Origin of the sequence: Pseudomonas eucalypticola (assembly GCF_013374995.1) — a bacterium.
Taxonomy (GTDB): domain Bacteria; phylum Pseudomonadota; class Gammaproteobacteria; order Pseudomonadales; family Pseudomonadaceae; genus Aquipseudomonas; species Aquipseudomonas eucalypticola.
Window position 1 is genome coordinate 449,577 of sequence record NZ_CP056030.1, and the last position, 115,343, is coordinate 564,919.

At 63.3% G+C, this 115,343-nt stretch carries 87 protein-coding genes (2 of these 87 cut by a window edge); 47 read left to right on the forward strand and 40 right to left on the reverse strand.

The features are described 5' to 3' along the window. From HWQ56_RS02160 to HWQ56_RS02180, 5 genes are all read left to right on the forward strand, one after another. Positions 1-939, forward strand: the 3' portion of a protein-coding gene (locus HWQ56_RS02160; RefSeq protein ID WP_158156357.1) for a glucan biosynthesis protein G. Its footprint begins 798 nt before the window's first position; 939 of the gene's 1,737 nt are visible here — the last part of the coding sequence; its start codon lies beyond the left edge, outside the window; its stop codon occupies positions 937-939. Continuing rightward, positions 932-3,511: a glucans biosynthesis glucosyltransferase MdoH gene (gene mdoH / locus HWQ56_RS02165; RefSeq protein WP_158156359.1), complete on the forward strand. Its 2,580-nt coding sequence runs from the start codon at positions 932-934 to the stop codon at positions 3,509-3,511. The genes HWQ56_RS02160 and mdoH overlap by 8 nt, the downstream gene beginning before the upstream one ends. Positions 3,512-3,733: 222 nt before the next feature. Continuing rightward, entirely contained in the window at positions 3,734-4,531 is a 798-nt protein-coding gene (locus HWQ56_RS02170) for a transporter substrate-binding domain-containing protein (protein WP_158156361.1), read from the forward strand. 35 nt (positions 4,532-4,566) lie between these two features. Then, a complete protein-coding gene (locus tag HWQ56_RS02175) occupies positions 4,567-5,562 on the forward strand; it encodes an amino acid ABC transporter permease (RefSeq protein WP_425331930.1) in 996 nt (331 codons plus the stop codon). Further along, the gene (locus HWQ56_RS02180) at positions 5,555-6,289 is read left to right on the forward strand and encodes an amino acid ABC transporter ATP-binding protein (RefSeq protein WP_176572325.1); all 735 of its coding nucleotides are present in this window, start codon (positions 5,555-5,557) and stop codon (positions 6,287-6,289) included. Before HWQ56_RS02175 ends, HWQ56_RS02180 begins: the two co-directional genes overlap by 8 nt. Positions 6,290-6,429: 140 nt before the next feature. Here the strand turns inward: HWQ56_RS02180 and HWQ56_RS02185 are convergent, their stop codons facing one another. The 10 genes from HWQ56_RS02185 to ubiE form a co-directional block, all read right to left on the reverse strand. Next, the gene (locus tag HWQ56_RS02185) at positions 6,430-8,004 is read right to left on the reverse strand and encodes a methyl-accepting chemotaxis protein (protein ID WP_176569681.1); all 1,575 of its coding nucleotides are present in this window, start codon (positions 8,002-8,004) and stop codon (positions 6,430-6,432) included. A 113-nt stretch (positions 8,005-8,117) separates the two neighbouring features. Next, on the reverse strand, positions 8,118-8,825 hold the full coding sequence (locus tag HWQ56_RS02190) for a 16S rRNA (uracil(1498)-N(3))-methyltransferase (RefSeq protein WP_158156366.1): 708 nt from the start codon (positions 8,823-8,825) through the stop codon (positions 8,118-8,120). Further along, entirely contained in the window at positions 8,822-9,607 is a 786-nt protein-coding gene (gene tatC / locus HWQ56_RS02195) for a twin-arginine translocase subunit TatC (protein ID WP_158156368.1), read from the reverse strand. Before tatC ends, HWQ56_RS02190 begins: the two co-directional genes overlap by 4 nt. Further along, positions 9,604-10,059 carry a Sec-independent protein translocase protein TatB gene (tatB, locus tag HWQ56_RS02200; RefSeq protein WP_158156370.1) on the reverse strand — a complete coding sequence of 152 codons (456 nt, stop codon included), beginning with the start codon at positions 10,057-10,059 and terminating at the stop codon, positions 9,604-9,606. Before tatB ends, tatC begins: the two co-directional genes overlap by 4 nt. 3 nt (positions 10,060-10,062) lie before the next feature. Next, on the reverse strand, positions 10,063-10,329 hold the full coding sequence (locus tag HWQ56_RS02205; RefSeq protein WP_158156372.1) for a twin-arginine translocase TatA/TatE family subunit: 267 nt from the start codon (positions 10,327-10,329) through the stop codon (positions 10,063-10,065). Between the two features lie 24 nt (positions 10,330-10,353). Continuing rightward, positions 10,354-10,686 (reverse strand): phosphoribosyl-ATP diphosphatase, encoded by a 333-nt coding sequence (locus HWQ56_RS02210; RefSeq protein WP_176569682.1) that lies wholly within the window; start codon positions 10,684-10,686, stop codon positions 10,354-10,356. Further along, complete coding sequence (gene hisI / locus HWQ56_RS02215; RefSeq protein WP_158156376.1) at positions 10,679-11,080, reverse strand: phosphoribosyl-AMP cyclohydrolase; 402 nt, start codon at positions 11,078-11,080, stop codon at positions 10,679-10,681. The genes HWQ56_RS02210 and hisI overlap by 8 nt, the downstream gene beginning before the upstream one ends. A gap of 72 nt (positions 11,081-11,152) precedes the next feature. Then, positions 11,153-12,757 (reverse strand): ubiquinone biosynthesis regulatory protein kinase UbiB, encoded by a 1,605-nt coding sequence (ubiB, locus tag HWQ56_RS02220; RefSeq protein ID WP_158156378.1) that lies wholly within the window; start codon positions 12,755-12,757, stop codon positions 11,153-11,155. Then, a complete protein-coding gene (locus HWQ56_RS02225; protein WP_158156380.1) occupies positions 12,754-13,377 on the reverse strand; it encodes a ubiquinone biosynthesis accessory factor UbiJ in 624 nt (207 codons plus the stop codon). The genes ubiB and HWQ56_RS02225 overlap by 4 nt, the downstream gene beginning before the upstream one ends. Continuing rightward, complete coding sequence (gene ubiE, locus HWQ56_RS02230) at positions 13,377-14,147, reverse strand: bifunctional demethylmenaquinone methyltransferase/2-methoxy-6-polyprenyl-1,4-benzoquinol methylase UbiE (RefSeq protein ID WP_158156382.1); 771 nt, start codon at positions 14,145-14,147, stop codon at positions 13,377-13,379. Before ubiE ends, HWQ56_RS02225 begins: the two co-directional genes overlap by 1 nt. 138 nt (positions 14,148-14,285) lie before the next feature. Between ubiE and HWQ56_RS02235 the strand changes: the two genes are divergently transcribed. Next, positions 14,286-14,564, forward strand: a complete 279-nt coding sequence (locus HWQ56_RS02235) for a polyhydroxyalkanoic acid system family protein (RefSeq protein WP_176569683.1) — start codon at positions 14,286-14,288, stop codon at positions 14,562-14,564. A 40-nt stretch (positions 14,565-14,604) separates the two neighbouring features. Here the strand turns inward: HWQ56_RS02235 and cptA are convergent, their stop codons facing one another. Then, on the reverse strand, positions 14,605-16,341 hold the full coding sequence (cptA, locus tag HWQ56_RS02240) for a phosphoethanolamine transferase CptA (protein WP_176569684.1): 1,737 nt from the start codon (positions 16,339-16,341) through the stop codon (positions 14,605-14,607). A 223-nt stretch (positions 16,342-16,564) separates the two neighbouring features. Here cptA and HWQ56_RS02245 point away from each other — a divergent pair, with 223 nt between their 5' ends. Then, complete coding sequence (locus tag HWQ56_RS02245; RefSeq protein WP_158156388.1) at positions 16,565-17,002, forward strand: phasin family protein; 438 nt, start codon at positions 16,565-16,567, stop codon at positions 17,000-17,002. 10 nt (positions 17,003-17,012) lie between these two features. After that, on the forward strand, positions 17,013-17,840 hold the full coding sequence (locus HWQ56_RS02250) for a phasin family protein (protein WP_158156390.1): 828 nt from the start codon (positions 17,013-17,015) through the stop codon (positions 17,838-17,840). An 82-nt stretch (positions 17,841-17,922) separates the two neighbouring features. Here the strand turns inward: HWQ56_RS02250 and HWQ56_RS02255 are convergent, their stop codons facing one another. The 10 genes from HWQ56_RS02255 to HWQ56_RS02300 all read right to left on the reverse strand — a co-directional run bounded on the left by HWQ56_RS02255 (position 17,923) and on the right by HWQ56_RS02300 (position 30,637). After that, entirely contained in the window at positions 17,923-18,537 is a 615-nt protein-coding gene (locus tag HWQ56_RS02255) for a TetR/AcrR family transcriptional regulator (protein WP_158156392.1), read from the reverse strand. 31 nt (positions 18,538-18,568) lie between these two features. Further along, positions 18,569-20,251: a class II poly(R)-hydroxyalkanoic acid synthase gene (phaC, locus tag HWQ56_RS02260; RefSeq protein WP_176569685.1), complete on the reverse strand. Its 1,683-nt coding sequence runs from the start codon at positions 20,249-20,251 to the stop codon at positions 18,569-18,571. A gap of 116 nt (positions 20,252-20,367) precedes the next feature. After that, on the reverse strand, positions 20,368-21,225 hold the full coding sequence (phaZ, locus tag HWQ56_RS02265; protein ID WP_158156396.1) for a poly(3-hydroxyalkanoate) depolymerase: 858 nt from the start codon (positions 21,223-21,225) through the stop codon (positions 20,368-20,370). Positions 21,226-21,292: 67 nt separating this feature from the next. Next, positions 21,293-22,972, reverse strand: a complete 1,680-nt coding sequence (gene phaC / locus HWQ56_RS02270) for a class II poly(R)-hydroxyalkanoic acid synthase (RefSeq protein ID WP_176569686.1) — start codon at positions 22,970-22,972, stop codon at positions 21,293-21,295. A 246-nt stretch (positions 22,973-23,218) separates the two neighbouring features. Then, the gene (locus HWQ56_RS02275; RefSeq protein WP_158156399.1) at positions 23,219-23,596 is read right to left on the reverse strand and encodes a gamma-butyrobetaine hydroxylase family protein; all 378 of its coding nucleotides are present in this window, start codon (positions 23,594-23,596) and stop codon (positions 23,219-23,221) included. A 107-nt stretch (positions 23,597-23,703) separates the two neighbouring features. Further along, positions 23,704-25,041 (reverse strand): ATP-dependent protease ATPase subunit HslU, encoded by a 1,338-nt coding sequence (gene hslU, locus HWQ56_RS02280; RefSeq protein ID WP_158156401.1) that lies wholly within the window; start codon positions 25,039-25,041, stop codon positions 23,704-23,706. Between the two features lie 75 nt (positions 25,042-25,116). Next, entirely contained in the window at positions 25,117-25,647 is a 531-nt protein-coding gene (gene hslV / locus HWQ56_RS02285; RefSeq protein ID WP_027979824.1) for an ATP-dependent protease subunit HslV, read from the reverse strand. 185 nt (positions 25,648-25,832) lie between these two features. Beyond that, entirely contained in the window at positions 25,833-26,522 is a 690-nt protein-coding gene (locus HWQ56_RS02290; protein WP_158154479.1) for an SPOR domain-containing protein, read from the reverse strand. Between the two features lies 1 nt (position 26,523). Beyond that, a complete protein-coding gene (argS, locus tag HWQ56_RS02295) occupies positions 26,524-28,260 on the reverse strand; it encodes an arginine--tRNA ligase (protein WP_158154478.1) in 1,737 nt (578 codons plus the stop codon). Between the two features lie 157 nt (positions 28,261-28,417). Beyond that, positions 28,418-30,637, reverse strand: a complete 2,220-nt coding sequence (locus HWQ56_RS02300; RefSeq protein WP_158154477.1) for a primosomal protein N' — start codon at positions 30,635-30,637, stop codon at positions 28,418-28,420. Between the two features lie 203 nt (positions 30,638-30,840). Here HWQ56_RS02300 and rpmE point away from each other — a divergent pair, with 203 nt between their 5' ends. Both rpmE and HWQ56_RS02310 read left to right on the forward strand, forming a co-directional pair. Continuing rightward, on the forward strand, positions 30,841-31,059 hold the full coding sequence (gene rpmE / locus HWQ56_RS02305) for a 50S ribosomal protein L31 (protein WP_158154476.1): 219 nt from the start codon (positions 30,841-30,843) through the stop codon (positions 31,057-31,059). 240 nt (positions 31,060-31,299) lie between these two features. Continuing rightward, positions 31,300-32,568, forward strand: a complete 1,269-nt coding sequence (locus tag HWQ56_RS02310; protein WP_158154475.1) for a malic enzyme-like NAD(P)-binding protein — start codon at positions 31,300-31,302, stop codon at positions 32,566-32,568. Between the two features lie 61 nt (positions 32,569-32,629). On the opposite strand, the gene HWQ56_RS02315 is transcribed toward HWQ56_RS02310, so the two are convergent. Further along, positions 32,630-35,050 carry a penicillin-binding protein 1A gene (locus HWQ56_RS02315; protein ID WP_425331949.1) on the reverse strand — a complete coding sequence of 807 codons (2,421 nt, stop codon included), beginning with the start codon at positions 35,048-35,050 and terminating at the stop codon, positions 32,630-32,632. Positions 35,051-35,235: 185 nt separating this feature from the next. On the opposite strand from HWQ56_RS02315, the gene HWQ56_RS02320 reads away from it, so the two are divergent. From HWQ56_RS02320 to HWQ56_RS02375, 12 genes are all read left to right on the forward strand, one after another. Further along, complete coding sequence (locus HWQ56_RS02320; RefSeq protein ID WP_158154473.1) at positions 35,236-36,300, forward strand: pilus assembly protein PilM; 1,065 nt, start codon at positions 35,236-35,238, stop codon at positions 36,298-36,300. Next, positions 36,300-36,872 carry a PilN domain-containing protein gene (locus HWQ56_RS02325; protein WP_158154472.1) on the forward strand — a complete coding sequence of 191 codons (573 nt, stop codon included), beginning with the start codon at positions 36,300-36,302 and terminating at the stop codon, positions 36,870-36,872. Before HWQ56_RS02320 ends, HWQ56_RS02325 begins: the two co-directional genes overlap by 1 nt. Beyond that, the gene (pilO, locus tag HWQ56_RS02330) at positions 36,869-37,528 is read left to right on the forward strand and encodes a type 4a pilus biogenesis protein PilO (protein ID WP_158154471.1); all 660 of its coding nucleotides are present in this window, start codon (positions 36,869-36,871) and stop codon (positions 37,526-37,528) included. The genes HWQ56_RS02325 and pilO overlap by 4 nt, the downstream gene beginning before the upstream one ends. Next, positions 37,525-38,049, forward strand: coding sequence for a pilus assembly protein PilP (locus HWQ56_RS02335; RefSeq protein WP_158154470.1), 525 nt, complete (start codon positions 37,525-37,527; stop codon positions 38,047-38,049). The genes pilO and HWQ56_RS02335 overlap by 4 nt, the downstream gene beginning before the upstream one ends. 35 nt (positions 38,050-38,084) lie before the next feature. Next, complete coding sequence (locus tag HWQ56_RS02340) at positions 38,085-40,157, forward strand: type IV pilus secretin PilQ (RefSeq protein ID WP_158154469.1); 2,073 nt, start codon at positions 38,085-38,087, stop codon at positions 40,155-40,157. A 4-nt stretch (positions 40,158-40,161) separates the two neighbouring features. Further along, positions 40,162-40,680 carry a shikimate kinase AroK gene (gene aroK, locus HWQ56_RS02345; protein ID WP_158154468.1) on the forward strand — a complete coding sequence of 173 codons (519 nt, stop codon included), beginning with the start codon at positions 40,162-40,164 and terminating at the stop codon, positions 40,678-40,680. A 130-nt stretch (positions 40,681-40,810) separates the two neighbouring features. Beyond that, a complete protein-coding gene (aroB, locus tag HWQ56_RS02350) occupies positions 40,811-41,908 on the forward strand; it encodes a 3-dehydroquinate synthase (RefSeq protein WP_158154467.1) in 1,098 nt (365 codons plus the stop codon). A gap of 14 nt (positions 41,909-41,922) precedes the next feature. Beyond that, positions 41,923-43,533, forward strand: coding sequence for an SPOR domain-containing protein (locus tag HWQ56_RS02355; protein WP_176569688.1), 1,611 nt, complete (start codon positions 41,923-41,925; stop codon positions 43,531-43,533). A 397-nt stretch (positions 43,534-43,930) separates the two neighbouring features. After that, complete coding sequence (gltB, locus tag HWQ56_RS02360) at positions 43,931-48,379, forward strand: glutamate synthase large subunit (RefSeq protein ID WP_176569689.1); 4,449 nt, start codon at positions 43,931-43,933, stop codon at positions 48,377-48,379. 32 nt (positions 48,380-48,411) lie between these two features. Continuing rightward, positions 48,412-49,830: an FAD-dependent oxidoreductase gene (locus tag HWQ56_RS02365; protein ID WP_158154464.1), complete on the forward strand. Its 1,419-nt coding sequence runs from the start codon at positions 48,412-48,414 to the stop codon at positions 49,828-49,830. A gap of 187 nt (positions 49,831-50,017) precedes the next feature. Beyond that, positions 50,018-51,082, forward strand: coding sequence for a uroporphyrinogen decarboxylase (hemE, locus tag HWQ56_RS02370; RefSeq protein ID WP_176569690.1), 1,065 nt, complete (start codon positions 50,018-50,020; stop codon positions 51,080-51,082). A gap of 137 nt (positions 51,083-51,219) precedes the next feature. Continuing rightward, positions 51,220-51,729, forward strand: a complete 510-nt coding sequence (locus HWQ56_RS02375; protein ID WP_176569691.1) for a cytochrome b — start codon at positions 51,220-51,222, stop codon at positions 51,727-51,729. A 139-nt stretch (positions 51,730-51,868) separates the two neighbouring features. Here HWQ56_RS02375 and HWQ56_RS02380 read toward each other — a convergent pair whose 3' ends face one another. Further along, complete coding sequence (locus HWQ56_RS02380; protein WP_176569692.1) at positions 51,869-53,143, reverse strand: MFS transporter; 1,275 nt, start codon at positions 53,141-53,143, stop codon at positions 51,869-51,871. 120 nt (positions 53,144-53,263) lie between these two features. On the opposite strand from HWQ56_RS02380, the gene HWQ56_RS02385 reads away from it, so the two are divergent. The 3 genes from HWQ56_RS02385 (at position 53,264) to HWQ56_RS02395 (ending at position 56,747) form a co-directional block, all read left to right on the forward strand. Continuing rightward, a complete protein-coding gene (locus HWQ56_RS02385; RefSeq protein WP_176569693.1) occupies positions 53,264-54,157 on the forward strand; it encodes a LysR family transcriptional regulator in 894 nt (297 codons plus the stop codon). Positions 54,158-54,236: 79 nt separating this feature from the next. Next, positions 54,237-55,859 carry a methyl-accepting chemotaxis protein gene (locus HWQ56_RS02390; protein ID WP_158158391.1) on the forward strand — a complete coding sequence of 541 codons (1,623 nt, stop codon included), beginning with the start codon at positions 54,237-54,239 and terminating at the stop codon, positions 55,857-55,859. A gap of 111 nt (positions 55,860-55,970) precedes the next feature. Further along, positions 55,971-56,747, forward strand: coding sequence for a ParA family protein (locus HWQ56_RS02395; protein ID WP_158158390.1), 777 nt, complete (start codon positions 55,971-55,973; stop codon positions 56,745-56,747). On the opposite strand, the gene trxC is transcribed toward HWQ56_RS02395, so the two are convergent. Next, positions 56,744-57,178: a thioredoxin TrxC gene (gene trxC, locus HWQ56_RS02400; protein WP_176569694.1), complete on the reverse strand. Its 435-nt coding sequence runs from the start codon at positions 57,176-57,178 to the stop codon at positions 56,744-56,746. The two genes, HWQ56_RS02395 and trxC, sit on opposite strands and share 4 nt — an antisense overlap. Before the next feature lie 158 nt (positions 57,179-57,336). Here trxC and HWQ56_RS02405 point away from each other — a divergent pair, with 158 nt between their 5' ends. Together HWQ56_RS02405 and HWQ56_RS02410 are read left to right on the forward strand one after the other, a co-directional pair. Beyond that, the gene (locus HWQ56_RS02405) at positions 57,337-57,633 is read left to right on the forward strand and encodes a type II toxin-antitoxin system HigB family toxin (protein WP_176569695.1); all 297 of its coding nucleotides are present in this window, start codon (positions 57,337-57,339) and stop codon (positions 57,631-57,633) included. Then, the gene (locus HWQ56_RS02410; protein ID WP_176569696.1) at positions 57,630-58,031 is read left to right on the forward strand and encodes a helix-turn-helix domain-containing protein; all 402 of its coding nucleotides are present in this window, start codon (positions 57,630-57,632) and stop codon (positions 58,029-58,031) included. The genes HWQ56_RS02405 and HWQ56_RS02410 overlap by 4 nt, the downstream gene beginning before the upstream one ends. Here HWQ56_RS02410 and selO read toward each other — a convergent pair. From selO to putA, 5 genes are all read right to left on the reverse strand, one after another. Next, entirely contained in the window at positions 58,028-59,485 is a 1,458-nt protein-coding gene (gene selO / locus HWQ56_RS02415) for a protein adenylyltransferase SelO (protein ID WP_176569697.1), read from the reverse strand. The genes HWQ56_RS02410 and selO overlap by 4 nt on opposite strands. Before the next feature lie 57 nt (positions 59,486-59,542). Then, positions 59,543-62,899, reverse strand: coding sequence for a mechanosensitive channel MscK (mscK, locus tag HWQ56_RS02420; protein WP_158158385.1), 3,357 nt, complete (start codon positions 62,897-62,899; stop codon positions 59,543-59,545). A 36-nt stretch (positions 62,900-62,935) separates the two neighbouring features. Beyond that, positions 62,936-64,678 carry a potassium/proton antiporter gene (locus tag HWQ56_RS02425; protein ID WP_158158384.1) on the reverse strand — a complete coding sequence of 581 codons (1,743 nt, stop codon included), beginning with the start codon at positions 64,676-64,678 and terminating at the stop codon, positions 62,936-62,938. Positions 64,679-64,871: 193 nt separating this feature from the next. Continuing rightward, on the reverse strand, positions 64,872-66,674 hold the full coding sequence (locus HWQ56_RS02430) for an acyl-CoA dehydrogenase (RefSeq protein WP_176569698.1): 1,803 nt from the start codon (positions 66,672-66,674) through the stop codon (positions 64,872-64,874). Positions 66,675-67,008: 334 nt separating this feature from the next. Further along, on the reverse strand, positions 67,009-70,962 hold the full coding sequence (gene putA / locus HWQ56_RS02435; RefSeq protein WP_176569699.1) for a trifunctional transcriptional regulator/proline dehydrogenase/L-glutamate gamma-semialdehyde dehydrogenase: 3,954 nt from the start codon (positions 70,960-70,962) through the stop codon (positions 67,009-67,011). Positions 70,963-71,357: 395 nt separating this feature from the next. On the opposite strand from putA, the gene putP reads away from it, so the two are divergent. Then, positions 71,358-72,845 (forward strand): sodium/proline symporter PutP, encoded by a 1,488-nt coding sequence (putP, locus tag HWQ56_RS02440; protein ID WP_158158380.1) that lies wholly within the window; start codon positions 71,358-71,360, stop codon positions 72,843-72,845. Between the two features lie 73 nt (positions 72,846-72,918). Next, positions 72,919-73,755: a 23S rRNA (adenine(2030)-N(6))-methyltransferase RlmJ gene (locus HWQ56_RS02445; RefSeq protein WP_158158379.1), complete on the forward strand. Its 837-nt coding sequence runs from the start codon at positions 72,919-72,921 to the stop codon at positions 73,753-73,755. 82 nt (positions 73,756-73,837) lie between these two features. On the opposite strand, the gene msrA is transcribed toward HWQ56_RS02445, so the two are convergent. The 4 genes from msrA to aceE all read right to left on the reverse strand — a co-directional run bounded on the left by msrA (position 73,838) and on the right by aceE (position 82,715). Beyond that, positions 73,838-74,497: a peptide-methionine (S)-S-oxide reductase MsrA gene (msrA, locus tag HWQ56_RS02450; RefSeq protein WP_158158378.1), complete on the reverse strand. Its 660-nt coding sequence runs from the start codon at positions 74,495-74,497 to the stop codon at positions 73,838-73,840. A gap of 86 nt (positions 74,498-74,583) precedes the next feature. Next, positions 74,584-77,274 carry a putative bifunctional diguanylate cyclase/phosphodiesterase gene (locus HWQ56_RS02455; RefSeq protein WP_176569700.1) on the reverse strand — a complete coding sequence of 897 codons (2,691 nt, stop codon included), beginning with the start codon at positions 77,272-77,274 and terminating at the stop codon, positions 74,584-74,586. An 822-nt stretch (positions 77,275-78,096) separates the two neighbouring features. Beyond that, complete coding sequence (gene aceF, locus HWQ56_RS02460) at positions 78,097-80,058, reverse strand: dihydrolipoyllysine-residue acetyltransferase (RefSeq protein ID WP_176569701.1); 1,962 nt, start codon at positions 80,056-80,058, stop codon at positions 78,097-78,099. Positions 80,059-80,069: 11 nt separating this feature from the next. Then, positions 80,070-82,715 carry a pyruvate dehydrogenase (acetyl-transferring), homodimeric type gene (gene aceE / locus HWQ56_RS02465; protein ID WP_176569702.1) on the reverse strand — a complete coding sequence of 882 codons (2,646 nt, stop codon included), beginning with the start codon at positions 82,713-82,715 and terminating at the stop codon, positions 80,070-80,072. A gap of 381 nt (positions 82,716-83,096) precedes the next feature. Here aceE and glnE point away from each other — a divergent pair, with 381 nt between their 5' ends. From glnE to HWQ56_RS02505, 8 genes are all read left to right on the forward strand, one after another. After that, positions 83,097-86,036 (forward strand): bifunctional [glutamate--ammonia ligase]-adenylyl-L-tyrosine phosphorylase/[glutamate--ammonia-ligase] adenylyltransferase, encoded by a 2,940-nt coding sequence (gene glnE, locus HWQ56_RS02470; protein WP_176569703.1) that lies wholly within the window; start codon positions 83,097-83,099, stop codon positions 86,034-86,036. Between the two features lie 145 nt (positions 86,037-86,181). After that, complete coding sequence (gene waaF / locus HWQ56_RS02475; RefSeq protein WP_176569704.1) at positions 86,182-87,231, forward strand: lipopolysaccharide heptosyltransferase II; 1,050 nt, start codon at positions 86,182-86,184, stop codon at positions 87,229-87,231. Position 87,232: 1 nt separating this feature from the next. Beyond that, positions 87,233-88,294, forward strand: coding sequence for a lipopolysaccharide heptosyltransferase I (gene waaC / locus HWQ56_RS02480; protein ID WP_176569705.1), 1,062 nt, complete (start codon positions 87,233-87,235; stop codon positions 88,292-88,294). Further along, positions 88,294-89,418 (forward strand): glycosyltransferase family 4 protein, encoded by a 1,125-nt coding sequence (locus tag HWQ56_RS02485; RefSeq protein WP_158158562.1) that lies wholly within the window; start codon positions 88,294-88,296, stop codon positions 89,416-89,418. The genes waaC and HWQ56_RS02485 overlap by 1 nt, the downstream gene beginning before the upstream one ends. Further along, positions 89,415-90,221: a lipopolysaccharide core heptose(I) kinase RfaP gene (gene rfaP, locus HWQ56_RS02490; RefSeq protein ID WP_176569706.1), complete on the forward strand. Its 807-nt coding sequence runs from the start codon at positions 89,415-89,417 to the stop codon at positions 90,219-90,221. Before HWQ56_RS02485 ends, rfaP begins: the two co-directional genes overlap by 4 nt. Beyond that, positions 90,221-90,955, forward strand: a complete 735-nt coding sequence (locus HWQ56_RS02495) for a lipopolysaccharide kinase InaA family protein (RefSeq protein ID WP_158158560.1) — start codon at positions 90,221-90,223, stop codon at positions 90,953-90,955. Before rfaP ends, HWQ56_RS02495 begins: the two co-directional genes overlap by 1 nt. After that, positions 90,952-91,704 carry a lipopolysaccharide kinase InaA family protein gene (locus HWQ56_RS02500; protein WP_158158559.1) on the forward strand — a complete coding sequence of 251 codons (753 nt, stop codon included), beginning with the start codon at positions 90,952-90,954 and terminating at the stop codon, positions 91,702-91,704. Before HWQ56_RS02495 ends, HWQ56_RS02500 begins: the two co-directional genes overlap by 4 nt. Beyond that, the gene (locus tag HWQ56_RS02505; RefSeq protein WP_176569707.1) at positions 91,704-93,155 is read left to right on the forward strand and encodes a lipopolysaccharide kinase InaA family protein; all 1,452 of its coding nucleotides are present in this window, start codon (positions 91,704-91,706) and stop codon (positions 93,153-93,155) included. The genes HWQ56_RS02500 and HWQ56_RS02505 overlap by 1 nt, the downstream gene beginning before the upstream one ends. Before the next feature lie 94 nt (positions 93,156-93,249). On the opposite strand, the gene HWQ56_RS02510 is transcribed toward HWQ56_RS02505, so the two are convergent. Further along, positions 93,250-96,300, reverse strand: a complete 3,051-nt coding sequence (locus HWQ56_RS02510) for a dermonecrotic toxin domain-containing protein (RefSeq protein WP_176569708.1) — start codon at positions 96,298-96,300, stop codon at positions 93,250-93,252. 98 nt (positions 96,301-96,398) lie between these two features. Beyond that, entirely contained in the window at positions 96,399-98,510 is a 2,112-nt protein-coding gene (locus tag HWQ56_RS02515; protein ID WP_176569709.1) for a TonB-dependent receptor family protein, read from the reverse strand. Positions 98,511-98,982: 472 nt separating this feature from the next. On the opposite strand from HWQ56_RS02515, the gene HWQ56_RS02520 reads away from it, so the two are divergent. From HWQ56_RS02520 to HWQ56_RS02545, 6 genes are all read left to right on the forward strand, one after another. Continuing rightward, complete coding sequence (locus tag HWQ56_RS02520; protein ID WP_158157168.1) at positions 98,983-100,740, forward strand: carbamoyltransferase family protein; 1,758 nt, start codon at positions 98,983-98,985, stop codon at positions 100,738-100,740. Beyond that, positions 100,724-101,854 (forward strand): glycosyltransferase, encoded by a 1,131-nt coding sequence (locus HWQ56_RS02525; protein ID WP_158157170.1) that lies wholly within the window; start codon positions 100,724-100,726, stop codon positions 101,852-101,854. Before HWQ56_RS02520 ends, HWQ56_RS02525 begins: the two co-directional genes overlap by 17 nt. Further along, positions 101,854-102,750, forward strand: a complete 897-nt coding sequence (locus tag HWQ56_RS02530; protein WP_176569710.1) for an antimicrobial resistance protein Mig-14 — start codon at positions 101,854-101,856, stop codon at positions 102,748-102,750. Before HWQ56_RS02525 ends, HWQ56_RS02530 begins: the two co-directional genes overlap by 1 nt. Continuing rightward, the gene (locus HWQ56_RS02535) at positions 102,747-104,168 is read left to right on the forward strand and encodes a PIG-L deacetylase family protein (protein WP_176569711.1); all 1,422 of its coding nucleotides are present in this window, start codon (positions 102,747-102,749) and stop codon (positions 104,166-104,168) included. The genes HWQ56_RS02530 and HWQ56_RS02535 overlap by 4 nt, the downstream gene beginning before the upstream one ends. Next, the gene (locus tag HWQ56_RS02540) at positions 104,165-105,133 is read left to right on the forward strand and encodes a glycosyltransferase family protein (RefSeq protein ID WP_158157176.1); all 969 of its coding nucleotides are present in this window, start codon (positions 104,165-104,167) and stop codon (positions 105,131-105,133) included. The genes HWQ56_RS02535 and HWQ56_RS02540 overlap by 4 nt, the downstream gene beginning before the upstream one ends. 95 nt (positions 105,134-105,228) lie before the next feature. Further along, the gene (locus HWQ56_RS02545; RefSeq protein ID WP_176569712.1) at positions 105,229-106,434 is read left to right on the forward strand and encodes an O-antigen ligase family protein; all 1,206 of its coding nucleotides are present in this window, start codon (positions 105,229-105,231) and stop codon (positions 106,432-106,434) included. On the opposite strand, the gene HWQ56_RS02550 is transcribed toward HWQ56_RS02545, so the two are convergent. Then, on the reverse strand, positions 106,429-107,331 hold the full coding sequence (locus HWQ56_RS02550) for a glycosyltransferase family 2 protein (protein ID WP_176569713.1): 903 nt from the start codon (positions 107,329-107,331) through the stop codon (positions 106,429-106,431). The genes HWQ56_RS02545 and HWQ56_RS02550 overlap by 6 nt on opposite strands. A gap of 174 nt (positions 107,332-107,505) precedes the next feature. Then, entirely contained in the window at positions 107,506-108,150 is a 645-nt protein-coding gene (locus HWQ56_RS02555) for a phosphotransferase (RefSeq protein WP_158157182.1), read from the reverse strand. A gap of 106 nt (positions 108,151-108,256) precedes the next feature. On the opposite strand from HWQ56_RS02555, the gene msbA reads away from it, so the two are divergent. The 4 genes from msbA (at position 108,257) to hldE (ending at position 113,015) form a co-directional block, all read left to right on the forward strand. After that, entirely contained in the window at positions 108,257-110,059 is a 1,803-nt protein-coding gene (gene msbA, locus HWQ56_RS02560; RefSeq protein WP_176569714.1) for a lipid A export permease/ATP-binding protein MsbA, read from the forward strand. Positions 110,060-110,220: 161 nt separating this feature from the next. Then, the gene (locus HWQ56_RS02565; RefSeq protein ID WP_176569715.1) at positions 110,221-110,925 is read left to right on the forward strand and encodes a sulfotransferase family 2 domain-containing protein; all 705 of its coding nucleotides are present in this window, start codon (positions 110,221-110,223) and stop codon (positions 110,923-110,925) included. Beyond that, on the forward strand, positions 110,918-111,529 hold the full coding sequence (gene cysC / locus HWQ56_RS02570) for an adenylyl-sulfate kinase (protein ID WP_158157188.1): 612 nt from the start codon (positions 110,918-110,920) through the stop codon (positions 111,527-111,529). Before HWQ56_RS02565 ends, cysC begins: the two co-directional genes overlap by 8 nt. A gap of 64 nt (positions 111,530-111,593) precedes the next feature. Further along, on the forward strand, positions 111,594-113,015 hold the full coding sequence (gene hldE / locus HWQ56_RS02575) for a bifunctional D-glycero-beta-D-manno-heptose-7-phosphate kinase/D-glycero-beta-D-manno-heptose 1-phosphate adenylyltransferase HldE (RefSeq protein ID WP_176569716.1): 1,422 nt from the start codon (positions 111,594-111,596) through the stop codon (positions 113,013-113,015). A 171-nt stretch (positions 113,016-113,186) separates the two neighbouring features. On the opposite strand, the gene HWQ56_RS02580 is transcribed toward hldE, so the two are convergent. The 3 genes in view from HWQ56_RS02580 to HWQ56_RS02590 are tightly spaced (at most 50 nt apart) and all read right to left on the reverse strand, a layout consistent with a single transcriptional unit that may run on beyond the window. Continuing rightward, positions 113,187-114,152: a metal ABC transporter ATPase gene (locus HWQ56_RS02580; protein WP_176569717.1), complete on the reverse strand. Its 966-nt coding sequence runs from the start codon at positions 114,150-114,152 to the stop codon at positions 113,187-113,189. A 50-nt stretch (positions 114,153-114,202) separates the two neighbouring features. Then, positions 114,203-115,015 carry an aldo/keto reductase gene (locus HWQ56_RS02585; RefSeq protein ID WP_176569718.1) on the reverse strand — a complete coding sequence of 271 codons (813 nt, stop codon included), beginning with the start codon at positions 115,013-115,015 and terminating at the stop codon, positions 114,203-114,205. Next, positions 115,012-115,343, reverse strand: partial view of an NAD(P)/FAD-dependent oxidoreductase gene (locus HWQ56_RS02590; RefSeq protein ID WP_176569719.1) — the end only. 844 nt of this gene lie beyond the right edge of the window; the window shows 332 of its 1,176 coding nt (coding positions 845-1,176); its start codon lies off the right edge, out of view; its stop codon occupies positions 115,012-115,014. The genes HWQ56_RS02585 and HWQ56_RS02590 overlap by 4 nt, the downstream gene beginning before the upstream one ends.

The window sequence follows — 115,343 nt, forward strand, 5'->3', positions numbered from 1 at the left end:
AGCATGTTCCTGTTCGGCTCCAACCAGCCGTCCAAGGTGCTCAACTACCGTCACGAGCTGCACGACTCCACTGGCTTGTCGATCCATGCCGGCAACGACGAGTGGATCTGGCGCCCGCTGAACAACCCCAAGCACCTGGCCGTGAGCAGCTTCACCGTCGAGAACCCGAAAGGTTTCGGCCTGCTGCAGCGTGGCCGTGAGTTCGGCCGCTACGAAGACCTGGACGACCGCTACGACAAGCGCCCAAGCGCCTGGGTAGAACCCAAGGGCGACTGGGGCAAGGGCACCGTCGACCTGGTCGAGATTCCGACGGCCGACGAAACAAACGACAACATCGTTGCGTTCTGGAACCCGGAAAAACTGCCGGAGCCCGGCCAGGCGCTGGACCACGACTACCGTCTGGTCTGGACCTCCAACGAAGACCAGCTGCACTCGCCCGAAACCGCCTGGGTCAAGCAGACCCTGCGCTCTACCGGCGACGTCAAGCAGTCCAACCTGATTCGCCAGCCTGACGGCAGCGTGGCGTTCCTGATCGACTTCACCGGGCCGGTGCTCGCCGCCCTGCCCGAAGACGCCCAGGTTCGCAGCCAGGTGAGCGTTGGCGACAACGCCGACCTGGTGGAAAACAACCTGCGCTACAACCCCGAGACCAAAGGCTGGCGCCTGACGCTGCGCCTGAAGGTCAAGGACCCGAAACAGTCGGTGGAAATGCGTGCCGCACTGGTCAAGGACGCACCACTGCCGCCAGCCAAGCCGGCTGAGCCTGTGAAGGAAGAAAAGCCTGTCGCCAAGCACGCCAAGGCCAACGCCAAGCATGCCAAGGCAGACAAGGCCGCCGAGCAGCCGGCCACCGCGGCTGCGCCCACCCCCGAGGAGCCGGCCAAGCCCGATCAGGTGCTGACCGAAACCTGGAGCTACCAGTTGCCTTCCGATGAGTAATTCACACACTCGGCCAGAATCGCTCGGCGAATACCTGGCCCACCTGCCCCTGAGCGAGGAGCAGCGCGCGGAACTCGCCCGCTGCAACTCGTTCAGCGAGCTGCATGAATACCTCTCCGCGCAGCCGACGGACGAGTCGCGCGAGGCCGCCCAGGCCTCGGTCGGCCGCCGGCTGACACTCAACAGCGCCGCCGAAATGGAAGAGGCCGAGATGTTGTCGGTCGACCAGGACGGCCGCGTGCGGTTGAAGGCGACCCCGCCCATCAACCGTACGCGGGTGGTGCCGGAACCCTGGCGCACCAACGTACTGGTGCGCATGTGGCGCCGTGTCACCGGGCAGAAGAGAGCGCCGGAGCCGACCAGCGACAAGCGTGAACTGCCGAAGGCGCGCTGGCGCTGGGTTGGCTCTATGCGCCGCTATATCCTGCTGGCGCTCATGCTGGGGCAGACCATCGTTGCCGGTTACTACATGAAAGGCATCCTGCCCTACCAGGGCTGGTCGTTCGTGGACCTGGACGAAGTCATCCACCAGCCGGTGGCCCTGACTGCCCAGCAAGTATTGCCGTACGTGCTGCAGACCAGCATCCTGATTCTGTTCGGTATCCTGTTCTGCTGGGTGTCGGCTGGTTTCTGGACGGCCCTGATGGGCTTCCTGGAACTGCTGACCGGGCGTGACAAGTACCGCATTTCCGGCGCCAGTGCCGGTAACGAGCCGATCGAACCGGGCGCCCGCACCGCGCTGGTGATGCCTATCTGCAACGAAGACGTGCCCCGGGTATTCGCCGGCCTGCGTGCTACCTTCGAGTCGGTGGCCGCCACGGGTGACCTGGACCGCTTCGACTTCTTCGTGCTGTCGGACACCAACGACACCGACATCGCCGTGGCCGAGCAACAAGCCTGGCTGGAGGTGTGCCGCGAGGCCAAGGGCTTCGGCAAGATCTTCTACCGCCGCCGCCGTCGCCGCGTGAAACGCAAGAGCGGCAACCTCGACGACTTCTGCCGTCGCTGGGGCAGTGACTACCGCTACATGGTGGTGCTGGACGCCGACAGCGTCATGAGCGGCGAATGCCTGACCAGCCTGGTGCGCCTGATGGAGGCTACCCCGGATGCCGGCATCATCCAGACTGCGCCGAAAGCCTCGGGCATGGACACCCTGTATGCGCGTATGCAGCAGTTCGCTACCCGCGTGTATGGCCCGCTGTTCACCGCCGGCCTGCACTTCTGGCAGCTGGGTGAGTCCCACTACTGGGGTCACAACGCCATCATCCGCATGAAGCCCTTCATCGAGCACTGCGCCCTGGCGCCGTTGCCGGGCAAAGGGGCGTTCGCCGGTGCCATCCTGTCTCACGACTTCGTCGAAGCCGCGCTGATGCGCCGTGCCGGCTGGGGTGTGTGGATCGCCTATGACCTGCCGGGCAGCTATGAAGAACTGCCGCCCAACCTGCTGGATGAACTCAAGCGCGACCGTCGCTGGTGCCACGGCAACCTGATGAACTTCCGCCTGTTCCTGGTCAAGGGCATGCACCCGGTGCACCGCGCGGTGTTCCTGACGGGGGTCATGTCTTACCTGTCAGCGCCGTTGTGGTTCTTCTTCCTGGTGCTGTCTACCGCGCTGCTGGCGGTCAACACCCTGCTGGAACCGGCCTACTTCCTGGAACCACGGCAGCTGTACCCGCTGTGGCCACAGTGGCATCCGGAAAAAGCCGTGGCGCTGTTCTCCACCACCATCGTGCTGTTGTTCCTGCCCAAGTTGCTGAGCATCATCCTGATCTGGGCCAAGGGCGCGAAAGAGTACGGTGGCCGTATCAAGGTCACCCTCTCGATGCTGCTGGAGATGCTGTTCTCCATGTTGCTGGCGCCGGTGCGCATGCTGTTCCACACCCGTTTCGTGCTGGCCGCGTTCCTGGGCTGGGCCGCGACCTGGAACTCGCCGCAGCGTGACGACGACTCTACCCCGTGGAGCGAAGCGGTGCGCCGCCATGGCCCGCAGACCCTGCTGGGCTTCCTGTGGGCGCTGCTGGTGTGCTGGTTGAACCCCAGCTTCCTGTGGTGGCTGACCCCTATCGTCGGTTCGCTGATGCTGTCGATCCCGGTGTCGGTGATCTCCAGCCGCACCAACCTGGGCCTGAGCGCTCGCGACGAGAAGCTGTTCCTGATTCCCGAGGAGTACGACACGCCTCAGGAGCTGATCTCCACCGATCAGTACACCCATGAGAACCGCTGGCACGCGCTCAAGGACGGTTTCGTCCGCGCCGTGGTAGACCCGCAGCAGAACGCCCTGGCTTGCGCCCTGGCCACTGCACGGCACCATTCGGTACCCGCGGTGGAAGCCATGCGTGAAGAGCGCGTACGCAAGGCACTGACCGTCGGGCCGCAGAAACTGGACGGCAACACCCGTCTGCATCTGCTGAGCGACCCGGTTGCCCTGGCTCGCCTGCATGCACTGGTTTGGGGCGAGAACAACGAAGCGTGGCTGGGCGCCTGGCGCCAGTCGCTGGAAGCGGACCCGCATTCGCCGCTGTTGCCACTGCACCCGCAGTCTTCCACCCCGCCAGCCCTGGCGAACGCCTGATTCCGGGCCCCCGAGCGGTGTGCTCGGGGGCTTTGGAAACCTCCTGAAACATTGCCAACGGTCACTTTCTGTCGATCTTTGCGCATTAAATCCCGCATCAGCACTTGTACTACCGGACGAGTACGTTAGGATCGCACCCCGAAATGGTGCGTCCGCGACGCGTGGCGCCCTGAATTGCCACGCGCGGGCACGTTGTGCGCGTTAGTTAGGGGACTTGGTGTGATGAAGAAGTATCTGTCGATGCTGCTGCTGGGCGTCATGGCGCTGGGCGCAGTCGGTTCCGCCCAGGCGGGTGCCATCGATGAAGCGGTCAAGCGCGGTACCTTGCGGGTGGGCATGGACCCCACCTACATGCCGTTCGAAATGACCGACAAGCGCGGCGAGATCATCGGCTTCGAAGTGGACCTGCTCAAGGCCATGGCCAAGTCCATGGGCGTCAAGCTGGAACTGGTGTCCACCAGCCTGGACGGTATCATTCCGGCCCTGCTGACCGACAAGTTCGACATGATCGGCAGCGGCCTGACCCTGACCCAGGAACGCAACCTGCGCATCAACTTCAGCGACCCCTTCATCGTGGTCGGCCAGACCCTGCTGATCCGCAAGGACCTGCAAGACAAGATCAAGTCCTACAAGGACCTCAACGACCCCCAGTACCGCCTGACCTCCAAGGTGGGTACCACCGGCGAGATGGTCTCGCGCAAGCTGATGGCCAAGGCCCAGTACCACGGCTATGACAACGAACAGGAAGCGGTGATGGACGTGGTCAACGGCAAGGCGGATGCCTTCGTCTACGACTCGCCCTACAACGTCGTGGCCGTGGACAAGGCCGGCAATGGCAAGCTGCTGTTCCTGGACAAGCCGTTCACCTACGAGCCGCTGGCCTTTGGCCTGAAGAAGGGCGACTACGACAGCCTGAACTTCATCAACAACTTCCTGCGCCAGGCCCACGAAGACGGCTCTTACGATCGCATCCACGACAAGTGGTTCAAGAGCACCAAGTGGCTCCAGGACATGGAATAACCCCCTTCGTCCTTGTCTGACACCAACGCGCGGGCATGCCCGCGCGTTCGCATTTACGGAACGCAGTAGTGATCAAACACAAGAAAGCCCAGTGGCCCTGGCATGGGCTGACGGCGCTGGTCCTGGTGGGCCTGGCTGTCGCCCTGTTTTACGCGACGTCGCTGATCTCCTATGAGTGGCGCTGGAACCGCGTGCCCCAGTACTTTGCCTACCAGGCCGAAGACGTGCAGCGCGCCGCTGGCAACGGCACCGTCGAAGCCGTCGATGCCCAAGGCAAGATGGCCCGGGTGACGCTCAAGGATGAGGACGGCGACCAGCAAGTGCTCAGCGTGGCCCAGGACAGTGTGAGAGTGTCCCAGGGCGACGATGTCTCCGAAGGTGACCCGGTAGGCGTTACCCGCCATTGGGCGGCGGGGCCGCTGGCGTGGGGCCTGTGGGCTACGGTGTGGATTTCGGTGGTGTCGGGCGTTATCGGCCTGTTCATCGGGCTGGTGGCCGGCTTGTGCCGGTTGTCCAGCAACCCCACCCTGCGCGACCTGTCCACGGTGTATGTGGAACTGGTGCGCGGCACCCCCTTGCTGGTGCAACTGTTCATTTTCTACTTCTTCATTGGCACTGTGCTCAACCTGTCCCGGGAATTCGCCGGGGTAGCGGCGCTGTCGCTGTTCACCGGTGCCTATGTCGCTGAGATCGTCCGGGCCGGGGTGCAGTCCATCGCCCGTGGCCAGGGCGAGGCGGCACGGTCCCTGGGCCTGAGTGCTGGCCAGTCCATGCGCCATGTGATCCTGCCCCAGGCCTTCAAGCGCGTGCTGCCGCCACTGGCCGGGCAGTTCATCAGCCTGGTCAAGGACACTTCCCTGGTTTCGGTCATTTCCATCACCGAGCTGACCAAGAGCGGCCGCGAAGCCATCACCACCTCGTTTTCCACCTTCGAGATCTGGTTCTGCGTGGCGGCCCTGTATTTGCTGATCAACCTGCCGCTGTCGCACCTTGCCAGCCGGCTTGAGCGGAGGCTTGCACAAAGTGATTGAAGTACGTGATCTGGTGAAAGTCTTCGACACCCGTGGCCACGTGGTAAGGGCCGTGGACCATGTGACCACGCAAGTGGCCAAGGGCGAAGTGCTGGTAGTGGTAGGGCCGTCGGGTTCGGGCAAGTCGACCTTCCTGCGTTGTTTGAACGGCCTGGAGCAGTTCGACGACGGCACGGTGAGCATCGACGGACTGTCGCTGGCCGACCCGAAAACCGACATCAACGCCTACCGGCGTGAAGTGGGCATGGTGTTCCAGCACTTTAACCTGTTTCCGCACATGACGGTGTTGGAGAACCTGTGCCTGGCGCAGAAGATCGTGCGCAAGCGCAGCAAGAAAGAGCGTGAGCAGAAGGCCCTGGCGTTGCTCGATAAAGTGGGTATTGGCCAGAAGGCCAACGAGTACCCATCACGCCTGTCCGGCGGCCAGCAACAGCGCGTGGCCATCGCCCGTGCCCTGGCCATGGACCCCAAGGTCATGCTGTTTGACGAGCCCACCTCGGCGCTGGACCCGGAGATGGTCGGCGAGGTACTGGACGTCATGAAGACCCTGGCCCTGGAAGGCATGACCATGATCTGCGTCACCCACGAAATGGGCTTCGCCCGCGAAGTGGCGCATAGGGTGCTGTTCTTCGACCACGGCAAACTGCTGGAAGACTCGCCGCCCGAGCAGTTCTTCACCGAACCCAAAGACCCCCGCGCCCAGGCCTTCCTGCGCCAAGTGCTCTGACTACGCGCGGCGCCCCCAGGTCCGCTACTACGCAGTCCGTGTAGCAGCGGACCCGGCCGCGTCCTAGCCGCCGCGTAAAGCCAGGCGTACCGAGTCGCCACATTCCCGAGCTTCGCCCTATCCTCCAGGGCGGACGCCTCTCACACCCTGAACCGCCCCACCAGCCCCTGCAAATGAGTACCCAGGCGCGCCAGTTCGATACTGGACGCAGCGGTTTCTTCACTGGCGGCGGAGGTTTGATCCGACACATCGCGCACGGTCATCACGCTGCGATTGATCTCTTCAGCCACGGCGCTCTGCTGCTCGGCCGCCGCAGCGATCTGCTGGTTCATGTTCTGGATGGTCGATACCGTGCGGGTGATGCTTTCCAGTGAGCTGCCCGCGCGGCGGCTCAGTTCCACGCTGCTCTCGGTCAGGGTGCGGCTGTTGTCCATCACCGTGGCCACCTGTTGGGTGCCGCTTTGCAGCCCGGCGATCAACTGCTCGATTTCCTCGGTGGACTTCTGCGTGCGCTGGGCCAGGCTGCGCACTTCGTCGGCGACGACGGCGAAGCCGCGCCCAGCCTCGCCGGCGCGGGCGGCCTCAATGGCGGCGTTGAGGGCCAGCAGGTTGGTCTGCTGGGCGACGGACTTGATCACGTCCAGCACGCCACCGATCTTGTCGCTTTCGCGCTTGAGCTGCCCCATGGCTTCGGTGGAGTGGCCCACTTCGGCCGCCAGGCGCTCGATCTGCTCGATGGCCTCGCTCACTACCCGGTCACCCTCCCGAGCCTGCTGGTCGGCCGCCACGGCGGCTTCGCTGGCGTGTTCGGCGTTGCGGGCCACTTCCTGCACGGTGGCGGCCATCTGGTTCATGGCGGTGGCCACCTGATCGGTTTCCACTTTCTGGCTGGTGACACCGGCGCTGGTCTGCTCCGTCACCGCTGAAAGCTCTTCGGCGGCGCTGGCTAATTGGGTAATGCCGTCGCTGATGCCGCCGATCAGCGTACGCAGGCCCACGGTCATGCGTTGCAGGCTGTTCTGCAGTTGACCCAGCTCGTCACGGCGGTCGACGCTGTGGTCATGGCTGAGATCGCCAGCGGCTACCTCATCCATGATCGTCAGGGTGGCCTGCAACGGGCGAACGATCTGCCGGGTAATGGCAAAACCGGCCAGCAGGCTGAAGACCACCGCCATGATTGCGGCAACGCTTAGCCATAACCGGGCATTGGCCGCATCGGCATCGCGTTTGCTGGTTTGGGATTTGCTCAGCTCGTCGCTCATGTCCAGCAGCACGCTGCCGGCATCGCCCAAGCGTTTGAACAGGGCGGTGTTGTCGCTACTGCCGGTTTTCTGCACCTGCTCCAGTTGGTCCAATGCCTGGCGATACTGGCGGGCGGCTTCAATCTGGCGGTCGACGCGGCTCAAGTCTTCGGGGTCTGTCAGCTGCTGGCGTGCGGTGGCCAGCTGGCGATCCAGGCTATTGAGCACGTCCAGCAGTTTGTCGGTGGTGGCGGCCTGCGTCGCGACCTGAAGGCGGGTGATACGCAGGTCACGGGTCAGGTCACCCACGTGGGCGATGGTATTGAGCTTGTCGCCCCTGCTGATCAAGGCATCGAGGCCGGTCCAGCCGGTGCTGGTGGTCAGCAGGGCCATGAGCAGGACCAGGCCGAAGCCCAGTATCAGTTTGCGCCGAACACTGATATGTCCAAGGTGGTATTGCATCCAACGGTACATGCGCTTGCACTCCTAGCGAGCAGACAGGGCGTAATGCCTTAGCGTGACCTTGTATCGGCTTGGTGCAAAGGTTCTGTAATACCGTGGATCGGACTTTTCCGGGCCCTGGGCGCCTAGAACAAACGGGCGAGCAGGGCGGTGACGGCGGTTTCGACGCGCAGGATGCGCTCGCCCAGTTGTACCGGGCGCAAGCCGGCCTTGGCCAGCAGGTCGACCTCGTAGGGGATCCAGCCACCCTCGGGGCCGATGGCCAGGGTTACCGGTTCCTGCAGGGCGCGCGGGCAGGGTGGGTAGTTGCCGGGGTGGCCGACCAGTCCCAGGGTGCCATCGGTGATAGCGGGCAGGCGGTCTTCGACGAAAGGCTTGAAGCGCTTTTCGATGATGATCTCGGGGAGCACCGTGTCGCGGGCCTGCTCCAGCCCCAGCACCAGGTTTTCGCGGATGGCCTCCGGCTGCAGAAACGGTGTCTGCCAGAAGCTTTTCTCCACGCGGTAGCTGTTGACCAGAATCACCTTGGCAACGCCCATGGTGGCCACGGTCTGAAACACCCGGCGCAGCATTTTCGGGCGCGGCAGGGCCAGTACCAGGGTCAGCGGCAGTTTGGCTGGCGGTGCCTGGTCCAGTACCACCTGCAGTTCCGCTTCGCGGGTCTCCAGGCGCACCACCTCGGCCCGGCCCATCAGCCCGCCGATGCGCCCCACGCGCACACTGTCGCCCACGGCCACGCCATGGACTTCCTGCATGTGGGTCAGGCGGCGATCGCGCAGGATCACCCGGTCGGCCGCGGTGAAGTCGGCCTCCTCAAGCAGTAACAGGTTCACGGCAAGGTTGCTGGCGGCTGGTCGTCTTTGTCGCTGGTTTCTTCAGCGTCGCCACGCTTGCTCACCAGGCCGCCGAACAGCACGCCGATCTCGAACAGCAGCCACATGGGCACTGCCAACAGCGTCTGCGAGAAGATATCGGGCGGGGTAAGAATCATGCCGACCACGAAGCAGCCGATGATCACGTAGGGGCGCATCTTCTTCAGCTGCGCCACGTCGACCACGCCGATCCATACCAGCAACACCACGGCCACCGGGATCTCGAAGGCCACGCCGAAGGCGAAGAACAGGGTCATGACGAAATCGAGGTAGCTGGTGATGTCGGTCATCATCTCCACGCCAGCCGGGGTGGCGGCGGCGAAGAACTTGAAGATCAGCGGGAAGACCAGGAAATACGCAAAGGCCATGCCGCAGTAGAACAGCAGGATGCTGGACACCAGCAACGGTACCGCGACGCGCTTTTCATGCTTGTACAAGCCGGGGGCGATGAAGCCCCAGATCTGGTGCAGGATCACCGGGATGGCCAGGAACAGCGAGACCATCATGGTCAGCTTCAGCGGCGTGAGGAAAGGCGAGGACACGTCGGTGGCGATCATCGTCGCCCCGGCCGGCAGGTACTGGCGCAGCGGAATGGAGACGAAGGTGTAGATCTGCTGGGTAAAGGCGAACAGGCCGGCGAAGATGATGAAAATCGCGGCTACGCAGCGCAGCAGTCGGGTACGCAACTCGGTAAGGTGCGAGACCAGCGGCATGGGCTGGTCGTTTTCGGGAATATTGCTCATGGGGCTCGCGGCGGCTGTGTCGGATCGTGAGGCGGGGTGTGCTCGCCGGGAACTTGCTCGGGTATCGGCTGCCCGGCCGCGGGGGCATGCCCGGGCTGCGCGGTGTGGCTATCGCGGCCCAGGTCGGCGCCCGCGGGGGGCGGGGGCGTTTCGATGGTTGCGGCCGAGGGCTGCGGCTGTGCAGGCGCGGGGTTGATCGCCTGCTGCATCGGGTTCAGGATCTTTCTGGCTTCCTGCTCCAGCGACATGATGTGCTCGTTGTGCAGTTGCCGACGAATCTCGTCGGCGCCGATTTCACGCTCCACTTCCGCCTTGATGGCATTGAAGCTGCGCTTGAGCCGGCCTACCCACAAGCCTGCGGTGCGCGCGGCGCCTGGCAGGCGCTCGGGGCCGAGCACGAGCAGGGCTACCAGGCCTACCAGAAGCAATTCGCTGAAGCTGATCCCGAACATGACTTAGTCTTTCCTGATCGGCTCTTCGACCTTCTGGGCCGTGGCGTCGATGGTGTGTGGCTGGCTCAGGGGCGAAGTGGCCTGGGGGTGAACGGGCTGGGCAGGCGGTACCGGCTGCTCGGCGGGCTTGTCGTCATCGTTCATGGCCTTGCGAAAGCCCTTGATCGACTCACCGACGTCGGTGCCCAGGTTTTTCAGCTTCTTGGTACCGAATACCAGTACCACGACGATCAGGATGACAATCCAGTGTTTCCAGTCAAAGAGACCCATGGGGCAATTCCTCGTTCAAATACGTTATGAAGGCTGGCGCGCGGCTTTTTCGGCGTGGCCAGACAGCCCGAAACGGCGGTCCAGTTCGTCCAGGACGGCCTGCGGGTGTTGGCCCAGCGCAGCCAGCATCACCAGGCTATGGAACCACAGATCGGCGGTTTCATAGATGACATCGCTGTAATCTCCGCTGATGGCGGCGTCCTTGGCGGCGATGATGGTCTCCACGGACTCTTCGCCGACCTTTTCCAGAATCTTGTTCAGGCCCTTGTGGTACAGGCTGGCGACGTAGGAGCTGTCGGGCTCGGCGCCTTTGCGCGACTCCAGCACTTCGGCGAGTCGGGTCAGGGTGTCATTCATGGCTGTGTCCTGCCTGGTAGATGGCCTTCGGGTCCTTGAGCACGGGGTCGACGGTTTTCCATTCGCCGTTTTCGTGGACGCGATAGAAGCAGCTCTGACGACCAGTATGGCAGGCAATGTCGCCTACTTGTTCGACCATCAGGATGATGACGTCGGCGTCGCAGTCCAGGCGCATTTCGTGCAGGTGCTGCACGTGGCCGGAGTCCTCGCCCTTGCGCCACAGCTTGCCGCGCGAGCGCGACCAGTAGATGGCGCGGTTCTCGGCCGCGGTCAGGGCCAGGGCCTCGCGGTTCATCCAGGCCATCATCAGCACGCGCCCGGTCTTGTGATCCTGGGCGATGGCCGGTACAAGGCCATCGCTGTTCCAGTTGATCTCGTCCAGCCAGTCTTTCATTTTTGACTCCGACAACGAGTTCGACTCGCTCGAACTCCTCTCTAGTGTGCCAGCCTCATGGGCGGCTGGCTATCAACGCGCGACCAGGTAAAGGCCTGCGGCCAGCATCACCCAGGCCGGCCAGGCGGCCAGGGTGTCGATGGCACCGCCCGTGGCGGCCAGTGTGGCACCACCGGCCAGCAGCACGCCACCCACCACCCGCACCAGGCGCCGTTCGTTGGGCTGGCGCCACGGCGGCGAGGGGTCGCGGGCATGCGGTTGCGACATGCGTTCGAGCAGGTCGCGGGTCATGTTGGCCAGGTGGGGCAATTGCTCCACTTGCGATTGCACGTTATGGAACAGGTTCTTGGGGCTCATGCGCTCGCGCATCCAGCGTTCCAGGAACGGCTGGGCGGTGGTCCACAAGTCCAGGTCCGGGTAGAGCTGGCGGCCCAGGCCTTCGATGTTCAGCAGGGTTTTCTGCAGAAGAACAAGCTGCGGCTGCACTTCCATGTTGAAGCGCCGGGCGGTCTGGAACAGGCGCATCAGCACCTGGCCGAAGGAAATGTCCTTCAACGGCTTCTCGAAGATCGGCTCGCACACGGTACGGATCGCCGCTTCGAACTCGTTGAGCTTGGTTTCCGCCGGTACCCAGCCTGAGTCGATGTGCAATTGCGCTACACGCCGGTAGTCACGCTTGAAGAACGCAAACAGGTTGCGCGCCAGGTAATCCTGGTCTTCGGGCGTGAGGCTGCCGACGATGCCGCAGTCGATGGCGATGTATTTCGGGCTCCACGGCGCCACGGTGCTGATGAAGATGTTGCCTGGGTGCATGTCGGCGTGGAAGAAGCTGTCGCGGAACACCTGGGTGAAGAAGATCTCCACCCCGCGCTCTGCCAGCAGCTTCATGTCGGTACGCTGGTCGGCCAGGGTGGCCAGGTCAGTGACCTGGATGCCGTAGATGCGCTCCATCACCAGCACCTTTGGCCGGCACCAGTCCCAGTACACCTGGGGCACGTAGAGCATGTCCGAGTCTTCGAAGTTGCGCCGCAGCTGGCTGGAGTTGGCGGCTTCGCGCAGCAGGTCCAGTTCGTCGTAGATGGTCTTCTCGTAGTCGGCCACCACGTCCACCGGGTGCAGCAGGCGGGCGTCGGCGGAAAACTTTTCTGCCCAGCGCGCCAGCAGGAACAGCCACGCCAGGTCCTGGCCGATGATCGGCTTGAGGCCGGGGCGCACTACCTTGACGACGACTTCTTCACCCGTGCGCAGTTGCGCCGAATGCACCTGGGCCACCGAGGCAGACGCCAGCGGCTCGACATCGAAGCGGCTGAACACCTCGCTGATGGTCTTGCCCAGTTGCTCTTCGATCAGTTTCACCGCCTGTTGCGGGTCGAAGGGTGGCACCCGGTCCTGCAGCAGCATCAGTTCATCGGCGATGTCTTCAGGCAGCAGGTCGCGGCGGGTGGACAGCAGTTGGCCGAACTTGATGAAGATCGGCCCCAGGTCCTGCAAGGCCAGGCGCAGGGCAGCGCCACGGCTGAGCTCCAGGCGCTTGCGCGGCAACCAGCGCCAGGGCATGCCAAAGCGCGTGATGCGCAGGAACCACGGCAGGGGGAGGGCAAATAGCAAGTCATCGAGACGGTAGCGGATCACGACGCGCTGGATGCGCAACAAACGGCGGACGGCAAGCAGCTTCATGCGTTATCGCTGGAGTTGAGGGATCGGACGAGGCGCTCTAGGCGCGCTTCGAGGCGTTCGACATCGACTTTGAGTTCGTCGAGTTCGGCGAACCTGGCTTCGGCTTCATGCTTGCCCACCAGGGTTCGTGTTTCTTCGGCCAGGTACTCGGCCATGTTCTGGTTCACGCTGGCCACGCCTTTGCGTACCCAGCCGGCGTCGCGGCGCAGGTGGCTGCTGATCAATTGGCTGGCCACCGGGCCGAGCCAGCGTTGCAGCTCGTATTCCCAGTCCAGCTCCAGGTCCTGGAGCACGCCCACCAGCTCCAGCAGCACGCCGCTGTCGCCGCTCAGGTCGACCTGGGGGCTGTGCAGCACCGCGGGCTTGTCCTGGCTGACCGCCAGCTGTACCAGGCTGCTGGCCGGGGCCTGCAGCACGCAGTCGGCCGGCGCTGCCCATTGGCTGGCCAGCATCAGGCCTTCACCGCTGGGCAGGATGAACAGCTTCATGGCGGGCATCAGGCAATCGACTTCGATGACCTTGCCAGCCAGGCGCGCCAGCCGTGGCAGGGCGGTGCTGTCCAGGCGCAGCACACGGTTCAGGCCGTGTTCCGCGCTGGCGATCAGGCCGCTGTACAGCATCAGGGCTTGATGCCCCGGTGCAGGGCGACGATGCCTGAGGTCATGTTGTGGTAGGTAACGCGGTCGAAACCGGCCTGCACCATCATGGCCTTGAGGGTTTCCTGGTCGGGGTGCATGCGGATCGATTCGGCCAGGTAGCGGTAGCTTTCCGAGTCGTTGGTGATCAGCTTGCCAGCCAATGGCATGAAGGCGAACGAGTAGGCATCGTAGACCTTGGACATCAGCTTGTTGGTGGGCTTGGAGAACTCCAGCACCAGCAGGCGGCCGCCCGGCTTGAGCACCCGCAGCATGGAGGCAATGGCGTCTTCCTTGTGGGTGACGTTGCGCAGGCCGAACGCGATGGTCACGCAGTCGAAATAGTTGTCCGGGAACGGCAGCTTCTCGGCGTCGGCCTGGACGAACTTGACGTTGCCGGCCACGCCCAGGTCCAGCAGGCGGTCGCGGCCGACCTTGAGCATGGACTCGTTGATGTCGGCCAGCACCACTTCACCGGTGCTGCCCACCAGGTTGGAGAACTTGCGGGTCAGGTCGCCCGTGCCGCCGGCGATGTCCAGCACGCGGTTGCCGCTGCGCACGCCCGACAGTTCGATGGCGAAGCGTTTCCACAGCCGGTGCATGCCACCCGAAAGCACGTCGTTCATCAGGTCGTATTTGGCCGCTACCGAGTGGAACACCTCGGCGACCTTCTCGGCCTTCTTGCTTTCGGGCACATTCTTGTAGCCGAAGTGGGTGGTGGGTTCGGCATCGCTGGCTTTGCGCTGATCGGTCATATCGCTGTCACCGGAAAAAATTACTGGCCATTCTAATCCCCATGGCCGGCTTTGTCTTGGCAAGGCTGGGTTGCAGATGGCTTGGCGGGCCAACCGCGATACTATAGGCAGCATTATCACTTATTCGGGAAGGGTCGGATGACGCAAATCAGCGTTGAGCGCAAACACAGCCTGGGGCGCGAAGCGGCCCGGCAGAAAGCCGAGGTGCTGGTGGACGAACTAGCCAGGGAATACGACCTGCAGGCACGCTGGGACGGCGACACCGTGGAAGTGAAGCGCAGTGGTGCCAGTGGCACCATCCGCATCGACGATGACACCATTCGCGTGGACTTGAAGCTGGGCATGATGCTTTCGATCATGGGTTCGTCCATCAAGGGCGAGATCGAGAAGGCGCTGGACAAGGCCCTGGTGGCCTGACCGGCGCTCCCGCTGTTGCCGGAAAGAGGGACGCCGCGGGTTATTTCTGCACCACCGCAGTGCCGGTATCGGCTTTCGGCTCGAGGGTGGCGTAGTCGCGCAGGGCCTTGGGGTTGTACGGGTCGCCGATCAGGCGCGGGCGCACGACGAACTTGTCATTGACCAGGCTCTTGGTCGGGTCGAATTCGTTGAAGCTCAACCCGGCCATGTCCGCGAACGTATGAATCAGGTTCTGGCTGCTGTATGGCCGGTTGACGTCGCCCTGGAAGCCCCAGGCGTGGTCGGCCTTCCATTTCGGCGAGGCCCACGCCATGAACGGGATGGTGTACATCGCTGACGTCGGGTTGCCTTCGTTGCGCCCAAGGTTGGTGTGGTCCCCCGAGTCGTACACATCTTCACCGTGGTCGGACAGGTACAGCAAAAAGCCGTTGGGGTCTGCTGCCTGGAATTTCTTGATCAGGCTCGAAATCACGAAATCGTTGTACAGCACCGCGTTGTCGTAGTCGTTGTAGGTAGCCAGGCGCTCACCTGTGACAGACGGCGGTACGCCGACGTTGTCGGTGAACTTGGCGAACTCGGGCGGAAAGCGGTACTGGTAGCTCACGTGGGTGCCCAGCAAGTGAATGATGATTAACTTGCGTGGAGCACTGTCGCCCAGCACCTTGGCGAAGGGTTCGACCACGTCGCCGTCGTATTGCCGCGCGTTCTGGTTGCGGTTGTTGTTCAGGTACACCTGCTCGTCGGCCTGTTCGGAGAAAGTGGTGAGCATGGTGTTGCGCTTGGTCAGGGTCTGCTGGTTGGTGATCCAGTAGGTTTTGTAGCCTGCCTGTTTCATCATCTTCACGATCGACGGGGTCTTGAGGAACTGGTCCGGGTGTTCCTCGTCGGCGAACGTCAGTACCTGCTGCAGCGCTTCGATGGTGTAGGGGCGCGGGGTTACCACGTCGTTGAACACGCTCAACTGGTCGCGCATCTTCGACAGTTCAGGGTTGGTGTCACGGCCATAGCCATACAGGCTCATGTGCCCGCGGTTGGTGGACTCGCCGATCACCAGCACCAGGGTCGACGGCTGGCCAGCCATGGTGTCCTTGAGGTTGGTGAGGGGCGGGATCTTGGCATCCAGGGCCAGCATGTCCTGCATGCCGTCCAGCTGCTTGAGGTAGTTGCTGTAGCCGATCACCAACTGCCATGGCACGGCGGGTTCCATGCGCCCCTGGAACGACTCCATGCCGCTTTCGTAGCTGCCCTTCTTTTTTACCGCCTTGATCAACGGCCATACCACCAGCCCGAGGACCAGCGCCAGGCTGACCGCGATGGCCTTGGTGGTGTTGATGCGTACCGGCCGCAGGCGGGTCCAGATGAACACCGGCACGGCGGCATACAGCAGGAAGGTCGGCACCATCCACCACTGGAAGTACTGGCCCAGGTATTCGCTGGCTTCGGCGTTGTTGGACTCGAACATGATGAAGATCACGCTCTGGGAGAACTCCTGGTGGTAGACCAGGAAGTAGAACAGGCTCCCCAGCGAGCACAGGAACAGGGCGATACCGAGCACCGCGGCGATCAGTTTCGTGCGGGACGGGAACAGCAGCGCCGGAATCAGCCACAGGGCACTGAGGAAGAAGGCGTCGCGAAAGCCCTGGAAACCCGTGGTGCCGGCGAACTGGATCAGTGCCTGTGTAACGCCTGAGAAATACCAGAAGAATAGAAACAGCCAGCCAAGCCCTGCCCAATCGGTGCGGGTACGGCGTGGAACGGCGGAAGAGGCGGTGGTCATGGGCTTTCAACTCTCGACATCAGGCGCCTGGAGCCAGCACCCAAAAAACAAAGCGAACCGCATCCTACGAGGCAATGTGTGAGATTTATGTCAAAAGCATGTGCAAACAGGGTGAAGTGTCACCGGCACTTAGGGTGAGCATTCTAATTTTTGTCATTAATGTGTGCTCAGGCCCTGCGGTTGGGTGGGCGATCCTCCATTCTTTCCAAGCATGAGGTGCACCATGGCAAAAGCGATCCTGAAGAAAAAGGTCCAGGAACCGGCGGAGCATGCCGCCGGCGAAGTTCGTTCCTATGCGCGCAAGATCTGGCTGGCCGGTATCGGCGCCTACGCCAAGGCGGGCAAGGAAGGCGTCAGCTACATCAAGGAGCTGATCAAGACTGGCGAGGACGTCGAGAAATCCGGCAAGAAAAAGATCGACGCCGAGATCAAGGCCGCCAACACCGAAATCGCCGAAGTGAAGGGCGAGGTCAAAGCTGAGCTCAAGTCGGTGAAGGGCAAGGTGGAGCTGCAGCTCGACCGCATCGAAAGTGCATTCGATTCCCGCGTCGCCAGTGCCTTGAACCGCATCGGCATTCCATCTAAACATGATGTCGAGACACTCTCTGCTAAGCTCGATGAGCTGACGGCATTGCTCGAACGTGTCGCGCGTAAACAATAAGGAGAGCAGGATGGCTGGCAAGAAGAAGGTTGAGAAAGAAGGCAGCTCCTGGGTCGGCGAGGTTGAAAAATACTCCCGTCAGATCTGGCTGGCTGGTTTAGGCGCTTACTCCAAGATCAGCAATGACGGCAGTAAGCTTTTCGAGAACCTGGTCAAGGATGGCGAGAAGGCCGAGGAAGAGGCCAAGGCCGAGGTGGACAAGGGCGTGGACTCGGTCAAGTCAACCGCCAAGACCGCCAAGTCGCGGGTGGGTGAAGTGAAGGATCGCGCGCTGGGCAAGTGGGGCGAACTGGAAGAAGCGTTCGACAAGCGTCTCAACAGTGCCATCTCGCGCCTGGGTGTACCCAGCCGCCTGGAGGTCAAGCAACTGCACAGCAAGGTCGACACGCTGACCAAGCAGATCGAAAAGCTGACGGGGCAGTCGGTGACGCCGATCTCCAGCCGTTCGACCGCCACCAAAGCAGCTGCCAAGCCCGCGGCCAAACCGCTGGCTAAAGCTGCGGCCAAACCGGTAGCCAAGGCAGCCTCGGCAGCCAAGTCGGCCACTAAAACTGCGGCCAAGCCGGTCGCGGAGAAAACCGCCGCAGCCGCCAAGACCGCCACCAAGACAGCCACCAAGGCGGCAGCCAAGCCGGTCGCGGCGGCCAAAGCCGCAGCCAAGCCTGCTCCAAAGCCGGCGGCCAAGAAGCCGGCCGCCAAGAAGCCTGCCGCTGCCAAGCCGGCTACCCCGGCGGCCAGCGCAGCGCCTGCTGCTTCGGCGTCCACCGCCAACAGCGCCTCGCCATCGGCCCCTGCTGCCAGCAGCCCGTCGACCCCGGCCAGCGCACCGCAGTCCTGATTTCAGGTGCTGCCCACACGCCCGGCCCGCAACGGCCGGGCGTTTTTGTTTCTGCCGATGCACAGGCCTGCGGCGGGAGGGCTCAGCCTTCCAGGTAGCGCAGCGCCAGTTGCTCGGCTGCCTGGCGTGGTTCGGGGTGCAGGTGCGGGGCCACCAGCATCATGATCTGGTAAACCACTACGCCGACTTCGCCGTCGCGCCCCAGGATGCGCTGGTAATCCAGGGAAAATACCAGCGTGAGGGTGATCTGCTCCACCAGCTGGCCCAGCGCCTGGGTGTCGCTGGTCACCTGGCCCTGGGCCTTCAGGCTGGCCAGCAGCGAGGCCAGGGTGCGCTTGATGGCGTTGAGCAGGCTGCGCACGCCCCGCGCCAGCTTGGGCAGACGCCCGGCCAGGTTGGACAGGTCCTGGAACAGAAAGCGGTACTGGGCCATGCGCTCCACGATCAGGTGCAGGAAGAGCCAATAGTCTTCAGCCGTCAGTTGCACGTCCTCGGGCGGGTCGAGCAAGGGCGTGAGCTCATCCTCGAAACGCTCGAACAAGCCCAGTATCAGCGGCTCCTTGCCGTGGAAGTGGTAGTACAGGTTGCCAGGGCTGATGCCCATCTCATTGGCGATTTCCATGGTCGAGACATTGGGCTCGCCCTGCTGGTTGAACAACTGCAGGGCACATTCCAGGATACGGTCGCGGGTCTTCATCCGGTTGGTCGTCAGTCCTTGGGCCCTGAGGTCAGCGCACCAGCACGTAAGTGCCGGGCGCCGGGTCCAGGGTGGGGTAGTTGGCGTTGCCAAGGGCTGTCAGGGTTTCGCGCTGGGTGCCCGAGCGGGCCTGTATACAGTCCAGCCATTGCGGCCACCAGCTGCCCTCCACATGCTTGGCATCGTAGTACCAGGCCCGCGGGTCGCTGCTCAGTCGCGAGTTCTCGACGTAGGAGGCCTTCGGATTGCCGGGCGGGTTGAGAATGCTCTGCACGTGGCCTGCGTTGGACAGGATGAAACGCCGCTCCCCGCCCAGCAGCAGGGTGGAACGGTACACCGCGTCCCACGGCGTGATGTGGTCATTGATGCCGGCCACGCTGAAACTGTCCACCGTGACCTTGGACAGGTCGATGGGGGTGCCGCATACCTCCAGGCCTCCCGCGTGGGTCAGCGGGTTGTGCTTGAAGAAATCCAGCAGGTCGCCATGCAGCGCGGCGGGCAGACGAGTGTTGTCGTTGTTCCAGTACAAAACGTCGAACGCCGGCGGCGCCTTGCCGAGCAGGTAGTTGTTGACGAAGTAGTTCCAGATCAGGTCATTGGGGCGCATCCAGGCGAACACCCGCGCCATGTCGCGACCGTCCAGCACGCCATGCTGGTAGGAACGACGCTTGGCGGCCTCCAGCGCTTGTTCATCGGCGAACAGGGTGGCGGGGCTGTCGATTTCGCTGTCGAGCAGGCTCACCAGGTAAGTGGCGCTGGCCACGCGGCGCAACTGCCGTTTGGCTTGCAGCACGCCTTGCAGGGCGGCCATGGTCAACCCCCCGGCGCACGCGCCCATCAGGTTCACTTCCCGTGCGCCGGTGATGGCCCGGCAGACGTTGAGGGCTTCTTCCAGGGCTTGCACGTAGGTGGACAGGCCCCATTCGCGATGGCGCGGGTCCGGGTTGCGCCAACTGATGGTGAACACCTGGAGGCCGTTCTTCAGGGCGTATTGGACAAAGCTGTTGCCCGGGCTCAGATCGAAGATGTAGTACTTGTTGATCTGCGGCGGCACGATCAGCAATGGCTTGGCGTACTGCTTTTCGCTCATGGGCTTGTACTGGATCAGCTCCAGCAGTTCATTGCGAAACACCACGGCGCCTGGCGTGGTGGCAACCGTCTTGCCCACCTCGAAGGCTTCGCGGGTCACCTGGCGCGGCAGGCCATCGTTGTGCCGCAGGTCGTCCAGCAGGTGCCCAAGCCCCTTGAACAGGCTGGTGCCGCCAGAGTTGAACAGTTCCTTGAGCGCCAGGGGGTTGAGCAGCGAGTTGGTGGGCGACAGGGCGTCGTTGAGCAGGGTGAAGACGAAGTGGGCGCGAGCACGGTCATCGTCGGGCAGGCCGCTGTCGTCTATCCATGTCCTGACCTCCTTCTGCCAGCTCAGATAGGCCTGCAGCCCCCGGCGGTAGAAAGGGTTCAGGCTCCAGGTGGGGTCACTGAAACGGCTGTCCCGAGGGTTGGGCTGGTGCAGTGTGTCCCCCATCAGTACGCGGCCCAACTGGCTGCCCAGGGACAGAGCATGCCTGGCGGTGTGCAGCGGGTGCAGCAGACTGTGGCGGCCCAGGCTGCGCAAGGTGGAAACCAGGTCGCGACCCCGCAGGCCGGTGATCGCGCTCTGGGCGTTCATGAAGCTGGCGGCAGTCAGCGCCTGCCCCTTTGCTGGTTTGTCTTTCATGCGGCAACACTCCTTCGTCGAGCCTTCAACCAACACATCGGTACAAGCCCGGCGAACCGAGGCTCACGCACGTCGCGGCAGGCACTCCGGCCCGGCACGCGACAACCGGCGGCCTGTCAGGGGCCGCCAAACGGCGCCGGCTGCGGATGCATCACCGCGCGTTGGCGCTCTTCCTGGAGAAACTTCATGATGATGGGGGCGACGGCCTCGGCACGGGTAATGAGAAACAGGTGGCCGTCGTCGATGATGTGCAACTGTGCATTGGGAATGCGCCAAGCCAGCAGGCGCATGTTGATCAGCGGAATCAGCGGGTCGTCGTCGCCAGCCAGCACCAGGGTCGGCTGGTGGATCTTGTGCAGCCAGTGGATGCTGGTCCAGCCCAGCCCCGCGAACAGCTGCCAGTAGTAACCCAGCTTGCCCGACGAACGCACCTTGCTGGCGTGGTTCATGGCCAGGTCCGGGTCGCGGCGAAAGGCGCCGCCGTAGATCTCCGGGGCGATGCGCACCACGTGGGAGGGCTGGATGTAGCGCCTGGGGCTGGCCATCATCCATAGCACCTTGGGTTTGCCCGGTACCATCACCGCGCCGGCGGCCGTGGCGGCCAGCACCAGTTTCTTGCAGCGTTCCGGATAGTCGTAGGCGAACTGTTGCGCCAGGGCGCCCCCCCAGGACACACCGATGGCATTGACCTGGCCATAGTCGAGGTAGTCGAGCATGCGCGCGGTCAGCCTGGCCAGGCCAGGAAAGCGGTAGGGGTAGCTGGGCGTCGAAGAGCCACCGACGCCGGGCACGTCGAATGCGATCACTTCCAGGTCCGGGTCCAATGCCTCGACGAACGGGAACACCAGTTCCAGGTTGGCCCCGATACCGTTGAAGATCAGCAGTGGCGTCAGGTGCGGCTTGCCGGGCCTGACGGCCGTGCGGATGGCTTGGCCATCCAGGTCGACGGTCCGGAAGATGTACGGTTGCTGCATGCATCAGCCCTATAGGTTGTGCCGCCGCATCGGTTACTGCGGCGGTGCTCGGACGGGCCTTGGCGCCTCAGCGCTCGTGCACGTAAGTCCCGGGTGAAGCCTCTCCGGCTGGGTATGCCTTGTTGCCCAGCTTGAGTGGCGCTTTTTTCAGTTCCCCTGAGCGCTCGGCCAGCCAGGCGGCCCAGTACAACCACCAGGAATCGGTGTGCTTGGTTGAATCTTCCTGCCATTGGGCAGGGGTGGAGGTCAGTTGGCTATTGGTCATGAACCGCGCCTTGGGGTTGCCCGGCGGGTTGAGAATGCTCTGGATATGACCACTGCTGGACAACACGAACTCCACTTTGCCACCGAACAGCTGTGCTGACTTGTAGCACGAAGTCCATGGCGTGATGTGGTCGTTGGTGCCCGCCAGGCAGAAGATATCGCTGTCGACCTGCTTGAGGTCGATGGCAGTACCGCATACTTCGAGGGCGCCGGCCCGGGTCAGTGGGTTGTTCTTGAACATTTCGATCAGGTCGCCGTGGAAGGCGGCCGGCAGGCGCGTGGTGTCGTTGTTCCAGAACAGGATGTCGAACACGGGAGGTTCGTTGCCCATCAGGTAATTGTTGACCCAGTAGTTCCAGATCAGGTCATTGGGGCGCATCCAGGCGAAGATCTTCGCCATGTCCTTGCCCTCCAGCACGCCGGACTGGTAGGAGTGGCGCTTGGCGGCTTCCAGGGTCTGTTCGTCGACGAACAAGGCCACTTGGGTGTCCAGGGTGGTATCCAGCACGCTCACCAGCAGGGTCAGGGCGTTGACCTTGCGCTCCCCCATCGCTGCGTAGTGGCCCAGCAGGGCGGTGCAGGTAATGCCGCCGGAGCAGGCGCCGAGCATGTTCACATCCGGGCTGCCGGTGACAGCGGTGACCACGTCCACGGCTTCCTTCAGGGCATCGATATAGGTCGACAGGCCCCATTCGCGTTGCGCCTTGGTGGGGTTGCGCCAGCTGACGATGAAGGTCTGCACGTTACTGCGCAGGCAGAAGCGCGCCAGGCTCTTCTCGGGGCTGAGGTCGAACACGTAGAACTTGTTGATTTGCGGCGGCACTACCAGCAGCGGCCGTTCGTGGGTCTGTTCGGTGGTGGGGCGGTACTGGATAAGCTCCAGCACGTCGTTGCGGTAGATCACCGAGCCCTCGGTGATGCCCAGGTTCTTGCCCACCTCGAAGGCATCCATGTTGACCTGGCTGGGCATGCCGCCGTTATTGACCAGGTCCTTGGCCAGGTGCGCCAGGCCGTCGAGCAGGCTCTTGCCGCCGGTTTCGAAGAAGCGCTTGACCGCCGCCGGGTTGGCCATGCTGTTGGTAGGGGCCATGGCCTCGGTCATCAGGTTGATGACGAAGTGGGCGCGGGCGATGTCCTGGTCGGACAGGTTGCTGTCGCCCGCCCAGTCGTGCAGCTCCTTGCGCCACGCCAGGTAGGTTTGCAGGTAGCGGCGGTACAGGGGGTTCTGGCTCCAGGCTGGGTCACTGAAGCGGCGGTCATCGCTTTCCGGGGTCAGGCTGGATTTGCCGAACAGCACATTCTTGAGTTCCAGGCCGAAGTGGGCCACGTGCTTGGCACTGTGCAGCGGCTGCCTGAGTGCCTGACGCAGAATCATGCGCGCTGAGCTGAGCAGATCCTTGCCGCGCAAGCCGATGACAGGGTTCAGCCCCAGGGTGTTTTCCGAGGCCTGGTACTTCAGTTCATCGTGGTTCTTGTTACTCATCTACGACGCTCCGTTGTCCTGAGACGAGTACTGGTGGGACTGTGCCGACAGCGCAGCCGCGAGCCAGTACTACTGCCCGGGTGACCAGTGATAGCGAACAGTTGAATCCAAGCGATGCAGGTAGCCTGCCAGTTCCATTGGTTACCCGGTTTTGCATGAAATCGCAAGCGGCCAGAATCCGAACGCTGCCAGGGCATTCAAGCAAATAGAATTAGAAAATGCTCTCTAGAAAATCCGAGCCGCGGGCTAGAGCATCAGTTTCACTACCGACAACGCGGGGTCACGGGTTTTTCCGGCTTTTTGCAGTTCGTCGAGATAATCGGCCCACAGCTGTTCCTGGCGGACTGACAGCTGGTAGAGATAGTCCCAGGTGAACAGGCCGCTGTCGTGGCCGTCATCGAAGGTCAATTTCAGTGCATATTGGCCGGCGGGCTCTATTTTGGACAGGCCCACGCCCAATTTGCCGAATTGCAGTATCGGCTTGCCGTGGCCTTGAACCTCGGCGGAGGGGGAGTGCACGCGCAGGAATTCGGCGGGCAGGTGGTACACCTCGGCCGGCCCGTAGGTGAGCGTCAGGGTTTTCGAGGCTTTGTGCAGGTTGATGGCGGTGGGGAGTCTGGTCATGGGGATAGGCCTGTTGGTTGCCCCCCAATCTTCAAAACGCCACAACCCCCTGTGGTACCGGCGAAGCTCGGTACCACAGGGGGTGGCGCGAAGGCGGGGCTGATGCCTTACAGGATATACCGGGACAGGTCTTCGTTCTGCGCCAATTCACCCAGGTGGCTGTTGACGTAGTCGGCGTCGATCAGGATCGGCGCTTCGCTGTGGGCCGCGGCCAGGTCGCCGGCGCTGAACGACACTTCCTCAAGCAGGCGCTCGAGCAAGGTGTGCAGGCGGCGGGCACCGATGTTCTCGGTTTTCTCGTTGACCTGCCAGGCGATCTCGGCCAGGCGCTTGATGCCTTCGGGCGCGAACTCGATGTTCAGGCCTTCGGTTTTCAGCAGTTCGCGGTACTGCTCGGTCAGCGAAGCGTGCGGCTCCTGCAGGATGCGTTCGAAGTCTTCCGGGCTCAGGGCCTTGAGCTCCACGCGAATCGGCAGGCGGCCTTGCAGCTCAGGCACCAGGTCGCTCGGCTTGCTCAGGTGGAACGCGCCGGAAGCGATGAACAGGATATGGTCGGTCTTGACCATGCCCAGCTTGGTGTTCACCGTGCAGCCTTCGATCAGCGGCAGCAGGTCGCGCTGCACACCTTCACGGGACACATCGGCGCCGCCGACGTTGCCGCGCTTGGCTACTTTGTCGATTTCGTCGATGAACACGATGCCGTGTTGCTCAACGGCTTCCAGGGCCTTGGCCTTGAGTTCTTCCTCGTTGACCAGGCGCCCGGCTTCTTCCTCGCGCACCAGCTTGAGTGCTTCCTTGACCTTGAGCTTGCGGCTTTTCTTCTTGCCTTTGCCCATGTTGGCGAACAGGTTCTGCAACTGGCTGGTCATTTCTTCCATGCCCGGCGGCGCGGAAATGTCGACGCCCACGGCTTCCGCCACTTCGATCTCGATTTCCTTGTCGTCCAGCTGACCTTCGCGCAAGCGCTTGCGGAACAGTTGGCGGGTGTTGGAGTCGGTGCTGTGGCCCTGGTCTTCGTTGAAGCCCGTGCGCGCAGGTGGCAGCAGGGCGTCGAGGATGCGTTCTTCAGCGGCGTCTTCGGCGCGGTGCTGCACGCGGGTGATTTCCTGCTCACGCAGCAGCTTGAGGGCAGCGTCGGCCAGGTCGCGGATGATCGACTCGACGTCACGGCCCACATAGCCCACTTCGGTGAACTTGGTGGCTTCGACCTTGATGAACGGCGCGTTGGCCAGCTTGGCCAGGCGGCGGGCGATTTCGGTCTTGCCGACGCCGGTAGGGCCGATCATCAGGATGTTCTTGGGGGTGACTTCGACACGCAGCTCGGCAGGCAACTGCATGCGGCGCCAGCGGTTGCGCAGGGCAATGGCGACGGCGCGCTTGGCATCGTCCTGGCCGATGATATGGCGGTTGAGTTCGTGGACGATCTCGCGGGGGGTCATGGACATGGTATGTGGCGGTCCTCTAGCGGTGATTCCAAGCGTGGAAAAGCCCGGCGTCGGGCCGGGCGCCAAAACAGCTTGTCACTCCGCGAGGTCCTGCTCCTCGATGGTCAGGTTGTGGTTGGTGAACACGCAGATGTCGCCGGCGATGCCCAGGGCGGTCTCGGCGATTTCGCGGGCAGACAGCTCGGTTTTCATCAGCAGGGCGCGGGCCGCGGCTTGCGCGTACGCGCCGCCGGAACCCATGGCGATCAGGCCGTCCTCGGGTTCGACCACGTCACCGTTGCCGGTGATGATCAAGGAGGCGTCCTTGTTGGCAACGGCCAGCATGGCCTCCAGGCGGCTCAGGGAGCGGTCGGTGCGCCATTCCTTGGCAAGTTCCACGGCGGCACGCACCAGGTGGCCCTGATGTTTCTCCAGTTGGCCTTCAAAGCGCTCGAACAGCGTGAAGGCGTCGGCGGTGGCACCGGCGAAGCCGGCGATGACCTGGCCGTGGTACAGGCGGCGCACTTTCTTGGCGTTGCCTTTCATCACGGTATTACCGAGGGAAACCTGGCCGTCGCCGCCCATGACGACTTTGCCGTGGCGGCGAACTGAAACGATGGTGGTCAAGGGGAGAGTCTCCACGCAGCGGGGCGAAAATGCCCTGATGGAAACTCATATGGGGGTGGGGATAAGTATTTCAACCTTCCCGGATGGGCGGTGTTGGGGCCGGGTGGGTGCTTCCCGAGCTGCGTCCGGTCTTGCAGGAGAGGTCTGCAGGGCCGGGCGCAGCTCGGGAAGGGGGCGGCGCCGTGTTACTGACGGGTCTGGCGTTGTTGTAACAGCAAGTTGCTAAAGCCACTGCCCGACAGTTGCTTCTGGGCCACGGTCAGCTGTTCGCGGTTGCTGAACGGCCCCACCAGCACGCGGTACCAGGTTTCGTCCTTGACGGTGCCGGACTCCACCGCCACGGCCTGCCCGAGCAGGATGATCTGCGCGCGCACACGGTCGGCGTCAGCCTGCTTGCGGAACGAGCCAGCCTGCAGGAAGAACTGCGTGGTCGCCGCGGGCTTGATGACGGCCGGCGCCGGGGGTGGCGTCTGCCCCGACAGGGCGGCCTGGGCCCGGGCGGTATCGATCTTCGCGGCTTCCGCCGGGGTGACCGGTGGTTGCGCAGGCACCGGCGGGGTTTTTTCCGGCACGGCTTCAGGCGGCACGATCACTTCCGACTCGGGCAGCAGGGTGTAGAAGTCGTACTTGGGCTTGACCGGCGCCTGCGGGCTCGGTGGCGTCTTGTTGGCCTCGGCGATCTTGTCGGCCTTGGCCTGCTCGGGCTTGACCCGCTTGACGTCGTCGTGGCCGGGCTCCAGCTTCATCAGAAACACGATGAACGCGCCGACCGTGAGGCCGACTGCCATCCATACCCATCCTGGGATCGGCTGCTTTGCTGGAGCGGAGTTTCGGCTGGCGCCACGCTTGGGAGCAGGTTTTTTCTTGGCAACCAACTTACATGCGCTCCAGGGTTTCCAGGCCCAGCAACTCCAGGCCTTGCTTGAGGGTGCGACCGGTCAGGGCGGCCAGGCGCAAGCGGCTTTGCTGCTGCTCAGGCGTCTCGGCGCTCAGGATCGGGCAGTTTTCGTAGAAGCTGGAGAACAGCCCGGCCACATCGTACAGGTAGGTGCACAGTACGTGGGGGGTACCCTTCTCGGCAACGTTGTTCAGTACTTCGCCGAACTGCGCCAGCTTGGCGGCCAGTTCGTGTTCCTGCGCGGCTTCCAGAACGATCTGGCCGTCGACGTCGGCAAAACCCTTGCCCAGTTTGCGGAACACACCGGCCACGCGGGTGTAGGCGTACAGCAGGTAGGGGGCGGTGTTGCCTTCGAAGTTCAGCATCAGGTCGAAATTGAAGCTGTAGTCGCTGGTGCGGTGCTTGGACAGGTCGGCGTATTTCACCGAGTCGATGCCTACCACCTTGGCGATGTTGCGCAGTTCGTCCTCGGCCAGTTCAGGATTCTTTTCCTTCACCAGCACGTAGGCGCGTTCCTGGGCTTCGGTCAGCAGGTCGATCAGCTTCACGGTGCCGCCGTCGCGGGTCTTGAACGGGCGGCCATCGGCGCCGTTCATGGTGCCGAAGCCCATGTGTTCCATGTCCATCGGGTGGCCCACGAAGCCGGCCTTCCGAGCCACGGCGAACACCTGTTGGAAGTGCAGGGCCTGGCGCTGGTCGACGAAATACAGGGCGCGGTCGGCCTGCAACGTGTTGCTGCGGTAGCGCACGGCGGCAAGGTCGGTGGTGGCGTACAGGTAGCCGCCGTCAGCCTTGACGATGATCACCGGCAGCGGCTCGCCTTCGGCGTTCTTGAACTCGTCGAGGAACACACACTGGGCGCCGTTGCTTTCCACCAGCAGGCCAGCGGCCTTGAGGTCGTTGACCACGTTGATCAGGTCGTCGTTGTAGGCGCTTTCGCCCATCACGTCGGCCATGGTCAGCTTGACGTTCAGCAGCTCGTAGATCTTCTGGCAGTGGGACAGCGAGATGTCCTTGAAGCGCGTCCACAGTGCCAGGCACTCGGCATCGCCGGCCTGCAGCTTGACCACCAGGCCGCGGGCACGGTCGGCGAACTCCGGCGACTCGTCGAAGCGCTGCTTGGCCGCGCGGTAGAAGTTTTCCAGGTCCGACAGCTCGTCGCTGGTAATGGGGTTTTCCTGCAGGTAGGCCATCAGCATGCCGAACTGGGTGCCCCAGTCTCCCACGTGGTTCTGGCGGATCACCTCGTCGCCGAGGAATTCCAGCACCCGCGCCACGCCATCACCGATGATGGTGGAGCGCAGGTGGCCAACGTGCATCTCCTTGGCCAGGTTGGGGGCGGACAGGTCGACCACCACGCGCTGGGCGGCGCCGGCCTTGCGTACGCCAACCTTGGCGTCGGCCAGGGCCGCGTCGAGGCGGCCGGCCAGGGCCTGGGTGTTCTGGAAGAAGTTGAGGAAGCCGGGGCCGGCGATCTCGACCTTGCTGACCTGCGCGTCGGCAGGCAGGGCGGCGATCAGTTTCTCGGCCAGGTCACGCGGCTTCATGCCGGCGGGCTTGGCCAGCATCATGGCGATGTTGCTGGCGAAGTCGCCGTTTTTCTTGTCGCGGGCGTTTTCCACCTGGATCGCTGGCGTCAACCCTTCAGGCAACACACCTTCCGTGACGAGTTGGGTGAGGGCTTGTTGAATCAGCTGGCGAATGGTGTCTTTCATGGTCTTCTCGTTCGTCCGCGGGGGCGGGCGGCGCCTGGAAGCGCGGGTGGAAAAACTGGATATTATCCGGTGCTGGTGGGGCATTGCCAAGGGGCACGCCGCAAGCTGCGTGTTTTCAAGCTGCACGTTAACACCGCTTCGTGCTTTTGCTTCTGGCTCAATAAAGATCCACGGGGTCCACATCCAGTGACCAGCGCACCTGGCGCCCGCTGGGCATCTGCTCCAGGTTAAGCAGCCAGCTGGCGATCAGCTTGTGCAGTGGCGCCCTGGCGCTGGCTTGCAACAGCAACTGTGCGCGGTAGCGGCCGGCACGGCGTTCCATGGGCGCTGGCACCGGCCCGAGCAGTTCGATGCCCGAAAGCTGCAATTGTTCCAGCAGTTGTTCGGCCACGCCGCAGGCTTCGTCGAGGAAGCCTTCGGCCTGGCCTGGCTTGTGGGCTTCGGCGCGCAGCAGGGCCAGGTGGGCGAACGGCGGCAGGCCGGCGGCGCGGCGCTCGCTCAGGGCCTGTTCAGCGAAGGCGAAGTAGCCTTGTTCGGTCAGTTGCACCAGTAGCGGGTGGTCGGCCAGGTGGGTCTGGATAATCACCTTGCCCGGCTCTTCTGCCCGGCCTGCGCGGCCGGCTACCTGCACGATCAACTGGGCCATGCGCTCGCTGGCGCGGAAGTCACCGGAAAACAGGCCGCCGTCCGCGTCCAGGATCGACACCAGGGTGACCCGCGGAAAATGATGGCCTTTGGCGAGCATCTGGGTGCCCACCAGAATGCACGGTTGCCCTTTTTGAATGGTGGCGAATAACTGGTTCATGGCGTCTTTGCGCGAGGTGCTGTCCCGGTCCACCCGCAGCACGGGGTAATCGGGAAACAGGATACTCAGGCGCTCTTCTGCCCGTTCGGTACCGGCCCCCACGGGGCGCAGGTCCACGGTGTTGCACTTGGGGCACTGGCGTGGCACGCGCTCCACGTGCCCGCAGTGGTGGCAGCGCAACTCGCCGGAGCGCTGGTGCACGGTGGTGCGTGCGTCGCAGCGTGGGCATTCGGACAGCCAGCCGCAATCGTGACACAGCAGGGTAGGGGCGAAACCGCGCCGGTTGAGAAACACCAGCACCTGTTGGCCGTTGGCCAGGGTCTGGCCGATGGCTTGCTGCATGGGCCCGCTGATGCCGCTGTCCAGGGGCCGGCTCTTGACGTCCAGGCGCAGGAATTTCGGCGGTTTGGCACCCCCGGCGCGGTGTTCCATTTTCAGCAGGCCGTAGCGGCCGGTGTAGGCGTTGTGCAGGCTTTCCAGTGACGGCGTCGCCGAACCCAGCAGAATGGGGATGTTCTCCTGCCGCGCGCGCACCAGCGCCAGGTCTCGGGCGTGATAGCGCAAGCCTTCCTGCTGTTTATAGGAGCCGTCGTGCTCTTCGTCGATGATGATCAGCCCGGGGTGTTTCATCGGCGTGAATAATGCCGAGCGGGTACCGATGATGATATCTGCCTCGCCGTCTCGGGCTGCCAGCCAGGCATCCAGGCGCTCACGGTCATTGACGGCGGAATGCAGCAGGGCAATGCGCGCGTTGAAGCGCTGTTCGAAACGGGCGAGGGTCTGCGGGCCCAGATTGATCTCCGGGATCAGCACCAACGCCTGCTTGCCGGCCTCCAGGGTTTCGCGGATCAGTTGCAGGTAGACCTCGGTCTTGCCACTGCCGGTAACCCCGGCGAGCAGGAAGGCGTGGAAACTGTCGAAGCCAGCGCGCACGGCCTCGAAGGCGGCGCGCTGCTCGCTGTTGAGCGGCAACTCGGGCTGGGCCAGCCAGTGTTCGTGGCGTGGTACCGGCGCGTGCTTGCGCACTTCTACCTGGACCAGCTCTTTTTCCAGCAGCAGGTCGAGGCTGGTCTTGTTCAGGCCCAGCTTGCTCAGCAAGGGGTGGGCCACGCCGTGGGGGTGCTGGGCCAGTGCGGCCAGCGCTTCACGTTGACGCGGCGCATTCTTGATACGCGGGTCATCCTGACGGGCGCCCGGCGCGGCCAGCCAGAAGCGTTCCTGTCGGGCCTCGGCCAGTTCCCCCTGGCGCAACAGGACTGGCAGAGCCCAGCTCAGCGTGTCGCCCAGGCTGTGCTGATAGTATTGCGCCGTCCACAGGCACAGCTTGAACAGCGGCGCCGGCAACGGGCTGACCGGGTCGAGCAAGGCGCTGGCGGGCTTGAGCTTGTCGGCGGGCACTTCGCTCTGGTCGGCGACCTCCACCAGGATGCCGATCATTTCCCGGCGGCCGAACGGTACTCGCAGGCGCATGCCTGGGGTGAACGCGCTGGCCGGCATGCCGGCGGGCGCCCGGTAGTCGAACAGGCGTCGCAGCGGCGAGGGCAGGGCGAGGCGCAGGATGACGTCGGGCACGCAGAAGGCTCTCTGGTTGAAAGGGGTGAAGGGGGACTGCTCTGTAGGGCCGGGCGGGTGTTATAGTCGCGAAGCCTACCAGACGACAGCCGGTGCGAGCGATAACTTGCACGTTTGACAAGGTCTGGTAAGATACGCGGCCTAATTACGTGCGGTATTCAACAATGGTGTTGGATGGCGGCACGCAGCCTGAGGAAGTGACCATGAAACCAGAAATTCATCCAGCGTACGAAGCCGTTGACGCCACCTGCAGCTGCGGCAACGTCATCAAGACCCGTTCCACTCTGTGCAAGCCACTGAGCCTGGACGTTTGCTCCGAGTGCCACCCGTTCTACACCGGCAAGCAGAAAACTCTGGACACCGGCGGCCGTGTTGACCGCTTCCAGAAGCGTTTCGGCGGCTTCGGCGCTCGCAAGGTTTGATCTAACGATCGAGCTGGTAAAGAAAGGCGTCCTTAGGGACGTCTTTTTTTGCCCGAAAATAAAATTGTTCACAATATTTTTAGTTATTGTGAACACTTGCAGGCCGCGCAGGCTCTGCGTCTAAGCGCAAAGTCGTACGTCAGGGCGCTTGACACTGGTGACCGGCCAGTCTTGTCGGGGGTTTGCAGGGCGAGTATCCTCGGCGCTTCGAAAAGTCCATAGCACAAGCGGAACGCCAAAATGTCTGATTTGAAAACTGCCGCTCTCGAGTACCACGCCCAGCCACGTCCTGGGAAACTGAGTGTCGAGCTCACCAAACCTACCGCCACTGCCCGTGACCTTTCGCTGGCCTACAGCCCTGGCGTCGCCGAACCGGTTCGTGAAATCGGTCGTGACCCGGAACTGGCCTACAAGTACACCGGCAAGGGCAACCTGGTTGCAGTCATTTCCGATGGTACTGCCATCCTCGGCCTGGGTAACCTGGGCCCACTGGCTTCCAAGCCAGTCATGGAAGGCAAGGGCGTTCTGTTCAAGCGTTTCGCCGGCATCGACGTATTCGACATCGAAGTCGACTCCGAGAGCCCGCAGGCTTTCATCGACACCGTCAAGCGCATCTCCATCACCTTCGGCGGCATCAACCTGGAAGACATCAAGGCACCTGAGTGCTTCGAGATCGAGCGCGCGCTGATCGAGCAGTGCGACATTCCGGTCTTCCACGATGACCAGCACGGCACCGCCATCGTGACCGCCGCGGGCATGATCAACGCCCTGGAAATCGCCGGCAAGACCCTGGAAGAGGCGAAGATCGTCTGCCTGGGCGCTGGTGCCGCCGCTATCTCCTGCATGAAACTGCTGGTAAGCATGGGCGCCAAGATCGAAAACATCTTCATGGTCGACCGTACCGGCGTGGTCCACGCTGGCCGTGACGACCTGAACCAGTACAAGGCCGTGTTCGCCCACGCCACCGACAAGCGTACCCTGGACGACGCCATCGAAGGCGCCGACGTGTTCGTTGGCCTGTCGGGCCCGAACCTGCTGAGCGCCGAGCAACTCAAGCGCATGGCTGCCAACCCGATCGTGTTCGCGTGCTCCAACCCAGACCCGGAAATCTCCCCGGAACTGGCCCACGCTACCCGTAACGACGTGATCATGGCCACTGGCCGTTCGGACTACCCGAACCAGGTCAACAACGTACTGGGCTTCCCATTCATCTTCCGTGGTGCCCTGGACGTACGCGCCAAGCGCATCAACGAGGAAATGAAAATCGCCGCCGCCAACGCCCTGCGCGAACTGGCCAAGCTGCCGGTGCCTCAGGAAGTGTGCGATGCCTACGGTGGTATCTCGCTGGAATTCGGCCGTGAGTACATCATTCCGAAGCCAATGGACGCCCGCCTGATCACCGTCATCTCCGATGCCGTGGCCAAGGCTGCCATCGAGACTGGCGTGGCTACCCTGCCGTACCCGTCGAACTACCCGCTGCAAAGCGTGGATGATGTGTTCAAAGGCTAAATAGCAGCCCGTAACGAAAAAGCCCGACTCGTTGAGTCGGGCTTTTTTGTGGCTGCTGCCTTCAGAAAAGGTCGATCGGCGCCGACTCGTCCGCTGGCAGCGGGCTGCCTGGGGCGCTGCCGTTGCCCAGTTCGTTGACGGAAGGCGGCGTGTCTTCGCTCTTGAACAGCTCGAAGTACGCGTTGGGCGTGCTCGGGGTGGCTGCGCGGCCGCTGACCGGGTCCACCCGCAGGCTGACGATGCCTTCAGGCTCGGCCTGGGTGTGGGCTGGCTTGTCCTTCAGGGCGGCGCCCATGTAGTCCATCCAGATCGGCAGCGCCACGGTGCCACCGAACTCGCGACGGCCCAGGGTTTCGGGCTGGTCGAAGCCAGTCCACACAGTGGTCATGTAGTCGGCGTTGTAGCCGGAAAACCAGGCGTCCTTGGAGTCGTTGGTGGTGCCGGTCTTGCCGGCCAGGTCGCTGCGGCCCAGGGCCAGGGCGCGGCGGCCGGTGCCTTTCTTGATCACGTCCTGCAGCATGCTGTTGAGGATGAACGTGGTGCGGCCGTCGACCACGCGGGTGGCTACCGCCGGCGCTTGGGGGAGGGCCGGGCTGGTGCTGTCGGTGATCAGCGAATGCTCGGGGGCGGCGACGCCCGCAGTGGCGCCTGGTTCGGCAGGCACGCTCGGCGGGTTGGCGACGAACAGTGTGTCGCCGTTGCGGCTCTCGATCTTCTGGATCAGGTATGGCGATACCTTGTAGCCGCCGTTGGCGAAAGTACTCCAGCCGGTGGCGATTTCCATCGGGGTCAGGGTCGCGGTGCCCAGGGCCAGGGACAGGTTGGGCGGCAGGTCCTGCTTGTTGAAGCCGAAACGGGTGATGTAGTCGATGGTCGGGTTCACGCCCAACGCTTGCAGCACGCGGATCGAAACCAGGTTGCGCGACTTGTACAGGGCTTCACGCAGGCGGATAGGGCCCAGGAAGGTGTTGGTGTCGTTCTTCGGCCGCCACACGTTGTCCAGGTTGCCGTCGGCGAACACGATAGGTGCGTCGTTGACCAGGCTGGCAGGGGTGTAGCCATTGTCCAGGGCCGCGCAGTAGATGAACGGCTTGAAGCTGGAACCCGGCTGGCGCTTGGCCTGTACCGCGCGGTTGTAGTTGCTCTGCTCGAACGAGAAGCCACCCACCAGCGCGCGGATGGCGCCGTTTTGCGGGTCAAGCGACACCAGCGCGCTCTGCACGGTGGGCACCTGGCTGAATTTCAGTGTGCCGTCGGCTTGGGGCTGCACGCGGATCAGGTCGCCGACCTGGGCCACGTCCGAAGGTTGCGACGGGGCGCGGCCCTGGCTGTTGGTGTTCAGGAAGGGGCGGGCCCACTTCATGCTGTCCCAGGCCACATGCTGCTGTTCGCCGTTGCGGTTGAGTACGCTCAGGCCAGCCTTGTCCACCTGGGTGACGATCACCGGCTCCAGGCCATTCAGGGGGCGTTGCTTGCTCAGTTCCTGCAGCCAGCCATCACGGGTTCTGCCGGGCAGGCGCGATTCGGGGCCACGGTAGCCATGGCGCTGGTCGTATTCGATGAGGCCAGCGGACACGGCCTTGTTGGCGTCTTCCTGGAGGTTGCTCGGCACCGTGGTGGTGACCCGGAAGCCTTCGGTGTAGGCGTCGCTGCCGTAGCGCCCGACCATTTCCGCGCGGGCCATTTCGGCGATCCACGGTGCATTCACCTCGGGGGTGGGCACGTGGTAGCTGGCGTTGATCGGCTCGGCGAGGGCGGTCTGGTACTCGTCTTCGGTGATCTTGCCCAGCTTGTACATACGGCCCAGGATCCAGTCGCGGCGCTCTTTGGCACGCACCGGGTTGGCCAGCGGGTTGAAGCGTGACGGAGCCTTGGGCAGGCCGGCGATCATGGCCATCTGCGCCAGGCTGATGTCACGGATGGATTTGCCGTAATACACCTGCGAGGCAGCATCGATACCGTAGGCGCGGTTGCCCAGGTAGATCTTGTTCACGTACAGCTCCAGGATCTCGTCCTTGGTCAGCTGGCGTTCGATCTGCAGGGCCAGAAGAATTTCCGTAGCCTTTCGCGAGAAGCTACGCTCACTGCTCAGGAAGTAGTTCTTGGCCACCTGCATGGTGATGGTGCTACCGCCCGTCTGAATATGGCCGCTTGAGAACAGCTGGCCGGCGGCGCGCATCAGACTGCTGGGGTCCACGCCGTAGTGGTTGGCGAAATTGTCGTCTTCGGCGGAGAGCAGTGCCTGGATGAAGTGCGGCGGAATTTCGGCGAACTTGATCGGCGAACGGCGCATTTCACCGAATTCGGCGATGAGTTTGTCGTCGCTGCTGTAGACCCGCAGGGGGATCTGCAACTGCACGCTCTTGAGCGCGTCAACCGACGGCAGGCTGGGGCTCAGGTACAGGTAAGCACCGCTCAGACCAAGGAGCAGGCCACAGAAAACGGCGACGAAGGACCACCAGAAAAACTTCAGCAGGCGTATCAAGGCTTTTGGATTTCCAGATAAAAGAATGGGTTACGCGCAAGGCACGGCGGCAAGGGCAAAAGTGCTGGGCATTATAAGCATTTTTCGACACAGAGCGTTATTTGCGCTTCTGTCAAGACTGCTATTAAATGCTTCGTACTATAAGTGGTCCGTAAGTCACGGATAATGATAGGGAATCGGGCGTGCTTGGACTCTTCGGCAAGAAAGCGAATTCGCTTCTGGGGATCGACATCAGCTCTACATCGGTAAAGCTTCTGGAGCTCAGCCGCTCCGGCAACCGATACAAGGTCGAGGCCTACGCGGTTGAGCCCCTCCCGGCCAACGCGGTGGTGGAAAAGAACATTGCGGAACTCGAAGGCGTGGGCCAGGCCCTGGCACGCGTGCTGGTCAAGGCGCGCAGCAGCGCCAAGACCGCCGCCGTGGCGGTGGCCGGCTCGGCCGTGATCACCAAGACCATTGAAATGGACGCCGCGCTTTCCGAAGACGAAATGGAAAGCCAGCTCAAGGTCGAGGCCGATCAGTACATTCCCTACCCCCTGGAAGAGGTCGCCATCGACTTCGAAGTGCAGGGCTATTCGGCGCGCAACCCGGAGCGGGTGGACGTGCTGCTGGCGGCTTGCCGCAAGGAAAACGTCGAAGTGCGCGAAGCCGCCCTGGCCCTGGCGGGCCTCACCGCGCGCGTGGTCGACGTCGAGGCCTATGCCCTGGAACGGGCCTTCGGTTTGCTGGAGCCGGCCCTGGTGGATGGCGATGGGCCGCTGACCGTGGCCGTGGTGGACATCGGCGCCACCATGACCACCCTGAGCGTGCTGCACAACGGCCGTATCATCTACACCCGCGAGCAGTTGTTCGGCGGCCGCCAGCTGACCGAGGAAATCCAGCGCCGTTACGGCCTGTCGATGGAAGAGGCTGGCCTGGCCAAGAAGCAGGGTGGGCTGCCCGACGACTACGTGATGGAAGTGCTGCAACCGTTCAAGGATGCGGTGGTGCAGCAGGTGTCGCGTTCCCTGCAGTTCTTCTTCGCCGCCGGGCAGTTCAATGACGTCGACTACATCCTGTTGGCGGGGGGCACGGCCTCCATCTCAGGTCTGGACCAGTTGATCCAGCAGCGCCTGGGCACCCCGGCGATGGTGGCCAACCCCTTCGCCGACATGGCCCTGAGCAGCAAGGTCAACGCCGGCGCCCTGGCCAGCGATGCGCCAGCGCTGATGATCGCCTGCGGCCTGGCCTTGAGGAGCTTTGACTGATGGCGCGCATCAACCTGTTGCCGTGGCGCGAAGAACTGCGTGAACAGCGCAAGAAGCGCTTCCTGCTGGCCTTGGCCGGCGTCATGGTGGGCGGCATTGGCATCATCCTGCTCGCCGACCAGTACTACAGCCATGCCATCGACCGGCAGAACGCCCGCAACGCCTATATCCAGAAGGAAATAGCGGTGCTGGACGAGCGCATCAAACAGATCGCCGAGCTCAAGGCTCGGCGCAAGCAGCTGGTGGAACGGATGAAGATCATCCAGGACCTGCAGGCCAACCGGCCGATCATTGGCCACCTGTTCGACCAGTTGGCTCGCACCCTGCCCGATGGCGTGTATTTCACCGATGTGAAGATGACGGACAAGACCATTGCCGTGTCCGGCTCGGCGGAATCCAACAATCGTGTATCGGACTTGATGCGCAACATGGAAGCATCGCCGTGGCTGAGCGCGCCCAGCCTGACCGAAGTCAAGGCCAAGCAGGGCGCCGACCAGCAGCCCCAGCAGAGCAACAACTTCCAGTTGTCGGTGCGCCAGACCGTGCCGGGTACCGGGGAGAAGGCCAAATGAATTTCTCCGAATGGCTCGAAGGCCTGAAAAAGATCAACCTCAGCGAGCTGGACATCAACAACCTGGGCGCCTGGCCGCCGGCGATCAAGACCCTGGCAGGGGCGTTGCTGCTGATCCTCATACTGGCCTTGGGCTACAACTTCCATATCAGCGACATGGGTGACCAGCTCGACCAGGCGCGCAACCAGGAGCAGACCCTCAAGGATCAGTTCGCCAGCAAGGCCTTCCAGGCGGCGAACCTGGAGGCCTATACCCAGCAGATGAAGGAAATGGAGATTTCCTTCGGCGCCATGCTGCGCCAGCTGCCCAGCGACACCGAGGTGCCTGGCTTGCTGGAAGACATTACCCGCACGGGCCTGGGCAGTGGTCTTGAGTTCGAGGAAATCAAGCTGTTGCCCGAGGTAACCCAGCAGTTCTACATAGAGCTGCCGATCCAGATCACCGTGACCGGCAACTACCACGACCTGGGCACCTTCGTCAGTGGCGTCTCCAGCCTGCCGCGCATCGTTACCCTGCATGATTTCGAGGTCAAACCGGTGGTCGACGGCAACACCACGCTGCTGCGCATGAATATCGTGGCCAAGACCTACCGCTACAACGACAGCGACAAAGCCAAGGCCCAAGGCCAGGCCCAGGACAAGGGAGCGGCCAAATGAGGGCAGTGTGCAGCCTTGTGCTGATTGCGTTCCTTGCCCTGCTGGGCGGCTGTGGCAATGGCGACTTCGATGACCTCAAGGCCTACATGGATGAGGTCAAGGCGCGCCCCAAGGGGGCCATCGAGCCTATCCCGCAGTTTGCTCCCTACGAGCCCTTCTCCTACCAGGCCGCGGCCTTGCGCAGCCCGTTCCAGCCGGCAGTCAAGATCGACCTTGCGCACCGGCAGAATGGCGGCAAGCAGGTCAAGCCCGACCCGACCCGGGTCAAGCAGTTCCTGGAAGGGTTCAACATCGAACAATTTGAAATGGTCGGCACGCTGGCCAATGAAACCGGCAAGTTCGCCCTGATGAAAGGGGCGAGCGGGGTTTACCGAATGAAGGTGGGGGATTATCTGGGGCGTAACGAGGGCCGAATCGTGGCGATCACCGATTCGCAGGTCGATATCGTCGAGATTGTCCCCGATGGCGAAGGCGGCTGGCTGGAACGGCCACGCACCATCACTTTGAAAGAACGCTCGTAATGGGCCTGGTCAAGCACGCATAGTGGAACTCGATAATGAATAGGATGCTTTCAGCCCTTGGTCTCACGCTATGGATGGCGCTGCTTTCGCCCGCCGTGATGGCGGCCACCCTGAAAACGCTGGATGTGGCGGCGTTGCCGGGGGACCGGGTCGAGCTCAAGCTGACTTTCGATACCCCGGTGCCGGCCCCACGCGGCTACACCACCGACCAGCCCGCCCGTATCGCCCTGGACCTTCCCGGCGTGAACAACGGGCTGTCCACCAAAACCCGTGACCTGGGCGTGGGCAATGCCCGTAGCGTCACCGTGGTGCAGGCCAGCGACCGTACCCGGCTGATCATCAACCTGACCAACCTGGCGCCCTATGGCACTCGGGTTGAAGGCAACAACCTGTACGTGATGATCGGCCAGGGCGCCAATAGCCTGGAGGGCAATGCAGCGGCCCCTGCGGGCGCCAGCGTGGCGCCACGCGCGGCCGTCGCCAGCGCGGCGCCTTCGCGGCCGGCCTATGCCCAACCGGCTGGCCGGGCCATTCGCAATGTCGATTTCCAGCGCGGTGCCCAGGGCGAAGGCAATGTGGTCATCGACCTCAGCGATGCCACCCTCAGTCCCGATATCCAGGAGCAGGGCAACAAGATCGTCCTGACGTTCCCCAAGACCCAGCTGCCAGACCCTTTGCGGGTGCGCCTGGACGTCAAGGATTTCGCCACGCCGGTGCAGTTCGTCAACTCGACCGTTTCGGCTGACACCGCCACCGTTACCATCGAGCCGGGTGGCACCTTCGATTATTCGGTGTTCCAGACCGACAACAAGCTGACCGTCAGCGTGCGTGAGGTGACCGCCGAGGACATCGCCCGCAAGAATGCCGACCGTTTTGTGTACACCGGCCAGAAGCTGTCGCTCAACTTCCAGGATATCGACGTGCGCTCGGTGCTGCAGTTGATCGCGGACTTCACCAACCTCAACCTGGTGGCCAGCGACACCGTTCAGGGCGGCATCACCCTGCGCCTGCAGAATGTGCCGTGGGACCAGGCCCTGGATCTGGTGCTCAAGACCAAGAACCTGGACAAGCGCAAGGTGGGCAACGTGCTGCTGGTGGCCCCGGCCGCCGAGATCGCCGCGCGTGAGCGTCAGGAGCTGGAGTCGCAGAAGCAGATCGAGGAACTGGCGCCCCTGCGCCGTGAACTGTTGCAGGTCAACTATGCCAAGGCGGCCGACATCGCCAAACTGTTCCAGTCGGTCACCAATGCCAAGGCCACGACCGATGAGCGCGGCTCGATTACCGTGGATGAGCGCACCAACAACATCATCGCTTACCAGACCCAGGACCGCCTCGACGAACTGCGGCGCATCGTTGCGCAATTGGATATTCCGGTTCGCCAGGTCATGATCGAGGCGCGCATCGTCGAGGCCAATGTCAACTACGACAAGAGCCTGGGCGTGAGCTGGAGCGGCGCCACCAATGGGACTGGCAACAACCGCTGGACCGTCGCCGGCACCCAGACCACCAGCACCAACACCTTCGTCGACCTGGGCGCCACCAGCGCCACCTCGGGTATCGGCCTGGGCTACGTGTCCAACAACCTGACACTGGACCTGCAGCTCAGCGCGATGGAGGCCAGCGGCAACGGCGAAGTGGTGTCGCAGCCCAAGGTCGTGACCTCCGACAAGGAAACCGCGCGGATCATCAAGGGTACCGAAGTGCCGTACCAGGAATCCTCTTCCAGCGGCGCTACCTCGGTGTCGTTCAAGGAGGCTTCGCTGTCGCTGGAAGTGACACCGCAGATCACCCCTGACAACCGCATCATCATGGATGTGAAGGTCAACAAGGATGAACCTGACTATGCCAACGAGCTCAACGGCGTACCGCCCATCAAGAAGAACGAGGTGAAGGCGAAGGTCCTCGTCAATGATGGCGAAACAGTGGTAATCGGGGGTGTTTTCTCCAATACCCAAACAAAAACCACCGCGAAGGTGCCATTTCTTGGTGATGTGCCGTATCTTGGCCGCCTGTTTCGATCGGATACCGTGTCCGAGGAAAAAACCGAGCTGTTGGTGTTCCTCACTCCGCGTATCATGAATAACCAGGCGATTGCTGTGAGTCGTTGATTCCGTGCGAAATTTGATACTTGTAGGGCCAATGGGTGCTGGTAAGAGCACCATTGGTCGATTGCTGGCCAAAGAGCTGCGGTTGCCGTTCAAGGATTCCGACAAGGAAATTGAGCTGCGGACCGGGGCGAACATTCCATGGATCTTCGACCAGGAAGGCGAAGCCGGTTTTCGTGACCGAGAGCAGGCCATGCTGGCCGAGCTTTCCGGCTACGATGGATTGGTGCTGGCCACCGGCGGTGGCGCGGTGATGCGCGGTGAAAACCGCCTGACCATGCGCGCTGGCGGCCGCGTGGTGTACCTGCATGCATCGGTGGCGCAGCAGGTAGGCCGTACCGCCCGGGATCGGAACCGGCCTTTGTTGCAGACCGCAGACCCGGCGGGCACCTTGCGCGCGTTGTTCGCGATTCGCGACCCGCTCTATCGCGAGATCGCCGACCTGGTGGTGGAGACCGACGAGCGGCCGCCACGCATGGTGGTACTGGACATTCTGGAGCGCCTGGCGCAGTTGCCGCCACGCTGAAACGAATCGTCATGGAGCGCTGGCCCAAATGCGCTATTCTCGGCATCCTCCCGGCTTGCCAGCCGGGGGCATGTCGACAGACAATAAAACCTGAGACAGGGCGTCGCGCCCGGCATCACTGTGGGGAAACATGCAGACACTTAAGGTCGAACTGGGCGAGCGTAGCTACCCGATCTACATTGGCGAAGGCCTGCTGGGCCAGCCTGAACTGCTGGCGCCGCACATTGCCGGGCGCCAGGTGGCCATCGTCACCAATGAGACCGTCGGCCCCCTGTACCTTGAACAACTGAGCCGCGCCCTGGGCGCTTACTCGGTGATGTCGGTGGCCCTGCCTGACGGCGAGGCCTACAAGAACTGGGAAACCCTGCAGTTGATCTTCGACGCGCTGCTCACGGCCCGTCACGACCGCCGCACCACCATCATCGCCCTGGGCGGCGGCGTGGTCGGCGACATGGCCGGTTTCGCCGCGGCCTGCTACCAGCGCGGTGTCGACTTCATTCAGGTGCCTACCACCCTGTTGTCGCAAGTCGACTCGTCGGTGGGTGGCAAGACCGGCATCAACCACCCCCTGGGCAAGAACATGGTAGGCGCCTTCTACCAGCCCAATGCCGTGGTCATCGATACTGCCAGCCTCAAGAGCCTGCCAGAACGCGAACTGTCGGCGGGCCTGGCCGAGGTCATCAAGTACGGCCTGATCTGCGATGAGCCTTTCCTGGGGTGGCTGGAAGACAATGTGGACGCCCTGCGCGCCGTTGACCAGGCAGCCCTGACCTACGCCATCAAGCGTTCCTGCGAGGCCAAGGCCGAAGTGGTGAATGCCGATGAACGCGAGACCGGCGTGCGCGCCACCCTCAACCTGGGCCACACCTTCGGCCACGCCATCGAGACCCAGATGGGCTACGGTGTATGGCTGCACGGCGAGGCCGTGGCGGCAGGCACGGTGATGGCCCTGGAAATGTCCATGCGCCTGGGCTGGATCAGCCAGCAGGCCCGCGACCGCGGCATTCGCCTGATGCAGCGCGCCGGCCTGCCGGTGGTACCGCCGGCGGACATGACCGCCGAACAGTTTCTCCAGCATATGGCCGTCGACAAGAAAGTGATCGACGGTCGCATGCGCCTGGTGTTGTTGCGCCACCTCGGTGAAGCCGTGGTGACCGACGATTATCCGACTGAAGTTCTTCAAGCCACGCTGGCGGCGGATTACCGCGCCATCGCGGCTTCGCTTTGAGGTAAGAGAGTTCCATGACACTGCACGCCGATGAGGCCTTTCTGGGCCACTACCAACTGGACCATGACCCCTTCGCGGCCCGGGTGCCGGGCTTCAAGTTCTTCCCGGCCCAGCGCAAGCCGGTGCTGGGGCAATTGCACCACCTGGCACGCTATAGCCAGTTGCTGCTGGTAGTGACTGGCCCGGAGGGCAGCGGCAAGACCCTGCTGCGCCAGGCGCTGGTGGCCAGCACCAACAAGCAGTCGGTGCAAAGCGTGGTGGTTTCGGCCCGCGGTGCCGGCGACGCGGCCGCGGTGCTCACCCAGGTTGCCCAGGCGCTGAATGTCGCCAAGGCCGATACCCAGCACATCCTGGCCCAGGTGGTGCAACTGGCGCTGACCGGCCAGGAGGTGTACCTGCTGGTGGACGACGCGGAACAACTTGACGAATCCGCACTCGAAGCCCTGCTGACGTTGGCAGCCGGTACCCCGGAAGGTCGCCCGCACGTGTTCCTGTTCGGCGAGGTTTCGGTACTCGACGGGCTGGAACGCCTGAGCGCCGAGCAGGAGCTGTTCCACGTTATCGAGCTGCAACCGTACAGTGTCGAGGAAACCCGCGAGTACCTGGCCCAGCGACTGGAAGGGGCCGGGCAGGGAATCCAACTCTTTACCAATGATCAGATTTCCGACATTCACGAAAACTCGGAAGGCTGGCCAGGTGCGATCAACCAGGTCGCCCGTGATGCCATGATCGAGGCCATGATCGCTAGCCGCTCTGCGGTGAAGCGTCCATCTATGGGGTTCAAAATGCCGAAAAAACACGTACTGGCACTGACCGGGGTTGTCGTGGTTGCCGTGGCAGCAGCGGCCTTGCTGCCTGGCCACAAGGCCGCCAATGCCCCCACCGCGCCGGCCACCGAGCAGGCGCAACTGCCGCTTGGCCAAGGCACGCCGAGCAACGCCCAGGCCAACCAGGACGGCAACGCCGCCATCGAGTTCGCTGGCAATTCCAAGCCCATGCCGCTGCCGCTGGTCGGCCAGTCGCAACCCGTGATGCGCGGCCCGCTGGCCGAGGCCGCGGGTTCGGGTGACGGCGACGAAGGCACGCCCATCGCCAATGGCTCTACACCGCCCCCTACCGTGACCACGTCGGCACCGCCGCCGGGTGTTCCGGCCGGCCCCGCCGCTACCCCTGTACCGGCCCCGGCACCCGTTGCGGCCGCGCGCCCAGCACCGGCCCCTGCGCCTGCCCCGGCGCACAAGGCCCCGGTACAGGTCGCTACCGCCAAGCCCGAGCACAAGCCGGTGGAGAAGAAACCCGAGCCTGTGGCCGCGGCAAAGCCCGCCGCCGGTGGCGCGGGTGCTGGCTGGTACAAGGGCCAGGCCGCTGGCAACTACGTGGTGCAGATCCTGGGCACCAGCAACGAAGCCACTGCCCAGAACTACGTGAAGGAGCAGGGTGGCGAGTACCGTTATTTCAAGAAAACCCTGCAAGGCAAACCGCTGTACGTGATCACTTACGGCAGCTTCCCGAGCCGCGATGCAGCGGTTGCCGCCATCAAGAACTTGCCAGCGAAGGTCCAGGCTGGTAAACCTTGGCCCAGAAGTGTCGCCAGCGTCCAACAAGACCTGGCATCGACGCGCTGAATGCCTCCAGGCCGTGACCCTACTGCGGACACGGCCTGGCCCGGTGGCACCATCCCCGCCACCCCGCTGAGCGTCTCCTGATACGACCACGAAGCTTGCTGCGCACCACGCGGCAGGCTTTTGCGTCCCAGACTGCCCGTGGTTATCCCCATTGCAGTCCAGGCTGATAAGCTTCAGACTCAAGCAACGTTGCTATCACAACCCATTGCTTAAAACTTATAGAATTGCGACATGATTTTGTGCGGGATCGCCGCTCAAATTTGTGGGCGACCCTGTCGCTGTGTACAATGACCTCCCTTTTGCCCCTGCAAAGCTGGCGTACGTTCGGCGCGGTTGGTAAGCGGTTGAATTGAAAAGAATTTGCCTCCACAGGAGGCAGCCTGGTGAGAAAGTGTCTATGAAAACAGGTCTGTACCAACCCGATGAATTCAAGGACAACTGTGGTTTTGGGCTGATTGCCCATATGACTGGCGAGCCCAGTCACCACCTGTTGCAAACAGCCATCGAAGCGCTGACCTGCATGACCCACCGCGGTGGGATCAACGCGGACGGCAAGACCGGCGACGGTTGTGGCCTGCTGATGCAGAAGCCCGACCAGTTCCTGCGCGCCATGGCCCAGGAAACCTTCGGCGTCGAACTGCCCAAGCAGTACGCCGTAGGCATGGTGTTCCTGAACCAGGACGACGCCCGCGCCGAAGCTGCCCGCGAAAACATGAACCGCGAGATCCTCGCCGCTGGCCTGAAGCTGATCGGCTGGCGCCAGGTGCCGATCGACACCAGCGTGCTCGGCCGCCTGGCCTTGGAGCGCCTGCCGAAGATCGAACAGGTGTTCATTGGTGGTGAAGGCCTGAGCGATCAGGAATTCGCCATCAAGCTGTTCAGTGCCCGTCGCCGTTCGTCGGTGGCCAACGCCGCCGACACCGACCACTACATCTGCAGCTTTTCGCACAAGACCATCATCTATAAAGGCCTGATGATGCCGCGTGACCTCGCGGCCTTCTTCCCGGACCTGAGCGACGAACGCCTGCAGACCGCCATCGCGGTCTTCCACCAGCGTTTCTCCACCAACACCCTGCCGAAGTGGCCGCTGGCCCAGCCTTTCCGGTTCCTCGCCCACAACGGCGAGATCAACACCATCACTGGCAACCGCAACTGGGCCCAGGCCCGTCGCACCAAGTTCGCCAATGACCTGATCCCGGACCTGGAAGAGCTCGGCCCGCTGGTCAACCGCGTGGGCTCCGACTCCTCCAGCATGGACAATATGCTGGAGCTGATGGTCACCGGCGGCATCGACCTGTTCCGCGGCGTGCGTATGCTGATTCCGCCAGCCTGGCAGAACGTCGAGACCATGGACCCCGACCTGCGGGCGTTCTATGAGTACAACTCCATGCACATGGAGCCGTGGGACGGCCCGGCCGGCATCGTGATGACCGAGGGTCGCCACGCCGTCTGCCTGCTGGACCGCAACGGCCTGCGCCCGGCGCGCTGGGTCACCACCAAGAACGGCTACATCACCCTGGCGTCGGAGATCGGCGTGTGGGACTACAAGCCCGAGGACGTCATCGCCAAGGGCCGCGTCGGCCCGGGCCAGATCTTCGCGGTGGACACCGAGACCGGCCAGATCCTCGACACTGATGCCATCGACAACCGCCTGAAGTCGCGCCACCCGTACAAGCAGTGGCTGCGCAAAAGTGCCCTGCGCATTCAGGCCACCATGGAAGACAACGACCACGGTTCGTCCTTCTACAGCCCGGACCAGCTCAAGCAGTACATGAAAATGTACCAGGTCACCTTCGAAGAGCGTGACCAGGTGCTGCGCCCGTTGGGCGAGCAGGGTTACGAGGCCGTGGGTTCCATGGGCGACGACACGCCGATGGCGGTGCTGAGCCAGCGCGTGCGTACGCCGTACGACTACTTCCGCCAGCAGTTCGCGCAGGTCACCAACCCGCCGATCGACCCGCTGCGCGAAGCCATCGTGATGTCCCTGGAGATTTGCCTGGGCGCCGAGCGCAACATTTTCCAGGAGTCGCCTGAGCATGCTTCGCGCGTGATCCTCAGCTCGCCGGTCATTTCCCCGGCCAAGTGGCGCTCGCTGATGAACCTCGACCTGCCGGGCTTCTCCCGCCAGATCATCGACCTGAACTACGACGAGAGCGTGGGGCTGGAAGCAGCCGTGCGCAACATCGCCGACCAGGCCGAAGAAGCCGTGCGCGCCGGCCACACCCAGATCGTGCTGAGCGACCGCCACATTGCCCCAGGCAAGTTGCCGGTTCACGCTTCGCTGGCCACTGGCGCGGTGCACCACCGTCTGACCGAGAAAGGCCTGCGTTGCGACAGTAACATCCTGGTTGAAACCGCTACGGCTCGCGACCCGCACCATTTCGCCGTGCTGATCGGCTTTGGCGCCTCGGCGGTCTACCCGTTCCTGGCTTACGAAGTGCTGGGCGACCTGATCCGTACCGGTGAAGTGCTGGGCGACCTCTACGAGGTGTTCAAGAACTACCGCAAGGGCATCACCAAGGGCCTGCTCAAGATCCTGTCGAAGATGGGTATCTCCACGGTCGCGTCCTACCGCGGTGCGCAGCTGTTCGAAGCCATCGGCCTGTCCGAGGAAGTCTGCAACCTGAGCTTCCGTGGTGTGCCAAGCCGTATCAAGGGTGCGCGTTTCGTCGACATCGAAGCCGAACAGAAGGCCTTGGCTACCGAAGCCTGGAGCGCGCGCAAGCCGATCCAGCAAGGCGGGCTGCTGAAGTTCGTGCACGGTGGCGAATACCACGCCTACAACCCAGACGTGGTCAACACCCTGCAAGCCGCCGTGCAGCAGGGCGACTACGAGAAATTCAAGGAATACACCGCGCTGGTGGACAACCGCCCGGTGTCGATGATCCGCGACCTGTTCAAGGTCAAGGAGCTGGACACCCCGCTGGCCATCGACGAAATCGAGCCGCTGGAAGCCATTCTGCAGCGCTTCGACTCGGCGGGTATTTCCCTGGGCGCGCTATCGCCAGAGGCCCACGAGGCCCTGGCCGAGGCCATGAACCGCCTGGGTGCCCGCTCCAACTCCGGTGAGGGCGGCGAAGATCCTGCCCGCTACGGCACCATCAAAAGCTCCAAGATCAAGCAGGTTGCCACCGGCCGTTTCGGCGTGACCCCCGAGTACCTGGTCAACGCCGAAGTGCTGCAGATCAAGGTAGCCCAGGGCGCCAAGCCAGGCGAGGGCGGCCAGTTGCCAGGCGGTAAGGTCAACGGCCTGATCGCCAAGCTGCGCTATGCGGTTCCAGGCGTGACCCTGATCTCGCCACCGCCGCACCACGACATCTACTCGATCGAAGATTTGTCGCAGCTGATTTTCGACCTGAAACAGGTCAACCCTCAGGCGCTGGTTTCGGTGAAACTGGTGGCCGAGGCGGGCGTGGGCACCATCGCCGCCGGCGTGGCCAAGGCCTATGCCGACCTGATCACCATCTCCGGCTATGACGGCGGTACCGGCGCATCGCCGCTGACCTCCATCAAGTACGCGGGCGCACCGTGGGAACTGGGCCTGGCCGAGACCCACCAGACCCTGCGTGGCAACGACTTGCGCGGCAAGGTGCGGGTACAGACCGACGGCGGCCTGAAAACCGGCCTCGACGTGATCAAGGCAGCCATCCTCGGCGCCGAGAGCTTCGGCTTCGGCACCGCGCCGATGATCGCCCTGGGCTGCAAATACCTGCGCATCTGCCACCTGAACAACTGCGCCACCGGCGTGGCTACCCAGAACGACAAGCTGCGCAAGGACCACTACATCGGCACCGTCGACATGGTCATCAACTTCTTCACTTACGTGGCAGAAGAGACACGCGAATGGCTGGCCAGGCTGGGCGTGCGCTCGCTGGGCGAGCTGATCGGCCGTACCGACCTGCTCGAAGTGCTGGAAGGCCAGACCGCCAAGCAGAACCACCTGGACCTGACGCCGTTGCTGGGCAGCTCGCACATTCCGGCCGACAAGCCGCAGTTCTGCGAGGTGGACCGCAACCCGCCGTTCGACCAGGGGCTGCTTGCCGAGCAGATGGTCGACCTGGCCAAGGCCGCCATCGCTGGCAAGACCGGCGGCGACTACAGCCTGGATATCTGCAACTGCGACCGTTCCATCGGTGCGCGCATCTCGGGTGAGATCGCCCGTGCCTATGGCAATCAGGGCATGGCCGGGGCGCCGATCACCTTCCGCTTCAACGGTACCGCGGGCCAGAGCTTCGGCGTATGGAACGCCGGTGGCCTGAACATGTACCTGGAAGGCGATGCCAACGACTACGTGGGCAAGGGCATGACTGGCGGCAAGCTGGTCATCGTTCCGCCAAAAGGCAGCCCGTTCAAGACTCAGGAAAGCGCCATCATCGGCAACACCTGCCTGTACGGCGCCACCGGCGGCAAGCTGTTCGCCGCAGGCACCGCAGGCGAGCGTTTCGCCGTGCGCAACTCCGGTGCCCACACCGTGGTGGAAGGCACTGGCGATCACTGCTGCGAATACATGACCGGTGGTTTCGTCTGCGTGTTGGGCAAGACCGGCTACAACTTCGGCTCCGGCATGACCGGTGGTTTCGCCTACGTGCTGGACCTGGACAACACCTTCGTTGACCGCGTCAACCACGAGCTGGTGGAAATCCAGCGCATCAGCGGCGAAGCGATGGAGGCCTACCGTAGCCACATCGAACGCGTGCTGGCCGAATACGTGGCAGAAACCGACAGCGAGTGGGGCCGTAACGTCTGGGAAAACCTGGATGACTACCTGCGCCGTTTCTGGTTGGTCAAGCCCAAGGCTGCCAGCTTGAAATCGTTGCTCACCAGCACCCGTGCCAACCCGCAGTGATATGCGCCTGAAGAAGTTGATGAGGTTTTAAAATGGCTGAACGTCTGAATAATGACTTCCAGTTCATCGAGGTCGGGCGCAAGGATCCGAAGAAGAAACTGTTGCGTCAGCGCAAGAAAGAGTTCGTGGAAATCTACGAACCCTTCAAACCCCAGCAGTCGGCCGACCAGGCCCACCGCTGCCTGGGTTGCGGTAACCCGTATTGCGAATGGAAGTGCCCGGTGCACAACTTCATTCCCAACTGGCTGAAATTGGTGGCCGAGGGCAACATCCTGGCCGCCGCCGAACTGTCGCACCAGACCAACACCCTGCCGGAAGTGTGCGGCCGTGTGTGCCCGCAGGACCGCCTGTGCGAGGGTGCCTGCACCCTGAACGACGGCTTCGGCGCGGTGACCATCGGTTCGGTGGAGAAGTACATCACTGACACCGCCTTCGCCATGGGCTGGCGCCCGGACATGTCCAAGGTCAAGCCGACTGGCAAGCGTGTCGCCATCATCGGCGCCGGCCCTGCCGGCCTGGGCTGTGCCGACGTGCTGGTGCGCGGCGGCGTGACCCCGGTGGTGTTCGACAAAAACCCGGAAATCGGTGGCCTGCTGACCTTCGGCATCCCCGAGTTCAAGCTGGAAAAGACCGTGCTGAGCAATCGTCGCGAAGTCTTCACCGGCATGGGCATCGAGTTCCGCCTGAACACCGAGGTGGGCAAGGACGTGACCATGGAGCAACTGCTCGAAGAATACGATGCCGTATTCATGGGCATGGGCACCTACACCTACATGAAGGGCGGCTTCCCGGGTGAAGACCTGCCGGGCGTGCACGATGCGCTGGACTTCCTGATCGCCAACGTCAACCGCAACCTGGGCTTTGAAAAGTCGCCGGAAGACTTTGTCGATATGAAAGGCAAGAAGGTCGTGGTACTGGGCGGTGGCGACACGGCGATGGACTGCAACCGCACGTCCATCCGCCAGGGCGCCAAGGCCGTTACCTGTGCTTACCGCCGTGACGAAGCGAACATGCCGGGCTCGCGCAAAGAGGTGAAGAACGCCAAGGAAGAGGGTGTGAAGTTCCTCTACAACCGCCAGCCCATCGCCATTGTGGGTGAAGACAAGGTCGAAGGCGTGAAGGTGGTCGAGACCCGCCTTGGCGAGCCTGATGCCCGTGGCCGTCGCAGCCCCGAGCCGATCCCCGGTTCCGAAGAGATCATCCCGGCCGACGCCGTGGTCATCGCCTTCGGTTTCCGCCCGAGCCCGGCGCCGTGGTTCGAGCAGTTCAGCATCCAGACCGACAGCCAGGGCCGCGTGGTTGCCCCGGAACAAGGCAAGTTCAAGCACCAGACCAGCAACCCGAAGATCTTCGCCGGCGGCGACATGGTCCGCGGTTCGGACCTGGTGGTCACGGCTATCTTCGAAGGCCGCAACGCCGCCGAAGGTATCCTGGACTATCTGGAAGTGTGATGCCCCCCGTGGGACCGGGCGAAGCTCGGGAAACAGCCACCGCGCAGTCCCAGTGACCATGCGGGGCGGTCTTCCCGAGCTTCGCCCGGTCCCACAAATCGCCCCGATAGATAAAAGGCACGGCCCACGCCGTGCCTTTTGCGTTCCAGTCTGGGAAAATGCCGGCACTTATCTGCCGGATGCTCCCATGACTGCCCTGAAGAACGACCGTTTCCTCCGTGCCCTGCTCAAGCAACCTGTCGACGTCACCCCCGTGTGGATGATGCGTCAGGCCGGTCGCTACCTGCCTGAATACCGCGCCAGCCGCGCCAAGGCCGGTGATTTCATGAGCCTGTGCATGAACCCGGCGTTCGCCTGCGAGGTCACCCTGCAGCCGCTGGAGCGCTACCCGCTGGACGCGGCCATCCTGTTCTCCGACATCCTCACCATCCCGGACGCCATGGGCCAGGGCCTGTACTTCGAGACCGGCGAAGGCCCGCGCTTCAGGAAAGTGGTCAGCACCCTGGCCGACATCGAAGCCCTGCCTGTCCCCGACCCGCAAAAAGACCTGGGCTACGTGATGGACGCCGTCAGCACCATCCGCCGCGAGCTCAACGGCCGCGTGCCGCTGATTGGCTTCTCGGGCAGCCCCTGGACCCTGGCCACCTACATGGTCGAAGGCGGCTCGTCGAAAGACTTCCGCAAGACCAAGGCCATGCTTTACGACAACCCCCAGGCCATGCACCTGCTGCTGGACAAGCTGGCCCAGTCGGTCACCAGCTACCTCAACGGCCAGATCCTGGCTGGCGCCCAGGCGGTGCAGATCTTCGACACCTGGGGCGGCAACCTGTCGGCCGCGGCGTACCAGGAGTTCTCCCTGGCCTACATGAAGAAAATCGTCAGCGGCCTGATTCGCGAACACGAAGGCCGCAAGGTGCCGGTCATCCTGTTCACCAAGAACGGCGGCCTGTGGCTGGAAAGCATCGCCGACGCTGGCGCCGATGCCCTGGGCCTGGACTGGACGTGCGACCTGGGCGAAGCCCGTCGCCGCGTGGGCAACAAGGTGGCCCTGCAAGGTAACATGGACCCGACCGTACTGTACGCCAAGCCCGAAGCCATCCGTGCTGAAGTGGCGCGTATCCTGGCCAGCTACGGCAACGGCACGGGCCACGTGTTCAACCTGGGCCACGGCATCACCCCGGAAGTGGACCCGGAGCATGCTGGTGCTTTCATCAACGCGGTGCACGAGTTCTCGGCGCAGTACCACCAGTAAGCGCGTCCTGAACCCAACAAGCGCCCGGCCCATGCCGGGCGTTTTTGGTACGGGCGTCATAAAAATTCACGATCAAGAAGCATTTCCATCTGGCATTTGCGGTAGCATTCCGTCTCCGCAAAAAAGGTGGCCTAATCATGGCATCGAAAATCTATTCGCCAGCCCAGGTGCTGCTGCACTGGCTGTCGGCAGCGTTCATCCTCTGGGCGTTGGTGATGGGCTTCTCGGTGATGCTGCTGGACGTTACCCCGGGCTTCAAGGCGACCATCGCCGGCCTCAACGTCTCCTTGTCGATCCTGTTCATTCCCGTGTTCGCCCTGCGCACCTGGTTGCGCCTGGGGCACGTACGCCGCTATGGCCACCGCCCGGGCGAACAGGTGGCCGGGGTTATCCACAACGTCATCTACGCCGTCACCGCCCTGGTACTGCTGACGGGCGTGCTGATGATGGACCGGCCCATCCAGGTGTTCGACTGGCTGACCTTGCCGCAACCCATCCTTGACCCCGAGTGGGATCACCGCTTCCACACCCTGCACGCCGGCTGCAATGTGCTGCTGGGGCTGCTGGTGGCGTTGCATGTGCTGGCGGTGGTCAAGCATGAGGCGGTGGGGAAGCCGGTTCTGCGGCGTATGCTGGTCACTCGCTAAACACCGGGACATTGCTGCTACAAGGCTCGCGTAGCAGCGGACCTGGCCGCGTCACTGACGCCGCGCTGCATCAGGTATACCGCATGTGCCGCCGACGCGGCCGGGTCCGCTGCTACACGGCCGGCGCACAACTTTCCAATCAGGCTTTGCCCAGCGCTAACGGCGCCAACTTCGCCAACCGCGCCGCCACCATCAGCGCCACCACCAGCAATGCCCCGATAAACGCCCCAACTCCATTCCACCCGCCATAGTTCCAAGCCACCCCGCCCAAGGTTCCCGCCACGCTGGACCCCACGTAATAACTGAACAGGTACAGCGATGAAGCCTGCCCCTTGGCCTTGGTAGCCCGGCGGCCGATCCAGCTGCTGGCCACCGAGTGGGCGCCGAAGAAGCCGAAGGTGAACATCAGCATGCCGACGATGATCACCGGCAACGGGCTGAGCAGGGTGGCCAGCAGGCCGGCGAACATCAGGGTGATGCTCATCCAGAACACTTTGCGCCGGCCATGCTGGTCGGCCAGGGCGCCAACCTTGGCCGAGCTGTAGATGCCCGCCAGGTACACCACCGACAGCAGGCCCACCAGCGCCTGGCTCATGTGGTACGGGCCGGCCAGCAGGCGGTAGCCGATGTAGTTGAACAGGGTGACGAAGGCGCCCATCAACAGGAAGGCTTCAAGAAACAGCCACGGCAGGCCGGCGTCCTTGAAGTGCATGGTGAAGCCTTCCAGCAGGCCCCGCGGGTTCATTTTGCGCGGACGGAAGTTGCGCGACTGCGGGAGGATTTTCACGAACACCAGGGCCGCGATCAGCGCTAGGCCGCCGATGACCAGCATCGCCGTGTGCCAGCTGACGAAGTCGATCAGCACGCCGCTGATCAAGCGTCCGCTCATGCCGCCGATGGCGTTGCCGCCGATGTACAGGCCCATGGCCAAGCCAATGTGCTGGGGGTGAATCTCTTCGCTCAGGTAGGTCATGGCCACGGCCGCCAAACCGCTGAGGGACAGCCCCGTCAGGGCGCGCATCACCAACACGCCTTGCCAGGTGGGCATCAAGGCGCTGGCCAGCGTGCACAGGGCAGCGGCGAACAGCGCGAAGACCATCACCGGCTTGCGGCCAATGGCGTCGGAGATGGGCCCGGTAATCAGCAGCCCGATGGCCAGCATGCCGGTGGACACTGACAGGATCAGGCTGCTTTGCGCGGCATTGATGCCAAACTCGTGGGACAGGATCGGCATCATCGGCTGCACGCAGTACAGCAGCGCGAAGGTGGCGAAGCCACCGGAGAACAGCGCCAGCACGGTACGCATGAACAGCGGTGTGCCTTTCTCGATATAGGCCTCGCTCAGGTCCGCAGCGACCTCGGCGAGGGTGGTAGGGGGTATTGCTTGATGCTGGGGTGCAGCGGCAGTTTTCACGCGGGCCTCGGTAGGGTGCGACCGATTGGAAGGTAGGAAAAAGCTTATAGCTGGCTAATCATTCTTTCCAATATATTGTTCGACCTGTTTGATAGCTTTAACGACTTGATCGAGGGCGCCATGGAACTGCGACACCTGCGTTATTTCATTGCCGTGGCCGAAGAGCTGCATTTCGGCCGTGCAGCAGAGGTGCTGGGCATCTCCCAGCCACCACTCAGCCAGCAGATCCAGGCACTTGAACAGGAAGTAGGGGCGCGGCTGTTCGAGCGTACCAACCGTCGGGTGGCACTGAGCGAAGCTGGGCGGTTGTTCCTGGAGGAAGCGCGGCTGGTGTTGGCGCAGGTGGACAAAGCTGCGAACGTGGCCCGGCGTGCGCAGTTGGGCGAGCTGGGGGAGATGAAGATCGGTTTCACCTCATCGGCGCCGTTCAATTCCGGCATTCCCAAGGCGATCTACGCTTTTCGTCAGGCCTTCCCGGCCGTGCACCTGAACCTCGAAGAGATGAGCAGCAAGGGCGTGGCCGATGCATTGGTGGATGAGACCATTGAGGTAGGTCTGATTCGCCCGTTACCACTGCCTGATTCGCTGACCTGGGTAGAGCTGTTCAGCGAGCCTCTGGTGGCACTGCTCAACGCCGACCACCCCCTGGCGCAGGATAGCGAGGCGGGCTTGTACATGAATGCCCTGGCCGAAGAACCGTTCGTGTTCTTCCCCCGCAGCTATGGCAGCGGGTTATACGCGCAGTTGATCAGCCTGGCGACCCAGGCTGGCTTCAGCCCGCACTTCGCCCAGGAGGCTGGCGAGGCCATGACCATCATTGGCCTGGTGTCGGCCGGCCTGGGGGTGTCGGTGCTGCCGGCCTCATACCAGTCCATGCGCATCGAGGGGGTGGTGTACCGCAAATTGCTGGACCCCGAGGCGGTAACGTCGGTGTGGCTTGTGCAGCGCAAAGCCAATACATCCGCCATGGCCAAGGCCTTTGTGGACATCGTGACGCGACAGTCAACCCGTTAACAAATGGTCGAAACGGTGCGTTCAAGTTGTAGTGGCCCAGGCCGATGACTACAGAGCGAGTTATCCTCCTGGAGCCCCTATGAACGTTCGTCAGCTGCGCATCTCAACCCGTGCTTTCCTCAGCTTTGGCCTGATCAGCCTGCTGATGCTGGGCTTCGGTCTGTTTTCCATGAACCAGATCACGCACATGCGTGAGGCGGTCATTCATACCGAAGAGGTTTCCCATGCCGGCACGCGTTGGTTGGGCAGCATTCGTGACAACTCGCTGGGCATCCGCGTATTGACCTTTCGCCTGATGCTCAACCGTGACCCAGCCGTGCTGCGCCCCGCGCTGGACCGCATGACCTTCCTGCGCGGCGAGCTGGACAAGGCCTTGCAAGGCTATACCCCGATCGTGCCAGAGGCCGCGCGTTCACAGTTCGCGCAACTGCAGAGTGTGGTCTCCCGTTACCAGGAGCAACTGACCCGCTACCAGGCGCTTTCGGATCAGGGTGACACTCAGGGCATGCTGGCGCTGCTCAACGGCCCGATCCAGGACCTTTCCGATCAGACCGGCAACCTGTTCAATGAGCTGGTGAAGATCAACCTGCAGGAATCGGGGATCTATACCACGGCGGCGAAGGCGCGTTATGAGACCGCGATACAGACCACCATTGCCGTGTTGGCCGTTGTCTTCCTGCTGACCGTCCTGCTCGCCTGGACCTTGACCCGCAGCATCGTCAAACCGCTGGAAGAGGCGGTCACCGCTGCCGGGCGTATCGCCAAGGGCGACCTCACGGGGCGCATCAATGTCGAGGGGGAGGACGAGGCTGCCGACCTGCTGAAGTCGTTGGTCAACATGCAGAAAAGCCTGATCGACACCCTGCGGCTGATCGGTGACTCGTCGCACCAGTTGGCCGCTGCTTCGGAAGAAATGACCGCCATCACCAACCAGACCTCCGGCGACCTGAACAACCAGAATGCCGAGATCCAGCAAGCTGCCACTGCGGTCAACGAGATGACCGCCGCGGTAGAGGAAGTGGCGCGCAATGCCGTGTCCACCGCCGATGCGTCCAACGCCTCGACCAAGACCGCTCAGTTGGGCCGTGAGCGCGTCGACACCACCATCAGCGCCATCCAGCGCATGGGCAAGCGGGTGGAAGACGCTTCGGAGCAGGTCAAGGAGCTGGCGGCCCATTCCCAGGACATCGGCAAGATCCTCGATGTGATTCGTGGCGTGGCCGAGCAGACCAACCTGCTGGCCCTCAACGCTGCCATCGAGGCGGCCCGTGCGGGCGAGGCGGGCCGTGGTTTTGCCGTGGTGGCCGACGAGGTACGTGCCCTGGCAGGCCGTACCCAGACCTCCACCCAGGAAATCGAACAAATGGTCGCTGCCATCCAGCAGGGTACCGCCAAGGTGGTGGAAACCATGCAGGCCAACAATGATCAGGCGCTGTCCACCCTGGACACCGCGAAGACCGCCGGTACCGCCCTGGACGAAATCGCCGCGGCGATTTCGCTGATCCACGAGCGCAACATGGTCATCGCCAGCGCCTCGGAAGAACAGGCCCAGGTCGCACGTGAAATTGACCGCAACCTGGTCAACATCCGCGATTTGTCGATCCAGACATCCGAAGGGGCGGGGCAGATCGATGAAGCCAGCCAGTCGTTGTCGGGCTTGTCCCATGACCTGAAGAACATGGTGGGCCGCTTCCAGCTCTGACCGCAGGGCGCGGGCCTGCTTGCAGCAGGCCCCCTCTGATCCAAAGGTGCTGGCTAATGCCTGGACAAGGCATCTACACTGGCCCATTCACTGGAACACGGAGGTCTTCCCATGCGGCGTGTGGTGTTCAATCAGAAAGGTGGCGTAGGCAAATCCAGCATTGCCTGCAATCTGGCAGCTGTCAGCGCGCAGGAGGGCTATCGCACCCTGCTGATCGACCTGGATGCACAAGCCAACTCGACCCAGTACCTGACCGGGCTGACGGGCGAGGACATCCCCATGGGCATCGCCGACTTCTTCAAGCAGACCCTGTCTTCCGGGCCGTTTGCCAAGAAAAATACGGTGGACATCTACGAGACCCCTTTCGACAACCTGCACGTGGTCACCGCCACGGCCGAGCTGGCAGACCTGCAGCCCAAGCTCGAGGCCAAGCACAAGATCAACAAGCTGCGAAAGCTGCTGGACGAGATCGCCGAAGATTACGACCGCATCTACATCGACACGCCACCAGCGCTGAACTTCTATGCGGTGTCCGCCTTGATCGCCGCCGACCGGGTTTTGATCCCGTTTGACTGCGACAGCTTCTCTCGCCAGGCGCTGTATGGCTTGATTGCCGAGATCGGTGAACTGCGCGACGACCACAATGAAGACCTGGAAGTGGAAGGCATCGTCGTCAACCAGTTCCAGACGCGCGCCAGCCTGCCGCAGCAGATGCTCGACGAGCTTATTGCCGAGGGCCTGCCGGTGTTGCCGGTGTACCTCAACAGTTCGGTGCGCATGCGCGAATCACATCAGGCCAGCAAGCCGCTGATTCATCTGGACCCGCGGCACAAACTGACCCAACAGTTCGTCGAGTTGCATCATCTGCTGGAAAACCCCGCCGCTTAAATACCCTGGGATCCGAGCCAGGCCAACAATTGCGGCAGCGGGAACGCGCCGCTCTGGCGCGCCACTTCGCGGCCGTTCCGGAACAGGATCAGGCTGGGGATCGACCGGATGCCCAATTGCCCCGCCAATGGCTGATTGGCCTCGCTGTCCAGTTTGGCCAGGCGGCAGCGACCAATGAGCTGGCCAGCGGCCTGCTCGAAGATGGGGGCGAAGGACTTGCACGGCCCACACCACTCGGCCCACACATCCACCAGCAACGGAAGGTCGCCCTTGATCTGGCTGGGGTAGTCGCCCTGGGTCAAGTCGAAGGGTTTGTCCAAAATCACCTCACCCTTGCAGCGCCCGCACTTGGGCGAGTCGCCCAAGCGTTCGGCGGGGATGCGGTTGAGGCCGTTGCAGTGGGGGCAGGGGATAACCAGGGGGTCGGGCATGAATGCGTCCTCAGGCTGAAGTGTGGTTCATTCTACCTCTGTCCTCGACTGTTGGAATCCAGGACCAATCCTACATCCGACCAAGAAATATCGCATTTTGCTATTTTATGAGTTGTGCCATCGTTACTCGCATAGCAAAATGCGATGCGGACGGTGGAATGCACGTTATCAGTGAGAAGCGTATTTGGCAGGCTAAAGAGCATTGGCCTCGCGCCGCCGCAGCTTTGGATGCTTGGTACCGTTTAATGAAAGGCGTTTGCCCGGAAGATTTCGCGGCGATGAAAGGGAGTTTCCCGGTAACGGACAAGGTTGGCGACTTGCACGTATTTGACATCGGCGGCAACAAGCTGAGGCTGATCGCGATCGTCAGGTATCGCAGTCAGCGTATCTATATTCGATCCATACTGGACCACGCCCAGTATTCAAAGGGCAAGTGGGAGGAGGAGGCGTTTTGAACCCTTCGATCAAGTTCGCCACCGAGCATTGGCACTTACTGTCACCATTGCTGGCAAAGCCGGCGTCGGAGCAAGACTACGACGCACTTGTAGCTTCATTGGACGAGCTGTTGGCGCTGACCGGTAGTGACGAGAACCACCCCTTGTCCGGGCTGGTCGACCACATGGGCGACCTTGTCGCCGCCTATGATCGCGAACACCGCCCCATGCCAAAGGCGCCGGGGAGCGAGGTCCTCAGGTTTTTGCTGGACCAGCATCACCTCAAGCAGAGTGATTTGCCTGAGGTCGGCAGCCAATCGGTGATCTCTGAAATCCTCAATGGCAAGCGTCAACTCAACCTTCGTCAGATCCGGGCGCTATCGATCCGATTCAAGGTGTCAGCCGAAGTGTTCCTCTAGGAAGAACAACTGATCTCCAGATGCTTGCCCCACTCCGGCGGCCGCTGCGCATAGGCCTCCATGCCCGCCTGTTCGTCGAACGGCCGGGACAGCATGGTGTGCAGGCGGCGGACTTCTTCGTAGTCGCCTTTTTGCGCGGCATCAATGGCGTTTTGCGCCAGGTAGTTGCGCAGCACGTACAGCGGGTTCACCGCGTGCATGCGCGCGGTGCGGTGTTCATTCGCTGCCTCGCCCTCCACCCGCGCCACGTAACCCGCCGCCCAGCGGTCGAACCCTTCGCGGTCGACGAAGTCGTCACGCAATACCGCCACCGCCTGCGCGGCCGGCTGGTCACCCAGGCGGCGGAAGAACAGGTGGTAGTCCACGCCGCTGTTCTGCATCAGCCGCAGCAGGGCTTCGATCATGGCCTTGTCGCCGTCGTCCGCGCGGGTGAAGCCCAGGCGCCGACGCATCAGGTCCAGGTAATGGGCCTCGTACAGGGGCAGGAACAGATCCAGGGTCTCGCGCAGCGCTTCCACGCTGATGAACGGCGTGAGGGCCTGGGCCAGGGCGCTGAGGTTCCAGTGGGCGATGGGCACCTGGTTGCTGTAGCTGTAGCGCCCTTCATGGTCCGAATGGTTGCAGATGAAATGGGCGTCGAAGTCGTCGAGGAAGGCATACGGGCCGAAGTCGAAGGTAATGCCCAGGATCGACATGTTGTCAGTGTTCATCACCCCGTGGCAAAAGCCGTAGGCCTGCCATTTGGCGATGAGCTCGGCGTTGCGCTCCACCACGGTGCGGAACATGGCCAAGTAAGGTTCGGGTTGCTCCAGGCACTCGGGGAAGTGCATGGCCAGCACGTGCTCGCCCAGCACCTTGGCCTGCTCCGGCTGCTTGGTGTAGTAGAAGTACTCGAAGTGGCCGAAGCGCACGTGGCTGGGTGCCAGGCGCAGCAGCATGGCCGCCCGCTCCTGGGTTTCGCGCCACACCGCGGTATCGGAGCCGATCACGCACAGCGCGCGGCTGCTGGGGATGCCCAGGGCGTGCAAGGCCTCAGAGGCGAGGAATTCGCGGATCGAGGAGCGCAGCACCGCGCGGCCATCGCCCATGCGCGAGTAGGGCGTCAGGCCGGCGCCCTTGAGGTGCAGGTCCCAATGCTCTCCCGCCTGGTTGTAGACCTCGCCCAGCAGCAGCCCGCGGCCATCGCCCAGGCGCGGGCTGTAGCCGCCGAACTGGTGGCCCGAATACACCATCGCCCGCGGTTCTGCCTCGGCCCACAGCTTGTGGCCACCGAACAGCTCGGCGAAAACCGGGGAATGAGCCTCGGTGGGTTCCAGGTCGAGCAGCGCCATGGCCGCGTCGCTGGCCACCACGAGGCGCGGGTTGTCGATGGGCTCCGGCAGTACCGAAGTTGAAAACGCGTCGCCCAGGCGGGCGAAGCGGTTGTCGAAGGTCAGTTCGTCGAGGGCTTTCAACGGCCATCTCCAGCAGAATGTCCAAGCATTCTGCTGGGGTATGGCGGTTGCGTCCAGTCAGTCCAGATGAGTGTCGGGGGGCTCGGGGCGGGTCCTGGGCTGTTGCTGCACATTGGGCAGCAACTGCTCGTCGACCTTTTCCACCGGCACCATCTTGAACTCCTGGCCCTGGGTGTTCTTCAGGTACACCTCCATCTGCCGGAACGAGATGTTGATGTTGTTCTTCTTGAACTCGCGGTTGATGTAGCGGTTCATCTCGTCGAGCACCGGGTTGCGGTCGCCCAGGTCACGCACGTGCATGCGCAGTTCGTGGTCCAGAGTGCTTTCGCCGAAGTTCAGGAAGTATACGCTGGGGGCCGGGTCCTTGAGCACGCGCGGGTTTTCCTGTGCGCCCTTGAGCAGCAGGGCGCGCACCAGGTCCAGGTCCGAACCGTAGTCCACGCCCAGTTTCAGGGTGACGCGGGTGATGGTGTCGGTCAGCGACCAGTTGATCAGTTGCCCGGTGATGAACGTCTTGTTCGGGACGATGATGTCCTTGCGGTCGAAGTCGGTGATGGTGGTGGCGCGAATGCGGATCTTGCTCACCGTGCCGGACAGGCTGCCGATGGTGATGGTGTCACCGATGCGCACCGGGCGCTCGAACAGGATCATGATGCCGGAGATGAAGTTGGCGAAGATTTCCTGCATGCCGAAACCCAGGCCTACCGACAGCGCTGCCACCAGCCATTGCAGCTTGTCCCAGCTGACCCCCAGGGTCGACAGCGCCGAGACGAAGCCTATGCCGATGATCACGTAGGACAGCAGCGTGGTGGTGGCGTAGGCGCTGCCCTGGGCCAGGTTCAGACGTGACAGTACCAGTACTTCCAGAAGGCCCGGCAAGTTGCCGGCCAGGGCCACGGTGATGCCGACGATGATCAGAGCCCCCAGCAGGTCGCCCAGGCTGATGGGCACCATGCTCATGGTGGCGCCGGTACCGCTGGTGTATTCGTAGAGGGTGACGTTGTCCAGATACGCGAACACGCTGATCAGGTCCGACCATACCCAGTACAGACCGGCGATGAACACACCCATCAGGGCCAGGCGGATCAGGCGCAGGGACTGCTGGTTGACCTGTTCGATATCCAGGGTGGGTTCTTCTACCGGGATTTCGCCGTCGCCGCTTTCCTTGGCCGCCTGGCGTTTGCTCAGGGCGCGTTGGTAGGCCAGGCGGCGGGCGGCGACGCTGAGGCCGCGCACGAAGGCGGCCTCGATCACCAGCCACAGCATCAGCAGGTACAGCGTGCCGATCAGCCGGTCGGTCAGTTTCAGGGCGGTGTAGTAGTAGCCGAAGCACACCGCCAGGAACAAGGCCACCGGCAGGGCGGTGAAGGCCACGCCCACGGCCTTGCGAAACAGCGAGGTATTGCGGTGGGTGGGGCTGCTGATCAGCAGGCGGCTGAGCAGCCAGGCCATCAGGGCATAGCAGGTCAGCACCACGACGATGCCGATGACGTCGTCCGCCAGTGCCGAGGGCTGCAGTTCCGCCACCGCCACGATGGCCACCAATGCCATGACCACGATGCCCAGGCGGCGTACCCAGTTGCGCAGGAATTCGACCTGAGCCTTTTCCCAGCGAAAATGCACCTCGGCGACGCCGCCTGGCGCCAATATCCGGTAAGCGGTGTAGAACACCAGCCAGGCCTGGGCCATTTGCAGCAACGCCGAGCCAAGGCTGGCGTTCTGGCCCCGGGCATCGAGCTGCAGAGCCAGGCCACACAGCGCCAGGCCCAGGCCAACCGGTATGGCCAGCAGCACGTTGACCAGCAAGGCCTGTGGTGTGTGCCACTGGCTGTCACGCTTGAAATGGCCGATGTCCTTGTGCACGCGGTTGAGCCGGTTGTGCAGGTAGCTGCGACGCCACAGCAGCACGCCGATCAGCAACAGCAAGGGCACGAAAAACAGCGGGCGTTGTACCAGGCCGTCGGCCAGTTCGCTGAGGCTGGAGGCCCATGGCAGCGTGGCGACCTGTTTCTTCAGGTGCGCCGGGGCGCTTTCCAGCCAGTCCGGGTCCAGCGGCTTGTTGCTGGGGATCCAGAACATCTGCTCGTCCAGGGTGGCCCGCAGGCTCTGGGCGGTGGTCAGCAACTGTTTCTGGTTGAGCTGCAGGGTGATGGACTCGTTGAGCAACGCGCTGAGTTCACGGTTCAGGCGTTCCAGCAGGTCGCTGCGGGTGATGGCCAGGTCCAGTAGTTGCTTGCGCAGCTGCGGGGTGACCTCTTCCGGCGGCTGCGCAGCGATCAGGCCATCGACATAGGCAGTGGGGCTGCTCAGGGTTTCACGTTGCTGGTTGACTTCGAACTGGTACAGGCGGATGTCGGCGATTTCGTCCGCCAGGTTGCGGTCCACCTTCAAGTGCGGCAGGGCTTGCTTCTGTTTGTAGAGAATCTTGGACAGTAGCAGGCTGCCTTTGAGCACATTGATCTGCTCGTCCAGGGCCTGGTCGCTCTGGGTCACGCTGTCCAGCTGCTGCTGGGTGTGCAGGTTTTGCTGGGTCAGGTCATTGAGGCGGTCGGTGCTCTTGAGCAGGTAGTCGGACAGCTTGAGGTTGGTGGCGCTTTCCGTGGCCAGCACGCTGCTGCCACCTGCCTTCTGGGCTTCGATGGACTGCTGGGTAACGGTCTCCTGGGACTGGGCTAGGCGCTTGTCGTTGATCAGAGACTGCAGGTCCTGGATCTCCTGGCTGACGCGGCCGATCTTTTCGATCACCAGGTCATGCTGGCTGTTGCCCAGGTCTTGCAGCAGGGTGTTGCCGGCCAGTTCCTGGCGGCGCAGGGTGATCAGGGCGTTGATCGACGCTTGTTCGGCCAGCAACTGGTTGCGCTGGTCGGGGGAGATCACTTTGCCGTTATCCTTGCCGGCTTTGAGGATGCCGTTGATCTGCGCGATGCGCGCCTGGCTGTTGCTGATCTCGGTCTGCGCGCGCTCGGGGCGGGTCTGGGCCGTGATGCTCAGGCTGTTGGCTTCGGTCAGCTGCTTCTGCAGGTCGCCCTGCTGGGCGCCGCGTTCATTGAGCAGTTGTTCGAGCTGCGGCACGGACAGGTTGGCATAGCGTTGCGCGACGGGCACGGCCTTGGTGGCCTTGAGCTTGGTGAGTTCGTGCTGGTTCTCGGCGATGACCTGCGGGGCTTCGCTGAGCTGCTTTTTCAGCGCCGGCAGCTGGTTATTGCTGTCGTCGCGGGCGGCGAGGAATGCCAGGGTCTGCTCCAGCACCTGTTGCAGCGCCTTCTGGTCGGCATCCGAGAGCTTGCGCTCGGCGATCTTGTCGATGCTCTGCTGCACCGCTTCGCTGGTGGGTGGGTCGGCCGCCTGGACGGCGGTGACAGTCAGGCACAGCCCAAGCAGGGCTGCGGAGAAAAATGAGCGCAGTGAGGGCATAGGTAGAAGTCGTACAGCTCGAAGAAGAATGGCAGTTTAGAGGAAGAGTCCGGGACCCGGGCGGCTTCCTTCGGGCAGTTTGACGCCCACTTTCTGGATCTTGTTCCCGTCCATGACCGCGACTGTCCAGATTGTGTTGTGCCATATCACGTGGTCACCGACCACCGGCGCGCCGCCAACCTTCTGCATGATGAACTGGCTCAGGTGCATCTGCGGGTCGAGGCCGTCGAGCTGCAAACCGTACAACGCCGCTACAGGCCCCAGTTCTGCGTCCCCTTCGAGCACGAAGTCGCCGAAGAAACGCAAATCCAGGCCGCGCTGCGGCGCCTGGCTGAACAGCTTTCCGAGTGCTGGCAGATTGTGTTCATGGCCGATCACGCAGAGCAGATCATCCACTTCCAATACCGTACTACCCGACGGATGGAGCAGTTCCTGACCCCGAAACAGGGCGGCGATACGGGTACCTTCGGGCATTTTCAGCTCGCGAAGGGGGGAGCCGATGCACCATTTTTCGGCGCCCAGTTTGTACACGAACAACTCCCACTCACTGGTGACATGCACCTCCAGCGCCGAGCGGGAAATGGGCGCCGGGTCAGGCGGAACCGTGACCTTCAGCAACTTGGCCACCCACGGCAGGCTGGTGCCTTGCACCAGCAGCGACACCAGTACGATGAAGAACGCCAGGTTGAAGTACAGTTGGGCGTCCGGAAGCCCGGCCATCAAGGGAAACACCGCCAGAATGATGGGGACTGCGCCGCGCAGGCCAACCCACGAAATAAAGGCTTTCTCACGGCCATGGAAGGCCTTGAACGGCAGCAGGCCGACGAACACTGACAGTGGCCGCGCCACCAGGATCATGCCCAGCGCCAAGGCCAGGGCGGGCAGGGCGATGGGCAGCAGGTCGTGAGGGGTGACCAGCAGGCCCAGTACCAGGAACATGCCGATCTGCGCCAGCCAGGCCATGCCGTCGAGCATATGCAGGATGCCATGGCGGCTGCGAATAGGTTTGTTGCCCATCACCAGGCCGCACAGGTACACAGCCAGGAAACCGCTGCCGTGCAGGGCGTTGGTCAGGGCAAACACCACCAGGCCGCCGGCGATCACCAGGATGGGGTACAAGCCGCCAGCCAGGTGGATGCGGTTGACCAATTGCAGCATCACCCAGCCGCCGCCCAGGCCGATGATGGCGCCGATTCCGAATTCCTGCACCAGGTGCCCCAGCAGGCTCCAGTGCAGGCCGGTCTGGTGGCTGGCGAGCATGTCGATCAGGGTCACGGTCAGGAACACCGCCATGGGGTCATTGCTGCCCGATTCGATTTCGAGGCTGGCGGTAACCCGCTCATTCAGGCCCTTACCGCCCAGCAGCGAGAACACCGCGGCGGCATCCGTGGAGCCAACGATGGCGCCGATCAGCAAGCCCTGGATGATGTTCAGGTTGAACAGCCAGGCGGCCATCATGCCGGTCAGGCCGGTGGTGATCAGCACCCCCACCGTGGCCAATGACAGGGCAGGCCACAACGCCACGCGGAAACTGGCCACGCGAGTCCGCAAGCCGCCGTCCAGCAGGATGACGGCCAGTGCCAGGTTGCCCACCAGGTAGGCCGTGGGGTAGTTGTCGAAAATGATGCCGCCGCCGTCGACCCCGGCGGTCATGCCCACCGCCAGGATGATCACCAGAATCGGGATACCGAGGCGGGAAGACAGGGAACTGACCAGAATGCTAGCACCCACCAGCAACGCGCCGATCAAGAACAGGCTGTTGATGGTCGTCGCATTCAAAGGCAGTACTCCCTAAAACTGATATGGCGAAACGACCTGCCTCATGCAGGCCGCGTGCCAAGGGATTCTAACCTGTGCAAATGTACTCATGTCAAAAAGCTTCTTCGCTGGAAACGGCTCCACGTGATCTCAGGTCCGTCGCGTCGCCTGGTTCCCGAGCTGGCGCCCGATCCCACCGGTCGCGAAATGTGGGTCAGAACCAGTCCTGTTGCATGCCCAGGCAAGTATCGTCGCGGGTTTTCAGCAAGTGCAAGTCGTGGTGGCAAGCAGGTACTTCCCAGGTCAGGAAGTACCGCGCGGCTTGCAGTTTGCCGTGGTAGAAGTCGGCATCGGCGGCATTGCCCGCGGTCAGCCCTTCCTGTGCCCGGATCGCCTGTTCCAGCCAGCGCCAGCCGATCACGGTGTGGCCGAACACCTTCAGGTACAGCGCGGAGTTGGCCAGGGTCTCGGTGATCTGCCCCTTGGCCAGTTCACCCAGCAAGCCCAGGGTCACGCCTTGCAAGGCAGCTAGCAGCGCTTCCAATGGCTGGCGCAAGGTGGTCAGTTCAGGGTGAGCCTGGGCCCGTTCGCAGGTATCGGTGATCAAGCGCATCAGCTGCTTGAGCCCTGCCCCGCCATTCTGCGCCAGCTTGCGGCCCAGCAGGTCCAGGGACTGGATGCCATGGGTGCCCTCGTGAATAGGGTTCAGGCGGTTGTCGCGGTAGTGCTGCTCCACCGGGTATTCACGGGTGTAACCGTGCCCACCGAGAATCTGGATGGCCAGCTCGTTGGCTTTCAGGCAGAACTCCGATGGCCACGACTTGACGATGGGGGTCAGCAAGTCCAGCAGTTCCTGGGCCTGACGCTGCGCGTCTTCGGTTTGGCCGGTCAGGCTGTCATCGAACAGCCGTGCCGCATACAGACCCAGGTCGAAAGCGCCCTCCACATAGGCCTTCTGGGTCAACAGCATGCGCCGAACATCGGCGTGGTTGATGATCGCAACCGGCGCGGTGGCCGGGTCTTTGGCATCGGGCAGACGCCCTTGTGGCCGTTCCCGGGCATACTCCAGCGAGTACAGGTAACCGGCATAACCGAGCATCACCGCCCCCATGCCCACGCCGATGCGCGCTTCATTCATCATCTGGAACATGTAGCTCAGGCCCTGGTGTGGTTTGCCGACCAGGTAACCCACGCAATGGCCGGCATCGCCAAAGTTCAGCGCTGTGGACGTCGTCCCCCGCCAACCCATCTTGTGGAACAGCCCGGCCAACAGCACATCGTTGCGCGGGCCCAGGCTGCCGTCATCGTTGACCAGGAACTTGGGCACGATGAACAACGAAATGCCTTTTACCCCAGGGGGCGCGTCGGGCAGCTTGGCCAGCACCAGGTGCACGATGTTCTCAGACAGCGGGTGATCGCCGCCGGAAATGAAGATCTTGTTGCCCTTGAGTCGGTAGCTGCCATCATCCGCCGGTTCGGCACGGGTGCGTATGTCCGACAGTGACGAGCCCGCGTGAGGCTCGGTCAAGGCCATGGTGCCGAAGAAACGGCCTTCGATCATCGGCTGCAGAAAGCGTTGTTTCTGTTCTTCGCTGCCGAAACTCTCGATCAGGTTGGCGGCGCCCATGGTCAGGAAAGGGTAGGAAGTACTGCCGGCGTTGGCCGCCTGGAAGTGGGCGAAACAGGCCTGGGACAGCAGGGTTGGCAACTGCATGCCGCCGTCCTCGAAGGACCTTGCGGCATTCAGGAAGCCCGCCTGCAGAAACGCATCCACCGCAGGCTTTACCTCGGGAATCAGCACCGCGGCGCCGTTCTCGTAGCGCGGCTCGTTTTCGTCGGCCTTGCGGTTGTGCGGCGCGAAATACTTCTCGGCAATGCTGCGGGCTGTGCCGATGGCGGCATCGAAGGTTTCGCGGTTGTGCTCGGCGAAGCGCTCGCGTTGGGTGAGGCTGAGGGCGTCGAGCACTTCGTAGAGCTCGAAAGCCAGGTTGCGGGCGCTGAGGAGGGTCTCGGACATGGCGGCCTACCAGATTAGGGGTAGGCCGAGTCTAGAGGGCGGTATGGCGCAGGGGTAGCAAGATTGATGAGGGTGATGGTGCAACGTCAGCCGCTGCCCCGGGGCGGTTGACAGGGCAAGGGGGTGGGCAAGGATGGCAGCGAGGACTGCAAATGCGCATTTTCGGGCTTGGCTTTCCAATATCGGCCCCCGGACTTTCGGTGGCAGTGAAACTGGTACTCACTGACGTAGGGATAGCTATTGATTTGGTAGTGAAACCTGCTGCATCAAAATGATGAGCGGTGCCGGGACCGCCCCGCAGAAAAAGGGCGCCCATTGCAGGCGCCCTTTTTTATCAGCCGATGGTCATCAAGCTGGCATTGCCCCCCGCCGCAGCGGTGTTCACGCTCAACGCACGCTCGATCACCAGGCGCTCCAGGGCGATGTTGGTTTCGCCATGGGACAAGCCCTGCACGCCAACGATGGCGCCAGCACGCTTGGCCACTTGCTGGCATACCGCGCGCAGTTGATCCGAGTCGCCGTGATGTAGCACGGCATCGAACACGACTTCGTCCTTGGTCCATTCCGGCACCAGCTGGATGCGTGCCTGAACGTCCTTCGGCAGGCGCGCGCGCAGTGGTTTGCTCAGCTCGCTGTCGGGCCATACGGCGGTGCTGCCCACGGCCAGGGCGGCGGCCAGTTGCACCAGCAGGTCGGCTTCCTGGTCAGCCAGGCACAGCACATGCTCGCGTGGCAGGATGCTGTAGCTGTTGCGTTCGCCGGTCGGGCCTGTCAGTTGGCGGGTCACGCCGCTTTGGGACTGTTGGGCGTACTGGCCGCACAGCGTGGCCAGTTCGCCGTGCTGGTTGCTGCCGGCCCAGGCTTGCAGCGCTTGCAGGGGCTTGGACAAGGCATCACGCAGGCGCACGTCCGGCGCGCTCTCGCCGTCGGCACGCTTGAAGGTGTGCTCGATGGCACCTTCGGGGCGGGTGGACAGCAGGCGGTACAGGTACAGCGGGCCACCGGCTTTCGGGCCGGTGCCGGACAGGCCTTCGCCGCCGAACGGTTGCACGCCCACCACGGCGCCAACGATGTTGCGGTTGACGTAGACGTTACCGGCATTGACGTTGTCGATGACTTTGGCGATGGTCTCGTCGATGCGGGTGTGCACGCCCAGGGTCAGACCGTAGCCGGAAGCGTTGATCTGCTCGATCAACTGGTCCAGGTTCTTGCGGTTGTAGCGCACCACGTGCAGTACCGGGCCGAAGATCTCGCGCTGCAGTTCGTCGAAGCTTTCCAGCTCGATCAGGGTGGGCATCACGAAGGTGCCGCGCTTCACTTCCTCGGCATCGGCGATGGCCACCTGGTACACGCTGCGGCCTTTGTCGCGCATGCCCTGGATGTGCTTCTCGATACCGGCCTTGGCTTCGGCGTCGATCACCGGGCCAATGTCCACGCTCAGGCGTTCGGGGTTGCCCAGGCGCGATTCGGCCATGGCGCCCTTGAGCATCTCGATCACGCGGTCGGCGGAATCTTCCTGCAGGCACAACACCCGCAGGGCCGAGCAGCGCTGGCCAGCGGAGTCGAAGGCGGAGGACACGACGTCGATGACCACCTGTTCGGTCAGTGCCGAAGAGTCGACGATCATGGCGTTCTGGCCGCCGGTTTCGGCGATCAGCGGGATGGGCCGGCCCTGGGCATCCAGGCGGCCAGCGACGTTGCGCTGCAGCAGGTGCGCCACTTCCGTGGAGCCGGTGAACATCACGCCCTTGACGCGCTCATCACCCACCAGGCGGGCGCCCACGGTTTCGCCGCGGCCGGGCAGCAACTGCACCACGCCCTCGGGGATACCGGCTTCCAGCAGCAGGCGCACGGCTTGGGCGGCGACCAGCGGGGTCTGTTCCGCCGGCTTGGCCAGTACCGGGTTGCCGGCGGCCAAGGCGGCGGCCACCTGGCCCGTGAAGATGGCCAGCGGGAAGTTCCACGGGCTGATGCACACCACCGGGCCCAGTGGTCGGTGGGCGTCGTTGCTGAAGTCATTTCGGGCCTGCACCGCGTAGTAGCGCAGGAAGTCCACGGCTTCGCGCACCTCGGCGATGGCGTTGGCGAAGGTCTTGCCGGCTTCGCGGGCCAGCAGGCCCATCAGCGGCTGGATCTCGGCTTCCATCAGGTCGGCGGCGCGTTCCAGGATCGCGGCGCGTTCGGTGGGCGGGGTCGCCTGCCAGATCGGGCCATTGCTCATGGCACACAGCAAGGCGTTGTCCACGTCTTCGACGGTGGCTTCCTGGACATGGCCGACCACGTCGCGGTGGTCGGAGGGGTTCAATACTGCCTGGGCCACTTCGTTGCTGGCCGGGCAGCCAAGCATTGGCGCGGCTTTCCAGTCATTGTGGGCCGTGCTCAGCAGGGCGCAGGACAGCGACGCCAGGCGGTGTTCGTTGGCCATGTCGATACCGGCCGAGTTGGCCCGCTCACTGCCATACAGGTCGCGCGGCAAGGGAATGCGCGGGTGCGGCAAGCCGACATTGCCTTCCTGGGTCGCCATGCGGTCGATGGTGCTGACCGGGTCAGCCACCAGTTCCTGGATGGAGATGGAAGTGTCGGCGATGCGGTTGACGAACGAGGTGTTGGCGCCATTTTCCAGCAGGCGTCGTACCAGGTAGGCCAGCAGGGTTTCATGGGTACCGACCGGTGCGTACACGCGGCACGGACGGTTCAGCTTGCCATCGGCAACCTTGCCCACCACTTGCTCGTACAAGGGTTCGCCCATGCCGTGCAGGCACTGGAACTCGTACTGCCCGGGGTAATAGTTCTGGCCGGCGATGTGGTAGATGGCTGATAGCGTGTGGGCGTTGTGGGTGGCGAACTGCGGGTAGATGACTTCCGGCACCGACAGCAGCTTGCGCGCACAGGCGATGTAGGACACGTCGGTGTACACCTTGCGGGTGTACACCGGGTAGCCTTCCAGGCCTTCGACCTGGGCGCGCTTGATCTCGCTGTCCCAGTAAGCGCCTTTCACCAGGCGGATCATCAGGCGGTGGCGGCTGCGGCGCGCCAGATCGATGACGTAGTCGATCACGTACGGGCAGCGCTTCTGGTAGGCCTGAATGACGAAACCGATACCGTTCCAGCCCGTCAGTTGCGGCTCGAAACACAGGCGCTCGAGCAGGTCCAGCGACAGCTCCAGGCGGTCGGCTTCCTCGGCGTCGATGTTCAGGCCGATGTCGTATTGCTTGGCCAGCAGGGTCAGCGACAGCAGGCGCGGGTACAACTCGTCCATGACGCGCTCGTACTGCGCGCGGCTGTAGCGCGGGTGCAGGGCCGAAAGCTTGATGGAGATGCCCGGACCTTCATAGATGCCGCGGCCGTGGGAGGCCTTGCCGATCGAATGAATGGCCTGCTCGTACGACGCCAGGTATTTCTGCGCGTCATGTTCGGTCAGCGCGGCCTCACCCAGCATGTCGTAGGAGTAGCGGAAGCCCTTGGCTTCGAACTTGCTGGCGTTGGCCAGGGCTTCGGCGATGGTCTCGCCGGTGACGAACTGTTCGCCCATCAGGCGCATGGCCATGTCGACGCCCTTGCGGATCATCGGTTCGCCGCTTTTGCCGATGATGCGGCTCAGGGAGGAGGTCAGGCCGGCTTCGTTGTGGGTCGACACCAGCTTGCCGGTCAGCAGCAGGCCCCAGGTGGCAGCGTTGACGAACAGCGACGGGCTGTTGCCCAGGTGCGGCTGCCAGTTGCCGTTGCTGATCTTGTCGCGGATCAGGGCATCGCGGGTGCCCTTGTCAGGGATGCGCAGCAGGGCTTCGGCCAGGCACATCAGCGCCACGCCTTCCTGGGATGACAGGGAGAACTCCTGCAGCAGGCCCTGGACGATCCCTGCGCGGCCGCCCGCGCTTTTCTGGTTGCGCAGCTTCTCGGCGATGCCGGCGGCCAGCTTGTTGGTGGCCTCGGCCATGGCTATCGGCAGGCGCGCCTGCTCCAGCAGCATGGGCACCACTTCCTGCTCGGGGCGGCGGTAGGCGCCAGTGATGGCTGCGCGCAGCACCGACTGCGGCAGGATGCTTTCGGCAAATTCCAGGAAGCACTGGTGGCTGTGGTCGGCCTGCAGGTCGCCGGCTTCGTCGGCGCCGTTGTGGGCGTGGCCATTGAGTTCAGGCAGTGTGGCGCCACCCTCGAGCTTTTCCAGGTAATTGAAAATCGCCTGCTTGATCAACCAGTGTGGGGTGCGGTCGATGGCATGGGCGGCTGTTTTCAGTCGCTCGCGGGTAGGGTCGTCAAGTTTGACCCCCAGGGTGGTCGTCGCCAATTTCTTGTCCTCATCAAGGCCACGTAGGGTGTGGCAATAAAGCCGGCGGCAAGATTAGCCGTTGCTCACGGTAGGGTGCAACCAGGTGCAACCCATATTTCGATGAAAAGTTGCACCTGTTATCAGGTCATTAATTCGGTGTAGAGAATCTGCACAACGCCGGTGCGCGATCCGTCACCAATGCTCCCAAAAGAAGCAGATTCAAGCATTTGCCGCGGTTCTGCGACTGTTCTGTAACAAGGTGCAACTTGCAGGCCATCGGCGGTTGCGCCTCGTCCGCGCCTGCCTCTACGATGCACTGCTTCGGTGCAACCCTGTGTATCGAGCCGTGTCCTTCGTTCAAGAGGGTGCAACCCGGGTTGCCCTCAAAACAACAATGAAAAAGGAACTTCCCCATGGGTGTGAGCAACCCCACGCTGATCACGTTTGTCATCTACATCGCTGCCATGGTGCTGATAGGTCTGGTGGCCTACCGGGCTACCCAAAACTTGTCTGACTACATTCTGGGTGGCAGGCGCCTCGGCAGCCTGGTCACCGCTTTGTCAGCGGGTGCGTCGGACATGAGCGGCTGGCTGCTGATGGGCTTGCCCGGTGCCATCTACCTGTCTGGCCTCTCGGCGAGCTGGATCGCCATTGGCCTGGTGGCGGGGGCCTATCTCAATTGGCTGTTCGTGGCAGGCCGTTTGCGGGTGCACACTGAACAGTGCGGCGACGCGCTGACGTTGCCCGATTACTTCACCAGCCGCTTCGAGGACCGCAGTGGTTCGCTGCGCATTATTTCAGCCGTGGTCATCCTGGTGTTTTTCACTATCTATTGCGCGTCGGGGATCGTCGCCGGAGCCCGCCTGTTCGAAAGCACCTTCGGCATGCCCTACGAAACCGCGCTGTGGGCCGGGGCGGCCGCGACCATCGCCTACACTTTCGTGGGTGGCTTTCTGGCCGTCAGCTGGACCGATACCGTGCAGGCCACGCTGGTGATTTTCGCGCTGATCCTCACGCCCATCGTGGCTCTGTTGGCCACCGGCGGCATCGACACCACCTTCCTGGCCATCGAGGCCAAGGACCCTGCCCACTTCGACATGCTGCGCGGTACTTCCGTGGTCGGCATCGTGTCGCTGCTGGGCTGGGGGCTGGGCTATTTTGGCCAGCCGCATATCCTGGCGCGGTTCATGGCCGCCGATTCGGTGAAATCCATCGCCAAGGCACGGCGCATTTCCATGGCATGGATGATCCTGTGCCTGGGTGGCACCGTGGCGGTAGGTTTTTTCGCCATCGCGTTCTTTGCCGGGCGCCCCGAACTGGCCGGCGCGGTCGAAGCCAACCATGAAAGGGTGTTCATCGAACTGGTGAAAGTGCTATTCAACCCGTGGGTGGTGGGGGTGTTGCTGTCGGCGATCCTGGCGGCGGTGATGAGCACGCTCAGTTGCCAGCTGCTGGTGTGTTCCAGCGCCCTGACGGAAGACCTCTACAAGGCGTTCTTGCGTAACGGTGCCAGCCAGCGTGAATTGGTGTGGGTAGGACGGGCCATGGTGCTGGCGGTAGCGCTGGTGGCGATCGCGCTGGCCGCCGACCCGGAGAACCGCGTGCTGGGGCTGGTCGCCTATGCCTGGGCCGGGTTTGGCGCGGCCTTCGGGCCAGTGGTGCTGCTGTCGGTGGTATGGCGCGGCATGACGCGTGACGGCGCACTCGCCGGCATTGTGGTGGGTGCGCTGACGGTGGTGCTGTGGAAGCACTACAGCCCCATCGAGCTGTACGAAATCATACCGGGCTTCCTCTTCGCCGCCCTTGCCATCTGGCTGGTGAGCTTATGGGGCCGTGCGCCGTCGGCCAGCATGCAGGCGCGTTTCGAGGCCTCGCGCCAGATGTACCAGCAAGACAAGTGATCGGAATGCCGGCCTGCCAACTTGGGTTGTCGGGCCGGCCCGAGGTAAACTCCCCGGCCTTGCAGGAGTTGCCATGAACTATCGTCACGCCTACCACGCCGGCAACCACGCCGACGTTTTCAAACACTTGGTCCTGAGCCGCCTCATCGCCCTGATGTCGCGCAAGGAACAGCCGTTCGCCTATCTGGATACCCATGCGGGCATCGGCCTGTATGACCTGCGCGGTGACCAGGCCAGCCGTACCGGCGAGTTCCTGGAAGGTATCGCCCGCCTGTGGCAGGCCGATGACCTGCCGGCGCTGACCGCCGACTACATGGGCCTGGTGCGCGACATGAATCCCGATGGCGAGTTGCGCTACTACCCCGGCTCGCCGGAAGTGGCGCGCCGCCTGACGCGGGCCCAGGACCGCGTGCAGCTCAACGAAAAACACCCTCAGGATGGCCTGCTGCTCAAGGACAACATGAAGGGTGACCGCCGCGTGGCAGTCCACCTGGGTGAAGGCTGGCATGTGCCGCGGGCTCTGCTGCCGGTGCCGGAAAAACGCGCCATCATGCTGATAGACCCGCCGTTCGAGCAGCTGGACGAGATGCAGCGCTGCGCCAAGGCGCTGAAGGAAGCGGTGGGGCGCATGCGCCAGACCGTGGCGGCCATCTGGTACCCGGTGAAGGACCAGCGCGCCCTCAAGCGCTTCTACCAGGACCTGGCCGGCAGCGGCGCGCCGAAGCTGCTGCGCGTGGAACTGCTGGTGCACCCGGTGGACACCCCCAACAGCCTGAACGGCTCGGGCCTGGCGATTGCCAACCCACCGTGGGGGCTTGAGGAAGAATTGCTGGAGCTGTTGCCGTGGTTGGCCGAGAAGCTGGGCCAGAGCAAGGGCAGCTGGCAGATGGATTGGCTGATCGCCGAATGACAGCGGCCTTGCCGCCAGCGGCAAGCTGCAAGCGTTGGGGCCGCTCACAGCGTGTAGCTTTCAGCCGCTGCTCAGCAGGTCCTCAGCGGTTCAGCCATGGCGGCATGCATACGCCGGTGCCGCCCAGGCCGCAGTAACCCTCGGGGTTCTTGGCCAGGTATTGCTGGTGGTACGCCTCGGCATAGTAGAAAGCCGGCGCTTCGGCGATCTCGGTGGTGATTTCGCCTTCACCGGCCTTGGCCAGCTCGGCCTGGTAGGCTGCTTTGCTCGCTTCGGCAGCCGCCAGTTGCGCCGGCGTGGTGGCGAAGATGACCGAACGGTACTGCGTGCCGATGTCCCCGCCCTGGCGCATGCCCTGGGTCGGGTTGTGGGACTCCCAGAACGGCTTGAGCAGCGCGTCATAGCTGGTTTCTTTAGGGTCGAATACCACCAGCACCACTTCGCTGTGGCCGGTCAGGCCCGAACAGGTCTCTTCGTAGGTAGGGTTGGGCGTCATGCCGCCCGCGTAGCCCACGGCGGTGGTGTACACGCCGGGCTGTTGCCACAGCAGGCGCTCGGCGCCCCAGAAGCAGCCCATGCCCAGAATCGCCACTTCCAGCCCATCGGGGAACGGCCCGGTCAGCGGTCGGCCATTGACGAAGTGCTCGGTTGGCACGCTCATCGGTGTGTCACGGCCAGGCAGTGCCTGGGCCGCGGTAGGCAAGACGTTTTTGTTCACAAGAATCTCCGAACGCAGAACCATGTCCCATTTCCCCTGCAGCAGGTGTGGATAACCTGGGTTGTCAGCAAATTGATAGGCCGACAGTTTGCCCGAGACCGGCGCTGCTGTCAGTCCATTGGCCCGCGTGGGTAGCGTTTCAGGCGCCGCAGCAACTCATGGCTGGGGATGGGGCGGTCGAACAGGTAGCCCTGGCCCACGTCGCAGCGGTGCCGGCGCAGGAAGCTCAACTGCTCTGCGGTCTCGATACCTTCTGCCACGACCTTCAGCTTGAGGTTGTGGGCCATGGCGATGACCGCCGAGGTGATCTCCATATCGTCCTGGTTATCGGGGATTTCATGAATGAAGCTGCGATCGATCTTGATGATGTCAATCGGAAATTTCTTCAGGTAGCTGAGCGACGAGTACCCCGTGCCGAAGTCATCCATCGCCAGGGTCAGGCCCAGTTGCTTGAGCTGGTCCAGTTGCTGGTGGGTATCGTCGGTGGCTTCCAGCAGCAGGCCTTCGGTGAGTTCCAGTTCCAGCAGCGCCGGGTCGAGCGCTTCTTCCTTGAGGATGTTGGCAATGGACGACACCAGGTCGGGGTCGGAAAACTGCTTGGGCGACAGGTTGATTGCCACTTGCAGTGGGCCGAGGCCGCCGGCCATCAGGCTTTTGGTCATGCGGCACGCCTGCCGGGCGATCCATTTGCCGATGGGAATGATCAGCCCGGTTTCCTCGGCCACGCTGATGAACTGGTCGGGGCGGATCATGCCTTTTTCCGGATGGTTCCAGCGCAGCAGCGCTTCCATGCCCAGCAGGCGCCCGCTGCGCAGGCACAGCTTGGGCTGATAGAACACCTCCAGCTCGTTCTGGGTCAGGGCGCGGCGCAGGTTGTTTTCCACGAACAGTTTGTAGCTGGCCTCGGCGTTCAAGGCTTCGGTGAATACCTGCACCTGGTGCTTGCCGTTGGCCTTGGCCTTGTGCAGGGCCAGCCCTGCGTTTTTCATCAGCGTTTGTGGGTCGCGGCCATGCAGCGGCGCGCAGGCCAGGCCCACGGAGCCGGTGACATTGATCAACTGGTTGTCGACGAACATCGGCTTGTCCAGTGTCTTGAGCACCTGCACGGCGGTCTGGTAGCCGCTTTCAAGGTCAGTGTCATCCAGCAGCACGGCGAATTCATTGCTGGCGAAACGCGCCAGGCTGCCGCTGGGGCTCAAGCTGTTGCGCAGGCGTCGGGCCAGGCTGATGAGCAGCTTGTCACCGGTCTGGTGACCGAGGCTGTCGTTGATGCGCTTGAAATTGTCGATGTCCACCAACAGCAGGCTGATAGGGCTGGCACTGTCGCGCGCAAAGCGTTCGTCCAGGTTGCGAATGAACGCCGGCCGGTTGCCCAGGCTGGTGAGGTTGTCGGTGTAAGCCAGGCGTTCGATACGCTGTTGGGCCAGCTTGCTCTGAGTAATGTCTTCGTAGATGCCGATGTAGTGGGTGAGCTCGCGGTTGTCACCGTACACCTTGGAAATCGACAGCTGCCCCCAGTAGGGCTCCAGGTTCTTGCGCCGGCTCTTGAACTCGCCCTGCCAGCTGTTGCTATTGGCCAGGCTCGACGGGGCGTCGAAGAGTATTTCGCTGAGGTTTTCCAGTGCCGGTAATTGAGACAGGCGCTGGCCGTGGACTTCCTGGGTGCTGTACTGGGTGATGGCAGTGAAGCTGGGGTTCACGTACTCCACCACGCCGTCGCAATTGACTAGCAGGAAGGCGTTGGCGCTCTGTTCCACGGCGCGCTGGAACAGGTGCAGGGCACTGGTGGCGGCGCGGCGGTTCTGGTTGTTGATGACCTGGGCGAACTGGTCGGCAAGTTCGCCGGCGAAGGCGATCTCGTCGGACTGCCAGGGCCGGGTGTCGCCAGTCTGTTCAAGGCACAGCACGCCGACCACCTGGCCGTCGATGCGGATGCTGGCGTCGAGGATGGCATTGATGCCGCGCGCGCGCAGGCTCGCGGCCATCTCGTGGGTGCGCGGGTCGAAAGCGGTGTCGTTGACGTCCACGGCGCGGCTGGTCTGCAGCGCTTCCAGGTAGTCGGGATAGCCGCTGATGTCGATCGCATCCGGCTGTCGGTATTCGCCTTTAACCGCGTCGTAGGCGGCAATGGACTCCAGGCGCTGTTCCACCAGGTTCCACAGGCTGGCGCTGCCGATGTCATAGATTTCGCAGGCGCTGCGGGTAATCAGTTGCGCCGCTTCCAGCAGGGGCTCGTTGGTACTGTAGCGTTGGCGGGCCAGGCGTAGGATAAGGTTTTGCTGAGCGCGCACGCGCTCCAGATGCAGAAGTTGTTCCTGCTGTGCATGCTGGTTCAGTTCCAGGGCTGCCTGCAGGTGGCTGTGGCGGGTGGCAAGGTCGCCACCGGCGAGCAGCGCGTCACCGCTCAACTCTTCCAGTACCAGCAAGTAGCCGCGCAGCAACTGGCGGTTGTGCTGCTTATAAGGCTCGCCCACTTCCAGCAGGGCCAGAGGGCCGCTGACGGTGTGCAGCGTGTAACGTACCAGGTAGTGGGATTTGCTCGCCAGTTGAAGCTGAATCGCATCATGCAGTTGATAGCGGGCTTCAGGTTCCATGAGGCTGGCGTACGGCGAGCCGACCAGCGCGCACAGGTCGGCGGCGGGCAGGCCGAATTGGCGCTCGCAGTGGGGGTCCAGGAACAGAAGCGCCCAATTGGCTTCGTTCAGCCGTTCGAAACGCAGCATACCGAGGCGCGATGGCACCGGTAGTTGCGTCACTACCTCGACCGCCATACGGCTGGCGGCATCGGGTTGGCTTTTCATGGAGAACTCGCTTCAAGAGTGCGGGTCGCGCGCGGTGGGTAGGACCCCCCAGTTACCGGGCGCATATGGCAAGGTTGCATCATGGCGCTCAGGCTGACAAGCAATACAGTGGCTCTGTGCCTGTATCCATATCGGCAGGGCGAGGGAATACTTCAGTCGGGGGCGAAAAAGGGCTTTTTCGGTGGGATTGTTGACGCCAGTGACCGGGTGGTTCCGAAAAGGGCTGGCCTTGTCCGCCTTTGGCCGGGTGGTGCTTCTGGTTGGAAAACAACCAAAAAAAGGTTCTTCACGGAATCCCGGGAAATGGTGGTGCCACCACAGATCTGCAGTGAGCAAACAGAGCGGACCAGGTGATGCCGAAGAATAACTGGCCCGAAACAGATGTGGGACCGGGCTTGCCCGGGAAGCGCCGTGCGGACGGCGCTCGATCTCAACAGCGACACTACAATATCGCCTAGCGCCTGGTAGCCTTGGTGCAATCCCCAGCCAGGAGCTCCGATGAACATCCTATCGCCCCGGCTTGCAATCGCATCAAGGCCACCGGATGCATGTCTTGGGTTTTCCTGCGCCCATGAAACCGAGCGCCGTCCGCACGGCGCTTCCCGGGCAAGCCCGGTCCCACATCTGTTTCGGGCCAGTTATGCCTGTGAGATCACCTGGTCCGCCTTGTTTGTTCACTACAGATCTTTGAAGGCACCACCAACTTCCCCAGGATTCCGTGAAGAACCAAAAAAAAGCCCCGCCATGGGCGGGGTTGAGGTACGAGCGTGGCAGCTCGATAAAAACGGCTGCCTCCCCGCAAGGGAGGCAGCGAACAGCGGTTTACAGCAGCATGGTGCGGATGTCGGCCAGCAGGTCGCCCAGGCGCTTGGTGAAGCGCGCGGCTGCGGCGCCGTTGATCACGCGGTGATCGTAGGACAGCGACAGGGGCAGCATCAGCTTGGGCTGGAAGGCTTTGCCATCCCAGACAGGCTGGATGGTGGCCTTGGAGACACCCAGGATCGCCACTTCCGGCGCGTTGACGATCGGCGTGAAGCCGGTGCCGCCAATGTGGCCGAGGCTGGAGATGGTGAAGCACGCACCCTGCATGTCGTCTGCCGAGAGCTTCTTGGTCCGGGCTTTCTCAGCCAGGGCCGCGGCTTCGGCAGCCAGTTGCAGCAGGCTCTTCTGGTCGACGTTCTTGATGACCGGTACCAGTAGGCCGTCAGGGGTGTCTACCGCGAAGCCGATGTTGACGTACTTCTTGCGGATGATCGCCTTGCCGCTAGGGGCCAGGGACGCATTGAAGTCCGGCAGCTCCTTGAGCAGGTGGGCGCTGGCCTTGAGCAGCAGCGGCAGCACGGTCAGCTTGACACCCGCTTTCTCGGCCACGGCTTTCTGCGCGACGCGGAAAGCTTCCAGCTCGGTGATGTCAGCCTGGTCGAACTGGGTCACGTGTGGCACGTTCAGCCAGCTGCGGTGCAGGTTGGTGGCGCCAGCCTGCATCAGGCGGGTCATCGGCACTTCTTCGATTTCACCGAAGCGGCTGAAGTCCACGACCGGAATCGGCGGGATACCAGCGCCGCCGGTCGCACCGGCTGCGGCAGCAGGTGCTTCCTTCGCCTTGGTCATGACCGACTTGACGTAAGCCTGCACGTCTTCTTTCAGGATGCGGCCGTGCGGGCCGGAAGCGCTGACGGCGCTCAGTTCGACGCCGAACTCGCGGGCCAATTGGCGAACAGCCGGGCCTGCGTGAACCTTGGCGCCGGAAGCGGCAGCCGGGGCGGCGGCGACAGGGGCCGGCGCGGCTTCAGGCTTGGCAGCTGGGGCCGGTGCGGCAGCGGCAGGCGCGGCGGCCGGGGCTTGAGCCGGGGCGGCAGCAGGTGCTGCGCCAGCGACTTTCAGCTTGAGGATCAGGTCACCGGTGCCCACTTCGTCGTCCAGCTTGACGCTGATGCTCTCGACCACGCCAGCGGCCGGAGACGGAATCTCCATGCTGGCCTTGTCCGACTCCAGGGTGATCAGCGATTGATCGACTTCGACGGTGTCGCCGACCTTGACCGACAGCTCGATGATCTTGGCCTTGCCCGACGAACCGATGTCCGGCACGTGGATGTCCTGCACACTGGGCGCGGCAGGTGCGGCGGCGGGGGCCGGAGCAGCGGCAGGTGCCGGCGCGGCAGCAGCAGGCGCAGCAGCCTGGGCCGGTGCCGCAGCCGGGGCGGCGCCCGCGACTTTCAGCACAAGGATCAGATCGCCAGTACCCACTTCATCGTTCAGCTTGACGCTGATGCTCTCGACCACGCCCGCGGCAGGAGACGGAATCTCCATGCTGGCCTTGTCCGACTCCAGGGTGATCAGCGATTGATCCACTTCGACGGTGTCGCCGACCTTGACCGACAGCTCGATGATCTGGGCCTTGCCCGACGAACCGATGTCAGGAACGTTGACGTTCTGGCTAGCGGCAGCAGCAGGCGCAGCGGCCGGGGCTGCGGCCGGGGCAGCCGCAGGCTTCTCTTCGGCCTTCGGTGCGGCGGCGGCCGGCGCGGCAGCCGCGGGCGCAGCGGCTGCGCCCTCGACTTCCAGCTCCAGCACTTCGTCGCCTTCTTTCAGGCGGTCGCCCAGCTTGACCTTGATGGCCTTGACCACGCCAGCCTTGGGAGCCGGGATTTCCATGCTCGCCTTGTCCGACTCCAGGGTCAGCAGGCTCTGGTCGGCTTCGATGCGGTCGCCGACCTTGACCAGCAGTTCGATTACTTCACCTTCACCGCTGCCGATGTCAGGTACGCGAATGAGTTCGCTCACAAAAATTCTCCTCAGCAGTCCAGTGGGTTGCGTTTGTCGGGGTCGATACCGAACTTGGCAATGGCTTCGGCCACTACTTTAGGTTCGATGTCGCCACGATCAGCCAAGGCTTCCAGGGCAGCCAGCACGACGAAGTGGCGGTCTACTTCGAAGAAGTGACGCAGCTTCTTGCGGCTGTCGCTGCGACCGAAGCCATCGGTACCCAGGACCTTGAATTCCTTGGAAGGAACCCACTGACGGATCTGCTCGGCGAACAACTTCATGTAGTCGGTAGAGGCGATGACCGGGCCTTTGCGGCCAGTCAGGCACTCTTCAACGTAAGTGGCGCGTGGCTTCTGGCCTGGGTGCAGGCGGTTGAAGCGCTCGGCGGCCAGGCCGTCGCGACGCAGTTCGTTGAAGCTGGTGACGCTCCACACATCGGCGCCGACGTTGAACTGCTCGCGCAGGATCTTCGCCGCTTCGCGGACTTCGCGCAGGATGGTGCCCGAACCCAGCAGTTGCACGTGGTGGGCCGCTTCCTTCTTGTCTTCCTCGAGCAGGTACATGCCCTTGACGATGCCTTCTTCGACACCGGCCGGCATGGCAGGCTGCTGGTAGGCTTCGTTCATGACGGTGATGTAGTAGAAGACGTCTTCCTGGTCTTCGGTCATCTTCTTCATGCCGTCCTGGATGATCACCGCCAGCTCGTAGCCGTAGGTCGGATCATAGGTGCGGCAGTTCGGAATGGTGCCGGCCAGCATGTGGCTGTGACCGTCTTCGTGCTGCAGGCCTTCACCGTTCAGGGTGGTGCGCCCGGCGGTACCGCCGATCAGGAAGCCACGGGTGCGGCTGTCGCCAGCGGCCCACGCCAGGTCGCCAATACGCTGGAAGCCGAACATCGAGTAGAAGATGTAGAACGGCAGCATTGGCTGGTTGTGGCTGGAGTACGAGGTACCGGCAGCGATGAACGAGCTCATGGCGCCTGCTTCGTTGATACCTTCTTCCAGGATCTGGCCTTTCTTGTCCTCGCGGTAGAACATTACCTGGTCTTTATCGACTGGCTCGTAGAGCTGGCCGACGGACGAGTAGATGCCCAGCTGGCGGAACATGCCTTCCATACCGAAGGTACGAGCTTCGTCCGGAATGATCGGAACGATGCGGTGGCCGATTTCCTTGTCCTTGACCAGTTGCGACAGGATACGCACGAAGGCCATGGTGGTGGAGATTTCGCGGTCGCCGCTGCCGTCCAGGATAGCCTTGAGGGTATCGAGTGGCGGGGTCGGAATGCTGAAGCTCTTGGCCCGGCGCTGTGGCACGAAACCGCCCAGGGCCGCACGACGCTCGCTCAGGTAGCGGGCTTCGGCACTGTTTGGCTCAGGCTTGAAGAACGGCAGGTTCTCCAGGTCTTCGTCCTTCACCGGAATGTCGAAACGGTCGCGGAACAGGCGCAGGCTGTCGACGTCGACCTTCTTGGTGTTGTGCGCGGTGTTCTTGGCTTCGCCGGCACCGGTACCGTAACCCTTGATGGTCTTGGCCAGGATGACGGTTGGCTGGTTCTTGTGGTTGACCGCCTGGTGGTACGCCGCGTAGACCTTGTACGGGTCGTGGCCGCCACGGTTGAGCTTCCAGATCTCGTCGTCGGACAGGTCGGCGACCATGGCCTTGAGTTCCGGGGTGTTGAAGAAGTGCTCACGGACGAACGCGCCGTCCTTGGCCTTGTAGTTCTGGTACTCGCCGTCGATGACTTCGTCCATGCGGCGCTGCAGGATGCCGTCGACGTCCTTGGCCAGCAGCGGGTCCCAGAAACGGCCCCAGACGACCTTGTTGACGTTCCAGCCACCGCCACGGAACACGCCTTCCAGTTCCTGGATGATCTTGCCGTTGCCGCGAACCGGGCCGTCGAGGCGCTGCAGGTTGCAGTTGATGACGAAGATCAGGTTGTCCAGCTTCTCGCGGCCAGCCAGGGAAATGGCGCCCAGGGATTCCGGTTCGTCACACTCGCCGTCGCCCATGAAGCACCAGACCTTCTGCTTGCCGGCAGGGATGTAGCCGCGCGCTTCCAGGTACTTCATGAAGCGAGCCTGGTAGATGGCCTGGATAGGGCCCAGGCCCATGGAAACGGTCGGGAACTGCCAGAAGTCAGGCATCAGCCAAGGGTGCGGGTACGACGACAGGCCGTTACCGTCCACTTCCTGGCGGAAGTTGTTCATCTGGTCTTCGCTGATGCGGCCTTCCATGAAGGCGCGGGCGTAGACGCCAGGCGAGGCGTGGCCCTGGAAGTAGATCAGGTCGCCGCCGTGCTCGTCGGTCGGGGCCTGGAAGAAGTAGTTGAAGCCAATGTCATACAAGGTCGCACTGGAAGCGAAGCTGGAGATGTGGCCGCCCAGATCCGAGTCTTTCAGGTTGGTGCGCACCACCATGGCCAAGGCGTTCCAGCGCACCAGCGAGCGAATGCGGCGTTCCATGAACAGGTCGCCAGGCATGCGTGCTTCGTGGGTGACGGGAATGGTATTGCGGTATGGCGTGGTGATTGCGTAGGGGAGTTGCGAACCACTGCGGGTGGCCAACTCGCCCATGCGAGTCATCAGGTAGTGAGCGCGGTCTTCGCCTTCTTTGTCGAGAACCGACTCCAGGGCGTCCAGCCATTCCTGGGTTTCGACGGGATCGAGGTCTTGCATGGCTTGCTCCAGGGCGGAAAGGCTTCCAGAATCGAAGCCTGAGTTTGCGACGGCCTTGTGGGCAGACGATATGAATTCTTGGATTACCGGGAGGTTGTTCCGGCGCCGTGTAGTTTTACTACAAATCGTTTGTCATTTCATGCGTTGACATTGCGACCATCGTAGTAAAACTACAGGCAGAGGGCTTTTGGCCACCTGCCACGTTGTGAGAAAAATCGTTAACGTGGGTTAAAAATAATTCCTATACGGGTTGTGTGCGATGCTTTCTGCCAAGAAATATGGTTTTCTAGCTATTTCTAACTTTTGTATGACAGTCCAACCGGCGCGAATCGTTCGCCCCGGGTCGTGCACCTCCCTTCGCACGCCGATCAAGGATAGACCATGAGCCTGCCAATGCTGGGCCAATTGCCGGCTATCCTGGCACCGCTACCGGCCCGTAACCGCCAGACGTTCGAGGCCGCGGTAGCCACCCTTTCCCGCCAAGACCAACTGGCCACATGGGGCGCCGCCACATGGGAAGCGTTCGACCGCGTGTGCGCTGCCAGCGATTTCGTCATCCAGCAGGCCAGCGCAGCGCCCTCGCTGCTGCTGGACCTGGTGGCCAGCGGTGAGCTGGACCGGCCGTTTGCCGCCGGCGAGCTTCGTGCCCAGATCGCCAGTGCCGTGCAGGCCGCCACCAACGATGATGAGCTGGGCCGCCAGCTGCGTCGGCAGCGCGCGCGACAGCAAGTGCGCATCATCTGGCGCGACCTGACGCGCCAGGCAGATCTGGTGCAAACCTGTCGCGATTTGTCGGACATGGCCGATGCCTCAATAGATGAAGCCTATAAATGGTTGTATAGACGTCATTGCGACCAGTTCGGCACGCCCATGGGGCGGCGCAGTGGCCAGCCCCAGCAGATGGTCATCCTGGGCATGGGCAAGCTGGGGGCCGTGGAACTGAACCTGTCCTCGGACATCGACCTGATCTTCGCCTACCCCGAAGGCGGCGAGACCGAGGGTGTGAAACGCCCGCTGGATAACCAGGAGTTCTTCATCCGCCTGGGCCAGCGACTGATCAAGGCCCTGGACCCGGTCACCGTCGACGGCTTCGTATTCCGTGTCGACATGCGCCTGCGGCCTTATGGTTCATCCGGCGCATTGGTGCTGAGCTTCAATGCCCTGGAGCAGTACTACCAGGACCAGGGCCGGGACTGGGAGCGCTACGCCATGATCAAGGCGCGCGTGGTGGCCGGCGACCAGCAGGCTGGCGCGCAGTTGCTGGATATGCTGCGGCCATTCGTGTACCGGCGTTACCTGGACTTCTCGGCGATCGAAGCGCTGCGCACCATGAAGCAGTTGATCCAGCAGGAGGTGCGGCGCAAGGGCATGGCCGAGAACATCAAGCTGGGGGCAGGTGGCATTCGCGAAGTGGAGTTCATCGCCCAGGCTTTCCAACTGATCCACGGCGGCCGCGACCTGAGCCTGCAGCAACGGCCGCTGCTCAAGGTGCTGGCCACCCTGGAAGGCCAGGGCTACCTGCCACCCGCGGTGGTAGCTGAATTGCGCGAAGGCTACGAGTTTCTCCGTTATACCGAACATGCGATCCAGGCGATCGCCGACCGCCAGACCCAGATGCTGCCGGACGGTGAACTGGATCAGGCGCGCATCGCCTACATGCTCGGCTTCCCGGACTGGGCCGCTTTCCATGAACGCTTGATGCATTGGCGCGGCCGCGTGGACTGGCACTTCCGCCAGGTCATCGCCGACCCTGACGAGGAAGAAGGCGAGGAGGGCGAGGTGGTGGTCGGCGGTGAATGGCTGCCGCTGTGGGAAGACGTGCAAGACGAAGAAGCCGCCTGTCGACAGCTGCAGGATGCTGGTTTCAGCGATGCCGCCAAGGCTTTGCGCCAGTTGGCAGCCCTGCGCGCCAGCCCGCAGTTGCGTGCCATGCAGCGCCTGGGGCGCGAGCGGCTGGACGCCTTCATCCCGCGCCTGCTGGCCCAGGCGGTGGAGCATGACAACCCCGACCTGGTGCTGGAGCGGGTACTGCCATTGGTGGAAGCCGTGGCTCGCCGCTCCGCGTACCTGGTGCTGCTGACCGAAAACCCCGGAGCCCTGCGCCGGCTGTTGACCTTGTGCGCCGCCAGCCCGTGGATCGCCGAGCAGATCGCCCGTTACCCCCTGTTGCTGGACGAGCTGCTCAACGAAGGGCGCCTGTTCAACCCGCCCCTGGCCCCGGAGCTGGTGGCGGAGCTGCGCGAGCGCCTGACCCGTATCCCCGAGGACGACCTGGAACAGCAGATGGAGGCGCTGCGCCATTTCAAGCTGGCCCACAGCCTGCGCGTAGCGGCCTCGGAAATCGTCGGCAGCCTGCCGCTGATGAAAGTCAGCGACTACCTCACCTGGCTGGCCGAAGCCATTCTTGAAGAAGTCTTCATGTTGGCCTGGCGCCAGACCGTGGCGCGCCATGGCTTGCCCCAGCGCGCTGATGGCAGCCCCTGCGATCCGGGCTTCATTATCGTGGGCTACGGCAAGGTTGGCGGTATAGAACTGGGCCACGGGTCCGACCTGGACCTGGTGTTCATCCATGATGGCGACCCCGGCGCGGAGACCGATGGGGCCAAGCCCATCGACGGCGCGCAGTTCTTCACCCGCCTGGGCCAGCGCATCATTCACCTGCTGACCACCCAGACCAACTCCGGCCAGTTGTACGAAGTGGACATGCGCTTGCGGCCTTCGGGCGCGGCGGGGCTGCTGGTCAGTTCGCTCAATGCCTTTGGCCGCTACCAGGAAACCGAAGCCTGGACCTGGGAACACCAGGCCCTGGTGCGGGCCCGGGTGCTGGTGGGCTGCAAAGCGTTGGGCCGGGCTTTCGAGGGGGTACGCGCCCAGGTGCTGGGCCGTGAGCGCGATCTGGACACCCTGCGCGCCGAGGTCAGCGACATGCGCGCCAAGATGCGTGACAACCTGGGGACCAAGGCCACGGCGGCAGGCACGGGGCCCAATGCCTTCGACGCGGGGGCGCCGTTCGATATCAAGCAGGACGCCGGTGGTATCGTCGATATTGAATTTATGGTGCAATACGCGGCCCTGGCGTGGTCCAGGGATTATCCGGGGTTACTGGAATACACCGATAATATTCGCATTCTGGAACGGCTCGAACAGGCCGGGCTGCTGCCCGCCAACGATGCGAGCCTGTTGCGCGAGGCCTACAAGGCCTACCGCTCGGCCGCTCACCGCCAGGCCCTGCAAAAGCAGGCCGGGGTGATCGCCGGTGATCAGTTTGTCGCCCAGCGCAGGGAAGTGCTGCGTATTTGGGCCTGGTTGGGCTTGAGCTGATGGAGCTGGGCTGATAGCGGGCGGGAGGCCCGACAGCCGGACAAGGAGCGCGGACGGTCAAACCGCGCTTCACCAAAAGACAAGACGGGGAGGCCAGGCTGTACACCAACGGCCTGCTGCCTCCTCGGTCGTTTCTGGAAAAAGCATGAGAATTCTGATCATTGGACCCAGTTGGGTTGGCGACATGGTGATGGCGCAGACACTGTTCCAGTGCCTCAAGGTGCGCCACCCCGACTGTGTTATCGATGTCCTGGCCCCCGAATGGAGCCGGCCGATCCTTGAGCGCATGCCAGAAGTGCGCCAGGCCTTGAGTTTTCCGCTCGGCCACGGCGCGCTGGAACTGGCTACCCGGCGCAAGATCGGCAAGTCCCTCAAGGGTCAGTACGATCAGGCGATCCTGCTGCCCAATTCGCTGAAGTCGGCCCTGGTGCCGTTCTTCGCCGACATTCCCACGCGCACCGGTTGGCGCGGCGAGTTCCGTTATGGCCTGCTCAACGACGTTCGGCGCCTGGACAAGGCCCAGTACCCGCTGATGATCGAGCGCTTCATGGCCCTGGCGTTCGAGCCCGGCGCCGTGTTGCCGCAGCCCTACCCGCGGCCGGCGCTGCGTATCGACCCGGCCAGCCGAGAAGCAGCCCTGGCCAAGTTCGGCCTGGCCCTGGACCGCCCGGTGCTGGTGCTGTGCCCGGGTGCCGAGTTCGGTGAGGCGAAGCGCTGGCCGTCGGAGCATTACGCCAAGGTCGCCGAGATGAAAATCCGCGAAGGCTGGCAGGTGTGGCTGTTCGGCTCGAAAAAGGACCACCCCGTGGGTGAGGCCATTCGCGACCGGCTCATTCCCGGCTTGCGCGAGGAGTCGGTGAACCTCAGTGGCGACACCTCGCTGGCCGAGGCCATGGACCTGATGTCCTGCGCCGATGCGGTGGTGTCCAACGACTCTGGCCTGATGCACGTGGCCGCTGCGTTGAACCGGCCGCTGGTGGCCGTGTACGGCTCCACGTCGCCTGGCTTCACGCCCCCATTGGCCGACCAGGTGGAAGTGGTACGCCTGGGCCTGGACTGCAGCCCATGCTTCGAGCGCACCTGCCGCTTCGGCCATTACAACTGCCTGCGCCTGCTGGAACCGCAGCGGGTGTCCGATGCCCTGAACAAGCTTGACGGGCCGGCCACGGTTGAACTGACGGTCGGGGTCGATTAAGTTGCGGGTACTGTTGATCAAGACCTCGTCCCTGGGCGACGTCATTCACGCGCTGCCGGCGCTGACCGATGCTGCCCGGGCCATTCCGGGCATCCGGTTCGACTGGGTGGTGGAAGAAGGCTTCGCCGAGATCCCCACCTGGCATCCGGCTGTGGATAACGTTATCCCCGTGGCCATTCGCCGCTGGCGCAAGAACATCTGGGAAACCATCAAGAGCGGCCAATGGCGGCGCTTCAAGCAGAGCTTGCGCGAGGGCAAGTACGACCTGGTAATCGATGCCCAGGGCCTGCTGAAAAGCGCCTTGCTGACCCGTTACGTGAAGGCACCTGTCGCGGGCCTTGACCGGCAGTCGGCACGCGAGTCGCTGGCCAGCCGCTTCTATGACCGGCGCCTGGCCGTTGGCCGCGGCCAGCATGCGGTCGAGCGGCTGCGCCAGCTGTTTGCCGTGGCCCTGGGTTACGACCTGCCGGCCACCTTGGGCGAATACGGCCTGGACCGTGCCCGGCTGGGCGACGGCAAGGCCAAGGTGCCCTTCGTGGTGTTCCTGCACGGCACGACGTGGGACACCAAGCACTGGCCCGAGCTCTACTGGCGTGAAATGGCCGAACGCCTGGGCCAGGCCGGCATCGAAGTGCGCCTGCCGTGGGGCAACCCGGCCGAGCACGAGCGTGCCCAGCGCATTGCCGCGGGCTTGAAAAACGCCGTGGTACTGCCCAAATTGAACCTGGCAGGGGTGGCCAAGGTATTGGTCGCTGCCAGGGCCTGCGTGGCCGTCGATACCGGACTGGGCCATTTGGCCGCCGCCCTGGACGTACCTACCATTTCCCTGTTCGGCCCCACCAACCCGGGGCTGACCGGTGCCTATGGGCAGGGCCAGGTGCACCTGGCCAGCGACTTTGCCTGCGCACCGTGCCTGTCCAAGACCTGTACCTATCAACCGACGCCGGAAGACCAGCGGCGGTTCGACCTTAAACGCGAGTGGCCCCTGTGCTTCACTCGCCTGAATCCCGAGCGTGTGGCGAGCCGACTAAGCGCATTGTTACTGGCTGAGGATCTTCGTTGATGCAACTGGCGTTTGTTCTATACAAGTATTTCCCGTTTGGCGGGTTGCAGCGCGACTTCATGCGCATTGCCCTGGAGTGCCAGAAGCGCGGGCACCAGATTCGCGTCTACACGCTGATCTGGGAAGGCGAGGTGCCCGCCGGTTTCGAAGTGCTGGTGGGCCCGGTCAAGGCGCTGTCCAACCACCGTCGCAACCTCAAGTTCAGCGCCTGGATGGGCGCTGACCTGGCCAAGCGCCCGGTGGACCGCGTCATCGGTTTCAACAAGCTGCCGGGCCTGGACGTCTACTACGCCGCCGACGGCTGTTACGAAGACAAGGCCCAGACCCTGCGCAACCCCATGTACCGTTTCTGGGGCCGCTACCAGCATTTCGCCGAGTTCGAGCGAGCGGTTTTCGCGCCCGAGGCGAAGACCGAAATCCTGATGATTTCCGAGGTGCAGCAGCCGCTGTTCATCAAGCATTACCATACGCCCATCGAACGCTTTCACTTGCTGCCCCCGGGTATCTCCCAGGACCGCCGCGCGCCGGCCAACGCCGCGCAGGTGCGCGCCGAGTTCCGTGCCGAGTTCAACCTGGCGGACGATGACCTCCTGTTGGTGCAGATTGGCTCGGGTTTCAAGACCAAGGGTGTGGACCGCAGCCTCAAGGCACTGGCGGCGCTGCCGGCGGATTTGAAAAAACGCACGCGGCTTTTCGTCATCGGCCAGGACGAACCCAAGTTCTTCCAACTGCAAGCGGCGGCCCTGGGCCTGGGCGACCAGGTGCAGATCATGAAGGGACGCAGCGATATTCCGCGTTTCCTGCTGGGCGCCGACCTGTTGATTCACCCGGCCTACAACGAGAACACCGGCACCGTGCTGCTCGAAGCCCTGGTGGCGGGCTTGCCCGTGCTGGTTTCGGCCGTGTGCGGCTACGCCCATTACATCGCCGAGGCCGATTGCGGCCTGGTGCTGGACGAACCGTTCGACCAGGGCCAGTTGAACCAGTACCTGTCGCGCATGCTGGCCGACAACGCCGCGCGCGCTGACTGGGGGCGCAATGGCCTGGCTTTCGCCGACACCGCGGACCTGTACAGCATGCCCCAGCACGCCGCCGACCTGATCCTGGCCGGAGCCGCCTCATGAAGTTGATCCTTGCCGAGCCGTTCAAGAGCCTGTGGGCCGGGCGCGACCCCTTCGTGGAAGTGGAAGCGTTGCAAGGCGAGGTGTACCGCGAGCTGGAGGCCCGGCGCACCTTGCGTACCGAGGTTGACGGCCGCGGCTACTTCGTCAAGATCCACCGCGGCATCGGCTGGGGCGAGATCGTCAAGAACCTGGTCACTGCCAAGCTGCCGGTGCTGGGCGCAGGCCAAGAGTGGCAGGCCATCCAGCGCCTGCAGGCAGTGGGCGTGCCGACCATGACGGCGGTGGCCTATGGCGAGCGCAATAGCAACCCGGCCGACCAGCACTCGTTCATCATCACCCAGGAGCTGGCGCCCACCGTCAGCCTCGAAGACTTCAGCATCAACTGGCGCAGCGAGCCGCCGCAGCCTGCGCTCAAGCGCGCGCTGATCGCCGAAGTGGCGCGCATGACCGGCATGATGCACCGTGCCGGGGTGAATCACCGTGACTGCTACATCTGCCACTTTCTGCTGCACACCGACAAACCGGTGACCGCCCAGGACTTCAAGCTCTCGGTCATCGACCTGCACCGCGCCCAGACCCGCCCGGCCATCACCCGCCGCTGGCGCAACAAGGACCTGGCCGCCCTGTATTTCTCGGCCCTGGACATTGGCCTGACCCGCCGCGACAAACTGCGCTTCCTGCGTGGCTACTTTCAGCAACCGCTGCGCCAAGTGCTCAAGGAAGAAACACGCCTGCTGGCCTGGCTGGAAGGCAAGGCGGAAAAGCTCTATGCCCGCAAAGTGCGGTACGGGGATGCGCTCTGATGGCTGGTTGGAACCTTGAACCTGGCTACGCGCACCTGCACGCCGACTTCGGCAGCCTGGACGCGGTGTTCGCGCTGCAGGGCGAGCGCCTGACCCGTGACCCGCTGTCGGAAGTGATACGTGTCAACCGCGACGGTGTGAACTACTACGTCAAGCGCTACACCGGCGCGGGCAAGGGCCTGCGCCGCTACCTGGGGCGCCCGCGGGTGAAGTCCGAGTGGCAGAACCTCAAGCGCTTCGCCAAGTGGGGCATCCCCACCGCCGAAATCGCTGCCTGGGGCCTGGAGCGCAAAGGCGCGGCGTTCCACCGGGGCGCACTCATCACGCGCGAACTGCCCAACACCGAAGACCTGTCGGCCCTTGCCGAGCGCCATGACGCGCGCCTGAAAGACCGAACCTGGGTAGACAACATCAGCCAGCAACTGGCCCGGGCCACCCGCGCCATGCATGACGAACACTTCACTCACAACGACCTGAAGTGGCGCAACCTGCTGGTGGACGACCAGAACACCCTGTTCTTCATCGACTGCCCCAACGGCGCGTTCTGGGTCAGCTTCTGGCTGCGCTACCGCATCACCAAGGACCTGGCCTGCCTGGACAAGGTGGCCAAGTACCAGTTGTCCAACACCCAGCGGCTGCGCTTCTACCTGCAATACCGCCGGCGTCAGCGCCTCAATGCGTCGGACAAGCGCCGTATTCGCCACATCATCACGTTTTTCGAGGGCCGCGAATGAGCGACTTCATCGCCGATGCCGAGCAGGGTTTGCTGCAGCGTCATGGCCTGGACAGTTTCGAGGCTCTGTGGACCCTGCAGCTGGACCCGGTGGACGAGCCCAACACGGCCCGTGGTGGCTACAGCCAGGTATTCCGCCTGGAGCTGGAAGGCAAGGGCTACTACCTCAAGCGGCAGCGCGGTTACCTGACCCGCACCTTGCACCACCCGCTGGGCGAGCCGACGTTTTCCCGCGAGTTTCGCAATATCCGCCGCTATCAGCAGTTGGCGATTCCCGCGTTGCAGGCAGCCTACTACGGCCAGCGCAAGCTGGAAGGCGACCTGTGCGCCATCCTCATGACCCGCGCACTGGACGGCTGGACCGACCTGGACGCCTTGCTGGCCGAATGGGGCGCCTCCACCGCGTCGCGCCGCCAGGCTATCCTGACGGCGTGCGGTACCCTGGCGCGCACGCTGCACGGCGCAGGCCAGGTGCATGGCTGTTTCTACCCCAAGCATATTTTCCTGCGCCAGGGTGCCCACGGTTACCAGGCGCAGTTGATCGACCTGGAAAAAACCCGCCCGGCGCTGTTCGGCCGTCGCGACCGGGTGCGTGACCTCGAGCCCCTGCTGCGGCGTGCGCCCATGTGGGGTGAGGGTGATATTCGTACGTTCCTGGCCGCTTACCTGAATCAGGACGCCACCAGCCCGCTGGTGCAGGACTGGCTGCAACGCCTGACCCGCCGCCGCAGCCACAAGGAGGGCCGCTGATGCGCCTGGCCGAACTCAAGGATGCCGGGCGTACCCCGGCGTTGCCCCTCACTGTCACCCTGGCCGATGCCGCGGGCAGCGCCGAGCTGCAACTGCTCAGCCTGCTGCGGGTGTTGCCGGGCCAGCGCTACGTGGGCGCCGGGGTGTGGCGGGGGCGCACGGTCCTGGCCAAGTTGCTGGTGGGGCCCAAGGCGGCGCGACATTTTCAGCGCGAGCGCGACGGCGTCAAGCGCCTGGCCGAACAGAGCCTGACCACCCCGCAGTTGCTGGTCGAGGGCCTTCAGGAAGGCGAGGGCGGCTGGCTGCTGTTCGAATACCTGGAAGGCGCCCAGAGCCTGGCCCAGGCCTGGGCGGCTGTGGAGCAGTTACCGGTGTTGGCCGACGAGCAGACCGCGGTGCTAGGCGAGGCCCTGGCCGCCGTGGCCGGCATGCACGCCAAGGGCGTATGGCAGGAAGACCTGCACCTGGACAACCTGCTGCGTCACAACGGCCAGCTTTACCTGATCGACGGTGCCGGCGTCTGCGTGGAAGAGGCCGGCAAACCGCTGTCTCGTCAGCGGGTGCTGCAAAACCTGGGCGTGTTCTTTGCCCAGTTGCCCAAGACCTTCGAGCCCTTTACCGAAGAACTGCTGGTGTACTACCTGCTGGCCAACGGCGAGCATGCGCTGCCGCTTGAGGCACTGCAGAAACAGGTGGACAAGGTACGCGCCTGGCGTCTCAAGGACTACCTGGGCAAGGTCGGCCGGGAGTGCAGCCTGTTCGCTGTCAGAAACGGGGCCTTCATGTTGCGCGCCATTCGTCGAGAGGAAGAAGCGGCCATGCTGCCTGTGCTGGACCAGGCCGATGCGCTGCTCGACCAGGGCCACCTATACAAGACCGGTGGTGCCGCCAGTGTTGGCCAGGTGACCGTGCACGGCCGCTCGTTGGTGATCAAGCGCTATAACATCAAGAGCGTGGCGCACTGGTTCAAGCGCTTCTGGCGGCCTAGCCGTGCCTGGCATTCCTGGGTGCAGGGCAACCGCCTGATGTTTCTGGGCATCGCCACACCCACACCGTTGGCCGTCTTGGAGGAGCGCTTCCTGTGGCTGCGCCGCAGCGCCTACCTGGTCACCGACCACCTGCCGGGCCCGGACCTGATCGAGCGCTTTGCGCCCTACATCGAAACGGCCGAAGTGCCCGAACCGGAACTGTTGGCGCTGGACCAGTTGTTCGCCGACCTGACCCGCGAACGCATCAGCCACGGCGACCTCAAGGGTCACAACCTGTTCTGGGACAACGGCCGCTGGTCGCTGATCGACCTCGACGCCCTGTGCCAGCATGGCAGTGATGCCAGCTTCGCTCCGGCCTACGCCCGCGACCGCGCGCGTTTCCTGCGCAATTGGCCGGCTGACAGTGCCTTGCATCGCCTGCTGGACCAACGCCTCCCCACACGCCCTGCCGCTCTCGTGTAGCGGCCGTGGCTGCCGCGCCATTGAAGGCATCGGCTTCTGGATTGCCACGGCCTTGGGCAGGGTACGTATGCGTGACGAGCGGCCGACTGGCGTGTCAATGTCCAGGGCTGAAGTGAAGCACCGGTAGCCAGGCACTGATGACGCCAGCTTGTTTCACTTTGATTTCCCAGCCCGCGCTGTAGCGCAGCAGCACCGCTGCGCCGTGGCCCACCTGTGCCTGGGGAGGTAATAAGGTGAAACGGTCGTCACGCAGGCTCTTGCGTACTGCCAGGACGAAGGTGCCGATGACCAGGTAGCGGGCGCCCTGCCACCAGGCCAGGCCCCGCGCGTCGAGGTCCAGCCGGGGCAAGGGGACGTCGTCTCGTTGATGCTCGGCCAGCAACCTTGGCACGTCCGGCACCTTGCCCAGCCAGTGCACCGCGCGCACGATCTCCAGTTCGCCGTCGGCGTTTCGCTGTATCTGCGGCTTGAAGATGGCATCCGGGTTGCGCGCATCCACGACGTGCCATTTCGCACCGTCGAACAACACCTGATAGGTTCGCCCGGCCTTGTCTTTCATGTAGTACCGGGAGGGGCCGCCGTCGTTGGCCACTTGTTCGTAGACGCCCTCCTTGTACGGGCTGTCTATCCTGAACCGCAGGTTCTCGGGCTCTTGGCGCAAGGCCAGGCTCGGGTTGACCGCTACAGGGCCGCGCACGGGCAGCTTGCGCAGGGCTCTGGCCATGAAGGTGGCGCCAAGCAGGGACGTCCCTGCTTCCGCGACATGGGAAATACTGTCCATGAAGTATTTAAGGGCTTCGTCGTTCTGCTCGTTGCGCAAGCTGTCCAGGCCCTGCCACAAGGTCAGGAATGCCCTGGCCACGGCGATAGGCAGCAGCAGCCGGGTCGGCAGGGTGACGGTCGCGGCCTCGGCGAGCATGACGCCGTACGCCAGCAGGCTGTTGAGGTCCATTTGTTCGGTGGAGGTGGACAGGGAGTCGACGTTGCTCAATACCTGGCGTACCTGAGCCTCGTAGCTCATGTCGAGAAAGTCGCCCTCGATGGGTTGCAGTCGGACCCGGCTGGCCGCCCCGCGTGCCTGTAGCGTTTGACGCACGGCGGCCTGGTCGCTCAGCCCTGCCCTGGCGGCCAGATACTCACGCAGCGATGGCGTGGCCTTGAAGGTCTTGAGCCATTGAGCGCTGTCCTTGTATTCGCGCCAGGGTCGCCTGTCTGGTGAGTCTGGGGTGTAGTAGACCTGCATGGGCACGCTGCCCGGCTGCGCCGCAGTGATCACCAGCACGCCGCGGATCGTCGCGCCGCTGATCAATAATTGCTGGACCTGCAGCGCATGGCCTTCTACCTGGCAGGGGCCTGCCGGGTTGTCGAGCACGCTGCGGATCCATTGATAGCCGCGCTCGCTGCGGTCCACGCGCAGGTGTCCGGCATACCGGGCCTTGAGCGCTTCGGCGTGCATGCGGGCGTAGGTGACGCTACGGTAATGTTCGCGTCGCCATTGTGCGTCGGGAGAATCCAGCAAGCGGGTGCGAACGAACTGCTCATAGCTGCTTGCCACGTTCAGGTGTCGGATCATGTCCCTCACGTAGTCGGGGGTCAGCCCTTTGCACGGCTGGCCGGTTGGGCAGTGCACCCGGGCCGTCAGGCGATAGTCGCTGTCGAAAGCGGCGATGTTGGTCAATGCCAGTTCGCTCAGGCTATAGCGTTGGGTGACCAGTGTGACGGGGTAACCTGCCTGCTCGCGGGTACGGCCGGGAATCGAGCTGGTGGGGTTGGTGGGCGGTGGAATCGGGCCCGTTTGCTGCGCATAGGTAATGCTGAGCGTAATGCTGGCGGGGTCGATGACCAGGCCCAGGTCAGCCTGCACACGTTTCTTCACAGCCTCACGCGCATAGTCCAGCAGATAGGCGCGCTCCCCGAACTGCTCAATGGTCGGCAATCCCGGGCTTGCGGCGAAGGCCAAGGCCGCCGCCAGGTCGTGCAACGAATGCATGATGTCGATTTTCTGCTCATCGCTGGCGGCCTTGAGCCAGGATGGCAGGTTTTTTTCCAGCAACGCGGCGTAACGGGCTCGCAGGATGGCCTGGTGGTTGAACAGCAGGCCCAGGTGGGCGGCCTGTTTCAGCCTTTCCCCCAGGGCGCCCAGTTCGAGGGGGCCTTGCCAGGCCGCTACCTCCAGTTCCGGCTGCTTGAGTTGCCAGTTGCGCAGGTCGCTGGCCGAGCGCTCGAAGATATCCCCTTGAACAGGCCCCCATATCAATTGTTCTGCACTCAGCACGGCCTGTCGCTGCGCCTCGTTCAAGCCGGTCAACAGGTCCGTGGCCTGACGGTCGTCGTCCAGGCGCTCGGCCACCTCTGCGTAAAGATCCTGCAGCGACGCGAATACTTCCAGACCACCGCCCAGGGTGCTGAGCAGCGCTGTACCGGTATCGGCACCACTGGGTACTTCGGTTTGCTCATGGTCCTCGGGAATGCTGAAGGCGCCAGACAGGTCATAGTGGCCACGGGCGTCGCGCTGGGTGACCACGAAGGCGCAGGGTAGGGTGATGGACACGCTATGGTCGCGGTTGGCGAAGCGGATGCCATACACCCCAGGGCGTTTGAACGCAGGGATAGTGGCCCGCCCGAGGGCGTCGGGGGTTGCGAGCAATTGGTCGAGCAGCTGCTTGCCGGTGTTGTCCAGGGTGCCGTCCAGGGAGCGCAGCGCTGCCTGCGCCTGCAACTGGCTGCGTAGCAGATTTTTCAGCCACAGTGCCAATGGCGCCTGTTGTACCTGTTTGACACGCCAGTAACGCACCAGGTACTCACGGTGGAGCATGGCTGGGTCGCCGGCTACCAGATCGATCAACTGTTGCAGCTGGTGTGGGTAAGACACTATTGCATGGACCTGCCCGCCCTGCCGGTAGGCGGTGAGGGCATCGGCGGCCACCTGAGGCGCATGTGGGTTGCCCAACCGGCGGTGCACCCATTCACTCAATGGTTGTGCATCAATGAGGAAATCCTGCGGGGTGACCTCTTCAGGCAGCTTGGGCAACAGGTCGTGCAGACGGGTGTGCAGTATGTCCTGCAGTGTCGGTAGATCGGCGAGCGCTGCGTCCAGCGCTACGTCCAGTTGCTCCAATTCTTCGATATGGCCGGGGCTGTCCATGATCTGAAACCTTCGTGGGAAAAGGCCAGACTCTAGGGCAGGGGCACAACCCCGGGGTGGTACTTGGCTATGGGCCGGCGTAGTGGCGTACGCGCCGGTCAGAAGCCATATTCCAGCCCAACCCCTGCGTACCAAGACATACCGGGTGCGGCCTCATAGTACCGCTTGTTGCTATCGCCAACGATCACCGAGCCCACGTATTGCCGGTCGAGCAAGTTATCCAGGCGCAGGGTTTCGTGGAAGGTCCAGTGGTCCACCTTCTGCTCGAAGCGCGTGCGCCAGTTGAACACCGCGTAGGCGGGGGCGGCCTTGTCCTGGTTGGTGTCTTCCACATACACCTTGCTGCGGTACATGCCTTCAAGGGCAGTGCTGACCCAACTGCGCGGCTGCCATTTCAGCTCGCCGAACAGGGTGTCCTTCGGCACCCCGGGCAGGTAGTTGCCCTTGTCTACCTGCTTGGCCGTGGTGCCGCTGCCGCTGACGTAGTCACTGTCGTAGGTGGCCTTCAGGTGCGTGTAGGCGATCTGGGTGCTCCAGGTGTCGCTCAACTGGCTGTCCAGCGATAGCTCCAGACCGCGCCGCAGCGTGCGGCCGGCGTTCTGGTAGCTGGTGCGGCCGTCGGTGGAATCGGCGACCACCAGCTCATCGTCGGTGGTGATCTGGAACAGGGCGGCGTTGATACGCGTGCCCTCGCCCACTTTGGCTTTCAGGCCTATCTCATACTGTTTGCTCTCGGACGGCTTCAGGCCGAAGTTGAAGCCTTCGGCTGCGCCCGGAGCGTAGGCCATTTCCGCCTGGGTGGGGGTTTCGAAGCCTTTGCCGGCGCTGACATAGCCATGCAGGTTTTCGTTGAACGCGTACATCACGCTCAATGACGGGGTATTCTGCTGATAATCCTTGCTGCCGCTGGCGTCGCCGTTGCTCAGGAATTTGTCATGCACATCCATGCGCATGGTGCTGTGGCGCAGGCCGGCTTGCAGGGTCCAGTCGCCTAGCGCCCAGTTGGCCTGGATGAAGGGGTCGAGGCTGGTGGCGGTGTCGATTTCGTCGCGCTGCATCGAACCCTTCACGCCGAGTGCATCGCCACTGTAGTTCTGATAACCCTGGCGGTCGTCCTGGCTGCGGTCGTAATCCAGGCCGGCGATCACCTTCAGGTCGCCAGGTGCACTGAGGATCGGCTGTACCCAGTGCAGGCTGCCGCCATAGAAGGTACGGTCGAAGTTGACCACGCCACCGCCGCGAGTATCGGCGGCCGAGCCCTTGGGAATAGACAAATACTGAATCACGCTGCGCGTCCCATAGTAGGCCGTAGCCTGCAGCGTCGCATCGCCGAAATAGCGTTCGTAGTTCGCCCCCAGCTGCTGGTGGTCGATGCTCTTGCGGGTGTTGTAGGTCAATGCGTTGGTGGCCACCGAGCGCGGGTCTGCCTTGTAGGCGTCCCAGGTCTGGCCCAGCGGGTCCTGGGTGCCGTTTTGTTCCAGGCTGCTGTAGATCAGCGCCAGTTTGCTGTCTTCGTCGGGCTTGAGGTTGAGCTTGGCAAAGGTGGTGTCGCGCCGGGCAGCGCTGTGGTCGCGGTAGCCGTCAGTGTCCATGCGTGAGGCGTCCAGCACGAAACCGGTGTCTTGATCGATGCCGCCCTCGGCATAGACGTGGTTCTTGCTCATGCCGTCGCTGCCCATGACTGTCTCCGCGCCCACTTTCGGCGCGCCTTGTCCGTCGCGGGAAAACATCTGGATCACCCCGCCGGCGTTACTGCCGTACATGGTCGCCGCCGGCCCGCGCAGCACCTCGATGCGCTCGGCGGTATCGAGGTTGAACGTGGCGGCCTGGCCCTGGCCATCAGGCGTGCTGGCCGGTATGCCGTCAGCGATCAGCTTCAGCCCGCGCACCCCGAAGGCCGAGCGCGCGCCGAACCCGCGGGACGAGATCTGCAGGTCCTGGGCGTAGTTCTGGCGGTTCTGCACCACCAGGCCGGGCACCCGCTGCAGCACTTCGGAGGCATTGATGCCCAATTGGCCATCCTTGATCTGCTGCTGGGTGACGCTGTCCACCGAATAGGGCAGTTCGAAGCTGCTGCTTTCACTGCGTGCGCCGCTGACCACGACCGAGTCGAGCACGATTTCGGGGGTGTCGGCCTGGGCCAGGGGGCTGGCGAGCAACAGGCCAGTGAGCAAGTGGCGGCGACGCGCAAAGGGCGGGGCAGAAGGCATGACGGGGATCCGGGGCGGTGGAATGTACGAAGGCGGACAAGTCTATCAAGGGGGCGTGCGGCCCGCCTGCTTCCTGATATCTCGGAAAATTCCCACTGCGGTATGGGAAGCCAGCGTCTAGGAGGGCAAGCCGTCGCCTCTATAGCCTTGTCGTCCCCCTAGCGACGGTTGGTGAATCATGATCTTTAGGCTATTGCCGCTGTGTGCAGCGTTATTGGTGAGTGGGTGCATCGTGCGCGAACCTCCCGTGGACAACGATGATCCCTGGCCCGTGATCGATACCGTACAGCCCTACCAGTGCCACGGTGACGGGGCGCGGTTCGGGGCTGCGTGCGCAAGACCTGGCAACCCGTCCCGCGCGCCCTCGCCCCCATATGCAGCCCCCCGCCGGAATGCGCTATAATCCCGCCCTTTCGCCGCCGACAGCCCCATGGCCCTCGGCGCACATATTCCGTTTAAAGAGGCTAGACCCTTGGCATTGACGATTCTTGGCCTGTCCGGCGCCCTTAGCCATGATCCTTCCGCAGCCCTGTACATCGACGGCAAGCTGATCGCGGCCGCCGAAGAAGAGCGCTTCGTTCGCGATAAACATGCAAAGAACCGCATGCCCTACGAATCGGCGAAGTTCTGCCTGGAGCAGGCTGGCATCAAGCCTTCGGACGTTGACGTGGTGGCGATTCCCTTTGCCCCCATCAGCTTGTTCGGCAAGGCCCGCTGGCACTATGCCAAGCGCTACTGGTACGCCCCGGATCGTGCCCTCGACGCGCTGCTGATGGGTAACCGCCGCTACAAGCGCTACCGCAACAAGATCGTCTGGTGCCTGGAGCAACTGGGCTTCGACCCGAAAAAGATCAAGATCGAGCCGGTGGAGCACCACCTGGCGCACGCTTCCAGTGCCTACCACTGCTCGGGTTTCAAGGAAAAAACCGCGATCCTGGGTATCGACGGCAAGGGCGAGTACGCCACCACGTTCTTCGGCTACGGCGAAAACGGCAAGATCCACAAGATCAAGGAGTTCTTCGACCCGGATTCCCTGGGCGGCCTGTACGGCGCCATCACCGAATTCCTGGGCTTCGAGATGCTGGATGGCGAGTTCAAGGTCATGGGCATGGCGCCGTATGGCGACGCCAGCAAGTATGACTTCTCGCGCCTGGCCAGCTTTGAGAACGGCGAGTTGGTGATCAACACCGACTACGCCAACGTCATCGGCCTGCGCCGTTATAAAGAGAAAGGCAAGGGTTTCTACTTCTCGCCCAAGCTGATCGAATGGCTGGGCCCGAAACGCGAAGGCGACATCGCCGACGAGCCGTACATTCACTACGCGGCCAGCATGCAGGCGCTGTTCGAGAAGCTGGCGTTGCAGATGATCGATTACTACCTGGGCGACGTGCTCAAGGAAAGCGGCAAGCTGGCGTTCGCCGGCGGTTGCGCCCTGAACGTCAAGCTGAACCAGAAGATCATCGCGCGCAACGACGTGAAGGAACTGTTCGTGCAGCCTGCGTCGGGCGATGCCGGTACCGCGGTGGGCGCTGCTGCCTACGTGTCCCACGCCCGTGGCGTGCCGGTGGAAAAGATGGAGCACGTCTACCTCGGCCCAGCGTACAGCAACGAAGACGTGATCGCCGCCTGTGCCCGCCACCCCAGCAAGCCAACGTTCCGCAAGCTGGAAAACATGCCCGAGAGCATTGCCAGGATCATGGTCGACGGCAACCCGGTGGCCTGGTTCCAGGGCCGCATGGAATTCGGCCCGCGTGCGCTGGGCGGTCGTTCGATCATCGGTTGCCCAAGCGTCGAAGGCGTGGCTGACCGCATCAACCACCAGATCAAGTTCCGCGAGCGCTGGAGGCCTTTCTGCCCGTCGATGCTCGACACCGTGGCCCCGCAGATGATCAAGATCGATCACCCGGCCCCCTTCATGACCTTCACTTTCGAAGTGGCTGAAGAGTGGAAGACCCGCGTGCCGGAAGTGGTGCACGAGGACGGTACGTCTCGCGCCCAGGTGCTCAAGCGCGAATACAACCCGCGCTATTACGACATGATGAAGGCCCTCGAGGACCTGACCGGCAACGGTGTGTCACTGAACACCTCGCTCAACCGCCGTGGCGAGCCGATGATCTGCTCGCCTACCGACGCCCTGAACATGTTCTTCGGTTCCGATCTGCAATACCTGATCATGGAAGACATCCTGGTGGTCAAAGACGGCGCGAACGCTTATGACACGCTCGGCTGAGCGCCATGTGCTGCAGTTCTGCCACGGCTATGACGGGCCGTTTTTGGACTGCGCACGGCAGTACGCCAGCCTGTTCGCCGGTACCGGCTATCGTGTGACCACGGTCTTCCTGACCGGGGTCGCCGACCCTCAGGTAGCGGCCGGCTGTGCCAGCGATGAAGTGCTGTTCCTGGAATACAGCTCCAAGGCCGTTCGTGGCCTGAAACTGGGCGCCATCCGTGACCTGCGCAAGATCGCTGCCAGCCGCGATTTCAGCTTCTGCATCGCCCACCGCTTCAAACCCATCTACATCAGCCTGCTGGCCACCGACCTGCCGGTGATCGGTGTGCACCACGCCTTTGGTGACTACGAGCGCCGCTCGCGCAAGCTGTTCGCCCACCTGTTCCGCAAGCGCTTGAGCCTGCTGGGGGTGTCGGACGCGGTGCGCGACGACCTGCGCCGTTGCCTGCCCAAGTGGCCGACCGGGCGCATCCGTACCCTGTATAACCGCATTGACGTGGCGGCGCTGCAGGCCAGCCAGTGGCCCGCCGAGCAAGCGCGCCAGGCGCTCAAGCTCGACGCCGACGCCTGGGTGGTCGGTAACGTCGGTCGCCTGCACCCCGACAAGGACCAGGCGACCCTGTTGCGTGGTTTCGCTCAGGCGCTGCCGGCCTTGCCTGCCAATGCGCTGCTGGCGATCATGGGATCGGGCCGGCTGGAACAGGACCTCAAGGAGCTCGCCACCGAACTGGGCATCAGCGAGCGCGTGCGCTTCCTGGGCCAGGTGCCCGAGGCGCGCCGTTACTTCCGGGCCTTCGACGTATTCGCCCTGAGCTCCGACAACGAGCCGTTCGGCATGGTGCTGCTGGAGGCCATGGCCGCCGGCGTGCCGCTGCTGGCCACGGCCTGTGGCGGAGCCAAGGAGGTCGTGGAGGGCGTGGGCATCCTGTTCCCGTTCGGCGATGCCGAACACCTGGCCCAGGCCCTGGTACACCTGTCGACCCTGGATGCCGAGCAACGCCAGGCGTGTGCCGAACTGATGTTGCAGCGCCTGGCCGAGCGTTTCTCGGACCAGGCTGTCAGCGAGACTTTCTGGCGCCTGCCGCAAGTCACCGATATCATTGCGGAGGCTTGATGCTTAACCGTTTTCAAGGCTGGCGTGAACGCGGCTGGTCCCAGATCGACGCTGCCACCTACGCACAGGTCTGGCAGCGTTTTGGCGGTAGCGTGGCTACCCACCCGCTGGTAGTGGAACGCTTGGCCGGCCTGGCGGGTATTCCGGTGCGCTACCTGGGCTGGGAGCACAACGGCGAGCTCAAGGCGGCCATCCCCACCTGGGGCCGCGCCCTGGCCCTGTCCAAGGACGTACTCAAGCGCGCTGGCAAGAAAGGCCTGTTCGACCTGGGCAATGCCGAACTGATCCTGCCGGCGGCGCCCGATGCACAGGCGCCCCTGCGCCATGCCGGGCGCTACCTGTCGGAACTCAATCAGGGGCGTTTTGCCGATCTCAAGCCCCAGGCTGAATCACTGGCCATGGCCCGAGCGCCGGAAGACCTGTCGAAGAAATTCCGCTACAACCAGCGGCGCGAACTGCGCCTGCTGGAAGAGGCGGGCGGGGTGGTGCGCCCAATCAGCGACTTCAGTAGCAGCGAGGTGGCGGCGATGTATTGCGACCTGTTTCAGCGCCGCTGGGAATTCCCCGCCACCGGCGCCGAGCACATGGCCGAAGTGGTGCACTTGCTTCGCGAGCTGTTGATCGGCTCGGTGCTGTTTCTGAACGACGCGCCCATCGCCATTCAACTGGTCTACCGCGTCGAAGCCCCTGAGTGGGTCAGCGTCGAATACATCAATGGTGGCGTCGACCCACAAAACCGGGCGTTCAGCCCTGGCAGCGTGCTGAGCTTCCTCAACACCCAGGCCGCATGGGAAGATGCCCGAACCCTTGGCAAGGCATTGCGGTTCTCCTTCGGTCGCGCCGACCGCGAGTACAAGGACCGCTGGTGCAACCCGGTACCGGTATTCCAGCTTTGAGCCGAAAACAGCAGCTACTCAAGCGTCATCGTCGCAACAAGCGCCTGGCCCTGCTGGCCGGGCTGGTGGTGTTGGTGCTGCTGGGCGTGCTGGTGAAGGGGTGGCTGGCGCCGCTGCTGGCCGTGCTGGCCTGGGTCGCCCACGAGGCCTGGTTTGCCGACCACCTCTTCTATGACCCGAGCGATGATTACCAGTACAACTTCGGTGCTCAGGCACTGCAGCCGGGGGTAACCCTTACCGATGGCCGCTTGCGCGTGAACGACGCCCTGGCGCTGGCAGGGAGCGAGACGCTGATCCTGGCCATGCGGGTCAAGGCAGGCTGGCTGGGCCGGTTCGTCGACCCCGTGGTGGAAATCAGCGCTGCTGGCCAGGTCGATCGTCAGGCGTTCGAACGCGGCGCCAATGGCCTGCGCTACCTGAACCTGAGCAGTTTCGGCGCGGCCCTGTCGGCAGGCGACCTGCAACTGCGTGGGCGCCATTGCCGCCTGGTTGGGGAGCCGCGCCTGTGGCTGTGGCGCCACCCCGAACTGCGCAACCGCCGGGTGATGGTCATCGCCCCCCACGCCGACGACGCCGAGTTGGCCGCTTTCGGGCTGTACGGCCAGGCTGATAGCTGGATCGTCACCCTCACGGCTGGCGAAATCGAAGCCGAACATTACCAGGCCATGGGTATGCCCAAGGCTGAGGCTGCACGGCTCAAAGGTCGGCTGCGGGCCTGGGACAGTATCGCCGTGCCTGCCTGGGCTGGTGTAGCGCAGGAGCGGTGCGTGCAGCTGGGTTATTTCTGCCTGCAGTTGCCGGCGATGCAGGCCGCGCCCGACCAGGCCATTGGCTCGCGGGAAGCCGACCTGGCCGATACCCGGCTGTTTCGGCAGTACAACCGTGTGCAGTTGCCAGGCGATGCCGACGGCGTGCCCAGCTGGAACAACCTGCTGGCTGACCTGCGTGCGGTGCTGGAACTGGCCCGCCCCGAAGTGCTGGTGATGCCGCACCCGGCCATCGACCCGCACCCGGACCACATCTGCTCCCAGGCGGCGGTGAAGGAAGCGTTGCACGGCTCGTCCTGGCAACCTGAACTGATACTGGGCTATGCCAACCACCTGCACGACAATGACCGATGGCCCATGGGCGATGCCCACGCGGGCGTCAGCCTGCCACCTTTTTTTGATGGTTCGCAGGTCATGGTCCCCTGCAGCCTGGAGCTGACACCCGCCACCCAGGTGGACAAGGCCATGGCCTTGGGCATGATGCATGACTTGCAGCCGGCCCCGCCCTTCAAGCGCCGCCTGCGGCGCTGGCTGCAGCAGTGCCTGGCCGGCAGGCGCTGGCCGCCCTATGGCGAGAATGAATTCATGCGCAAGGCCGTGCGCCGCCATGAGCTGTTTTGGATCGATTCGCCGTCGCGGAGTAAAGAATGAAGGTGCTGTTCCTGGTACAGAAAGAGCAGCGGGTGATCCTCGATCGCCTTTATCAGGCCGTGGCCGAGCACTGTGAATGCGACCTGCGATGGCTGGACAGTGCCGACCAGCGTGACCTGCGTGGCTATTTTCGTCGCGAGGTGAACGCAAGCCAGTACGACCGCATCCTGTTTTTCCTGCGTTTCAAGCAGGAAGTCCGGCAGGTGGCGTTCATTCGGAGCGTACCGAACCTGGTGATTCTGGAGCACGACGCCTACCAGAATTACATCGACTGCAAGTACACCGGCAAATTCAGCCGCCACTACCGCAACATTCCCTGGGCGCGGGTGATCAGTTCGGGTTTCCAGGTCACCGAACGGTTGCGTCAAGAGGGTGTTGACGCCGTGTTCGTCGCCAAGGGCTACGACCAGACGCTGCTGCGCGACCTGGGTGCCGAGCGCGATATCGAACTGGCCTTCGTCGGCAGTACCAACAGCGTCGCCTACAGTGGCCGCAAAGTGCTGCTGGACGAATTGGGCGCGCGCGAGAACCTGCTGGTGACGCGTACCAAGTCCGGTGAGGACTACCTCAATACCCTCAACCGCATACGTTTCTTCGTCGGTGCCGATGTCGGCATGGGCGAGTACATGATCAAGAATTTCGAGGCCATGGCGTGCGGTTGCGTACTGCTGGCATGGGACCAGGGTGAGGTAGAGAACCAGGCCCTGGGCTTCGTCGACATGCATAACCTGGTGCTGTACCGCAGCGTAGAGCAGTTGCAGGAGAAGCTCGCGGTGCTGCGCGCCGACCCGCAGCTTGCCCGGCGTATCGCCCTTAACGGCCAGCAGTTGGTGCAAAGCCAGTACAGCTTCGCGCGTATCGGTGAGCAGATCGTCGAAGCCATGCGCCCCGCGCTGCGCCCGGCGGCGCTGCGCGGCGGCCTTGGCGAGTGGTGGCTGCGGCTGCGTCGAGCACTGGCTGGCTAGTTTCATTTGAACAAACGGGCATGAGGGTGCAGATTCACTCGTCATGCCTTTTTTGCGGCCCCCGGCCTGCATGGCTAAAGGACTCGAGAATACGGATGTCTACCCTTGTACCGTCGCTGCCGGCCAACCGGCGTATCTGTGAGCTGTTGATTCAGTACGTGCTGCCGCTGGGCTGGGTCATGCTGCTCACCAGCCTGTTCTGGGTGGGTAACCGCTCCGCCGTGCATACCCTGTTCTATGTACTGCTGGCATTGCCGACCCTGGTGGTGGTGGTCTTGCGCCCCGGCCTGCTGAAGCCATTGGCCGGCAACAGCCTGTTCATCGCCTTCGTGCTGTTCAGCGTCTACATCTTCATCAGCCAGTTCTGGGCCACCGGCATCGATGGTTTCGATGATGGTTTCAAGCGCCCCTTCTACCTGGGGTTGTTGCTGTTCTCGGCGGGGTTGATGAACCATGTCGACGCCCCGCGCTTCATTCTCAGCACTCGGGCCGCAGCGGTACTGGCAGCGGTGTGCGCGGTCGGTTCGCTGCTATGGTTCATGTGGGCGCCGCGGCCCATCGATGGCCGCCTGACCGGATACGGGGCGCTGGAAAATCCATTGCTCACTGCCCACGTCCTGGGGGCGTTCGCCGCCTACTGGCTGGCAAGCTGGATGCTGGCGCCGCGGATGCTCGATGCGCTGTCGCTGCTGTGCCTGGCGGCGCTGGGTGCGGCTATCCTGGCCACGGGTTCGCGTACGCCCATGGTCGGGCTCAGCGCCGCGGTGCTATGGCTTCTGGTGGTTGGCAATCGCCGCCGTGCGTTACTGCTGGTGGGCCTGGTGGCCGCTTTGCTGCTGGTGCTGCTGGCAGTCGACCCGGCGCAGATCACTCAGCGCGGAGTGTCTTACCGGCCATCCATCTGGGCCGAGTCCCTGCACCAGATCAGCCTCAAGCCGCTGCTGGGTTATGGGTATGGTACCTCCATGACCGTGAGCATCCCGGAACTGCAAAACGTCACCTTTGCCGACCCGCACAATATCGAGCTGGGTGTGCTGTATTCGGCTGGTATCGTGGGCCTGGTGCTATGGCTGGGGCTTTACGGGGCCGCGGCGCGCTGGTGCTGGCAGTTGCGCCACGATCCGCTGATGGTCATTGCCAGTACGTGGCTGGTCTATGGCTTCGCCGCAGGCCTTACCGAGGGCAATGCATTCTTCTCGCGACCAAAGGAACACTGGTTCCTGATCTGGATTCCCATGGCGATGGTGTATGGTCGTGCGCTGGCACTGCACCTGAAGGCGCGCCAGCCGCACGGGTCATGAAGGGTGCTGAGGGGGGCGGGGCGCCAGTAGCCTGAACAGGCCGCGCACGGTCTTGCGGTTCCAGTGGCGGAGCGGGATCTGCTTGAGGGTTTCGCGCGCCAGGGGTTTGTTGTTCTTGGCGAACTTGAGAAACATCGAGTTGCGAAAGCGCATGCACACCCGTTCGTAGTCCGGGTGGTCGCTGAATTCTGCATAGGTGCGCAGAACGTTGTCGATCATGAAGCGGCCATTCTTGAAGGTATTGGTGGGGTGGTCGCGGTACTGCGCCAATACTTCGCCCAGCACGTCTATGTAGTAGCCGGCGCGCAGAATGGCCAGGGTGATGTAGATGTCTTCCAGGCGAATCTCGGGGTTGAATCCCCCCACCCGCTGCAGCGCCTCGCGGCGGAACATCAGCGTGGCGGCGCTGGGGCCCGGCTTGCGGCCCAGGAACAGGTCATCGAACTCCAGGCGCCGGAAAGGCAGGTCGCGGTGGCGCTGCTCGCGAGCGCCCATCACCTGGCCGTGGTGGTCGATGGTTTCAACGTTGGCCGAGCAGGCCCCCACTTCCGGCTTTTCGGCCAGGTAACTGACCTGGGTGGCGATGCGGTGGGGCAGCATGATGTCATCGGAACCGAACGGCACGATCAGCGTGCCACGGGCGCGGGCGATACCGGCGTTGAGCGTGCGCGACAGCCCCTGATTTTCCTGCACCTGAAGGTCGAAGCCATGGCGAGCCTGCAGCGCGCTGAGCACGGTTACGCTGTCGTCCTGTGAACCGTCGTCGATGACCAGCAACTCTATGTTGGGGTAGGTCTGGTTCAGCACGCTCATGATGCTGGCCTCTACATAGGCCGCGTGGTTGTAGCACGCGATGAGAACTGTCACTAGCGGCTGATCATGGGTCGGTGCAGTCATAGAGTGGCCTTGTGCAGAATTCTCGTGCAGACGCGCGACAGCATCCATTGAGACAAGTGTCGCTGACATCACCTAAGGTGGCTGTTGTCAATTGAAGGGGGCGTTCACAGGCCGAGCGCACCGTTTCCACGATCTTGCCATGGGATCAAGTTGAATGCATCCCCGCCTGGCAGGTCAGACCAGGCGTTGGGCCAGTTGTTCACTGCTCCATTTTTGCGGCGCATGGCGGGCGTAGGCGTCGAGAAAGGGTACACCGCCGTCCTGCAACAGCCACTGGCGATCTTCCTCATAGCGCAGCATGTGCTGGAAGTTGCGCAGGCACAGACTCTTGCGCAGGATCCAGGGATAGGTACGCAGGTCGGCGATGTCGATCAGGCCCAATTCGTTCTGTGGCGTCATCACCACGTTGCCCAGGTGCAGCGAGCGGAAGTACACCCCACGTTCATGCAACTGCGCGACGAACCGGGCGAACTGGGTCAGCAGCGCTCGCGGCGGCGGGACGTCGCCCGTGATCAGCTGGCGCAGGGTCTGGCCGGGCAGCGGCGCGTAATGCACCACGTCGCGTTCTATCTCGGCTACCCGGTAGGTGCCCAGGATCTGCGGGCAGGGGATGCCGCGTTTGCGCAGCGCCAGGGTATTGCTGGCGAAGCGGCGGGCATAGGGAAACAGCGCTGCCGAGGTGATCACGCGCTTGCGGCGAAACAACTTGAGGAAGTTGCCATTGGGCAGCAGCAGAACCTTGTCGCCGTGACCGTCGGCTTCGATGACCCGGGCGCCCTGGCGAAGAACCTGATAGTCCGCGTAGTCGAGTGTTTGCATGCCGGCCCCCTGAAAATAGCCGGCTATCATACCCCAGCTGGCCCCCATACGCTTAACCCGCCGCCCCTGTGGTAGTATTTCCGTTCTCTTGTACGTGCAGATTTTTATGAGTCATTCAGAAAAAGCCGAACCGTCCAGCCTCAAGATCTACCTGCGCCTGCTGTCCTACATGCGGCCGTATGTGGGTATTTTCGCCTTGAGCATCGTAGGCTTCCTCATCTTTGCCTCCACGCAACCGATGCTGGGCTACATCCTCAAGTATTTCGTCGACGGCCTGACCAACCCCAATGCCTCGCTGTTCCCCACCGTGCCGTATCTGCGCGACCTGCGCCTGCTGCAGGCGGTGCCGCTGCTGATCATCCTGATCGCGGCCTGGCAGGGGCTGGGGTCATACCTGGGCAACTACTTCCTGGCCAAGGTTTCCCTGGGCCTGGTGCAGGACCTGCGCATTCAGTTGTTCAACAACCTGCTGACCCTGCCCAATCGCTATTTCGATCAGAACAACTCCGGACGCCTGATCTCGCGCATCACCTTCAACGTGACCATGGTCACGGGCGCGGCCACCGACGCCATCAAGGTAGTGATCCGCGAGGGCATGACCGTGGTGTTCCTGTTCGGCTCGCTGTTACTGATGAACTGGCGCCTGACCCTGGTCATGGTCGCTATCCTGCCGCTGATCGCGGTGATGGTGCGTACCGCCAGCAGCAAATTCCGCAAGCAGAGCAAAAAGATCCAGGTGGCCATGGGCGACGTTACCCATGTGGCTTCCGAAACCATCCAGGGCTACCGCGTGGTGCGCAGCTTCGGCGGCGAGACGTTCGAGCGCGAGCGGTTCTTCAACGCCAGCCAGAGCAACACCGACAAGCAGCTGCGCATGACCCGCACCGGCTCCATCTATACGCCTCTGCTGCAACTGGTGATCTACACCGCCATGGCGGTGCTGATGTTCCTGGTGCTGCTGCTGCGCGGCGACGCATCGCCGGGCGACATGATCGCCTACATCACCCTGGCGGGCCTGTTGCCCAAGCCTATCCGGCAGTTGTCGGAAGTCAGCTCCACCATTCAGAAGGGTGTCGCCGGCGCCGAGAGCATCTTCGAGCAGTTGGACGAAGAGCCGGAAGTGGACAACGGCACCGTGGAGCGCGATCGCGTCAGCGGCCGCCTGGAAGTGCGCAACCTGAGCTTTACCTACCCCGACAGCGAGCGCCGGGTGCTGGATAACATCAGCTTCACCGTGGAACCTGGGCAGATGGTGGCGCTGGTGGGGCGTTCGGGCAGCGGCAAGTCGACCCTCGCCAGCCTGATCCCGCGCTTCTATCACCACACCGATGGCGAGATTCTGATCGACGGTGTGGAGGTGGAAGACTTCAAGCTGATCAACCTGCGCCGTCACATCGCCCAGGTGACCCAGCACGTGACCCTGTTCAGCGACACCGTGGCCAACAACATCGCCTACGGTGACCTGGCCGGCGCGCCGCGCGCTGACATCGAGAAGGCCGCGGCCGACGCCTATGCCATGGATTTCGTGCAGCAACTGCCCAACGGTTTCGATACCCAGGTGGGTGAGAACGGGGTGCTGCTGTCCGGCGGCCAGCGCCAGCGCCTGGCCATTGCCCGTGCGCTGCTCAAGAATGCGCCGTTGCTGATTCTGGACGAGGCCACTTCGGCCCTTGATACCGAGTCCGAGCGGCATATCCAGGCAGCATTGGACCAGGTCATGAAAGGCCGTACCACCCTGGTCATCGCCCACCGCCTGTCGACCATCGAGAAGGCCGACCTGATTCTGGTGATGGACCAGGGCCAGATCGTGGAGCGCGGTACCCACGATCAGTTGCTGGCGCAAAACGGCTTCTATGCCAAGTTGCATGCCATGGGCCTGGACGAGCCGGTGACCGCCGACATCACCTGACAGCCCCATGTAGCCAGGACCTTACGTTGGGGGCGGCCTTTGTGTCGCCCCCTTTACGTTGTTGACCAAGGGTAAATATTTCTTCAGCCTTGCGTTGCTATTGTCGAGTCTCGCTGTCGCGGGTAGCCCACGTGGGCCACCGCACTCAAACGGGTATCGCAATGTTTCAACGTTTCGTCTGGAAGTTACTTCCCAAGTCCCAGAGATCCTTTCTGCTGGGGCGCCTGTCGGTCGTCGACCGCCAGGCGGTCAACAAGTCCATGTCGGCCAACCTGCGCTTTCCCGAGCCGTTCGCCCAGCGCGACTGCCTGTTCATACACGTGCCCAAGTGCGCGGGAAGCAGCGTCTGTGCTGCCTTGTTCGATGGCTGGTACCCGGGCCATATTCCGCTGTACTGGTACGAACAGCAGTTTCCTCGCCAGTTTGCCGCCAGCTTCAAGTTCGCCTTCGTGCGCGACCCTCTTGAGCGTGCCTATTCGGCGTTTGCCTACCTCAAGGGCAACCCGCCCAACGACCGCGACCAGACGGCGCACGCCATGGTCAACCAGTACACCGATTTCAACCAGTTCGTCAGCTACTGGCTGCATGCCGACAACCTGCACAAGCAGATTCATTTCGCTCCGCAAACCGACTTCCTTGTCGACTCGCTGGGGCACATGCGCATGGATTTCATTGGCCGCCAGGAAAACATCGGCGAAGACTTCGGCCAGTTGTGCGGACGCTTTGGCCTGGAGCGTGAGCTGCCACGGGTAAACCCGTCGCGCCAGCGCCTGCATGCCCAGGCGCGGGACTTCTGTTCCGTCCGCACGCGGCGCCTGGTTCGCCGCGCCTACCAACGTGACTATGAGCTGCTCGGCTATGAATGAGACCTTGTCTGGGCTGGATCATGCACCGCAGATCCGGCCTTGGGTGCTGAGTGTCGCCACCGACGCACGTGCGGCGATCAAGGGCCAGCAACCACGCTGTATCTGGTTGACGGGGCTGTCCGGCGCTGGCAAATCTACCCTGGCCAACGCCCTGGAAATACAGTTGCACCAGCGTGGGTTGCACACGTTTCTCCTGGACGGCGATAACGTTCGCGGCGGGCTGTGCAAAGACCTGGGCATGGGCGCGGTAGCGCGCAAGGAAAACATGCGGCGCATGGCCGAAGTAGCGCGGCTGATGGTCGAAGCCGGGTTGGTGGTGATAGTCGCGGCGATTTCCCCCTTTCGCGCCGAGCGCGAGGCCGCCAGGGCGTTGTTCGGTGCTGGCCAGTTCGTGTCCGTCTACGTAAGCACCTCGTTCGACGCCTGCGCGCGCCGCGACCCCAAGGGCCTTTACAGTAAGGCGTTAAGCGGGCAGATCAAGGATTTCACCGGGTTGGACAGCCCCTACGAAGCGCCCCTTGACGCCGAATGCGAGATCGATACCGCAAGCCTGTCCGTGGAAGAAGCTACCCAGGTCTTGCTCGACCATCTGCAGATCGCCTGAGCGGGAAGCGGGTGCCCCTGCTGTGCTAATATCCCGCCCTTGTCTATTTGTATGTGGGTTGCCCATGAAGTTGTCCATGCCGCGATTCGATCAAGCCCCTGTCCTGGTGGTCGGCGATGTCATGCTCGACCGCTATTGGCATGGTGGTACCTCACGGATTTCTCCCGAGGCGCCAGTGCCGGTGGTCAAGGTCGAGCAGATCGAGGATCGCCCAGGTGGCGCGGCCAACGTTGCCCTGAACATCGCCGCACTCGGCGCCCCGGCGTCGCTGGTGGGTGTCACCGGCCAGGACGAGGCGGCCGAAAGCCTCGTCAACAGCCTGCAGGCCGCCGGTGTGCGTGCCCATTTCCAGCGCATCGCCCACCAGCCGACCATCGTCAAGCTGCGGGTCATGAGCCGTCACCAGCAATTGCTGCGCATCGATTTCGAGGAGCCTTTCGCCACTGACCCGCTGGCGCTGGGTGCTGATGTGGAAGAACTGCTCGAAGGTATCAAGGTGCTGGTGCTGTCTGATTACGGCAAGGGTGCGTTGAAGAACCACCAGGCGCTGATCCAGGCCGCCAAGGCCAAGGGTATTCCGGTGCTGGCCGACCCCAAGGGCAAGGATTTCTCCATTTACCGTGGCGCCAGCCTGATCACCCCGAACCTGAGCGAGTTCGAGACCATCGTTGGCGGCTGCGCCGATGAGTCGGAACTGGTGGCCAAGGGTGCCAAGCTCATGAGCGACCTGGAGCTGGGGGCGTTGCTGGTAACCCGTGGCGAGCACGGCATGACCTTGCTGCGCCCCGAGCACCCGGCGCTGCACCTGCCGGCCCGGGCGCGCGAAGTGTTCGACGTGACCGGTGCCGGCGACACGGTGATCTCCACCCTGGCCGCCGCCATCGCCGCTGGCGAGGAACTGCCCCACGCTGTGGCGCTCGCCAACCTGGCGGCTGGCATCGTGGTGGGCAAGCTGGGTACCGCGGCCATCAGCGCCCCGGAACTGCGTCGCGCCATTCAGCGCGAAGAAGGGTCGGAGCGTGGCGTGCTGGGCCTCGACCAGTTGCAACTGGCGATCGAGGACGCCCGGGCCCACAACGAGACCATCGTCTTTACCAACGGCTGCTTCGACATTCTCCACGCGGGCCACGTGACTTACCTGGAACAGGCACGTGCCCAGGGCGATCGCCTGATCGTGGCGGTCAACGATGATGCCTCGGTCAGCCGCCTCAAGGGCCCTGGCCGGCCGATCAACAGCGTCGATCGGCGCATGGCCGTGCTGGCGGGCCTGGGCGCGGTGGACTGGGTGATCAGCTTCGGTGAAGGTACCCCGGAAAACCTGCTGACCCATGTGCGGCCTGATGTGCTGGTCAAGGGTGGCGATTACTCGGTGGACCAGGTGGTGGGCGCTGACATCGTCAAGGCCTACGGCGGTACCGTGAAGGTGTTGGGGCTGGTGGAAAACAGCTCGACCACCGCCATCGTCGAGAAAATCCGCAGCAACTGAACCTGCTTGCAGTATGGGGATCGGCCACAGGGTGCTCCCAGCGATTGAGGCCATCCCTGTGGGACCGGACGCCAGCTCGGGAAGCAGACGGCGCGGTATTCTAGGCATACCGCGGTGCGGCGTTCCCCAGCTTCGCCTGGTCCCACAGCGAACGGCAGGGCGGCAAGTAGGCTATTTGTGCAGATTGCCCCGGGCCAGGCGCAGCAGTGCCCGGGCCTTGTGGGTGAGTTTGCGCAGGCCGGTGCGGGGTTTGCGCACTTCGGCCAGGCCCTGATGGTTCAGCCAGTCCTTCCAGCGAATTCGCTCTTCCCGTACCACCCAGCCTTCCTGTGGGGCGAAGCTCTCCGCCAGGCACAGGCCACGGGTACTGGCTGGGTGCAGTTGGCCTTTTTTCAGGGTGTACAGCTCGGCACACGGCTTGCCTTCGTTCAGCGGCATCAGGTACAGGTCTGGTTTGCTGCGGTCCAGGCGGGCCACCAGTTGCTCTTTTTCCAAGCGTTCATCCACATGGAACAGGCTCAGGTTGCGGGCTTCCTTGGGCAATTCCAGGCGCAGGTCATACACCAGTTGCAGCGACGCCGTGGGCAGGTGCACATAGGCGCGCGGGCGTTCGATCAGGTTGAGGCTGCCGGTTCGCACGGGCAACGCGGCGCCGGACAGCGGGCGCAACCTGAACGGCAGTTTCTCCCGGTAATGCAGTGCGCCGGTGTAGGGCGTCGGCAGCCAGGTGTCGTTGAAGCGGCCGATCAACCAGCCTTCAGGGGTTTCCAGCAAGCACTCTTCGGCCACTTCCTGAATCGCGGTCAGCAGCGGCAGGTTCATTTCATGGGCGGGCACGTAGCCGGAGATCAGCTTGAGCACCACATCGCCACGGTCCTGGCGGCGCTGGCGCACCAAGACCCAATACTCACGGTTCTGCCAGGTCAGGGTCAGGCGTACCGAAACCCCCAGGTTCGCCAATTCCAGGGCAAAACGCTGGGGGTCTTCCACGCTCACCTGGCGCCGGCGCTGCAAGGTCTGGGCGAAGTTCAGCGGCATGCCAACGCTCTGGTAACTCAAGCCTTCGGGCGTGGCTTCGACGAACAGTGGCAGGGTCTTGAAGTTGCTGGGGTTTTTTCTTATCAGGGTACGCGGCATGTCGGCTCCTTCTTGCGTCGGGGTCGGCCGCGTGGGCGGCTCCGGGTGTTTCAGCTCCCGCGAATGACAGCGGCTGCGGTGGTCACATTATGGGCCAGGTGCAACGGGTTGATGGTTCCGACAATAGCACTGGCCACGCCGGGGTGGGCGAACAGCAGCTCGAAACTGGCCCGTACCGGGTCGGTACCCGGGCTCAGGCAGGCATGGCCACTGGCCAGAGCCTTCTTCACCAGAATCGCCTTGCCATGGCTGGCAGCGTAGTCCAGTACCGGGCGTTCGCCTTGCTCGTTGAGATTGTAGGTGACCATGGCGCAGTCACCCGTCTCCAGCGCCCTGAGGCCACCTTCCACGGTCTTGCCGGAAAAGCCGAAGCCGCGCACCTTGCCTTGCTCTTTCAGGCGCGCCAGTGCCTCGTACACACCCGTATGTTCGAGAATGTGCAGGTCGTTGCCGTCGGAGTGCACCAGCACCAGGTCAATGTAATCGGTCTCCAGGCGCTGGAGGCTGCGCTCCACGGAAAAGCGCGTGTGCTCGGCGCTGAAGTCGAAGCGCGACTGGCCTGCCTCGAATTCTTCGCCCACCTTGCTGACGATCACCCATTCCTGGCGCTGGCCGCGCAACAGCGGGCCCAGGCGCGTTTCGCTGGTGCCGTAGGCGGGCGCGGTGTCGATCAGGTTGATGCCCAGCTGCCGGGCCTGGTCCAGCAGTTGACGGGCCTGCCCGTCGTCGGGAATGGTGAAGCCGTTGGGGTACTTCACCCCTTGGTCACGGCCAAGCTTGACGGTACCCAGGCCCAGCGGCGAAACGCTCAGGCCAGTGCTGCCCAGGGGGCGGTGCAGGTCGTGCAGGGTGGCCAGGGTCATGGCAGCAGTTGCTCCCAGGGCGCCTGGCCCAGGGCGGGGCGGGGCAGTTCGGGCAGGCTGGGGTGTTGGCCCGGCTTGATGCCGTCACGTTCCAGGCTGGCGATCACGCGGTCGGCGAAGTCCGGGGCCAGGGCCAGCTTGGTGGGCCAGCCCACCAGCAGGGCGCCTTGCTCAGCCAGGAACGCATTGTCCGGGCGAACCAGGCCCGACTGTGCCGGTTCGGCACGGTCGACACGCAAGGTGGCCCATTGCACCTGGCTCAGGTCGATCCACGGCAAAAGTTGCCCCAGTTCTTTGCGCGCCGTGGCAATCTGCTGTTCAGGCGTGC

Coding starts and splice junctions, on each gene's coding strand:
- HWQ56_RS02185 (WP_176569681.1), bottom strand. CDS start 8,004: ATGTACCGTTGGATGCAATACCACCTTGGACATATCAGTGTTCGGCGC.
- hldE (WP_176569716.1), top strand. CDS start 111,594: ATGAAGTTGTCCATGCCGCGATTCGATCAAGCCCCTGTCCTGGTGGTC.
- tatB (WP_158156370.1), bottom strand. CDS start 10,059: ATGTTCGGGATCAGCTTCAGCGAATTGCTTCTGGTAGGCCTGGTAGCC.
- phaC (WP_176569686.1), bottom strand. CDS start 22,972: ATGAGTAACAAGAACCACGATGAACTGAAGTACCAGGCCTCGGAAAAC.
- HWQ56_RS02210 (WP_176569682.1), bottom strand. CDS start 10,686: ATGAATGACACCCTGACCCGACTCGCCGAAGTGCTGGAGTCGCGCAAA.
- pilO (WP_158154471.1), top strand. CDS start 36,869: ATGAATTTCTCCGAATGGCTCGAAGGCCTGAAAAAGATCAACCTCAGC.
- rfaP (WP_176569706.1), top strand. CDS start 89,415: ATGAAGTTGATCCTTGCCGAGCCGTTCAAGAGCCTGTGGGCCGGGCGC.
- HWQ56_RS02530 (WP_176569710.1), top strand. CDS start 101,854: ATGCTTAACCGTTTTCAAGGCTGGCGTGAACGCGGCTGGTCCCAGATC.
- HWQ56_RS02405 (WP_176569695.1), top strand. CDS start 57,337: ATGCACGTTATCAGTGAGAAGCGTATTTGGCAGGCTAAAGAGCATTGG.
- phaZ (WP_158156396.1), bottom strand. CDS start 21,225: ATGCAGCAACCGTACATCTTCCGGACCGTCGACCTGGATGGCCAAGCC.
- HWQ56_RS02335 (WP_158154470.1), top strand. CDS start 37,525: ATGAGGGCAGTGTGCAGCCTTGTGCTGATTGCGTTCCTTGCCCTGCTG.
- HWQ56_RS02325 (WP_158154472.1), top strand. CDS start 36,300: ATGGCGCGCATCAACCTGTTGCCGTGGCGCGAAGAACTGCGTGAACAG.
- glnE (WP_176569703.1), top strand. CDS start 83,097: ATGAGCCTGCCAATGCTGGGCCAATTGCCGGCTATCCTGGCACCGCTA.
- HWQ56_RS02445 (WP_158158379.1), top strand. CDS start 72,919: ATGAACTATCGTCACGCCTACCACGCCGGCAACCACGCCGACGTTTTC.
- HWQ56_RS02555 (WP_158157182.1), bottom strand. CDS start 108,150: ATGCAAACACTCGACTACGCGGACTATCAGGTTCTTCGCCAGGGCGCC.
- HWQ56_RS02525 (WP_158157170.1), top strand. CDS start 100,724: ATGACACGCTCGGCTGAGCGCCATGTGCTGCAGTTCTGCCACGGCTAT.
- HWQ56_RS02365 (WP_158154464.1), top strand. CDS start 48,412: ATGGCTGAACGTCTGAATAATGACTTCCAGTTCATCGAGGTCGGGCGC.
- ubiB (WP_158156378.1), bottom strand. CDS start 12,757: ATGAAGCTGCTTGCCGTCCGCCGTTTGTTGCGCATCCAGCGCGTCGTG.
- hslU (WP_158156401.1), bottom strand. CDS start 25,041: ATGTCCATGACCCCCCGCGAGATCGTCCACGAACTCAACCGCCATATC.
- tatC (WP_158156368.1), bottom strand. CDS start 9,607: ATGAGCAATATTCCCGAAAACGACCAGCCCATGCCGCTGGTCTCGCAC.
- HWQ56_RS02510 (WP_176569708.1), bottom strand. CDS start 96,300: ATGGACAGCCCCGGCCATATCGAAGAATTGGAGCAACTGGACGTAGCG.
- HWQ56_RS02585 (WP_176569718.1), bottom strand. CDS start 115,015: ATGACCCTGGCCACCCTGCACGACCTGCACCGCCCCCTGGGCAGCACT.
- HWQ56_RS02225 (WP_158156380.1), bottom strand. CDS start 13,377: ATGCTGTACAGCGGCCTGATCGCCAGCGCGGAACACGGCCTGAACCGT.
- HWQ56_RS02390 (WP_158158391.1), top strand. CDS start 54,237: ATGAACGTTCGTCAGCTGCGCATCTCAACCCGTGCTTTCCTCAGCTTT.
- HWQ56_RS02175 (WP_425331930.1), top strand. CDS start 4,567: ATGCCCGCGCGTTCGCATTTACGGAACGCAGTAGTGATCAAACACAAG.
- HWQ56_RS02250 (WP_158156390.1), top strand. CDS start 17,013: ATGGCTGGCAAGAAGAAGGTTGAGAAAGAAGGCAGCTCCTGGGTCGGC.
- HWQ56_RS02550 (WP_176569713.1), bottom strand. CDS start 107,331: ATGACTGCACCGACCCATGATCAGCCGCTAGTGACAGTTCTCATCGCG.
- argS (WP_158154478.1), bottom strand. CDS start 28,260: ATGAAAGACACCATTCGCCAGCTGATTCAACAAGCCCTCACCCAACTC.
- msbA (WP_176569714.1), top strand. CDS start 108,257: ATGAGTCATTCAGAAAAAGCCGAACCGTCCAGCCTCAAGATCTACCTG.
- gltB (WP_176569689.1), top strand. CDS start 43,931: ATGAAAACAGGTCTGTACCAACCCGATGAATTCAAGGACAACTGTGGT.
- HWQ56_RS02385 (WP_176569693.1), top strand. CDS start 53,264: ATGGAACTGCGACACCTGCGTTATTTCATTGCCGTGGCCGAAGAGCTG.
- HWQ56_RS02340 (WP_158154469.1), top strand. CDS start 38,085: ATGAATAGGATGCTTTCAGCCCTTGGTCTCACGCTATGGATGGCGCTG.
- cptA (WP_176569684.1), bottom strand. CDS start 16,341: ATGACCACCGCCTCTTCCGCCGTTCCACGCCGTACCCGCACCGATTGG.
- HWQ56_RS02495 (WP_158158560.1), top strand. CDS start 90,221: ATGGCTGGTTGGAACCTTGAACCTGGCTACGCGCACCTGCACGCCGAC.
- HWQ56_RS02235 (WP_176569683.1), top strand. CDS start 14,286: ATGACGCAAATCAGCGTTGAGCGCAAACACAGCCTGGGGCGCGAAGCG.
- putP (WP_158158380.1), top strand. CDS start 71,358: ATGGGTGTGAGCAACCCCACGCTGATCACGTTTGTCATCTACATCGCT.
- cysC (WP_158157188.1), top strand. CDS start 110,918: ATGAATGAGACCTTGTCTGGGCTGGATCATGCACCGCAGATCCGGCCT.
- HWQ56_RS02455 (WP_176569700.1), bottom strand. CDS start 77,274: ATGAAAAGCCAACCCGATGCCGCCAGCCGTATGGCGGTCGAGGTAGTG.
- HWQ56_RS02540 (WP_158157176.1), top strand. CDS start 104,165: ATGAAGGTGCTGTTCCTGGTACAGAAAGAGCAGCGGGTGATCCTCGAT.
- ubiE (WP_158156382.1), bottom strand. CDS start 14,147: ATGACCGATCAGCGCAAAGCCAGCGATGCCGAACCCACCACCCACTTC.
- HWQ56_RS02565 (WP_176569715.1), top strand. CDS start 110,221: ATGTTTCAACGTTTCGTCTGGAAGTTACTTCCCAAGTCCCAGAGATCC.
- trxC (WP_176569694.1), bottom strand. CDS start 57,178: ATGCCCGACCCCCTGGTTATCCCCTGCCCCCACTGCAACGGCCTCAAC.
- mscK (WP_158158385.1), bottom strand. CDS start 62,899: ATGCCCTCACTGCGCTCATTTTTCTCCGCAGCCCTGCTTGGGCTGTGC.
- HWQ56_RS02355 (WP_176569688.1), top strand. CDS start 41,923: ATGACACTGCACGCCGATGAGGCCTTTCTGGGCCACTACCAACTGGAC.
- HWQ56_RS02545 (WP_176569712.1), top strand. CDS start 105,229: ATGTCTACCCTTGTACCGTCGCTGCCGGCCAACCGGCGTATCTGTGAG.
- hisI (WP_158156376.1), bottom strand. CDS start 11,080: ATGAAAGACTGGCTGGACGAGATCAACTGGAACAGCGATGGCCTTGTA.
- phaC (WP_176569685.1), bottom strand. CDS start 20,251: ATGAAAGACAAACCAGCAAAGGGGCAGGCGCTGACTGCCGCCAGCTTC.
- HWQ56_RS02275 (WP_158156399.1), bottom strand. CDS start 23,596: ATGACCAGACTCCCCACCGCCATCAACCTGCACAAAGCCTCGAAAACC.
- HWQ56_RS02430 (WP_176569698.1), bottom strand. CDS start 66,674: ATGTCCGAGACCCTCCTCAGCGCCCGCAACCTGGCTTTCGAGCTCTAC.
- aroB (WP_158154467.1), top strand. CDS start 40,811: ATGCAGACACTTAAGGTCGAACTGGGCGAGCGTAGCTACCCGATCTAC.
- HWQ56_RS02485 (WP_158158562.1), top strand. CDS start 88,294: ATGCAACTGGCGTTTGTTCTATACAAGTATTTCCCGTTTGGCGGGTTG.
- HWQ56_RS02515 (WP_176569709.1), bottom strand. CDS start 98,510: ATGCCTTCTGCCCCGCCCTTTGCGCGTCGCCGCCACTTGCTCACTGGC.
- HWQ56_RS02245 (WP_158156388.1), top strand. CDS start 16,565: ATGGCAAAAGCGATCCTGAAGAAAAAGGTCCAGGAACCGGCGGAGCAT.
- HWQ56_RS02375 (WP_176569691.1), top strand. CDS start 51,220: ATGGCATCGAAAATCTATTCGCCAGCCCAGGTGCTGCTGCACTGGCTG.
- HWQ56_RS02500 (WP_158158559.1), top strand. CDS start 90,952: ATGAGCGACTTCATCGCCGATGCCGAGCAGGGTTTGCTGCAGCGTCAT.
- HWQ56_RS02310 (WP_158154475.1), top strand. CDS start 31,300: ATGTCTGATTTGAAAACTGCCGCTCTCGAGTACCACGCCCAGCCACGT.
- mdoH (WP_158156359.1), top strand. CDS start 932: ATGAGTAATTCACACACTCGGCCAGAATCGCTCGGCGAATACCTGGCC.
- rpmE (WP_158154476.1), top strand. CDS start 30,841: ATGAAACCAGAAATTCATCCAGCGTACGAAGCCGTTGACGCCACCTGC.
- HWQ56_RS02255 (WP_158156392.1), bottom strand. CDS start 18,537: ATGAAGACCCGCGACCGTATCCTGGAATGTGCCCTGCAGTTGTTCAAC.
- msrA (WP_158158378.1), bottom strand. CDS start 74,497: ATGGTTCTGCGTTCGGAGATTCTTGTGAACAAAAACGTCTTGCCTACC.
- HWQ56_RS02205 (WP_158156372.1), bottom strand. CDS start 10,329: ATGGGTCTCTTTGACTGGAAACACTGGATTGTCATCCTGATCGTCGTG.
- hemE (WP_176569690.1), top strand. CDS start 50,018: ATGACTGCCCTGAAGAACGACCGTTTCCTCCGTGCCCTGCTCAAGCAA.
- waaF (WP_176569704.1), top strand. CDS start 86,182: ATGAGAATTCTGATCATTGGACCCAGTTGGGTTGGCGACATGGTGATG.
- HWQ56_RS02505 (WP_176569707.1), top strand. CDS start 91,704: ATGCGCCTGGCCGAACTCAAGGATGCCGGGCGTACCCCGGCGTTGCCC.
- HWQ56_RS02170 (WP_158156361.1), top strand. CDS start 3,734: ATGAAGAAGTATCTGTCGATGCTGCTGCTGGGCGTCATGGCGCTGGGC.
- HWQ56_RS02395 (WP_158158390.1), top strand. CDS start 55,971: ATGCGGCGTGTGGTGTTCAATCAGAAAGGTGGCGTAGGCAAATCCAGC.
- HWQ56_RS02580 (WP_176569717.1), bottom strand. CDS start 114,152: ATGCCGCGTACCCTGATAAGAAAAAACCCCAGCAACTTCAAGACCCTG.
- aceE (WP_176569702.1), bottom strand. CDS start 82,715: ATGCAAGACCTCGATCCCGTCGAAACCCAGGAATGGCTGGACGCCCTG.